Below are 86,490 nucleotides of genomic sequence, written 5' to 3'. Positions count from 1 at the left end.
CAAACCTCGCAAGCCTCCAGCGGCGGGTTTACCAACACCAGCGACGACCGCGGTCGGTCGGGTTCCGGTTCAGGTTCCTCAATCCCAAGCTGCGCCTGCGCGTCGCTGCGAAACAAACCGTCCGGGAACGCCTCAAGATACGCGCGATACGCATCCTCCGTGTCCAGCTCCTGCGCAAACTCCCACGCCGCCCGATCCACCGCGTTTGGGTCAAGCTGCCGTGTCTTTTGCACCGTATCAGATGCGAGGAAAACCGAAGAGGCCGCAGCGGGAACCAACGAACCGCTGGCCAGAACGACCAAACAGAAGGCAAGAAAACGGTGGCGCATGTCTCAAACCAAGTCTGTGTTTTACCAATGGACAAAGATTTAGCGCATGCATGTCGCATGGCAAAACGTTGTTCACGGACAACAGGTTAACGTTTAGGACGCCTGCTCCACCTCATCCTCGAGATACGCCACCCGGCTGCCCGCCTTGGAGCTGGTAACCACGCCCAACGACTTCAGTTTGCGATGCAACGCGCTGCGCTCCATTCCCACAAAGCTCGCCGTGCGGCTGATATTGCCTCCAAAGCGGTTGATCTGGGTCAGCAGGTATTCCCGCTCGAATGCCTCGCGCGCCTCGCGCAGGGGCATCGTGGCAAGCGTTCCCGACAGCACCACGCGCCCATCCTCGTCTTCGGCCTGCGCGCTGTCTTGTGGAAGCTCCCGCGCGGCGATGTCACCGGTGCCGTCGCCCAGGATCAGCACCCTTTCAATCAGGTTCTTGAGCTGGCGCACATTGCCCGGCCAGATCATCGTTTGCAGCAACGCCACAGCATCACTGCTCAGAGCGCGCTTGGGCAAGCCTTGCGTCTGGTTGAAAAGGTCGATGAAATGCTCGGCCAGCATCGGGATGTCTTCGCGACGGTCCTCAAGGCTGGGGACAGAGATCGGCACGACATTCAGCCGGTGATAGAGTTCCTCGCGGAAGGTGCCAGCTGCGATTTCGGTTGGCAGATCGCGGTTGGTCGACGAAATCACACGCAGGTCCACCCGAACCTTGTCGGCGCCGCCGACGCGTTGGAATTGCTGATCCACGAGCACGCGCAGGATTTTGGACTGAGTGCCAAGCGGCATGTCCGCGACCTCGTCGAAATAAATCACACCCCCATGCGCCTGCTCCAACAGGCCCGGTTCGACCCCGCGTTCGGGTGTTTCGCGGCCAAACAACACCTCTTCCATTGTTTCTGGCGCAACGCCCGCACAATTCACGGTCACGAAAGGTGCGCTGACACGGTTGGAATTGGCGTGGATGTACCGAGCGGCGACTTCTTTGCCGCTGCCAGCAGGCCCGGATAGTAAAACGCGACCGTTGGATTTTGTCACCTTGTCGAGGTTCGAAACCAAACCACGATACGAGGCACATTCGCCAACCATCTGCGCGACATCGGTTTCGCGACGTTTGAGTTTGTTGTTCTCACGGCGCAGACGGCTGGTTTCCATCGCGCGCCGGATCACGACAAGCAACTGATCGATGTTAAAAGGTTTTTCGATGAAATCATACGCACCTTGCTTGATCGCCGCGACCGCGATTTCGATATTGCCGTGACCCGAAATGATCACCACCGGCACATCCGGATTGTCACGTTTGACGGTCTTAAGGATATCGATCCCGTCCATCTTGCTGTCTTTGAGCCAGATATCGAGTATGAGCAGCGCCGGCTCTTCGGCGTTGATTTCGGTCATCGCTTCGGACGAGTTGCCCGCAAGCCGCGTTGTATAGCCTTCGTCCTCAAGGATATCGCCGATCAGTTCGCGGATATCGCGCTCATCGTCTACAATCAGTATATCGCTCATAACCTCACCTTTATCATTGAACGTCACGTCTCAGATTCTGTTGCCTTTGCCTGAGCATCGGCCTCTAACATCTTATTCACAGTGCCATTTTCAACTTCCACCAATACAGGCAAACGGACCACCGCCATTGCCCCACAACGGTCTGTGTCATCGAAGGGGGCAGCCTGTTCGAGGGTCAGGGTACCGCCATGTTCTTCGATGATCTTTTTCACGATCGGCAGGCCCAGACCGGTGCCTTTTTCGCGTGTTGTCACATATGGCTCGAACAGCCGTGACGGATCTTCGGGCAATCCGATCCCGTTATCCGAGATGCGAATTTCGGCAAATTCATCGTTATCGCTCCGCTGACAGGCGATCCTGATCTCGGGTGACACGTCTGCATCTGGAGTGGCTTCTACAAAGCTTTCAATGGCTTCCCCGGCGTTCTTCACAAGATTTGTAAAGGCCTGACCAATCATCGTCGCGTCGATTTCGGCTGGAATGCCATGACCCGGCATGTTGGATACGATCCGAACATCGGGCTGCCCGGCTTCTTGCAGCAGGATCACACCGCGCAGGATATCGACGACATCTTCGGGTTTGCGTTCAGGCTCGGGCATCCGCGCAAATTTGGAAAATTCATCAACAATACGCCGTAAGTCATTGGTTTGACGAACAATAACTTCTGTCAACTGCTCAAGACTTTCAGCATCTTCGCCTGTCAACTGACGCCGAAACTTGCGGCGGATACGTTCAGCGGACAGCTGAATTGGTGTAAGAGGGTTCTTGATCTCATGCGCGATGCGACGCGCCACATCCCCCCAAGCGGCCATGCGTTGGGCGCTGACCAGATCGGTCACGTCGTCGAACGCGATCACGTAGCCTTCTAGACCGCCGTCTTCGCGTCGCCGGGTGGACAGGCGCACCAGCAGATTTTCCAGCCGGCCCTCGCGGCTGACCTTGACCTCTTCCTGAGCGGTTTCAATGCCTTGGTCACGCAAGCGATCGAACAACGGTCCGAACTCCGGCACCGCCATCGTAATCTCAACACTGCGTTGGTTTTCATGCCACGCCAGCAGCCGTTCCGCAGAACGGTTCACAAACGTCACCCGCCCATCGGCATCGAGCCCGACAACGCCCGACGTGACGGATGTCAGCACCGAATCGAACAGGCGCTGTCGGCGTTCGATCTGACGCGTATTGTCGAGCAGCGTTTCGCGCTGGCCCTTCAATTGCCGGGTCATTTGATTGAAGTACCGGCCCAGCATAGCGATTTCATCGTCGCCCTCTTCCTCGACAACTTTTACATCCAAATCACCCGAGCCGACACGCTGTGCAGCACCGGTCAGACGGCCCACAGGACGGCTGAGCCGTTCTGCGAACCACAAGCCCAACCACACGGCGGCAAGGATAAGCAGAAACGCAAACCCTAGATAAAGCAGAGCAAAATCAAACAGAACGCGACCACGGTCATTTTCTTGTTGTTGGTAAAACCGTGCAGTTTCCTGCGTGTCGTCCAGCAGGTTGAGAATCTGACCATCAACTTCGCGCGTGATGAAAAGATACCGGTCAGTGAACGCGCGCAGCGGGATAAGCGCGCGCAGTTCATTGTTGTCCCAGTCCTGCACCAAAGCGATGCCCAGCTCTCCGCCTTCGGCGATCACTTCGGGGGTTGGGCGTTCGTAGTCAAAAAGGTACGACCCTTCGCCACGCGCACGAATTTCGCCTGCCCCGTCGATGACATAGGCCTCGCGCAAGCCGCGCTGAATTTGCGCCTGACCCTGGCTTAACGCCTGCCGCAATTCGCCATCGTCCATGATAAATGTAGCGCGACGGTTGGCATCAAGGAACGCACCAAGCGCCTCAGCGTCTTGGGTCAATGCTTCGCGGTGTTCCTGCTCATAAGCTTCGGCGGCGGACAGTGACGCACCGACCACGTTGCGCACTCGTTCGGAAAACCACGTTTCAAGCCCGATATTGATCGTCAGAACGGCAAAGACCGCGACCGTGATCGTTGGCAAAAGCGCCATCAGGGCAAACGCGCCCGTAAGACGCAAATGCAATCGTGATCCGGCGGATTTTGCGCGGCGCGCAGCGATCAGATTGACCACCCGGCTGAGCACGAGCGCTGCCAGCAGAAGCACATAGATTAGGTCGGCCAACAGAACGAGCCGCAGGTTAAACTGCGCGCCTGCGCCCGTGTCCAAGGGTCCCAGTACGAGGATCGTGGCGATTGCCAGAATTGGACCAAGCAACACCAGACCAAGGGTCATAGCATTCTGGTAGCGCCGTTGCCGACGCATCCGGCTCAGCCGAGTCCAGTTCCAAGAGCGTGCCCAGGTGGCCACAGCCAACCCCTCGCCTAGATGTGCCGCGCAGCCCGGCTACCGCCATATATTGTGCTTCCGTCCAACTGCGTCACCGACAGAACACTATTATGTGGCAGTTTTACATCAATTTACGGCGGCGTGTCACCTGAATATCGAGGTCAGTGATCTTCTTTCTCAACGTATTACGGTTGATTCCGAGCAAATCCGCACACTTGGCCTGATTTCCACCCGTCGCTTCGAGTGCGATTTCGATCAGAGGCGCTTCGATTTCACGCAAGATTCGCGGATACAGCCCCGGGGGCGGCAGCATCGTGCCGTGCAAATCGAAGTATCGGCGCAGGTGGCGGGCCACCGAGGTGCTGAGTTTCTCGCTGTCACCGCCCCGCAGGACTGGGCCGGTTTCGGGCTGGTTGCCCAGAACGTTCTCGACCTCGGCGCGGGTGATCTCGTCCGCGCGCGAGGTAAGGCTGAGGCGGCGAACGACGTTTTCAAGCTGGCGTACATTGCCCGGCCAACTGTAGGCACGGAACAGGTCGGCGGCGTCTTCAGACAGCCAGCGTTTCGAACCGCCATCGCGTTCAGCCCTGGCGAGGAAATGCTCACTGAGCAGCGCGATATCATCCACGCGTTCCCGCAAGGACGGCACCGAGATTGTTGCGCCACTGATGCGGTAATAGAGATCTTCGCGCACGCCACTGTCAGAGATGCCCTGCCCCGGATCCGTCTGGCTGGTCGCGATAAAGCGCGGAACGTTGTCGCTGGCGCCGTCCATCATGCGCACGATGCGCGCCTGCACTTCGTCGGGGACATCGGCCACTTCGTCAATCAAGAGCGTACCACCGCGTACCCTGGCCAGAATGCGCGCCGGGCCTTCGATATCGGACAGATCGCTGCCGGTGACAGTGACAAACGGCAAAGACCTGCGGTCGGAAAAGTCGTGTAAAGCCCGAGCGATCAGCGATTTTCCGGTGCCGGATTCGCCGCAGATCAGCACAGGCAGATCGGTGTTCATCACTTTGGCGACCAAGCGGTACAACGCCTGCATTGCCGGGGTCTTGCCAATCAATGGCAGATCGTCAGGCGCATCGGTGGCCACGCGTTCCGCTGTTGGGCGCGCGACCCGGCTGCGGGAATCAAGCGCCTTGGCGGTGCGCTTCATCAAATCCGGCAAGTCGAACGGTTTGGGCAGGTAATCGTAGGCTTCGGCCTCGGCGGCCTGAATAGCGGTCATGATGGTATTCTGAGCGGAAATCACGATGACTGGCAGATCAGGGCGGTCTTGTGAGATCTTTGGCAGCATTTCGAGCCCGTTGCCATCGGGCATGATCACGTCCGAAATCACGACATCACCTTTGCCTTCGGCGACCCAGCGCATCAGCGTCGTGAGCGACGAAGTCGCATGCACTTTGCACCCTGCCCGCGTCAGCGCCTGTGTAAGAACCGTGCGGATCGTGCGATCATCATCCGCGACAAGTACCGTACCATCCATCAGTTTGACTCCTTTTGTTTGCGCGGTGCTTGCGGCAATGAGATGCGAAAGCGGGTTTTGCCCGGGACGCTGTCTACAGCGACCCAACCGTCATGATCCGATATAATTTTGCTAACCAAAGCGAGGCCAAGGCCGGTGCCGTTCTCACGGCCCGACACAAAAGGATCGAATACATCCCCTTTGATTTCGGGCGGCAGCCCGGGGCCATCATCGATCACCTCGACTTGCAATGGCAGCGATTGGCCCGACCCGTCAGCGCGACGCAGGCTGTAGCTGTGTTCGTAATAGGTGTGCAGGCGAATGGTGCCACCCGCCTTAGGATCCGACGCCTCGGACGCGTTCTTGATCAGGTTCAAAATCACCTGAAGCAATTGATCAGAATCCCCCAGCGCCAAGGGCAGCGAGGGGTCGTAATCTTCGATGATTTTCATATGCGCGCCGAAGCCCAGCAAAGCCGAGCGGCGTGCGCGGTCCAGCACATCATGCAGGTTTACCGGTTTGCGTTCCGGCGCAGACAGATTGCCGAACTGTTCGACCTGTTCCAACAGCTTCACAATGCGCCGGGTTTCAGCGACGATCAGGTCAGTCAGCTCAAGATCCTCGTTGGTGAGGTTCATGCTCAGAAGCTGAGCCGCGCCGGTGATCCCAGCCAAGGGGTTCTTGATCTCGTGCGCGAGCATTTCCGCCATGCCGATGGCCGACTTGGCAGCGGATTTGACAGACTGGCTTTGATTGACACGCCCGGCCAATTCGCGCGGACTGATAAGCAGGATCATGCAGCCGTCTTGCCCTTGCACAGGCGCAAATTGCAGATTGCACACAAGCGGTGGACGGTTCCCTGTGCCGACATCCACATCGTTGACGAATAGTGGCGTTCCGTTCGCCCGCGCCCGGATCAGGCTTTTTTCCATTGGGGCATCGACGGTCAACCGGTCCCAGATCGGTTGCCCACGCAACCATTTGGCGGAATTGTTCATAAACCCTTCGGCCGCCGGGTTCATGTCAAGGATATTTTCATCATTGTCTATGACGATGGCAGGCACCGGAAGCGACGACCAAATCAGCCGTTCATCCACCACAGTCGGCACGTCCTGATCTTCTTTTGTCATGCAGCCTGCCTCGCATCGGTCAAAAGCGCATCTGGCAATGATGCAAACACGTTTGCCGGATCTTTGGTGGTGAGGATCGACTTGCGCAGAACGGCTTCAGTCTGAGCATCATCCATGTACCACCCCAGGTGTTTGCGCGCGACACGACTACCGAGGTCACGGCCATAGAAAGACAGCATCGCGTCGTAGTGTTCGGCGACCATATCAACCATCGCCTGGCCCCGAGGCACGGTTGGCGCGGGCGTGTCAAAGATATCAGCGGCAATCTGCGCCAAAACCCATGGACGGCCCTGCGCACCTCGGCCCACCATCACACCATCAGCGCCGCTTTGATCCAATGCCGTGCGGGCGGAAGTGGTGTCGACGATATCGCCATTGGCGACCACAGGGATCGACACCGCGTTCTTGACCTCGCGGATGGCGCGCCAATCGGCTTGGCCTTTGTAGAACTGGCACCGGGTACGGCCGTGAATCACAATCATCGCGATGCCGATGGTTTCGGCGCGCTGTGCAAGCTCTGCCGCATTGTGCGAGGCGTCATCCCAGCCTAACCGGGTCTTTAGCGTGACGGGTACATTCACCGCGGCGACCACCGCGTCGATCAAGCGACAGGCATGATCAAGATCGCGCAACAGCGCTGACCCGGAATAACCGCCAACAACCTTTTTCGCCGGGCAGCCCATGTTGATGTCGATCACCTGTGCGCCCATGCCCTCGACCATGCGCGCTGCTTCGGCCATCGCGTCAGGTGTGCGGCCTGCCAGTTGAACAGAGGTATTGCCGATCCCTGCCCCAAGCTCTGCTTTTTCCCGGGTTCCGGGCCGCGCTGTCAGGAATTCGCCGCTCGCGATCATTTCAGACACGACGCGCCCTGCGCCAAAACGCGACACCAATGACCTGAACGGAAGGTCTGTTATCCCTGCCAACGGTGCAAGAAGCACAGGGGGCGACATGAGGCTTTCTGGAACTGACGGAGTCACCAATGCAATCCTTGATTGATGCCCTTGAGCTACGCTGTGGCAGCACGCCATTCAATGGTATTCGCCTGAAAAACAGACCGCGGACACCCATGTGCTTAATTATTAGGCACCCACACCCGAACGATTGCACAGCCCCCGGACAAACCTTAGACAAGCCACAGCAATTCAAGGGGTTTGCATATGAAAGTGCGGCTGGGCAACGGCTATGATGTTCACAAGTTCGGTCCCGGCGACCATGTTGTGCTGTGTGGCGTGAACGTACCGCACGATCAGGCCCTTATGGGGCACTCTGATGCGGATGTCGGCATGCATGCGATCACAGATGCGCTGTATGGCGCGCTGGCTGCAGGTGACATCGGCCGGCATTTTCCGCCGTCGGATCCGCAGTGGAAAGGTGCTGCAAGCGAAATCTTCCTGAAACACGCCGTCCAGATGGCGCGAGATGCCGGGTACGAAATCTGCAACGTGGACTGCACGCTGGTTTGTGAATTTCCCAAAATCGGGCCAAATGCCGACGCAATGCGCGCCGCTTTGGCGGCGATCATGGGATTGCCGATCGAAGATATCTCGGTCAAGGCGACAACGTCTGAAAAGCTTGGCTTTACAGGGCGCGGTGAAGGAATCGCAGCGCTGGCGACTGCCGCATTGGTGACGACATGAACAAGATCATCGCGACGTTTTTCGGCGTTGGATACCTGCGCCCTGCACCCGGCACTTGGGGGTCGCTTGCGGCATTGCCCGTGGCCTATGCTGTCTTGTCGATCGGCGGGTTCTGGTTGTTGGTGAACCTGACTTTCTTTGTCTTCATGTCAGGTTGGATCGCCGCGCGCGAACTGACCCGTGGTCAGGACGATCACGATCCGTCCTATATCGTGGTTGATGAAGTGGTTGGCCAGTGGATCGCCCTGTTTCCAGTGGCTTACGGGGCAACGATGATGTCAGCCGATTTGCTGGCGCTTTACCCCGGCTGGATCGCAGCGTTTGTTTTGTTTCGGCTATTTGACATCTGGAAGCCGTGGCTGGTCGGCCAAGCGGATGCACGGGGCGATGCGCTGGGTGTGATGCTGGACGACGTGATCGCAGGCGTGTTTGCAGCGATTGGCGTGATCGCGCTGGCAGCGCTATTCCATTTGGTGCTCATGTGAATGAAGCGCTGTCCGACACTGTTTTGCGTTTGGCGCTGCAGGCTGGCGCCACAGTGACAACTGCGGAAAGCTGCACTGGCGGGATGGTAGCGGCGGCCATAACCGACGTGGCTGGATCATCCAGTGTTTTTGAGCGGGGATTCGTCACCTATTCGAACCAAGCCAAGATCGATATGCTGGGGGTATCAGCCTCTGCACTGGATGCACATGGCGCCGTGTCCGAAGAGGTCGCCCGCGAAATGGCTTTGGGCGCCAGAGCGGCGGCGCAGGCGACCGTGGCGGTATCAATCAGCGGGATCGCCGGGCCGGGCGGGTCAGAGTTCAAACCCGAGGGGCGCGTCTGCTTTGGTATCGCAACAGCGGACACGATACAGACCAAAACGGTAGAATTCGGCGCGCTTGGACGCGCCGCTGTCAGAGCGGCAGCGCGTGACACGGCACTTGAATTGATCATCGACGCGCTAAACGTGAAGTGATTTAATTTTCAGCAATAACCACCCAAATCGCCCATTAATTAAACAATTATATGTCTGCTTGATTTTAGGGCAGCGCAAATCGCATATCGCCTCTTTTTTCCGCGAACCTGTTCCGCTTTGACCGCGCGAAACAAAGTCAAATCAAAGGATGGGACAGATGAACGGAGCCGATACGGCCTGGATAATCGTTGCAACAGCGCTTGTGTTGTTCATGACACTACCAGGGCTTGCCCTGTTTTACGGCGGCCTGGTACGTGCGCGAAATGTGCTGAGTGTCTTCATGCATTGTTATGCAATTGCCTGTTTGATGAGCGTTCTGTGGCTCGCCTTCGGCTATTCCATCGCATTCGGCGATGGCGACGCATACTGGGGTGGTCTCGGCAAAATGTTCCTTTTGGGGGTCAGCACCGATGATTTGGCAGGCACCCTGCCCGAGATTCTGTTCTTTGCCTTCCAGATGACATTCGCAATCATCACCCCAGCCTTGATTGTTGGTGCTTATGTCGAGCGGGTTGGTTTCGGGTTCGTTATGCTGTTCTCGGGGCTTTGGATGCTGCTTTGCTATGCGCCGGTGGTGCATTGGGTTTGGGGCGGAGGGTTCCTGTCCGATGGCGGCATCTTTGGCGACACCGGTGTGCGTGACTTTGCAGGCGGCATCGTGGTGCATGAAACGGCTGGGATCGCGGCGCTTTTGATCGCCGTCTTTCTTGGGCCGCGCAAGAATCACACCACCCCACCACACAACCCCGGCTATGTGATGATCGGTGCAGCGATGCTGTGGGTTGGCTGGTTCGGCTTTAACGGTGGATCACAACTGGCAGCAGACGGCGGAGCCGCGATGGCGCTGACAGTTACGCATATCTCGGCGGCGACAGCCTCACTTACATGGGCGCTTTGGGAAAAGGTCAAGTTCGGCAAAGCATCGCTGATCGGTATGGTGACAGGCACCATTGCGGGCCTCGCGTCCATTACCCCGGCCTCTGGGTTTGTTGGCCCTGTCGAGGCGCTGATCATCGGGGCGATTGCAGGCATCCTGTGTCAGGAAGCAGTGAATGTGATCCGCAACTTGCTCAAGATCGACGACACGCTCGATGTGTTCGCCGTGCATGGCGTTGGCGGCATTTTCGGCACGATCATGATAGCAGCGTTTGGCGCCGGCAGTTGGGCGGCGCAATTGGGGTCGTTGGCGATCGTCGGTGTGTTCACAACCGTCGTGACCGTCGTTTTGATCATTGTGGTCAAAATGGTCACGCCGCTACGGGTTGATGATGAAACCGAGAATTCGGGCCTCGACATCATGGTGCACGGCGAACGGGCCTACGACCACGCGTCCTGATCGTTTGGATCGCATGAAATTGGAAAGCGGGCTTAGCGGCCCGCTTTTTGCATTTCAGGTGTAAAGCTCTGCGGCGCGACGTTCAAACGCGCGGACAATGCGCTGCATCGCTTCGTAAAAGAACATGCCAGCCGCGCCTTGCAGGATGCGGTTCTTGAATTCGAAATCGACGAAGAACGTCACCTCGACTCCGTCCTCTACATCCTTGAACGCCCAATTCGAGTGCATATGCCGAAACGGTCCATCCAGATATTCGGTGTCGATCTTCTGTTGATCCGGCCACAGGACCACACGGCTGCCGAAGCGTTCGCGGAACACCTTGAAACTGATCACCAGATCGGCCAGCATTTCCACATGATCGCCCCGGTCTTCGCGCGACCGGATGCGCGCCGCCGCTGTCCACGGCAGGAATTTAGGGTAATTCGCAACGTCCGCGACAAGATCATACATCTGCTGCGCCGTGTACGGCAGGGTGCGTGTTTCGGAATGTGTTGGCATCTGCTCTTTTGTTTTGACCGTGACAGTGGCGGGGGATGTCGTATTGTGCGCGCGAAAAATCAAGGGAAACCTATGTCAGAGCGTCCTTATGTCATCGACGAAATGATCTCGGCCAAAGCAATTGCGGCCCGGATCGAGGAATTGTCGAACGCCATCAAAGAAGAATTCCGCGACACCAACAAGCTGGTCGTCGTCGGCCTGCTGCGCGGCAGTTTCGTGTTTATCGCCGATCTGGTTCGCGAACTCGACTTGCCAGTGGAGGTCGATTTCCTGGAGGCGTCGTCTTATGGCGACAGCATGGAATCAAGCCGCGAGGTGCGGATTCTCAAAGACTTGCGCGGCCAGATTGAAGGCCGCGACGTGCTGGTGGTCGAAGATATTGTCGACACCGGGCACACGCTGAAACACGTGGTTGGTCTGCTCGAGTCGCGCAATCCCGGGCGGTTGCGGACCATTGCGTTGCTGGACAAGCCGTCGCGGCGCGAAACCGATGTGGCAGCGGATTGGATCGGATTCTCGATCCCTGATGAATTTGTAGTCGGCTATGGCATCGACTATGCACAGCGCAATCGCAACCTGCCCTTTATTGGCAAGGTGCGGTTCCCTGAGGCGTGAACTGGTTTCATCTGTTGCGGATGGCAAAATGGGCACGTCATCCGCCAAGCCCGGCGCAGATCAAGTTGGGATTGGGTGTGATCGCGCTATGCCTTGCAATCTATTCCATCGAACGTTGGGTCGGTTGGCCCGAGTGGATGTCGCTTGAAGCTGAACGCGTGCCAAACCGGGTGCTGCGCTGAACCGGATGGGTTAATCCGGGGCGCCTGCAATTGCGGACAGATGCGATTGAAGCAGCTTTTCCACACTTTCCATAAGGCTTTGCAAACGCTCACTTCCAGCCAGATCACGATGACAGGCAACCCAAACAGGAACACTAAATTCAGGTGCCACGTCAGGGATCCGCACCAAATCAGGCACTGCATCCCCCAAGATACAAGGCAATATGGTCTGAGCGTTGCCGCGCGCGATCATCTGGGTCAGCATGCTGAAGCTGTCGGCACCGGCACAAATATCGTCCGTATCAATTTCTTTAGCCATCCATTGTGCCGGCTTTGAGCGTTCTAATGGCCCTGTCAGACCCAACCATTTTGTCGGACCCGTGACAGTCGCTCGTCGATAGACGGCAAACCCCATCTGAGCTATTTTTTTGCCGATCAGGTCATCTGGCAAGGCAACGGCAGGGCGCAGCGCGATATCGGCCCGTAGGCGCGCCATATCAAGATGTGCATTGGACGACATATAGACCAGCCGGTCCGGCTGAATACGCCGAGACAACGCGGGGTAGATCCATGCAAGCACTGTTTGGCAGAATGTATCAGTCGATGTGAGCTTGAGCGTTTTGCCCACCACGCCGGACTGCCCCTGCATCAATGTTTTAGCAGACTGCACATGCTGGGCTGCAAGACGCGCGGCTTCGATCACAGGTGCGCGATTGGGACGAAGCCGATAGCCGCTACGATCCCGCTCAAAGACAGGGCCGCCGCAGGTTTCCTCGAACGACGCGATGCGCCGCAAAACCGTTGCATGGTTGACGCCAAGCACCTTCGCCGCTGCGTTCACCGATCCGGTATCGGCGACCGCAAGCACAAATCGCAGATCGTCCCAATTTAGATTGTGCATGGATACCGACCCCATTTGCATTTTCTAACAATTAATTTGTGCAACGCACACGGCATACTAGTTCATAGGCTATATAAAGTTCAGGGAGTTCAAATTAATGAAAAAGTATCTCACATTTGCTATCGCGTTTGCAGCATTGGGCTGTGGCACGGCGGCTTACGCACAGGACGATTTCTCGGCGCAGTTAAAGGCGCGTCAGGGTCAGTTTCGGATCATGGCGATCAACCTTGGCATTCTGGGCGGTATGGCGCAGGGCAAAACGGATTATGATGCAGCCGCTGCGCAATCAGCCGCAGACACGCTGGTTGCCGTGTCGATGATCCAGCAAGGGCCGATGTGGCCCGCCGGGTCAGACGATATGTCAATCGACGGCACCCGCGCCCAGACGACGATCTGGGATCAGAACGATGATTTCCTCGCAAAATGGGCTGATTTCGGCACAGCAGCGCAGGCGATCCAAGCTGCAGCATCGGGCGGTGTCGAAGGTCTTGGCCCGGTCATGGGGCAGATTGGTGGCACTTGCAAAGCGTGCCACGACACACATCGCGCACCCGCAAACTGATCTGAAAAGATGCGGCGTGGATTGATAGCTGGTGCCTTCGGCCTTGCAGCCCTCGCGGCTGCAGGCCTGTTCGTGACCCGCGCCACGCCGCTCGACAGCAGTCCATTGGTCGGGCGCGACAGCGATCCGGCCAAAGGTGAGACCGTTTTCATCGCGTCGGGTTGCGCGTCTTGTCACGCCGCTCCTGACGCTGAAGATGATGCCAAACTTGTCCTTGCCGGTGGTCAGAGATTCGACTCGGACTTCGGTACCTTTATCGCGCCCAATATTTCGCCGCATCCCGACGCTGGGATCGGCAGCTGGAGCTTGGGCGATTTTGCAAGTGCCGTGAAAAAAGGCGTGTCGCCAGACGGGCAGCACTATTACCCGGCCTTTCCCTATGCCTCTTATGTGCACATGACGGATCAGGATGTGGTCGACCTTTGGGCCTATTGGCAAACCTTGCCAGCCGATGCCACCCCCAGCCAACCGCATGATGTAGGCTTTCCGTTCAACATCCGCAGGTCGGTTGGTGTCTGGAAGCACCTTTACGTGAAAGACGCGTGGGTGATGGCTTCGGCCGACACTCCCGAGGTCGAGCGTGGTCGCTACTTGGTCGAAGCCCTGGCGCATTGTGGAGAGTGCCACACCCCAAGAACAGTGCTAGGCGGTATGGACCGCAGCAAATGGCTTGCCGGTGCACCCAACCCGAGCGGCCGCGGGCAAATTCCATCTTTGACGCCAAAGGACCTGACATGGGGTCCAACCGAGATCGCGTATTACCTGGAGACCGGGTTTACGCCAGACTATGACAGCGCCGGTGGGCATATGGTGGCTGTGATCGAAAATTTCGCCAAACTGCCCGCAAGCGATCGAGAGGCGGTTGCCGCCTATCTCAAGGCGCTGCCATAGCAAAAGCCTCTGAAAGTGATTCCGTTTGGAACTTTCTACCGGTGTTCGGGTGTTGAAGCGGTTATGCCTTGGCCAGTTTGGCGTCACGGTTGCTGCGTAGGCGGGCAAAATCGTCGCCGGCATGGTAGGATGACCGGGTCAGTGGCGTGGCCGAGACCATCAGGAACCCCTTGCCGTAGGCTGCTTTTTCGTAGCCTGCAAACTCTTCGGGTGTCACGAACCGGTCCACCGCATGGTGTTTCGGCGTCGGCTGAAGGTACTGGCCGATGGTTAGAAAATCGATATCAGCGGCTCGCATGTCGTCCATAACTTGCATTACCGACTGACGATCCTCGCCCAGACCGACCATGATGCCCGATTTGGTAAAGATCGACGGATCGATTTCTTTCACACGCTGCAACAGGCGCAGGCTGTGGAAATAACGCGCACCGGGACGCACTTCGGGATAGAGGCCTGGCACGGTTTCCAGATTGTGGTTGAACACGTCTGGTTTGGCGGCAACCACAGTTTCCAGAACCTCGGGCGCACATTTCAGGAAATCAGGTGTCAGGATCTCAATCGTTGTGCTGGGCGACCGATGGCGCACCGCACGAATGGTTTGGGCAAAATGCTCGGCCCCGCCGTCTTCGAGGTCGTCGCGATCCACCGACGTTATGACAACGTGGTTCAAACCCAGCTTTTGCACCGCATCCGCCACGCGGCCCGGCTCGAACGCATCGAGCGTGTCCGGGCGACCTGTGGCGATATTGCAGAACGTGCACCCGCGCGTACAGATATCGCCCATTATCATCATGGTGGCGTGACCCTGCGACCAGCATTCGCCAGCATTGGGACAACCCGCTTCTTCGCACACAGTCACGAGGTTGTTTTCGCGCATGATGCGGCGGGTTTCGTTATAGCCCTCGCCACCCGGAGCCTTTACCCTGATCCAGCTTGGTTTCTTGGGTTGGGCGTTGTCCGGACGATGGGCTTTTTCCGGATGGCGCTGTTCTGGTATCTTGAGGTCGCGCAACGGTTTTTCCCCGCACTTTCAGAATATAACTCCTCTAACATATAAACCAGCAGGAGGTAGTACCAGTGTTGCATAGCTGCGTTGCAGCTTCAAATTCCCAATAGTAACGAGTACCTCCTGCGCCTTTCCCCTGTTGTCTTGGGCCAAAGAGCCCCTCAGGCTTGCGTCGATCTGTCCCGACGTGCGTTGGTCTATCCGATCAGAACCGCGTCTTTTTCGAGAGTTCTACCGTAAAACAGCGTCAAGCGCTGCAAAGCGATGCGCAGCACAACCTTGCCGGACCGCGCCGACCAACCAAGCCGCTTTTCCGTGGCTTCAAGCCCTTCGCGCAGACAACAGCAGCGCAGAACAACCTCACTAAGGCCAGGACCAAGATCACGGACCGCGTCCAGTGTACGGGCGAACGCCTCGGCGCGGCGTGTGTCGGTCATGCTGGCGACAGATATTTCGAGGTGTTGCAAAACTTCAGGTCTGTCCCAGCCTAGCAAATCCGAAGGTGCAAACCCCGCAATCGCGTAATCCTCATACAGCCGATCCCCTGCTGCAACGAAATCGATCGGAAGAAACGGTTTTCCATCAGGGCCACGCCGCCGGGCCAAGGCTGTCAGCGGGCTTTCGAACCCCGGCCCGGTCGAGACTGATCTGTTACGGAACCGGCGATCTGGTCCGTCTGACGAAAACAGATTAAACCCATCGTCCTGCCGCTGTGCCGCCCGCGCATCGCGTTCGGCAATCAGGCTTGGCACGACGCTGCGGCCCTCATCGGTGATGCGATACCGCTTGATCGAGCCGCCGGCCTGTGCAGCTACCCAGTTGCGCAGAATCAACGCTGCAGCCACATCAAGAGCAACTGTGCCGAGCAAGAGTGTGTCGCCCTCACCCATAGTTTTGACGATAGCCGGTTGCGCCACGTCTTCGCGGTACAACATCATCGCGCCAGACTGACATAGGTATCGCATCGCATCGGTAACGGCGTCCAAACCCACCAGTTCTTGATCCTCATCGGCATCACCACCCCTATGCTGCCCTAAAACCCGATCAACCAGCGGGTCGTCCCGCAGCGTTTCAAGCTTACGCACCTGCCGCAGAACCGTCGACGCGTGGCATCCTGCCTCTCGGGCAATATCCCGAAGGGGTCTCCCCTCGGTTGTGTGCGCAAGGTATCGCCGTGCCTCGACCGGAAAGAGTGCGCTTAGGCCCGGACGGCTTTGGATGTGTTGAAGATCAGTCATGTCATTCCCCCATTCAGACTATTTTGGGCCAAATCATCCACAGATTTATCCACAAACAGCAATCAACCTAAAATTGCATTCGTTTCTGATTTGTTAACTTTCACTGCTGGAAAAGCTTCTGTTTCTAAATCGTAAACAAATTGAACGGGGTGCGTTCGCAGGTCTTCCCATCGCGCAACACACTTTAACGTTGTGTGATGGTGATGCCTCTAATGTCGTGAACTCTTGATGCAAAAGGACCAGACTATGCAAGACCTCCTGACCCAAATCTCACACCTGCGTCGTCCGCGTTTGTTAATCCGTGCCGCACGCATCGGCGCGCAGGCCTATCGGCGCGATGCGCGGCTGCCTCGCTTGCTGGGCTATGGTGTGACGTTGCGGATCGGACCTGCGTTGGTGAAGTTGATGACACTGGAGGCCGACATGAACGAAAAACGCGAAAGCGGCGATGCCGGATACAACATCGCCGCGCATGTCGAACTTTTGACTGCGATCATGGGCGAATCCCAGCTGTTGCGTGCGCAGACGCAACCGCCGGAATTGATGCCGGTTACATGAAAGCGTCGGGCATCGACGCTTTTTTCTTGGTCACGTACTCGGTCAACGCCTCGTGTATGCCGGGATCGAGTACCGGCTGCTGATAGGTATCGATTAAGCGTTGCACGCGTTCGGTCGCCAAAGACATTGTATCGCGTGCGCCCTCTTCGGACCATGTTTCGTAGGGTTTGAAGTCGAACACTTCAGACCGCCAGAACGCTGATTTGAAATGTGCTTGCGTATGCTCGCAGCCAAGGTAATGCCCGCCCGGCCCCACTTCGGCAATTGCACCCATTGCCTGCGCCTCTTCGTCGGTGGCGATGCCCTGCGCCATCTTGTGCAGCGCACCAAGCTGGTCGGCGTCCATAACAAACTTTTCGAATGACGCGACAAGCCCGCCTTCGAGCCATCCGCAGGCGTGCAGCATAAAGTTCACACCCGACATAAGCCCCATGTTCAAGCTATTGGCCGTCTCGTACGCAGCCTGTGCGTCGGGCAATTTGGAGCCGGTGAAGCTTCCTGCGGACCGGAATGGCAGGCCAAGACGACGTGCCAATTGACCCGCACCATAGGTGATCTGGCTTGCCTCGGGCGTGCCAAAAGTCGGAGCACCGGAATTCATGTCGATAGACGTGACGAACGCGCCAAAGATCACCGGCGCACCGGGGCGCAGAATCTGACTGTAGGCGATCCCGGCCATCACTTCGGCCAAAACCTGCGTCAGCGTGCCCATGACCGACACCGGGGCCATTGCACCGCCGACGATAAATGGGCTGATTATGCAGGCTTGATTGTTTGTCGCATAGACCTCAAGCGCGCCCATCATCACGTCATCAAACGTCATCGGTGAGTTGATGTTGATGAGCGACGTCATCACTGTGTTGTCCTGCACAAAGTCCTTACCGAACAAGATCTCGCACATGTCGACGCTGTCTTGTGCGCGGCTGGGTTCGGTGACGGAGCCCATGAAGGGTTTGTCCGACAGGGTCATGTGCGCCATCAGCATGTCGAGGTGGCGTTTGTTCACCGGCACGTCGGTTGGTTCACATACGGTACCGCCCGAGTGGTGCAGCCATTTGGACATATAGCCCAGCTTCACGAATTTTTCGAAATCAGCCATCGTGGCATAACGACGGCCACCCATCGCATCATGTACAAACGGCGGGCCGTAAACCGGAGCCAGAACCAGATTCCGCCCGCCGATTTCAACGGCACGGTTGGGATTGCGCGCCTGTTGGGTAAAGGTCGACGGTGCCGTGCTGCACAGTTTGCGGGCCAACCCGCGCGGGATTCGTACGCGTTCGCCAGTCACCTCGGCCCCGGCGTTGCGCCAGCGGTCCAAAGCGACGGGGTTGTTGACAAAGTTCACACCGATTTCGGCCAGCACGGTTTCAGCATTGGTTTCAATGATCTGAAGCGCTTCTTCGTTGAGGATCTCGAAATTCGGGATATTGCGCTGGATGTACTTGGCTGTCTCGACAGAAACCGCCGTGCGCTCTGCCCGTCGCGCCGCACCGCCGCCACCGCGTGACCGTCTGCGTGTTTCTGCCTCTGCCATGATTCGACTCCATGCGGATACTAATGGGTCCGGTGCTGTGACCAGTGGACACTCCATAGTATGAGACAGAACACCGTCAGCGACGGATAACGGCTTGTGCGTTGCGAAAGCGACATTCGACATTCCGCAAAGCGACAGCGCCGCCGGAACCAATCGTTGGCTTTGGTGGTTTGGCCTTTGCGTCACCACAGGAGTTTGAGATGCATTACGCCCCAAAAAAGACCACCGCTATGCTGGCTGTTCTCATTGCAGGATTGGGAATCGCCCTGCTTGGTTTTTCCGGTCAGGTTATCTCGTTCGGTGTGTCGATTGTGCTGTGTTTTCTGGTCTGGATCATCGGGGCGCGCATTGTGCACATGGCATTTCGCATCAATTAATGCGGCGCGTCGCGCAATCGGCTCAAGACGCATAGGGAATGTTGCCATTTACTATGGCTCTGCCTATCAGGAGCCATGAGCATCACAGAACACGACCGCCTTCTTATCATCGACTTCGGCAGCCAGGTAACGCAGCTGATTGCGCGCCGCCTGCGCGAGTTGAATGTGTATTGCGAAATTCATCCCTACCAAAACGTGACGGATGAGTTTCTGACCGATTTCGCACCTAAAGCGATCATCTTTTCGGGTGGCCCGGACAGCGTGATGCGCGACGGATCCCCCCGACCACCCAAAAAAGCATACGAGCTGGGCGTACCGATCCTTGGCATTTGTTACGGCCAACAGGTCATGATGCATGACCTGGGCGGAAAGGTCGAAGCCGGCGAACATGCAACAGCCGAATTCGGCCGGGCTTGGGTCAAGCCATCCGACACCCGTGACGACGTTTTGGCAGGCTGGTTCATGGATGGGTCGGGTCGCGAGCAAGTCTGGATGAGCCACGGCGACCATGTATCTGAAATCGCTCCAGGTTTCGAAGTTTTAGGCACATCTCCGGGCGCGCCTTTCGCGATTACGGCAGACCGGTCGCGCCATTTCTATGCAGTCCAGTTTCATCCAGAGGTTCATCACACGCCGAACGGTAAAACGCTCTATCAGAACTTTGTGCAATTGGCCGGGTTCAAAGGAGACTGGACGATGGACGCCTACCGCGAGGAGGCAATCCGCAAGATCAAGGAACAGGTTGGCGACAAAAAGGTCATTTGTGCCCTGTCAGGCGGCGTAGATTCATCGGTTGCGGCGGCACTTCTGCATGATGCGATTGGCGATCAACTAACCTGTGTATTCGTCGATCACGGCCTTTTGCGCCTGAATGAGGCAGAAGAAGTGGTCGCCATGTTCCGGGATCACATGAACTTGTCTGTGATCCACGCGCAGGAGCAGGAGTTGTTTTTGGGTGAGCTTGATGGCGTAAGTGACCCAGAAACCAAGAGAAAGATCATTGGTCGTCTCTTCATTGACGTGTTCCAGAAATACGCAAACGAAATCGAAGGCGCGGAATTCCTTGCTCAAGGGACGCTCTATCCCGATGTGATTGAATCCGTGTCGTTTAGCGGTGGTCCGTCGGTGACCATCAAGAGCCACCATAATGTTGGCGGTCTGCCTGAAAAGATGGGCCTCAAACTGGTCGAACCGTTACGCGAGCTTTTCAAAGACGAAGTGCGCGAGTTGGGCCGCGAATTGGGACTACCGGACAGCTTTATCGGACGTCACCCGTTCCCCGGCCCCGGCCTTGCTATCCGCTGCCCCGGCGAGATCACCCGAGAAAAGCTTGAGATCCTGCGCAAAGCGGATGCGGTTTATATCGACCAGATCCGCAAACACGGGCTCTATGACGAGATTTGGCAGGCCTTTGTCGCCATTCTGCCCGTGCGCACGGTTGGCGTGATGGGCGATGGGCGCACCTATGACTATGCATGTGCTTTGCGCGCGGTCACGTCGGTGGATGGCATGACTGCGGATTACTATCCATTCGAGCATGATTTCCTTGGCGAAACCGCCACGCGGATCATCAACGAGGTCAAGGGTATCAACCGCGTGACGTATGACATCACCAGCAAACCGCCGGGCACCATCGAATGGGAGTGATCCGCGCGACACTGATCGTGGTGGCCTGCACCCTGCCCGTTTGGGGCTACGCGGAACCAACATACCATCGCGTGACGGGCGTTGCCGCGACGGACACGCTGAATGTGCGCGCGGAGCCGTCGGCCAACAGCGCGGATATCGGTGATCTTGCCCACGATGCCCGCCAGATCGAAGCGTTTGAATTCGACGCCACGGGCCGCTGGGCACGAATTGCGCTCAACGAACGCGACGGCTGGGTCGCGACCCGTTTTCTGACCAGCGACGAAGTGAACACGATTGGCGCATCAAGCGTGCCTGCGGGGCTGGTCTGTGGCGGCACGGAACCGTTTTGGGCGCTTGGTCTGTACGGCGAAGACGCCCGTTATTCGCATCCCGTTGATGGCGATACAGATTTTGCGTTCGATTCTGTGACTGTTGCCGAAGGACGGCTTGGCAGCCCTGCTTTGGTTACTCTGGCGACCGAGAACACACAGGTGATCGAAGCGACGGTGTCAGGCGCAGAATGTTCGGACGGAATGAGCGATCGGTCTTATGGCTGGACCGTGACCATGCAATTGATCGCACCGGGCAAACGGCGGTTGCTGACCGGCTGCTGCCACTTGCCGCGGGACTAGCAACCATGTCTGAGCAGCCAGACACCGAAGGCGTCGTGACGCTGTCGCCCACAATTCGCGCCTGTTTGTGGATGATTGGCGCCATTGTGTCGTTTACGTCTATGGCCATCGCCGGACGCGCTGTGAGCCTCAATCTCGATACGTTCGAGATCATGATGTATCGCAGTATGATCGGCATCGTTATCGTGGTCACTGTCGCCTCGGTCGCGGGCACCTTGCGCGAGGTGCGGGCGCAAAAGCTAGGCCTGCATTTCATTCGCAATATCAGCCATTTCGCCGGTCAAAATCTGTGGTTCTACTCCATCACCGTGATCCCATTGGCGCAGGTTTTTGCACTAGAGTTTTCCGCTCCGCTGTGGGTCATGTTGCTGGCCCCGTTTGTTTTGGGGGAACGGTTGACCAAACCCCAAGCCATCGCGGCCGTCATCGGGTTTATCGGCATCCTTGTCGTGACGCGACCCAGCCCCGAAACCTTTCACATCGGCCTTGTGACCGCCGCGCTTGCCGCCATCGGCTTCGCGGGATCCGCCGTGTTCACCCGCAAACTGACCCGCACCGAAAGCATTACCTGTATCTTGTTCTACCTGACGGTGATGCAGGCGATTCTTGGTCTGGGATTTGCTGGGTTCGACGGCGATATCGCCCTGCCAACCGCGTCCAACCTCCCTTGGGTGGTCGTGATCGCCGTAGCCGGTCTGGTTGCGCATTTCTGTCTGACAACCGCGCTGTCGCTTGCCCCGGCCACTATCGTGATGCCAATCGACTTCACCCGCTTGCCGGTCATCGCCATTGTCGGCGTCGTGCTATACGCTGAACCGCTTGATCCATTTGTCCTAATCGGAGCTGCGCTGATCTTCGGCGCGAATTACTACAATATCTGGTCTTCCACCCGCCGGTAACAAATTTGTGACGCTACGGCACAACGCCGGGAGTGACGCACGGTCAAAATTGACCGACCAAGAGGCAACTAGGTACGCTTTTTGCAGATGAGAGAATTCAATCTCAAGGGATGAGGGTCCAATGAAAAAAATGATGACAAGCGCTTTTGCGCTTGCTGTGGCAGCAGGCACGGCGAACGCAGGCGGGATCGAGCGGTCGAACAACGATTACGGATTTTTGTTCACCACAAACGACCAGCTGCAACTAAGCTTTTCGCATGTCATGCCGGAACTGTCCGGCAAATATACCCCGGAACTCACTGCTGCTGGCGGTGGCGAGGGCGACACCGGCAACATGCTGACCGATTACAACAATTACAGTCTCGCGTATAAAAACGATTTCACCGAAAAGCTGACCTTTGGGATGTTTGTCAACAACCCTTACGGGGCTGGTGCGGAATACACTCAGGGCATCTATGCCGGTCTAACCGCCGATTGGGACAGCGACCAAATCGCGCTTGTCGGCAAATACCGCGTCACTGATCGCGTTTCAGTCTTTGCCGGCGCACGCTATGTCGAAAGCCAAGCGGATATCACCATCCCCGACCTTCTGGTCCGAAGCTCGGTTGGGCGCAACGCTCAGGGCCTTGGCGCACAGGCACAAGCCTTGGGTGCCGAAGCACAGGCGTTGGGTGCACAAGCGCAGGCGGCGGGTGCTGCAGGTGATCTGGCAACGGCACAGGAACTGGGCGCCCGCGCCGAGGCCCTGGGCGCACAAGCACAGGCCTTGGGTGGACAAGCACAGACACTTGGTGCAGCGGCACAGGATTTTGGCACGTCGATGGAATTCAACGCCAGTGGCAACCGCGTCGGCGACTGGGGCGCAATCCTTGGTGTTGCTTACGAAATCCCTGACATCGCGCTGCGCGTGGCCCTGTCATGGCAGAGCGAGATCGAACATAATTTCGGCACCAGCGAAAGCATCCCGGGCCTTGGCATCGACGTCTCTGGAGGCGAGACCAAAGTGACCATGCCGCAGGTTGTTGCGCTTGATTTCCAAAGTGGGATCGCGCCAGGCACGCTGCTGTACGGTCAGGTCAAATGGACCGAATGGTCCAAATGGGAAGTCCGCACGCCACAGTACGACACGGCCACAGGCGGTGCTGTGACCGGCTTTGACAATGATCGCACCACTTGGAAGCTTGGCGTTGGGCGCGCGTTTTCGGACGATCTGTCCGGTTTTGCGCAGGTCACCTACGAAGCGCAGAACGGCGATACCGTATCACGGCTTGCCCCGCGTGATGGATTCGTCAGCCTTGGCATTGGCGGTCAGTACAAAATGGACAACATGACCCTGCGCGGCGGCATCGAATACGCATGGATCGGTGATGCCGAGGATGCATCGGGCGTCAAATACGAAGACAACACGGCCCTCGGAATAGGCGTTTCCCTGACCGTTGACTTTTAAGCGGTATCAAGCCTAACGAGTGACCCCGCCGGTTGCATCTGGCGGGGCTTTTGCGTTTTGCGCATGTTTCGGGTCGTGTCGTGAAAGCCCCCCAGCTACTGCTCTGGCATGACACCACAAACCTCTCTCTCCACCCGCGCGTGGACCGAACTTGTCCTGTTGGGTGTGATCTGGGGAGGGTCGTTCCTTGCCATTCGCACCGCACTTGACGAAATCGGGCCGCTGACGTCCGTTTTGCACCGCACTGGATGGGCGATGCTCGTCCTGTGGGGTGTTGCCCTGCTCAAACGTTTGACGTTGCCCAGAGACCCCAAGATTTGGGGCGCATTTCTTGTCATGGGCGTTTTGAACAACGTCATCCCCTTTAGCCTGATGGCATGGGGCCAACTGTACATCCCAACCGGCCTCACCTCGATCTTCAATGCGGCAACGGCAATCTTTGGAATCGTCGTGGCCGCGTTGGTCTTTGCCGATGAAAAGCTGACTCTGCGCAAAGCTTTGGGTGTGGGATTGGGGTTCTTCGGCGTCTGTCTGGCAATCGGGCTGGATGCGCTTCGGCAGTTCGACACCACATCGCTGGCACAAATGGCCATCGTCGCTGGTACAGTGTCATACGCGCTCGCCAGCGCGTGGGCGCGCAAGATGCTGGGTGGGGTGCCCCCGGTTATTGCGGCGGCGGGCATGCTGACTGGGTCAACGCTGTGCATGATCCCGCTGGTACTGCTGGTCGAAGGCTTGCCGTCTCTGGCGCTTGCCCCGTCAACTTTGGCCGCCATTGGATATTACGCGATCATCGCCACCGCGCTGGCCTACCTTCTTTACTACCGCGTGCTGGCCATGGCGGGCAGCGGAAACCTTATGCTGGTCACCCTTCTCATTCCGCCGATCGCAATCACGCTAGGGGCGCTCGTGCGCAACGAAACGCTGCACCCGGGCGAGTATCTGGGCTTTGCCCTGCTCGCCCTTGGCCTAAGCATCATCGACGGGCGACTTTGGAAGCGCAGGGTCACAACCGTTTGACGCCCCCGCGCCGCATCGCTAATCCCAAACGACGGGTTTACGGGCACGGGACGTCACAATGATCTACGAAACTGGACAGGACTGGCTGAACGCGCCGCAAAAGCGCGTTGTGCTCTTTGCGATGTCGGGCTTGGGCAAGACCCATATTTCGAACCTGTTGCGCGACAGTGGTGATTGGTTCCACTACTCCATCGATTACCGCATCGGCACCCGGTACATGGGCGAATACATCGCCGACAACGCCAAGCGCGAAGCAATGAAAGTGCCGTTCCTGCGCGACCTGTTGATGTCGGACTCGATCTATATCGGCTCTAACCTTACCTTTGACAATCTGGCTCCCGTTGCCGCCTACCTGGGCAAGCCAGGTGATCCAGCCAAGGGCGGTGTGCCAATGGCTGAATACCGCAAGCGCCAAGACCAGTTCCGCCGCGCAGAAATGGCCGCATTGCTGGACACAGGCTATTTCATTGACCGGTCCATGGACATCTATGGCTATCCTCATTTCGTCTGCGATACCGGCGGGTCGATCTGCGAATGGGTTGATCCGGAAGACCCCAACGATCCGATCCTGACCGAACTGTCGAAACACGCCTTGCTGGTCTGGATCAAAGGTGACGAGGCCCACACGCAGGAACTTATCCGTCGCTTCGACAAGGCGCCTAAACCAATGGCCTACCAGCCAGAATTCCTGAGCCGTGTTTGGCAGCAGTATCTGAGCGAAAACAACGCCAAAGAAGACACAGTTGACCCAGATACATTCATCCGATGGACCTATGCGCAAGCCCTGGCACACCGCCAGCCGCGCTATCAGATGATGGCGGATCATTGGGGCGTCACCATTGACGCCCATGATCTGATGGCAGACGCCACGCCACCGAACTTTGATATGTTGATCGCAAGCGCGCTAGACCAGAAAAGACCGTAAGACATGCCCATCAAACTGCCAAACAACCTGCCCGCCTATGACGTGCTCAAGCGCGAAGGCGTGATGGTCATTCCCGATGAACTGGCCAGCGAACAGGACATCCGCCCGCTGCGGATTGCCTTGCTGAACCTGATGCCCAAGAAGATTCAAACCGAGAACCAGTTTGCCCGGCTGATTGGCGCGACCCCATTGCAGATCGAATTTAACCTGATCCGTATGTCCGAACACCAAACGCGCAACACCGCAGCCGAACACATGGAAAGCTTTTACCGCCCATTTTCCGAAGTCGCAGACAGCGGTGAAAAATTCGACGGCCTGATCATCACAGGCGCGCCAATTGAACACCTACCGTTTGACGAGGTCACGTATTGGGACGAGCTGGAGCAGGTCATGGACTGGACCCAGACCAATGTTCACTCGACCTTTGGTGTGTGCTGGGGCGGTATGGCGATGATCAACCATTTCCATAACGTGCCCAAGATTGCGCTGGCACAAAAGGCGTTCGGATGTGTCCGACATCGAAACCTTGCGCCTGCATCACCGTATCTGCGCGGGTTCTCTGATGACATGGTGATCCCTGTCAGCCGCTGGACAGAGATCAGGCGCGACGACGTCGACAATGCAGGATTGAGTATTCTGATCGACAGCCCCGAAACCGGCCCCTGTCTTGTTGAAGACCCAGACCATCGCGCGCTCTATGTGTTCAACCATTTCGAATATGACAGCAACACTCTCAAGGATGAGTACGACCGCGATGTTGCCAACGACACGCCAATCAATGTGCCAGCCAACTACTATCCCAATGACGACCCATCACAGCCGCCGCAGAACCGCTGGCGCAGCCACGCGCATCTTCTCTATGGCAACTGGGTGTCAGAGATCTACCTTACCACTCCGTTCGACATAGAGCAGATCGGCGCAGCCAGCACGGATCTGCGCAACAGATAGGAGGCGGTTTTGGCTGTAAAAGGGATTGGCGTGCTGCTTGGGTGTGCGGCGGCTTTGGTTTTGACGACAGCCTGTACAGCCTCTTACCGCGAAAACGTGGCGGAAAACCGTTTCCCCCCTGAAGGCCAGTTCCTGATCGTCAATGGCACACAAGTGCATTACGTCACCAAAGGCGAAGGCCCCGATATTGTTCTGATCCATGGGGCCAGCGGCAACCTGCGTGATTTCACGTTTTCCTTGGTCGACAAACTGGCGGACCGATATCGCGTAACGGCCTTTGACCGCCCCGGTCTGGGTTATACAGAACGGGTCAATCCTGAAGGCACCACATTGATCGAGCAAGCGACGCTTTTGGCGGACGCATCAGACCAACTTGGCTTACAAAACCCCATGGTTCTGGGCCAAAGCTACGGCGGGGCTGTTGCCCTTGCGTGGGCTGTGGAACGTCCCGAAAGCCTGTCTGCTCTGATCCTCGTCGCTGCCGCGTCGAACCCGTGGAACAGCGATCTAAGCACCTTTTACAAAGTGACCTCAAGCGATTTGGGCAGCGCCATTGTCGTGCCCGCCCTCACCGCGTTTGTGCCAAACCCCGTTGTCGATAGCGCCATCGAAGGCGTCTTTGCGCCCCAAAGCGAACCAGAAGGGTATGCAAAGCACATTGGCGCACCTTTGACCCTTCGCCGCGACACCATGCGCGCCAACGCGATGCAGCGGGCCAATTTGCTAGATGAAATCAAGGCGCTGTACACGCGCTATGGCGCAATCACTGTGCCGACCGAAATCATTCACGGGGATGCCGACACGACTGTCGGCCTGTCGATCCACTCGATCCCACTGTCCAATCAAATTGCAAGCGCCAATCTGACCGTGCTTGAAGGCATTGGTCACATGCCACACCACGCCGCTGAACCCGAAGTCATCGACGCGATCGACCGTGCTGCACAACGTGCGGGTTTGCGTTAATCGCATTAACATCCCATATTCAAGTCAGAGCAGATGATAGAAAGGGCCGGAGATGGACCTTCCCTTTGATGGTGCGATCAGCGCCTTCTTCAAAAACGATGCGCCCAAGGACATTCGCGACGCGATCAAACGCGCGGACAAAGACGATATAATCAATCCTGATTACCCGTATTCAGAACGGATGCCACGCAAGGCGTATCAGAAAGATCTTGATGCGCTTCAAATCGAACTGGTCAAGATGAAGACCTGGGCGCGCGACACTGGCACCCGCATCGCAATCGTATTCGAAGGGCGCGATGCCGCTGGAAAAGGCGGCACAATCAAACGTTTCCGAGAAAACCTTAACCCTCGCGGCGCGCATGTTGTAGCGCTTTCCAAGCCGACAGAAACCGAAGCCAGCCAATGGTATTTCCAACGCTATATCGATCATCTGCCTGCCGCCGGAGAAGTGACCTTCTTCGATCGAAGCTGGTACAACCGGGCTGTGGTCGAGCATGTGTTCGAATTTTGCACTCCCGAGCAGCGCATGCACTTTTTCCGCCAAGTGCCTGATTTTGAACGCATGCTGGTCGATGACGGTATCAAGCTTTTCAAGATTTGGCTTAATGTTGGTCGCGCCGAACAGCTGCGGCGCTTTCTATCGCGTGAGAAAGACCCGCTAAAGCAATGGAAACTCTCATGGATCGACGTTGAAGGCCTGAAAAGATGGGACGCTTACAGCGATGCGATCAAGGAAACCTTTGCCAAGACCCATACCGATCACGCACCCTGGACCATCGTGCGGTCCGATGACAAACGCCGCGCGCGGATTAACGCAATCCGAAGCGTTCTGACGCAGCTGGATTACACACGCAAAGACTTCAAAGCACTGGGCCAGGTTGATTCCAAGGTCTGTGGCGGGCCGGACATCTGGGATGGCTAAACGCGGTTACCATCACGGCAATTTGCGGCAAGCCCTCGTTGATGCGGCGCTCCAGCTGATCACCGAAAAAGGCCCGACCGGCTTTACCCTGTCGGAGGCCGCAAAACAGGCGGGCGTAACCCCCGCCGCCGTGTATCGCCATTTCGAAGGCCGCGAAGACCTGATCGCTGAAGCGGCCCTTCAAGGATACGAAATCTTCGCCGACGTGATGCAATACGCCTATGACAGCGGTCAACCCTCGGCTCTTGCCGCGTTCGAGGCAACGGGCCGCGCCTATCTGGCGTTTGCGCGAAAATACCCAGGTCATTACATTGCAATGTTCGAGAGTGGCATTTCGGTGAATCGAACGCCCGAACTCGCTGCCGTGTCCGCCCGCGCCCGTTCCGTGCTGGAACGCGCCGCCGAGGAATTGTCTCAACATATCCCGCCAGAGAAACGCCCTCCTGCATCCATGTTTTCCGCGCATGTTTGGGCGCTGAGCCACGGCGTGGTCGAACTTTTCGCCCGCAATTCGCCAGGCACAACATCGCCATTCCCACCTGAAGAACTGCTCGAGTCCGGTATCGGCATTTACCTGCGCGGCTTGGGTCTCATCAGCCCTGATCAGTGACGTGACAAACACTCTACAACGGATTACATGCGCCCCATGACACAAGAACTCCACATCGTCGGCGGCGGAATGGCCGGATCCGAAGCAGCATGGCAAGCCGCACATCGCGGCGTTCAGGTCGTGATTCACGAAATGCGCCCCAAGGTCGAAACCTTCGCCCACAAAACTGGCGATCTGGGCGAGATGGTCTGCTCCAATTCATTCCGGTCTGACGATCATGAACAGAACGCGGTGGGACTGCTGCACTGGGAAATGCGCGAGGCTGGTGGCCTGATCATCGACACCGCGCACCAACACCGCCTGCCCGCTGGCGGAGCGCTTGCCGTGGACCGCGATGCCTTCAGTGCTGAAATCACCCGCCGCCTGCATGCGCATCCGAATGTGCGCGTCAGCCACGAAGAAATCACCGATCTGCCCAACGAAGGCCATTGGATTTTTGCCACCGGCCCGCTGACCAGCGCGGCCTTGGGCCAAGCAATCCAGGCTGAAACCGGCACCGACCGACTGGCCTTTTTCGACGCGATCGCGCCCATCGTCTATTTTGACAGCATCGACATGTCCAAAGCCTGGCTTCAGTCACGCTATGACAAAGGCGAAACCGAGGAAGAGCAGCGCGCCTACATCAACTGCCCGATGGACAAGGCGCAGTACGATGCGTTCATCGACGCGCTTCTGGCCGCCGACAAGACAGAGTTCCACGAAGGTGAAACCGCTGGTTATTTTGACGGTTGCCTGCCTATTGAAGTGATGTCTGAACGCGGTCGTGAAACACTGCGCCACGGACCGATGAAACCTGTAGGCCTGACCAACCCTCACCAACCAGATGTCAAACCATGGGCCGTCGTTCAGCTACGCCGCGACAATGCGCTGGGGACACTCTATAATATCGTCGGCTTCCAAACCAAGATGAAGTACGGCGCGCAAGCCGATGTTTTCAAAATGATTCCCGGCCTTGAAAACGCTAAATTTGCCCGCCTTGGCGGCATTCATCGCAACACGTTTCTTAACAGCCCAACGCTGCTTGACGACCAAATGCGCCTGCGTTCCAAGCCGAATATCCGTTTTGCCGGTCAGGTCACCGGTGTCGAAGGCTATGTCGAATCCTCGGCCATGGGCCTTTTGGCCGGTCGCATGGCCGCTGCCGAAATGACCGGCCAACCAATCCCGACTGTGCCGCAGGACAGCGCGCACGGTGCGCTGATCCACCACATAACTGGCGGCGCCGAGGCAAAAACCTTTCAACCAATGAATGTCAATTTCGGCCTCTTCCGCCCGGTTGACGGGCTTAAAGGCGGACGCCGCGGTCGCAAGGATCGCTACAAAGCTTACACCGACCGTGCCAAAACCGCATGGTCAGACTGGCTCGCCGCCCAGGACCCCGCCAAATCCGCAGCGGAATAGTGGGTTTCACGACCCGTTTTGCACCCAGCCCAACGGGCCAACTCCACCTTGGCCACGCATTTTCTGCGCTCTTGGCGTTCGACATGGCGCAAGAGGCGCAAGGCCGCTTTCTGCTCCGGATCGAAGACACCGACACCGCCCGCTGCACACCTGCGTTTGAGGCACAAATCTACGAAGACCTCACGTGGCTTGGCCTGACATGGGAAACACCGGTACTGCGCCAGTCGGACAACACGTCTGCATATGAAACAGCACTAACGCAGCTCGGCGACATGGGGCTGCTTTACCCCTGTTCCTGCACACGTGGCGACATCCGGCGCGCCATGTCTGCCCCGCAAGAGGGCGCGCCAATGCATGGGCCTGATGGTTTGATCTATCCCGGCACCTGCCGTCATCGCGTATGGGGCGATCGTACAGACACCGACGCTGTGCGCCTCAACATGAAAAAAGCCATCGACAGCCTCACGACTTTGCCGCTCTACACCGACACCGGCCTTCACCCAGCAATAAGGTTAACGCGCGATCATTTTGTGAACGCGGTCGGCGATGTGGTGCTGGCTCGACGAGATACGAAGACCGCCTCCTATCACCTCAGTGTCGTCGTCGATGACGGCGCCCAAGGTATCACGCATGTGATACGGGGCGAAGACCTTGCCACCGCGACCGCGATCCATGTGCTCTTGCAAACGCTACTTGGCTTGCCGATCCCCATGTACCATCATCACCGACTGATCCGGGACGATCACGGCAAACGGCTTGCCAAACGCGATGATGCAAGGGCGATCGCGCACTATCGCAGCGAAGGCGCCACGCCTCGGGATATCAGGCGGATGGTTGGGCTTTAAGCGCTTTGTCCTACTTCTTCTTTTTGCAAATATGCCAAAACTACGGCCGCATCGGCGCCAATATCTCCGCTTCCGCGCCGTCCTGCACCTCGGTGTAGAAACACGACCTGCGATTGGTATGACAAGCCGGCCCAGTTTGATTGACACTCACCAACACACAATCCCGGTCACAATCCACGCGAAACGCGATCAATTCCTGAACATGGCCCGAACTTTCACCTTTGACCCAAAATGCGGCCCGCGAGCGTGACCAATAGGTGACGCGACCAGTCTCCAGCGTTTTCGCCACCGCCTCGGCATTCATCCACGCCATCATCAGCACTTCACCCGACACCGCGTCCTGTGCGATCGCCGGGATCAGGCCTGCCTCGTTATAGACCAAAGTCGCAGGATCAAAGCTCATGGGGAAAAACCTTTTTGCATCCGCCGTTTGGTCCCCTATCTATGGGTGGAACGGCGAAAGGGAAAGCCATGTCCGGCGACACCGATCTGATCAAGCTTTATTCCGCGCGCATCCTCGAATTGGCTGCGGACATTCCCCATCACACCCGGCTCGACGCGCCCGGTGCGACGGTCAAGAAACGCTCGCCTTTGTGCGGATCGACAGTGACCGTCGATCTGACAATGGAGAACGGCAAAGTCAGCGACTTTGGTCAGGACGTCAAAGCTTGCGCTTTGGGCCAGGCCGCAGCATCGGTTGTGGGCAGCGCGATTATGGGCTGTACGCCCGATCAAATCACGCAAGCGCGGGATGAATTGCGCGTCATGCTGAAAGAAGACGGCCCAACACCTGCGGCGCCGTTCGACGGGTTAGAGGTTTTGCGCCCGGCCGTGGCGTTCAAAAACCGCCATGCCTCGATCCTACTAACGCTCGAGGCCGCATCTGACGCCGTGGTCCAGCTTGCGGAAACGCAAACCGCCTGATCCCAGAATTTTACCATCTAATAAAAAAACCGCCGCACTTCAAAAGAAGGCGGCGGTAAAGTGACGTGTTCGTTGGGGGCCGTCATCGCTCTGAAGGCAGGCAACCTTCTGGAACAGGTGCATCAGTTGGGACAGGATGCGAATGAGCGTTCAGGCAAAACACGCAGGCAGAAAACAAAGTCAGACAAGCACCGGCAGATGCAGCGCTGCGACCAGCATCACGATCAAAGACATGGCACCAAGCGCATCCTGAAGAAGCGCTGTATTGGTTTGGGCCTTGGCCGTGTGAAGCGTGGTTTTGATCCGCTGCATCATGATGATGTCCTCCTTGTTGCTCCTTTGTTCTCACATTCAGAACAATCTGTAAAGAACTTTATGAGAACATTTGAGAACAAAAGCGGTTAACCGACCGAGATCAGCTGTATCGCCTGATCCTGTTTCATCAGATAAAGCAGTGCTCGCGCCGCTTGCCCCCGGTCAGAGGTAAGCGTCGGGTCATCCAGCAAGAGCTTGCGCGCATCATCCTGTGCCAGCGCCATCAAACTGGCCTGACGCTCCAGATCAGCGATCTGAAAGCGCGGCAATCCCGACTGTGCGGTGCCCAACACGTCTCCAGCTCCGCGCATTTCCAGATCGACCTCGGAAATGCGAAACCCGTCTTCGGTTTCACGCAAGGTCGTAAGCCGTTTCAGCCCGGTTTCAGACAGCGGCGGTTGGTAGAGCAACAGGCAGGTCGACGCTGCTGCCCCGCGCCCCACACGGCCGCGAAGCTGATGCAACTGGGCCAAACCAAAGGTCTCGGCCCGTTCAATGACCATGATCGACGCGTTGGGCACATTCACCCCTACCTCGATCACTGTTGTCGCCACCAGAACACCGGTTTGTCCTGACACGAAACGCGCCATTGCTGCGTCTTTCTCGGCAGGCGGCATCTGGCCATGCACAAGCCCAACCACCCCTTCTCCCAACGTTGCACGGAGGCGCTTGAACCGCTCTTCTGCGGCTGTCAGGTCGGACAATTCGCTTTCGTCTACCAAAGGGCAGACCCAATAGGCCTGCCGCCCCTCGGCCACCGCTTGCCGCAACCGCTCGATCACGCCGTCCATCTGTTCATTCGACAAGAGCGCGGTTTTTACCGGTGTTCGGCCGGGCGGCTTTTCGTCTAGCACCGAAACATCCATGTCGCCATACTGGGCCAGCGCCAAAGACCGGGGGATCGGTGTTGCCGTCATGACCAACACGTCAACCGCCATGCCTTTGCGACCCAGTTCAAGCCGTTGCCGCACGCCAAAACGGTGCTGTTCGTCAATGATCGCCAATCGCAAGTCAGAGAATTCAACGTCTTTCTGAAACACCGCATGGGTGCCCACAAGGATCTGGATATCACCGCGCTGCAAAGCCGCCAGTTTCGCTTTACGCTCTGCGCCTTTGTCGCGCCCCGTCAGCAACTCTAAAACCACGCCTGCATCCTCGGCCAAGGGCTGCAAGCCTTCCAGATGCTGCCGCGCGAGGATTTCCGTCGGGGCCATCATCACACCTTGCCCGCCCGCCTCGACCGCGGTGAGCAGCGCCATAAAGGCGACAAGCGTTTTGCCTGACCCGACATCGCCCTGAAGCAAGCGGTTCATGCGGTGCGGGCTGGCCAAGTCATCTGTGATTTCGTCAATCGCACGCATCTGCGCGCCGGTGGGCCGGTACGGAAGCGCGGTCATCACCTTGTGTCGCAATTTGCCGTTGCCCGACGATGCAATTCCCGGCTTTGCGCGTTTCTGCGCACGCGCCAAAGCGAGTGTCAATTGATGCGCCATCAATTCGTCATAGGCCAACCGTCGCCGCGCCGGGCTGTCGAGCGACAGCGCGCCCATGCCGTCGGGTGCATGGGCGGCGCGCATCGCCGTGTTCCAGCTTGGCCAGTCTTCCCGCTCTATCAAGCGCGCATCGACCCATTCCTCCAAGTCGGGCGCGCGGGTCAAAGCGTCAGTTGCCGCCTTGAACATGGTCTTTTGCGTGATCCCGGCAGTGAGCGGATATACCGGTTCGAATTCTGGCAAGGTGCCCGCTTCGTCTGGCAACAGCACATGATCGGGATGCACCATCTGCGCCATGCCGTCGAAAAATTCGACCTTGCCAGACACAATGCGGCGCGCGCCGAAAGGCAGGATTTTCGCCACGTAATCACCACGCGCGTGAAAGAACACGATCTGAAACGCGGTCTTCGCATCTTCGACCTGTACCCGGTAAGCGCCGCCTTTGTTGCGCGGCGGGCGGTGGGCGCCGATGTCGACCTCAACGGTCAGGGTTGCGGGCAAATCCGTCCCGTTGACCGTATCGCGCAGGCGGCGGTCGACCACCGAATGGGGCAGCGTGTAAAGCAGATCTCGCGGCACCTCGATGCCCATCTGGCCCAACGTTTCGGCAGTTTTGGGACCCACACCCTTTAGCCCGCTGAGTGCGCTGAAAAGCGGAAACAAGATTTCCGGCCTGCCGCTCATGCGCCCTCGATCAGGTCAAACCAGCCATCTTCATCGATAATCTGCACGCCAAGATCGCGTGCCTTGGTCTCCTTTGACCCCGCACCCGGCCCGGCAACCAGCAGGTCTGTTTTGGCCGATACCGACCCAGACACCTTGGCCCCCAGCGATTCAGCACGTGCCTTGGCCTCGGCGCGGGTCATGCGCTCGAGTGAGCCGGTGAAAACGACGGTTTTCCCAGCGACCGGGCTGCCTTCGGTTTGTGGGCGTTCGGCCTCTTGCACGTCCAGATGCGCCACCAAACGATTGATTGACGCGCGTTCAGCGCCTTGCGCAAAGCTTGAGACCAGCGATGTTGCGACCACTTTGCCAATTCCGTCGATGCCTATCAGGCCGTCCCACGCATCGTTTTCGGGATCATGAGCGGCGTCGATGGCGGTATGAAACGCGTCCCACGTGACATAAGACCGGGCGAGCAAGTTTGCGACCACTTCCCCCACATGTCGAATGCCCAACGAAAAGATCAGACGTCCCATGGGAATGCTGCGTTTTTCGTCAATGGCGTCAAAAAGGTTCTGCGCCGATTTCTCGCCCCAGCCCTCGCGGTTCTTGAGCTGTTGCATACCGCTGCCATAACGGTCGCGGAGCGTGAAAATGTCAGCGGGTTCCTTAATCCAGCCGTCGTTGTAGAACTGTTCCACCTGTTTTGCCCCCAAACCTTCGATATCGAACGCGGCGCGTGACACGAAATGTTTGAGCTTCTCCACCGCCTGCGCCGGGCATATCAGGCCACCGCTACACCGGCGAACTGCATCACCCTCTTCGCGGATCGCCTCGGACCCACATTCAGGGCAAAGCGTTGGGAAATCATAGGGTTGCGCATCGTCAGGCCGTTTTTTGAGGTCCACATCCGCCACTTTCGGGATCACGTCCCCCGCGCGGTAGACCTGCACCCAGTCCCCCACACGAATATCCTTGCCGCTCCGGATCGGCGCACCATTGGCATCGCGCCCGGCGATATAGTCTTCGTTGTGCAGGGTGGCGTTCGAAACCACGACGCCGCCCACCGTGACGGGCGTAAGCCGCGCCACCGGGCTGAGCGCACCTGTGCGGCCAACCTGAATGTCGATCGATTCCAGACGTGTCCACGCCAGTTCGGCAGGAAACTTGTGCGCGATCGCCCAGCGGGGCGTGGTCGAGCGGAAACCGAGGCGTGATTGATACCCAAGATCGTCAACTTTGTAGACCACGCCGTCGATGTCATACCCCAATGTGGCGCGCTGTTCTTCGATGGTTTTATAATGCGCGATCATTTCGCCGGGGCCATCACAGCGTTGAGTCAGCGGATTGGTTTGAAAGCCAAGCTCTTGCATCCGATGGATCGCACCAGTCTGCGTTTCCGCCAAAGGTGCACTGAGCGCCCCCCATGAATACGCGAAAAAGCGCAACGGACGGTCTTTGGTGATGGTGGCATCGAGTTGGCGAAGCGACCCGGCGGCCGCATTGCGCGGGTTGGCAAAGGTCTTGGCCCCTTTGGCAGACTGCCGGTCGTTCAGGTCTGCAAAATCGGCATGGCTCATATACACTTCGCCGCGGATTTCGAGGATGTCGGGCGCACCGCTCAGCGTTTCGGGAATGTCGTCGATGGTGCGGGCATTAGCGGTGACGTTTTCGCCGGTGGCCCCATCACCCCGTGTGGCGGCTTGCACCAGTTTGCCATTCTCATATCGCAAGGACAAAGACAGCCCGTCGATCTTTGGCTCTGCGGTATACGCCAGTGGGTCGGTTTCACTAAGGCCCAGATACCGGCGAATGCTCTGGTCAAAACTGCTGATGTCGTCGTCTTCGAACGCATTCGAAAGCGACATCATCCGCACTTCGTGCCGGACCTTTGAAAAGCCGTCCGCAACCGGCGCGCCGACCTGTTCGCTTGGGCTATCCGTCCGTTTCAGGTTTGGAAAGCGCGTTTCGATTTCAGCATTGCGGCGTTTGAGACGGTCATAGTCTGCATCCGACAAGTCAGGATCGTCTTCGGTGTGATAGGCTGTGTTCGCCTCGGCCAGGATACTGGCCAGGCGTTCGAGTTCAACGCGGGCATCCGCCTCTGACAGGTCTTTGACCGCAATCTCCTGCTCTGCCATGTGCCCCCCTTGGCCTCAAGTCTTGGACAGAGTGATAGGCCCGGGGGTGCACAGCGTCCAGATTTGAAAAGACGATTCTGTGCAGAACCTGCAACTTGACGTCAGCAAGGCAGCGGCAAGCCCCCAATCAACAGAGACAAGCCGTCAATCACACACGCTGCTACGCGCCAATGGCAATGCGCGCGTCTTCATCCACTTCGGGATCGCGCAGCACGTAACCACGGCCCCAAACGGTCTCGATATGGCTGCCATCGCCGGTCGCTTCAGAGAGTTTCTTGCGCAATTTACAAATGAACACGTCAATGATCTTGAGTTCTGGTTCATCCATGCCGCCATAGAGATGGTTCAGAAACATTTCTTTCGTCAGGGTTGTCCCTTTCCGCAGGCTAAGCAGTTCGAGCATTTGGTATTCCTTACCCGTCAGGTGCACCGTGTTGCCGCGGACCTGCACGGTTTTTGCGTCGAGATTGACCTCAACCTTCCCGGTGCGGATGATCGACTGGGAATGCCCCTTGGAACGCCGGATAATCGCGTGGATCCGCGCGATCAGTTCTTCGCGATGGAACGGTTTGGTCAGATAATCATCTGCCCCAAAACCAAAGCCCCTGATCTTGTCTTCGCTGGCATCGTTGCCCGAAAGGATCAGGATCGGCGTTTCGATACGCGCGAGCCGCAATTGCCGCAAAACATCCAAGCCATTCATATCTGGCAAGTTCAAATCAAGAAGGATCAAATCGTAGTCATACAGCTTGGCCAGATCGATGCCTTCTTCCCCAAGATCGGTGGAATAGACATTCAAATTGGCATTGCCCAACATCAATTCGATGCTTTTCGACGTCGTCGGGTCGTCTTCGACCAAGAGTACGCGCATCAAGTTTCTCCGCAATGTCAGTGTCCGGCAATCGGGACACTGGCGTGAAAAGGTTAACCTTACGTTAGCATGGCAGATTGACTGCAAACAACTTAAGATTGAATTAACGCGCTGCCCTCACCGGTATCGCTGTACCGCTGTTGCTTTTAGAGCGTCGCGGCCGTGCAACATCGAAGCGGCGATCCAGGCATCAAGTTCTTCTTCGCTCAGCTCATACCGAGAAAGCGCCTCTTGCTTCGAGATAAGGTGGTGCAACACCGCATCCACCACCACCGCCTTGCGCGAGGCAACCCAGCGATAGGTGTTGGGCGGTGGCAGATCGGCATGCGACAGAATTGTGCCATCCGTCAAAGTGACCGTGCGGGGGCCGTTCGCTTTTTTCAGATACATGTTCCAGCCCTTTCCAAGCCCTGAATTCCTGCTTATGGGCACCTTTGCGACATCACCCTTAATGTGACGTGAAGCCAAGGGTTGAGAGTATGTCGGATTTACCTATATTTTGCGCGATCACCCCTACCCTGTCCGGAGACACCCCAATGGCCCTCGATGCGCCGATCCTCAATTCGCTTGGTTTTGCTAAGCCGCCCTCGGAGACCCGCGTGGTTGTGGCGATGTCGGGTGGCGTGGACAGTTCCGTGGTGGCCGCTCAATTGGCCGAAGAAGGCTATGACGTGGTCGGTGTGACGCTGCAGCTTTATGATCACGGGGCGGCCCTGGCCAAAAAAGGCGCTTGCTGCGCCGGGATCGACATTCACGATGCGCGCCGCGTGGCCGAGGATATGGGTTTCCCCCATTACGTGCTGGACTACGAGAACATCTTCAAGGACGCCGTGATTGACGAATTTGCCGACAGCTACCTTGCCGGCGCAACACCTGTGCCCTGCATTCGTTGCAATGAGCGGGTGAAGTTCAAAGATCTGCTGGAAACCGCCAAAGACCTTGAGGCCGATTGCATGGCGACCGGACATTACATCCAGCGCAAAATGGGTGAGTACGGACCCGAGTTGCATAGCGCCGAAGATGCAAATCGCGATCAAAGCTATTTCCTGTTCTCGACCACACCCGAACAGTTGAATTACCTGCGCTTTCCTCTGGGCCATTTGCCGTCCAAGGACGCCACCCGCGAATTGGCGGCGCGCTATGGTTTGCAAGTGGCGGACAAACCCGACAGTCAGGACATCTGTTTCGTGCCGAATGGCAACTATGCCAGCGTAATCGAAAAGCTGCGCCCCGGCGCTGCGGAACCGGGCGAGATCGTGCATGCTGATGGCCGCGTTCTGGGCACGCATGACGGTGTGATCCATTACACTATCGGGCAGCGGCGCGGTCTTGGTATCGGCGGGCTGAGCGATCCGCTCTACGTGGTCAAGCTGGATGTGGATACCAAGCAGGTGATCGTCGGCCCCAAAGACATGCTGTCCACCCGTACCATCCCAGTGCGCGAGATCAATTGGCTTGGTGATGTTGACTTTACCAGCCAGCCCGAGTGGCATGTGTCGGTCAAAGTGCGGTCTACCCGCCCACCGCGCGAGGCTATCATTCGACCGCTTTCGGAAACCGAAGCCGAGGTCGAATTGCTGACACCCGAAGAAGGCGTGTCACCCGGTCAAGCCTGCGTGTTCTACCAAACTGAAGGAAGCCGTATCCTGGGCGGTGGCTGGATCTGGCGCGGCTGAACCGCGTCAGGGATCAGGGAAACACTGGTAGGTGTCCCACTGGCCCAAAACAGTCATGCCGGTCTCATAGATATCAACGATCTCGGAATCGCGGCCAAAGACAAAGCGGATAGACCCTAGCTTTCCGGCGATGCAAAACGGTTTGTCCGCCGTACCTTCCTGAAATTGCTTCCACGTGGCGTCGATGACCACGGAATTCTGGGCGTTTCCGTTGTTCACGATCGTAAAATAGTGATCGCTTCCCCCCGCTGGTTTCACCATGACAGCTTTGGCGTTCTCACCTTGGGCAACGAGATAGCGGGCCACTTCATCAGCGGCGACGAAACACAGACCGCGCAAACCACCTGTATCGAATGTGAGACGCGCGTAATCCGTGCCTCCGCCACAGCCCATTGCACTATCCATGCGTTTCTTTGCGCATTGGACCAAAGCCAACCCAACCGCATCATCAAGCCTCGTCGATGGAACCGCGGCAGGCATCAAAGCACCGACATCCTGATCGCGCCAAACGGGGTGAACGGTAGAGGTTGCAAGAAGGCTGGGCATGGCAGATCTCCTTTTTTGAAATCGGGGGGCGCCACGCCTTGTGGAGCCGCCGCAAGATCGTGTTGAAAGATGCTACTGTTCACAAGCTGATCCGTCGAGACATTCATCAGAGGGCTTTTCATTGCGTCCGGCTGACGTTTCGCAGAGAGTGAGATCACATCTGTCCTTGAACCGATCTCGTATGCCGCCAGCCGATCCCAGCCACATCATGTGTATCGTGCCAAAGCTTGGTGCGAATGTTGGGGGTGGGAAGGTCAATGCAGTGTTCAAACGCATGAACCTGCTGGCAGATCGCCCAAACACGCGAGTGACGTTGCTCAACCTGCAACACAGCTGCAATCAAAAGATCGCCTTTGCCGATCTGGTGCACAGCGGGTTGCTTTCCGACCGTATCGCACATCGCTCCATCCACGAACTTTGTGTGCCAGAAAGCAGTGTTACTGCCGTGGCCGAAACCACCCTACCCAGCTGGGACGATCAGAAAACCGCTGAAGGTAAGAAAACACGGATCACCTATTTCAAACACGGCACACCGGTGATGCGTGACAGTCTCGAACCCACTGTCGCCGGCACCCTGACGGTGCGGCGTATTCTCGGAGACACGGATCAGGACATCCGGCTGAAATATCTAAACGATGATCTTGTCGAATCCCGCGTACAACTTGGCGAAGGTCTGGTTGAAAAGACTGCGTTTTCTGATGGCGCGCCCCGGTGCCGGACCCGGCGCGAACATGGTGCTTTGCTCTGGATTCGGGATTTTGGGCTTGATCGAACGTTTAATGACGACACTGCACATCACCGAATGCTGGTTGCGCAGTTCTTTCCCGAAGACAGTATCGTGTTCATAGACGGTGTCACTTCAGCTTATCTGCAAAGACCGATCAAGGCGAAAAAGGTTTTGTTTCTGCATGCCGATCATCGCAACCCATCCGGCAAAATCGTACCGCGGTCGCGCAGTTTGATTGAAGCGTTCGACGGCGACGCGATTGTAACCGCGACCCGGGCACATAAGGAACGGCTTGAAGAAGACATCAACAACCGCGCGCCGATCCGGGTGATCCCGCATTACACCGAAGTGACCAATACCAACTGCGAGAAACCGGCCCACATCTGCACCGTGTCGCGGCTTGAGTTGACGGGAAAGCCGATCCACCAATGCATTGAAGCCTTTACCCGCATCATGCACCAGATCCCGGACTGCAATTACTTGATCTACGGGTCAGGTCTTGGCCAAGCGCGGTTGCAGCAGTTGATCGACCACCATAATTGCGGCGACCGTGTCATGCTGATGGGCCACACGGCAAACCCGGCGCAAGTGTTCAGCCAATCACTGTTTTCGCTGGCCCCAACATTGACCGAAGGCTTTGGCCTTGCACTGCTCGAAGCGCTGACCTGCGGCTGCCCGGTGATCAGCTATGACGTCGACTATGGCCCCCGTGAAATGATCACACCCGGACACAATGGCGAACTGGTGCAACCCGGCGATATCGACGCCATAGCAGCGGCCATCCTCAAGGTGCACACCGACCGCAACCGTTATGCAGGGGCAAGCCAAGCTTCGGTTAAAGACTATTCCTTTGACACCTACAAATCGCGCTATTTCAAGCTGATCGATGATCTAGAGATGAACCGGTTTTCGTTTGATATCACCGCACGTGACCTCAAGGCCGAAACCCTGCGGGCGCTCGAAAAGGCCCCGCCGCAGTATCGGGACAGGTTGCTGGATCTCTATATACACCAATGTCACCACAACCGCGATTTGGGCGGGATGTATGACGGCTTTCAGCAAAAGATCACGATGCATCCCAAAGACCAGCGCCCGGTGATCCGCTGCATTTGGCTTAGCCGAAGGTTGGGGCGATTAACCGAGTGCCGCGCACTTCTGGATCGTTTTGCGCAACGGTTCCCGAACCATCATGCACAATTCATAACGCAATATCCGGATTTCCTTGAACTCGCGGATGCGGTCGACGGGCTGGCCTAAGCGCAACCCATCTGGTGAGCCATCACAGGTTGCACTTGTCCCGCATAAAGGCCAATGCCACCTGCAACCCGTCTGGTGCAATGCCATGCGCCGTGCCCTTCATGATATGGGCAAACACGTCTTCCCACCCTGCGTTCTGCAACGCCTCGGCTGCCTCGGGCAGCGATTGAGGAGGCACGACATCGTCTTGGTCGCCGTGCACCAGAAGGATCGGAAAGCGGCTGACCACCTCATCGACCAGTAGCTCTGGCTCAAGCAACCGTCCCGAAAACGCCACCATCCCGGCAATCGGATCTTCGCGGCGTGGCGCCACATGAAGACCCATCATCGTACCTTGGCTGAAACCAAACAGCACAACCTGTTCCGGCAGCAAGTCCTCATCCACCATTAACGCATCAAGAAAGGCGTTCAAGTCATTGACTGCACTGGCCATTCCGGACATCGATTCTTCTTCGGACGACCCATCAATCCAAGGGATTGGGAACCATTGAAATCCAAACGGCGCCCCGGCACAGGCTTCGGGCGCATCGGGTGCCACGAACAGAGTATCCGGCAGATGTTCGCCCAACGGATCGGCGAGCCCCAAAAGGTCGGCGCCATTGGCCCCATAGCCATGCAAGAACACCACCGCAGAGCGGGTTTCACCGGATACCGGTTCCTTGCGTTCGGCGTTCAAAACCCGTGTCATGCGATCCCCTCTCGGTCTTTTGCAACGTGGTAGTAGGCCCAGAGCGCGCGCGCCGCAACCGATCTCCATGGGCTCCAGGCCTCGGCCATTGTCCGCAGCAGTTTCTCCTTGGGGCGTTCTGGCAGATCGAACAGCATTCGAGCGCTTTCCTGCAAGGCCAGATCACCCGGCGCAAAGACATCTGCCCGCCCCAATGAAAACATCGCGTAGATCTCGGCGGTCCAGACACCGATCCCGGTTACGGCAGTCAGTGTCTTGATCACCTCGTCATTCGGCGCGTGGCGCAGCGCGTCATAGTCGATGCCCGCCTCGGCCAATGCACAGGCATAACGCGCCTTCTGACGGCTAAGACCCAGCTCGCGCAGCCCGTCCTGATCAAAGCGCAACACGGCGTCTGGCGTTACCGCACCAGCGGTCTCAAGCTTTGCCCAGATGGCCCGCGCTGACGCGACACTGACCTGCTGACTGACAATCGCACTCAGCAATTGCGCGAACCCATCCGGCCTGCGCCGTAACGGCAACGGACCGGTCTGCTCCAATACGTCGGCAAATCGCGGTTCGGCTTTGGCCAGCCACTCCGCACCTTCCAGCACGCAGTCGTCCGTTTCGATCAGGCGTCCAACCACAGAAGTTCCTCAATCCAATCCATTGCGGCCGCGACTGACGTGACCACGGGTCCCGACACAAAACGCGGTCGCGCCACCATGTAAACCGGCAATCCCAATGCACGAGCAGCTGCGATCTTGGGCCAACCACCCGGCCCACCTGCATTGCGGGTGAGCACCGCGTCGATCCGAAACTTGCGCATAAGAGCGATTTCCTGCCTGACGGTGAAAGGCGCTGTGCCATGCAAAAAGCGACCGTATTTCAGTGGACAGGCGTCGTTATGTTCAGTCAACTGACGAACGAATAGATAGGCATGGCGCAGCGCCTTTAACTCTTGCAACGCAGGCCGTCCCAGCGTGACCAGAACCTTGGCCCCTGCAGGAATGGCATGCGCCGCATCACGCACAAACCGCAGATCAATCCATTGATCCTGACGCGTCGGACGCCATTCGGGGCGCGCCAATGTCAAATGCGCAAGGCCCGTCTTTGCAGCTATCCGCGAGCCCAAGTTTAACGTGTCCACATCGCAGGGATGCGGAGCCACCACCAGCGCAGACGCAGTTCCCATTGCCTCGTCCAGACGCATCGGATCCGATCCACCCTGTCCGGTCACGCGATCTTTTGCCGGCAACCAAAGCTGAGCCCAATCCCCCAGCCGCGCAGCCAAATCGCGCGCTTCAGCCGACCCACCAAGGATCGTCACTGTTCTGGAACCAGCCGAATTCGAGCCGTCGAAATCCCGCATCATCAATCGCTCAGAAATTCGCGAGGCAAAGCGCCACGCGTGCGCGGTCACACTTGCAGGAAATGGAATTTGGACCTAACGCTGCTTTCATGAGCACAATTGACCACGCCACACCCGACGACGCCACAGAAAATCGACGCGCCAAGCGCAACGTCTTCGTTCTGGTTCTCGCCCAAGCCATTCTAGGCTCACAAATGCCGATGCTGTTTACAGTTGGCGGCTTGGCCGGGCAGTCATTGGCCTCAAACATCTGTTTCGCCACCTTGCCGATTTCCCTGATCGTACTTGGGTCGATGACAACGGCCACGCCGATTTCCGCCTTCATGCAGAAATTCGGACGGCGCGCCGGGTTTGCTGTGGGTGCGATGGGCGGCGCGCTGGGCGGCGCGATTGGTGCTTACGGTCTTTATATCGCGTCGTTCCCGGTCTTCCTTGTCGGCAGCTTTTTGACCGGCATCTATATGTCGGCGCAAGGGTTTTACCGCTTTGCCGCCGCCGATACTGCCACGGATGAATTCCGCCCCAAAGCGATTTCTTATGTGATGGCGGGCGGATTGGCCGCCGCGGTGATCGGGCCACAGTTGGTCAAGGCAACTGCAGATTCCTATGTGGTTCCGTTCTTGGGCACCTATTTCGCGGTGATCATACTGAATATCGTCGGCTCCGCGCTGTTTCTGTTCCTCGATATCCCAAAGCCCAAAGCTCCGCACGCAGACGACCCAAAGGGCCGCACCCGGTTAGAGCTGTTGAAGACCCCGCGCATCGCTGTCGCGATCATTTGTGCGATGGTCACCTATGCGCTTATGAACCTCGTCATGACCTCCACTCCGCTGGCCGTAGTTGGGTGCGGGTTTACAGCCAACACGGCCGCTGACATCGTGTCAGCGCATGTTTTGGCGATGTTCATTCCATCCTTCTTTACAGGCCATTTGATCGTACGCTTCGGCGTCGAAAAGATCGTCGCGACCGGGCTGCTCATTCTGGCCGCGGCTGGCGCAGTCGCTCTGCAAGGAGTTGATATCGCGAACTTTTATGTTGCTTTGATCCTACTTGGTTTCGGTTGGAACTTTGGCTTTATCGGCGCAACCGCAATGCTGACCGCAGCCCACGAGCCGCACGAGCGCGGCCGCGTGCAGGGCATGAACGATGTGTTGGTCTTTGGTGGCGTGACCGTAGCCTCGCTAGCCTCGGGCGGCCTGCTCAATTGCTCCGGCGGCACCCCGGTCGAAGGCTGGAGCGCGGTGAACATGGCAATGGCCCCGTTCCTGATGCTCGCCGGTGGCGCATTGATCTGGCTGATGCTGCGACCCAAGGAAGAAACCGTCTGACCGCTAAAAAGCAAGCTATTTTGGACAACAAGCTGTAACGAATCATTTACGGATTTGTCTCATTACGGCAGGCACCCTCCACCAGAATGGTGTCTGCCATGGTTCGAAACCTTTTTCTTTTCCTGCTCTTTCCGCTTTCTGCAGGCTGCCAACACTATGACAAAGCCGCACATTTCACTGCCGGCGCAATGGTTTCGCATATCGTGACGCAAGAAACCGGCAATCCGGCCGCAGGCTGTCTGGCCGCGATTGGTATCGGTGTCTCAAAAGAGCTTGTCGATGACGTCGCCGACCCGGCCGATGTGTTGGCCACAGGGGTGGGATGCAGCTTTGGTTTGGCGTTTTAGCTTACCACCACCCTGTCGCGGCCTGCCACATCAGACGCGCTTTCTTGGCAGCCTCTGATGTGCCCAGCGTGCCGTCTACCACGCGCCGCGGATCGGATTTCGCCTGTTTAAGGATCGGTCCCGCCTGCCATGCTGCCAACGCGATGGGGCGTGCCTGTGTCGGGACACTTGCACGCGCGCGCCGGGATTTTACCAAACGGTCAAATCCGGTCGCAGCCAGATCACGCACCGCCTCTGGTCTACCATCCACCAAGGGCCAACGCCCCTGCCGTTCCAACTCTGGCACAGCCCGCAGGAACTGGGCCAGACCAGCCGCATAGCCAAGATCTGTCAGCGCATCCGGCATTGACCCGCTCAGGGCTTGGGACGCGGCGCGCAGCAAGGACGCCGCCGTGTCTTCGATATATTTTGAAAATGCCGCATGATCTTCAAACGGATCGCGATAAACGTCCCACAGCCGCGCCTGCACAGCCTTTTGCAACTGCCGCGCAGCCGTCGCATCCAGCACATGCGCAAGCGAGGTTACAACCTCGTGCCGCCGCACAAGACCGCCTGTTGCAATCTCGTCCAAAGCGTCGGTCCACCACTGCAATCGCATCTCGGCGATGATGGCTTCCTGTGTCACCCATGGCGCACGGGACACTTCGACGTTGAAGGCATAAATCGGAAACAGCACTTTACGCACCTCAACCGGGGCAGCCATCGTCGCTGCGAACCTGTCGGGATCACCCCGTTCGACCAATTGCGCACAAGCGATCAGATCGGCGTCAAAGCTCATGCAGACTGCGCATCCCGCACCAGTTTCCAGCGCACTGCATCCAGCAGCGCCTCGAACGAGGCGTCGATGATATTTGCGCTGACACCAACGGTGGACCAACGCCGTCCCTGCCCGTCCTCGCTGTCGATGATGACGCGGGTCACGGCCTCGGTTCCGCCTTGGGTGATGCGCACCTTGAAGTCGACAAGCCGCATGTCGTCGATCATGTCCTGATAGGGACCAAGGTCTTTGGCCAGCGCCTTGAAAAGCGCGTTTACCGGGCCACGGTCGTTGCCCAGATCGTCCATTGATTCACTGACCGACAGCTTCTTTTCGGTGCCGACCTTGACCACGACAACTGCCTCGGAATGCGAAATCATCTTGTTGTATTTGTTTTTCCGCCGCTCCACCGTCACCCGGTAGCGTTTGACCTCGAAGAATTCAGGCAGTTGCCCCAATTCATCACGTGCCAACAGCTCAAAACTCGCCTGCGCGGTATCGTAGGAATAGCCTTCGGATTCCCGCGCCTTGATCCGGTCAAGAATACGGGCCAGCGCCGGGTCTTTATCCGCGATGGTGATCCCTGCTTCAGACAGACGGCGGCGCAGATTGGACTGGCCCGCCTGATTGGACATCGGGATCACCCGGCGATTGCCCACTTGCGCCGGGTCAATATGTTCGTAGGTCGTGGGATCCTTGAGGATCGCGCTGGCGTGTAATCCGGCCTTGTGCGCAAAGGCAGACGATCCAACATAGGCCGCTTGTTTCAATGGCACACGGTTGAGGATTTCATCCAGCATGCGGCTGATCTGGGTCATTCCTTCAAGCGCATCTTGCGTCACACCCGTTTCATAGCGGCTGGCGTAAGGTTCCTTGAGCAGCAATGTCGGGATCAGTGCGGTCAGGTTCGCGTTGCCGCAGCGTTCGCCCAGCCCGTTAAGCGTGCCCTGAATCTGACACGCCCCGGCATCGACAGCGGCCAATGTGGCGGCGACAGCCATTTCGGTATCATTGTGGGTATGGATACCGACATGGTCGCCGGGGATGCCACTTTCGATCACAGTTCTGGTGATCTGGCTCACTTCCGACGGCAGTGCCCCCCCGTTGGTGTCGCACAGAACGACCCACCGCGCTCCAGCGTCATAGGCAGCGTGCAAACAGGTTAACGCATAGTCGGGATTGGCCTTGTAGCCGTCGAAAAAGTGTTCGGCGTCAAAGAGCGCCTCGCGACCCTGCGTCACGATATGCGCTATCGAGGCGCGAATGTTCTGGACGTTTTCGTCGAGGGTGATGCCAAGCGCGGCGGTCACATGGAAATCATGGGTTTTGCCCACCAGACAGACCGCCTTGGTGTCCGCGTTCATCACGGCGGCCAGTACGTCGTCATTTTCTGCCGAGCGGCCCACGCGTTTGGTCATGCCAAATGCGGTAACGGTGGCTTTGGTATGTCCAACTTCATCGAAAAAGGCGCTGTCAGTGGGATTTGCCCCAGGCCAGCCACCTTCGATATAGTCGATGCCAATGGCGTCAAGCGCCTCAACGATGCGGTGTTTCTCGGGCGTCGAGAATTGCACGCCCTGCGTCTGCTGCCCGTCGCGCAGCGTGGTGTCGTATAGGGTCAGGCTGGTTTTGGTCATCGGGGTATCCGGGCGATAAGGGGCGCGCCCGACCCTGGGTGGGCGCATCTGTCGTTCGAGCGGTACGAGGCAGCGTCACACGCATTCCGCTGGTTCGGTGCGAGCCGGTAGCCAAGGCGCCCTCCCGTGGGGAGGGTCGGGCGCGGCCCGGCGTGCCGCCGGGCTGAGTGGTTCCACTGGAGTGCATTCATTTTGAAGCAACACTTTCAAGTGGTGCCAAATGGAAATCCGCTTCGCGCTTGTAAACGATTTCACCGCCCTTTTCGAAGCGAACCGAAACACCTGCCTCTTTGAAGGCATCGCGAATTTCATCTGATCGAATATAGTTCTTCTCTTCGCGAGCCCGTTGCATTTCTTGGATTAACGCTTCGATCAAAGGTCGTACCGTTTCACCCTCAACTAAACGGTCGAAAACGTCAGCGTTAGTTTCACTCAGAGCCAGTTCCAAAGATAGGAATTTCAAGGCAGATTTGAGGTCTCCATATTCACCACTGTTACTGATCCTATGTAGCTCAGCGATCGCGCCGGGAGTGTTGAGATCATTCGATAGCATCTCGACTAGCTTTGAAGGTATAGTGTCAGATGCTTTGACGTCTTTTGTGAAAAGCGCCCATTTTTCCAAGGTATCTTTGGCTTGCTCAGCTTTCTCAGCAGTCCAATCCATTGGCTTACGATAGTGTGTCGAGAGGAAGACAAACCGGATCACTTCACCCGGTACTTTCCAACCACCGCTCCAATTGCCGTCCAGCAAATCCCGCACGGTGAAGAAATTGCCCAGGCTTTTCGACATCTTCTTGCCCTCGACCTGCAACATCTCGTTGTGTAGCCAGTAGCGGGCAAAGCCATGGCCTGCGCATTTAGACTGCGCGATCTCGTTCTCGTGGTGCGGGAACATCAGGTCATTGCCGCCGCCGTGGATGTCAAACGTATCGCCCAACAACTCGTGCGCCATGGCAGAGCATTCGATGTGCCAGCCGGGGCGGCCTCGACCCCACGGGCTGTCCCATCCAGGCAGATCATCGGTTGACGGCTTCCAGAGCACAAAATCCATCGGATTGCGCTTGTAGGGCGCCACCTCGACCCGCGCACCGGCGATCATGTCGTCTACCGACCGACCGGACAGTTTGCCGTAGCCTTCGGGCCAGCTATCGACCGCGAAGAGCGCATGACCCTCGGCGGCATAGGCGTGGCCTTTGGCGATCAGGTCTTCGATGAACGCGATCATCTGGTCGATATATTGGGTCGCGCGGGGTTCATGATCGGGACGCAGCGCACCAAGCGCGTCCATGTCGGCGTGATACCAGCTGATCGTCTCGTCCGAGCGTTCGCGGATCAGATCTTCAAGCATTCCGTCCGCCCCTGCCGCGCGGCGCTTTTGCGCCGTCTCGTTGATCCGATCGTCAACGTCGGTGAAGTTGCGCACATACGTGACGTGATCCGCACCATAGACATGGCGCAGCAGACGGTAGAGCACGTCGAACACGATCACCGGGCGCGCATTGCCCAGATGCGCACGGTCATAGACGGTGGGCCCGCAGACATACATCCGTACGTTATTCGGATCGAGAGGGGTGAATTCCTCTTTGGTGCGGGTGGCGGTGTTGGTCAGCCAGATGGTCATGGATGCTCCTCGCGGGCCGGGATTGCGGCGGGAGTAGCAACTTCATCTCATGATTGGAATAGAAGACCGGCCCACCAAATGGATTAGCGGATAATGCAGCAAATGGATGTTGAGATACGGCTCATGAGGCCTGCTTAGCTGGCGCGTGTGCAAACGGTCAAGAATTTTGCGCCAAGCCGTTTCGAAACATCTTGCGTCACAGCGGTTCGATCTGGACTTTCGGGCACCCGCTCTGGCAGGACGGAAGCACAATTATCGGAGAGACCCATGCCAGCCTTGTCACATCGCATCACGACCCTCAATGGAGACGGATCAGACGGCTGGGACGTGTTCTACCGTGCCCGCGCCATGGTCGAGGCCGGACAGGACGTGATCGAGCTGACCATCGGTGAGCATGACATAGGCACCGATCCATCGATCCTGAAAGCGATGTACCAAAGCGCCATGGGTGGACATACCGGCTATGCCATGGTGCCCGGAGTGAACGCCTTGCGCGACGAGGTTGCGGCACGGGTTCAGGCGCAGTCTGGTGTGCCGACACGGCGTGAGAACGTGTTGATCACCCCCGGCGGTCAGGCAGGCTTGTTCGCGGCGCATATGGCGGTCTGCGAACCCGGCGATGTGGCACTGTACATTGATCCCTATTACGCGACCTATCCCGGCCTTGTACGGTCTGCAGGTGCGGTGCCGCGCACGGTGGCCACACGGTCTTCGAACGGGTTTCTGCCAGAGCGGGACGCACTCGAAGCCGCGTGTGATGGAGCGGCATCGCTTTTGATCAACACACCGAACAATCCAACTGGCGCGGTCTATCCACGTGACACCTTGCAGACCATCGCAGACGTAGTGACGGCACATGACATGTGGCTGATCTCAGACGAGGTGTATGATACGCAGATTTGGGACGGTGCCCATGTGTCGCCGCGCGCCCTGCCCGGCATGGTTGAGCGCACTTTGGTGATCGGGTCCATGTCCAAGAGCCACGCGATGACCGGAAGCCGGATAGGCTGGATCATCGGGCCTGAGTCGGCCATCGAAGCCCTGGTCGATTTGGCGACCAACACCACCTATGGCGTGCCCGGATACATTCAGGATGCCGCCCTGTTTGGTCTACAGGCCGGAGCGGAATTGGAGTCCGAGGTCGCAGCCCCTTTCCTGCGGCGGCGGGCAATTGCCGAAACGGTTTTGGCCACGCAACACGTGGTCCGCATGATCCCTGCGCAAGGGGCGATGTACGTCATGCTGGATGTTCGGGACACGGGACTATCGGGCGAAGCGTTCGCCAATGCGCTGCTTGATGCGGAACGGATTGCCGTGATGCCCGGCGAAAGCTTTGGTGCGTCGGCAGCTGGGCACATCCGTGTCGCAATGACCGTCAGCGATGACCGCTTTGAGGCGGCGTTGCGGACGCTGTGTGGCTTTGCAGCCGGGCTTGCGACGGCTGCGTAATGGCCGAGCCGGTCTCATCTATTCGCAACCTTGGACCGGCGATGGATGACGCTTGCGCCAAAGCAGGCATTGGATCGGCAGACGCTCTTCGGGCGCTGGGCGCGGACGAGGCATATCGCCAGTTGTTGCTGTCAGGCATGCGACCGCATTTCATCGGCTACTATGTGCTGGTTATGGGATTGCAGGGACGCCCGTGGAACGACTGCAAGGGCGAAGAGAAAAAAGCGCTGCGCTTGAAATTCGACGCGATCAAGGCCGAGATCGCCAGCTGCGCCGATGCGGCACCAGCCGGGATCGAACGGTTTCTGGACGAGATCGGGGTTGGGACAAAAAGATAGGCCGGGCAAATGCCCGGCCTAAACACGTGTCAGTCATGGAACGGCGGCTTAGCCGACCAGTTCAAGACCCGAGAAAAAGAACGCAATTTCTTCAGCAGCTGTTTCCGGTGCATCAGAGCCGTGAACCGAGTTCTCGCCGACGGATTCAGCGAACTCAGCACGGATGGTGCCCGGTGCTGCGTCTGCAGGGTTGGTTGCGCCCATGACTTCGCGGTTCTTGGCAATTGCGCCTTCACCTTCGAGCACCTGAACGACAACTGGCTCGGATGCCATGAATTCGCACAGTTCGTCATAGAACGGGCGTTCAGCGTGCACAGCATAGAACTGGCCCGCCTGTGCCTTTGTCAGGTGGATGCGCTTTTGTGCGACGATGCGCAGGCCCGCGTCTTCGAACTTGGCGTTGATCTTGCCAGTCAGGTTGCGGCGGGTGGCGTCAGGTTTGATGATCGAGAATGTGCGTTCGAGGGCCATTTGGTCGCTCCGTGGTTTGGTTTGTGTTTGGAGCGCCGGTTAGCATGGGGTTCTGTCGTTGGAAAGCCCTTGGAAGGCCTTTCGTATCCGTGCTGCGCAGGCATTTGAGGGTTCCACCCTAAAACCCCCAAAGTATTTTTTGCCCAAAGAAACCAAGAGCGCTGGTCTGTTGCCTTGGGCGTTGGTAAGGGCGTGCCATGTTGAAGATTGAAGATATCACTTACGCCGTCGATGGACGCGCATTGTTCGAGGGCGCATCCGCGACCATTCCCGATGGGCACAAGGTTGGTTTGGTTGGGCCGAACGGCGCTGGCAAGACCACGCTCTTTCGATTGATCCGGGGCGAGCTTGCTTTGGAGGGCGGCGCTATTTCGGTGCCGCGCGGTGCGCGGATTGGCGGAGTGAGCCAGGAAGTGCCGGGATCGTCAGTGTCGCTGATCGACACTGTTCTGGAAGCTGATACCGAGCGCGCGGCCCTGATGGCCGAGGCCGAAACCGCGACCGATGGTGCGCGGATTGCGGAAGTGCAGACGCGATTGGCCGATATCGACGCATGGTCGGCCGAGGCACGGGCGGCTGCCATCCTAAAGGGTTTGGGATTTGACGATGCAGAGCAGCAGATGCCCTGTTCGGCATTTTCAGGTGGCTGGCGGATGCGGGTGGCATTGGCCGGCGTACTGTTTTCGCAGCCTGACCTGTTGCTGCTGGATGAGCCGACCAACTATCTTGACCTTGAAGGTGCGCTTTGGCTGGAAAGCTATCTGGCGAAATACCCTTATACGGTGATTGTGATCAGCCACGACCGGGGGCTTTTGAATCGCGCCGTAGGGTCGATCCTGCATCTCGAAGAGCGGCAACTGACCTATTACCAGGGCCCATACGACCAGTTCGCGCGGCAGCGTGCCGAACGGCGGGCACAAGCGGCGGCGGTTGCCAAAAAGCAGCAGGCGCGCGTCGCGCATCTTCAGAGCTTTGTCGACCGGTTCCGCGCAAAGGCCAGCAAGGCCAAACAGGCGCAATCGCGCCTCAAGATGATCGAACGGATGGACATGGTCAGTGCCCCCGAAGAGATCGCCAAGCGGATTTTCACCTTTCCACAACCTGACGAATTATCGCCGCCGATCATCCGGGTCGAGAACGGCGTTACCGGTTATGGTGAGACCGAAGTGTTACGCAAGCTGGACTTGAGGATCGACCAGGACGATCGCATCGCGCTTTTGGGTAAGAATGGTCAGGGCAAATCGACTTTAGCCAAGTTGCTTTCAGACCGTCTGCCTTTGATGGCGGGGCGGATTACGCGGTCGTCCAAGCTGCGCATCGGGTTCTTTGCACAGCATCAGGTGGACGAGCTCCATGTCGACGAGACACCGTTGGACCACTTGCGGCGGGCGCGGCCCAACGAGATGCCGACACGGCACCGGGCACGGCTGGCTGGCTTTGGTCTGATGGCAGCACAAGCGGATACTGTTGTGGGCAAACTGTCTGGTGGGCAAAAGGCGCGCCTGTCGCTTTTGTTGGCCACGCTGGACGCGCCGCATTTGCTGATTCTTGACGAGCCGACGAACCACCTCGATATCGAAAGCCGTGAAGCGTTGGTCGAAGCGCTGACCGCCTATTCTGGCGCAGTCATTCTGGTAAGCCACGACATGCATCTATTGTCGATGGTGGCCGACCGGTTGTGGCTGGTCAAGGATGGCAACGTTACGCCTTATGAGGATGATCTGGACGATTACCGCGCCATGCTTTTGGCCTCGGATAAGCCGGCCAAGGCGGAAAAACCCAAACCAGCGCGCCCTGCCCGGCCCGACCGTGACGCGATTCTGGCGCTCAAGGCCAAAGTTCGCAAATGCGAGGCGCGGGTCGAAAAGATCGAAACCATGCGCGAAACACTGGCCAAAAAGCTTGCCGATCCGGCACTGTACGAAACTGCTCGCAAGGGTGAGCTTGACACCTGGAACAAGAAATACGCCGAGGTGATGGACGGCCTGCACCGCGCCGAAACGCTTTGGGAAGCCGCATTGGAAAAGCTGGATACGGCTCAGAACGGCTAATACGTACTGGGCTTGCGCGGCTTGGCCAAACATGGTTGAGCCATGGGCATGGACACAGCATTTCTCATATCCGCGTTTGTGACGCTTTTCGTTGTCATCGATCCAATTGGCCTGACACCGGTGTTCATCGCGTTGACACCCGGTCTGACGGTGAAGCAACGGCGCGCAATTGCGATCCGGGCGACGGTCATCGCGGCAGGGTTGCTGTTTCTCTTTGCGTTTCTCGGAGAACAGGTGCTGGGCTTCATCGGAATTTCAATGCCCGCGTTTCGTATCGCCGGCGGTATCTTGTTGTTCCTGACGGCGCTGGACATGCTGTTCGAACGGCGTACCAAGCGGCGTGAGGACAAAGTTGATGTGGATGATGTGCCCGATCCATCGGTCTTTCCCATCGCCATTCCGCTAATTGCCGGACCGGGCGCGATTGCATCGATCATACTGCTGGTGGGTCAGGCTGAGGGCCCACTGGGCATGGCTTCGGTCCTTGGTGTCATGGTCTGCGTTCTGTCGATCGTCTTCCTGCTGTTCCTGAGCGCTTCTTTGATCGAACGCGCGCTTGGTAAGACCGGGATCGTGGTTGTGACACGGCTGCTGGGCATGCTGCTGGCCGCGCTGTCGGTTCAGTTTGTTCTGGACGGAATTCGCGGGTTCGGACTTGCCTTGGGCGGTTGAGCCCTACCCTACACAATCGCAACGCGCCGACCTACATACACTTCAGTGGTGTTAAGGAGCGACAATGACCGAAATGGAGTACGGCAATCTGGCCTATCTTGTGCTGCTTGGGGCGGTGCTGGTCTTTTGGTTTTTCGTCCAGAACCGGCAAAGCCTGAACAAGACCTTGCAGCAAGGCGCGGTTTGGGGGCTGATCTTTCTGGGCGTGATTGCTGCCGTGGGTCTGTGGGGTGACATCCGTCAAACCGTGCAGCCGCAACAGCTTGTCATGGAAGATGCTGGCCGGATCGAGGTGCCGCGCGGGCCGGATGGGCATTATTACCTGACACTCGACATCAACGATGCACCGGTACGGTTTGTGGTCGATACGGGCGCGACCAGTATGGTGTTGACGCAAGCCGATGCAGCACGTGTCGGGCTGCGCGATGAGGACGTGATCTTTTACTCTGAGGCGATGACAGCCAATGGCCCAGTGCGCACCGCCCCGGTTCGGCTTGAGGATGTGGCACTTGGACCGTTCCATGATCGCGATGTGCGGGCTTTTGTGAACGAAGGAGAGATGACCAAATCTCTTTTGGGTATGGAGTATCTCAATCGTTTCGCACGGTTGGAAATCAACAACGGCCGCCTCATACTGGAACGTTAGCGCGCCGCTTTTTCTGGGGGGTTGGCTGCTGCAAAAGCTTGGGCTACGGTCCCACCTGTACTGACGAAGAGTTATCCATGCGCCACTCGCTGCCACTCGCGCCGCAGTTCTATGTTACCGCACCACAGCCGTGCCCGTATCTTCCGGGCCGGATGGAGCGGAAGCTATTTACCGCGTTGCAGGGCGAGGCTGCGGACAAGCTGAACAATAGCCTGTCCAAACAGGGATTCCGCCGGTCACAAAACGTGTTGTACCGTCCGTCGTGTTCGGATTGTTCGGCCTGCCTGTCGGCGCGTATTTCGGTCGCACATTTCCGTCCATCGCGCAGCCAGAAGCGGACGATCAAACGTAACGCACATCTCCGGCGGCACGCCACCAGCGCCTGGGCCACTGAAGATCAGTATGATTTGTTCCGCACCTATCTGGATGCCAGACATGCCGATGGCGGTATGGCGGACATGGATGTGTTTGATTTTGCCGCGATGGTCGAGGAAACGCCGATACGGTCACGGGTGATTGAATACACCAATGACGAAACCAAGCAGCTTGATGCGGTATGCCTGACGGATGTGCTCGATGATGGGTTGAGCATGGTCTATTCGTTCTATTCCCCGGATGTCCCGGCGCAAAGCCTTGGCACTTACATGATCCTTGATCATATTGAGATCGCCCGCGAAGCTGGCCTGCCCTATGTCTATCTTGGGTATTGGGTGCCCGGCAGTGCCAAGATGGGATATAAAGCGTCCTTTTCGGGGCTAGAGCTGTATCGCCACGGAGGCTGGGAGCCGTTCCAAAAGCCTGACAGCTATTCAGCCGACACTCATCCGATGTCGACCGACCCGATTGCCGAACAGGTTGCCAATATCTCGTTGCCCGACCTGCGCAGCTAACTCAGGGCTGCGTGCCTGGGCCACTCTCTTGGAACAGAACATCCGGTTGTACGTTCCTTTGTCGCAAATACAAAGGAGCGACAGACAATGGCTGAACATGACACTCTCGTAATGCCCATCGCAAAAATGGCGCGGAGCAATGACAAATTCCGTGACGTGGTCTGGACCGGTGACAAGACACAGCTTGTTCTGATGGCCATCCCCGAAGGTGGCGAAATCGGCGGCGAAACACACGAGGGCCATGACCAGCTTTTGTATTTTGTGGACGGCATGGGCAAAGCCAAGATTGGCGAGACCGAGATGGCCATTTCGGCGGGCGATGTGGCGATTGTACCTTCGGGTAAGTACCACAACTTTAAAAACACCGGCACCGGCATGATGCGCCTCTACACCACGTATTCCCCACCCGAACATGCGCCGGGCACGGAGCATGAGAACAAAGCTGATGCCGAGGCCGATCCGAACGAGGATTAAACATCAGCAGTCTGGTGAACCAAAAAGGCCGCCCTATATCGGGGCGGCCTTTGACGTTTAGCTGCGGTCAGATCAGTTCTGGATCAAGTCCGGCAAGATCGTGACGATCCCCGGGAAGAACCAGAGCAAGGCCAGCCCCAACACCTGAATGCCCACAAACGGGATAACGCCACGGTAGATGTGCCCGGTCGTCACCTCTTTCGGGGCGACCCCTCTGAGGTAGAACAGCGCAAATCCGAAGGGTGGTGTCAGGAACGAGGTTTGCAGGTTGATCGCGATCATGATCGTGACCCATGCCGGATCCAGCGTTCCGCCGTAGATCACAGGACCGACGATGGGCACCACGATGTAAATGATCTCGAGGAAGTCCAAGACAAAGCCCAGAACGAACAGGATAAGCATCACAACAAGGAAAACGATGGTTTCATTGTCAAAAGACCGCAGGAAGTCCTGAATGTAATGTTCGCCACCAAACGAGATCAGCACGAGGTTCAAAAGCTGCGAACCGATCAAGATGGTGAACACCATCGACGTCACCTTCGCGGTTTCCCGCACCACCGGTCCAAGAATGTTGGTTCGATACAGCACCCAGCAACTGTAAAGCAGCCCGAAGAACGCAAAGTGATAGGCGATCTGTGCGATCACGAACGCGACCCAGTCTTCAACCGGGACAACCTCTCGCGTGATGCGCAGGTCAAAGTTCACGCCCAGAAGGATCATGATCACCAGCGCCAGAGACGCCCAGATAACGATCTTGGACGCGCCCTGTTCTTCGCTAAGCTTGCGGTACGCGGCAAGCATTATCGCGCCAGCGGCGCCCAAGGCGGCGGCTGGGGTCGGGTTGGTGATACCACCAAGGATGGAACCCAGAACGGCCACGATCAGAACAAGCGGCGGGAAGACCACGCGCAGCAGTTCATTCTTGGACAGTCGTCCCATCGCTGCCCAGACGCCATACATCGTCAGCACCATCGGGATCGCGAGGATCATAAAGCTCGCGCCAGACCCCGTTAGCGGCGTGATGAACATCACGTCGCACAGGAAGGCCAGAACCACGCCAATGCCACCCACAATCAACGGAAGTGGTACAGATGACGGTGACACGCCACGGGCAAGGATCAGAACCAGCGCCAGCAATGTGAATACAGTGGCAACGCCAGAGCCAATCGGAGCTGCGTTGTCTCGGGCTGCGATCAGTGCTGCAGTGCGCTCTTCCTCGGTCAGCTCGACGACTTCGCCCGTATCACCAGCTTCGGTCATCGCGGCACGCTGAGCCACGGCTTCGTCCCATGCCTCTTGACCGTGCAAATCGATCATCGCCACTTGGCACTGTTCAGACACGTTGGTCCGAAGGCTTGGCCCATCTTCGCGTTCGGCATAGTCAGACACGGAGATCGTCTGGCTGCCGATAAGACCAGAGCTAAAGCCAATGACAATAGCCAAAATGAGGCCCACCGGCGCAGCAAGATACCAAGTCAACGCTTCATTACGGGTGATCACTTCACCGGTTTCCCCCGCCATCTGCACAGGCGGTGCACTGGACGGACGGATTAGCGCAAAGACAAAAGCATATAGACCGTAAAGGAATGCAAGGAACAGGCCCGGCAGGAGTGCCGCCTGGAACAAGGTGCCGACCGACAGAACCGCCGGTTGTCCAAGGAAAGTCAGAGCATCGCCACAACCAACGAGCTGCGCGCGTGTCTCTTGACCCGTTGCGTAGAGGTCACCCACCAGCGTGCCGAGAAGAACGATCACGATGGACGGCGGAATGATCTGCCCCAACGTGCCGGATGCCGCAATCACTCCTGTTGCCAGTTCCGGCGAATAATTGTTGCGCAACATGGTCGGCAAGGCCAGCAAGCCCATTGTCACAACAGTTGCACCCACGATGCCGGTGGAGGCTGCAAGAAACGCGCCCACGATGACGATGGATACCGCCAAGCCACCCGGCAACGGGCCAAAGACGCGTGCCATTGATGTCAGCAGGTCTTCGGCGATGCGTGACCGTTCAAGCGTGATGCCCATCATAACGAACATCAGGACTGCCAGCAGGGTCTCGATGGACTGCCCCGCGATAACGCGTTCGTTGATCCGGTTCACGATGAAAGAGATATTCCGGTCCATCGCCTGTTCCCAGCCACCGGGAAACACAGGTTCTTCGATACGCGGTAAGTCCGGGTATCGGAACACGGATATGGCATCTCGGGCGATGCCTTCTGCTACCAATGCAGCGAATTCAGGTGATCCCTTGTCAATGGCTTGGTGGATCAGCAACCCAGCCGAGTCCAGAGCTGCAATGATGGCGAAAGAAATCATACCCGCCCCCGCGATGGCAAAAGCCACCGGAAAGCCTGTCATGATCCCGGCAAAGAGCGTCAGGAAGACAATGAGGATACCGACCTCGACTCCGTCCAGTCCGAAAAGCATCTTAGTTAGACCCCCAGTTTCGCGCCGGTTGCAGCGTCGTTGTTCGTTGTAATGTCATGAGTCTCAGGTCGATCCAGAGTGAATGGCATGCTCGAGTTCTTCGGCTTCGTCGCCAATCGAGTCTTTGTCGAAGTATTTGCCAATGCTCTCTTCGCCTTCGATGAATTCAAGCAGCGACCGCCAGAAGAAGGCAAACGCCTGCATGAAAACCATCACGCAGAAAAGAACGATCAGGATCTTGAAAAGGAAGTAGGCGTTGAACCCGTTAGGGCTGAAGCCGATGGTCTCTACGTTCCACCGGAAAATCCGGCTTTGCATCAACATGCGGTCAAGATCGCCGCTTGCGGTTACTGTGGGTGTCATCAGGTGACGCCACATGAAGAACCATGCGTAGAGGTAGGTGATCGTGACAGCCGGGATCATAAAGAACAGGCTGCCAAACATGTCGATGGCGCGGCGTGTCCGGTGCTTTACGGCCGAATACACAAGGTCGACGCGGACGTGGCTGCCCTGAACAAACGTGTAGGACACGCACAGGCAGACGACGATCGCGTTCCAGAACTTCAGACCTTCCGCCCACCAGCTGAGGTCATAGGCCAAAGCCGTTCCGAGCGGCCCAATCTGGATTTCAGCGACGCGGAAGATGCGCTGCAGGAAAACAATCATGACCTGGATCAGGATCATCAACACCCCTGCCCATGCGGCGGTTCGACCGACGGCATTGGCAATGCCTTCGAGTACGCGCACACAGTACCAAAGGATGTCGCGCTTCCAGAACAAGCCGAGCGCAGTGATCACAAAGAAGGTGACGATAACGACAAAGAAAAGCTCAACGGACGCGCCGTAATAGATGAACCGCATCACAGCTTCGGGATTGGACCAATTGAGCCACGCGCCCGGATTGGTGATCGCGAGAAGCAAGTGATAAGGGGCCAGCGCTATATTCTGCAGCACCCATAAAATGGAATCGATCATTCGGATTGTCCCCCCGACACGCGGCCCGCACTACGGACACGGCGATCATGGTCACTTTGGTCGAAAGGCCCCGCCCGCCCCGATATTGGGGCGGGCGAGGCCAGTATCATTTCTGCAAGTGGCAGATTAGCCCGCGTTTACGCGGTTACGCTGACGCATGAATTCGCCATCGGCAATCTCGTACCATCCGGCCGATTCTGCCATCGACGCAAAATAGCTCTCAGCGATTTTCGCATACATTGGATCGCTCATGTTCTCTTCGCGAACCTCTGCCGCAGCAGAACCAAACGCATCCCAGACTTCATCCGGGAATTCGCGTGTCTGAACGCCGCCAGCCTGCAAACGAGCCAGCGCCGCGCCGTTTTCAGCAAGTGTCAGTGCTGTGTTCTGCGCGTGTGCAGCCTCACATGCGATCTTACAGATGTTCTGGTGCAACGGCGAAAGCGAGTCCCAGATCTCTTGGTTGAACACCATCGACAGGGTCGAGCCCGGCTCGTGGAAGCCCGATGTGTAGTAAAGGTTGGTCACTTCCTGGAAGCCCATACGCTCGTCTGCGTAAGGTCCGATCCATTCCGCACCGTCGATCTGGCCGGACGCAAGCGCCTGGTAGATTTCGCCGCCTGGAATGTTCTGAACGGATGCGCCGAGGCGACCAAGCACCTGACCACCTTGACCCGGCATGCGGAAACGCAAACCCTGCAGGTCTTCGACCGAGTTGATTTCTTTGTTGAACCAACCGCCCGGCTGCATGGCTGTCTGACCAACCATCAAAGGCTTGAGGCCAAAGAGACCGGACAGCTCGTCATGCAGTTCCTGACCGCCACGACGATAATACCAGTTCGCCATTTCCTGCGCAGTCATGCCGAACGGCACGGATGTGAAGAATGCGAAAGCCGGGTGCTGGTTGAGGAAGTAATATTCTGCCGAGTGATACACGTCGGCCTGCCCCGAGGACACGGCGTCGAACACTTCGAACGCGCCAACGAGCGAGCCTGCGGACATTTTGTTGAACGACAAAGCGCCGTCCGTCATCGTTGTGATGTAGTCGATTGCGAGCTGTGCCGCGTCATCGAAGATCGCAAAGCCGTCAGGCACCGAAGTGACCAATGTCAGTGTACGGTTGCCTTGAGCAATTGCTGGTGCAGCCAGCGTGGTCGCTGCCGCGGCCCCTGCGCCAACAGTAGACGTCCGCAAGAATGAACGACGATCCATGTATTTCCTCCCCTGAGTTTTGGATGCACAAAAACAGCCAGTCCGCTGTTTGCGCGGATCATTTAGTGGGACGGACGGTAATCAGAAAAAATTTTGAATGCAAATAATTAACTGCGCTTACATGCGTATAAATTTTAGGCACAAATAGCAGATTTTCTTCTATTTTTCCGGCTTCTTCTGATTACACACCTTAAGACTTGATGAAGCAGCAGAACACCTTAATTCTTGGCGGTTGGTTCACGCATTGCAAATGGTTCGCCGCAAAACGGGTGATCCTGAATAACCCAATTCGCGCTAAAGGCGAACACCAAAGCGCCAAATGAAGGTTGCGGCGCTAGCTGATCCTTGGTGCGCGTCGGTCTTTACAAATAAAGCGCATGTATGATGACCGGATGATGCATTCTCAGACGCCATACAGATGAGAGGTGCGCCATCATAAATGGGCGAAACAACGTTTTGGTCCGAGAGGTGCATGTCATCCCCGGACTTGGAAAAGCCCATGATGTGCGCAACAACGATAAAGCCCGCCAATATCGCCGCGTGGCATGTCGAAAAGGCCCGCGCCCGCATATTTCGTTTTCCCAGCATCAATGCCTCCGGTCGGCGCAATAGGTGAACTGATTGGTTCACTTTAAGGAGCGCCTTACGTCACATGCAATTCTCATCTTCGCGCGCGAACGCACATCCAATGTGTTTGCATCACGGTGAATCAGCAAAAAAGCGGCACAAAACGCTGGTGATTTTCCGGAAATTTCAATTCGACAGCTATAAATGGTAATAAGTGACAAGAAAATCTTGCTTTGAAGTACTTTTTTCTTGGTTTTCGATGTTGACGCCCCCGTTTGGCCGCCATAATGTCCCGCCACGCGAAAATGAGCCAACATGGCACACGTCCTAGTCATTGTAGAGAAAGCGCGCATGGGCCGGTAACGGAACCAAATACGATCCCATGCGCCCCCGACTGAAAAGCGGGGGTTTTTTTTCGCGTAACGAACAGAAGTGTCTGTAAACGGAGCAAAGCGATGACACGTCAAATGACCGGAGCGAAAATGGTAGTTCAAGCCCTGAAGGATCAGGGTGTGGACACAGTATTCGGGTATCCCGGTGGCGCTGTGCTACCGATTTACGACGAGATTTTTCAACAGAATGGCATTCGCCATTACCTTGTTCGTCACGAACAAGGCGCGGTGCACGCCGCCGAGGGCTATGCCCGCGCAACCGGCAAGCCCGGTGTGGTTCTGGTAACCTCTGGCCCCGGTGCGACAAACGCAGTGACCGGATTGACCGATGCGTTGATGGACAGCATCCCGATTGTTGTCCTTACAGGACAGGTTCCGACCTTTATGATCGGCTCGGACGCGTTTCAGGAAGCCGACACTGTAGGCATCACGCGCCCCTGCACCAAGCACAACTGGCTGGTCAAAGACACCGACGCTCTGTCAGGCGTTCTCCACGAAGCCTTTCATGTGGCCACAACCGGCCGCCCAGGCCCTGTTCTGGTGGACATTCCAAAGGATGTTCAATTCGCGACAGGCGAATACACTGAAAAGACCAAAGCCAAAGTCAGCCATTACCAGCCACAGGTCAAAGGCGACATGGAGACCATCACTCAGCTGGTCGAAGCGATCGAGACAGCCGAGCGTCCGGTCTTCTATACAGGCGGCGGCGTCATCAATTCGGGCCCTGGCGCAAGCCAGTTGCTGCGTGAATTGGTCGAAGCGACAGGCATGCCAATCACCTCGACCCTGATGGGCCTTGGCGCATATCCAGCGTCGGGCAAGCATTGGTTGGGCATGCTGGGGATGCATGGCCTTTACGAGGCCAACCTTGCGATGCATGGATGCGATCTGATGATCAATATCGGTGCCCGTTTTGACGACCGGATCACCGGGCGTCTGGATGCCTTCAGCCCTAAGTCAAAGAAGGCGCATATCGACATTGATCCCAGCTCGATCAACAAGGTCATCAAGACAGACATGCCGATCATCGGCGATGTAGGTCATGTGCTCGAAGATATCCTCAAGGTCTGGAAAGCGCGCGGTCGCAAGGTCAACAGCGAAGCCTTGCGCAAATGGTGGGCCCAGATCGACCAATGGCGCGCAGTTGATTGCCTCAAGTATAAGCCGTCGGGCAAGGCCATCCGTCCGCAATATGCGCTTGATCGGCTTGAGCAACTGACCAAGGGCCGTGATCGGTACATCACCACCGAAGTGGGCCAACACCAGATGTGGGCTGCGCAGTACCTTGGGTTTGAAGATCCAAACCGCTGGATGACTTCGGGCGGTCTTGGCACAATGGGATACGGCACGCCGGCATCTATTGGCGTGCAGGTTGCGCACCCAGACGCGCTGGTCATCAACGTGGCCGGTGAAGCGTCGTGGCTGATGAACATGCAAGAGATGGGCACAGCAGTACAATACCGCCTGCCAGTCAAACAGTTCATCCTGAACAATGAACGTTTGGGCATGGTGCGCCAATGGCAGGAATTGTTGCACGGCGAACGCTATTCGCAATCCTGGTCAGAAGCCCTGCCCGATTTCGTAAAGCTGGCCGAGGCGTTTGGGTGCAAGGGTATCCTTTGCCAAGATCCGGCAGATCTTGATGATGCAATCATGGAAATGCTGGACTACGACGGACCGGTCATTTTTGACTGCCTGGTCGAAAAACATGAGAACTGCTTCCCGATGATCCCGTCGGGCGAGCCACACAACAAGATGCTTCTGGGTGAAGCCAGCACCAAGGATGCTATCGGCACCAAAGGCGCGGTGATGGTGTAAGGCTTTGGGCCGGTTTAGCCCGGCCTGATCCGTGGGGGGCCAGCCCGCACACACCGTCCTTTCAGTGGGGGCCAGCCCCCACACCCCCGGCATATTTGGAAAAAGAAGAAGATCATGTCTCCACTGAACATCAAAAAAGGCTCGACCAAGCATTCAGCCTACAATCTGCGCCCAACGTTTTCCGATGTGCAGGAAACTCACACCCTTGCCGTTCTGGTCGACAATGAGCCAGGTGTGCTGGCACGGGTGATCGGCCTGTTTTCAGGTCGTGGCTACAACATCGACAGCCTGACGGTTGCCGAAGTAGATCACGCCGGACACACCAGCCGCATCACCATCGTGACAACTGGAACGCCGCAGGTGATCGAACAGATCAAAGCACAGCTTGGCCGTATCGTACCTGTGCACGAGGTGCATGATCTCACCGTCGAAGGCGGGTCAGTTGAACGGGAATTGGCGCTGATCAAGGTTGAAGGATCCGGCGACAAGCGGGTCGAAGCCTTGCGCCTTGCTGACATCTTCCGCGCGCAGGTGGTGGACAGCACGCTGGAGAGCTTTGTATTTCAGATCACCGGTACGCCCGAGAAGGTTGACGCGTTTGTAGACCTGATGCGTCCGTTAGGACTCGTCGAAGTGGCGCGCACCGGCGTTGCCGCATTGTCCCGCGGCGTCTGACATCAAATGAAAGTGACTGGGGGCTGAAAGCCCCCCGACACATCATCCCGGTATGACAACGTTACCCGGAGCACGCCAGTTTTGGCTGTGCAGAAATGTCAAAATACTGAGACAATTCAACGACCTTTGGTGAGCTTTTAACGGGCGTAACAGCCGCTTTGTGCGCAACATCCGGCTGACCTGCGCGCAGTTTCTCCGGTAAGTCAGGCGAATGCGATGGCATCAGCACCTGCGGATTACGGGCTTTTCGAACGTTTTCTTGCACGACCACATCAAATTGGATGAGATCACCTGCATCTAGCGCAGGCGCGTCATGAATGCTTCCGTCACCTGGTGTGTAATATGCAAGTTCGCCTTGGTCTTCGCACCAAATAACAGCCTTTTGCGCTGCCGCGTCTGACCACAACACCACACCGAACATATTCTGCGGTTTCATATCAAAGGTTCCCCATCTTAGAGCCCTAATGTGTTAATTTTTTTAATGCTGCGACATCCTGAACTGTGCATCGCGGGCAAAATTCTTGTGTCAGCACACCCCACAACTGACGCCGTTTAGCGTCACTCCTGCTGCCGTTTGGCATCACATGACGTATGAATTGTTGTGATTTGCAAATTGCCAAGGTTGGATCCATGTGTACGCCGTAAGCTCGATCTGTTCTAAGAAAAGCGCGTAAAGATTTAATCATTAAAAGTGATACCCGTTAAACGTGAACCGCCCCACACCTTCTGAATTGCGCAACACGCTAGGTGCCAATCTTCGTGAATTGGCCAAAACAACTGGGTCGATTTCTGCGCTGTGTCGTGATCTTGGGATCAACCGGACACAGTTTAACAGATACCTGTCAGGCGAAAGCTTTCCGCGACCGGATGTTCTGTTTCGTATTTGCCAATATTTCAACGTCGATGCCCGCATCATTCTAGAGCCCCTTTCTGATATCGGAACAAATTCGAAATCATTACTGGGCCATCCAGAAATCAGTGATTTCCTGTCGGGTGGCATTGAACAATTGCAGGAGACAAGTTTTCCTGCAGGCTTTTACAAGTTTGTACGCCGTAGTTTTCTGGACGACGCATTGTTCGTACAAGGCTTGGTTTATGTCTATCGGAAGGACGGTGCAACCTTTCTGCGCGGCTATGAACCCAAGAATGCAATGGTGCAACAGGGGTTGCCGAACGATGCCATTAGCCGGGAGTTTCGCGGCGTTCTACTGGCGCAGGAAGGCGGCGTGGCCGGCTTGGTCAGTCGGCGCAACACCATGACCACTTCGTTCAATTACTTGACCCAAGTGCCATCTTTCCGGAACAATTATTGGGTCGGCTATACCGCCCGTACCGTCCGGGAAAACGTCACCGGATCGCGGATCACGCGGTTGGTCTACAAACATTTGGGAACGACTGGTGCCGAAGTGCGCGCAGCCGCGCGTACATCAGGATTTCTGTCAGCAGACAAACTTGACACATACGAGCGCAATCAACTGCGGATCGATGCACCATTTATTTGAGCCGTGACGCGGGTCGGTAGACGTCCGTTTGTGTCGCGATTTGACGCGACCGGTTACGGAACGTGCAGCATCTTCAGCGTCACCACATGTTCGGAGGCAGTGATGACGGTACTGGATCCCATACTTGCAGACGTGCAGAAACCGACCGCACAGGCGCGGGGCTTGCCCAATGCTCACTACACTGATCCGGCCATGTTTGCCGAAGAACGAGATGCCTTGTTCGGCGCCGGCTGGGCTGGATTGGCGGTGGCTGCTGACGTACCCGAAATCGGCGATGCTCTTCCTATCACCTTTCTGGATATTCCGCTGTTGCTGATCCGTGGGCGCGACAACGCTGTTAGGGTCTTCCAGAACATCTGTCGTCATCGGGGCATGATTCTGGTCGAAGAGCCCCGCAAGATCGAAGGGGCTATCCGCTGCCCCTACCATTCTTGGTGCTACAGCACACAAGGCCAGCTTGTCGCGACACCGCATGTCGGCGGCCCGGGTTTCAATTCACACAAGGACGTGGATCGCACCACACTTGGCCTGATTGAAGTGCGCAGCCATATCTGGCGCGACGTAGTTTGGATCAACCTTTCCGGCAAAGCCCCCGATTTCGAGGTGGCAATGGCAGATGTGATCACCCGTTGGGCCGAATTCGATCAACCACAGCACCACGGCGGAGCGGACAGCCGGTTTACGCTTGCCGTGAATGGTAACTGGAAGCTGGCTATTGAGAACTATTGCGAGAGTTATCACCTGCCGTGGGTGCATCCCGGGTTAAACAGCTATTCGCGGCTCGAGGATCATTACAACATCGAACAGGATGGTATGGCATCCGGCCAAGGCACCCTAGTCTATCGTCAATTGCGTAACGAAACGGGTGCCAGCTTTCCGGATTTCGCAGACCTTGATGCGCAGTGGGATGCAGGTGCGGAATACCTGTCGGTTTATCCCAATGTCATGCTGGGTGTGCACCGCGACCATAGCTTTGCGATTATCTTGCGCCCCGAAGGTCCTGGTCGCACGGAAGAGCATGTTCATCTGTACTATGCGACGCCCGAGACCGACGATACCTTGCGCCGTAAAAATGCGGCGCAATGGAAAGAGGTATTCGAGGAAGACATCTTTGTCGTTGAAGGCATGCAGCGCGGACGACGCGCGCCCGGGTTCGACGGTGGGCGGTTTTCACCTGCTATGGATGGCCCAACCCATTGCTTCCACCGCTGGGCTGCGAACCGGATCGCACAGCACCGTCAGGTTGGATGACCCAGCACCTACATCAGGCTTTGTTAGACGCGCATGATCGCGGCGACACAGATGCGCTAATCCAGCTATACCATCAGGCCGCCGATACCGCCGAGAGCCAAGACGCGGCTGGGTTCTATTTGACCCATGCCTATGTCTTTGCGCTCGAGGCCGGTGACAACCGGGCTGGGGCCTTGCGGGATGCGCTGGTCGCTTTGGGACGAGACACCGCGCACTCCATAGAAAACTGATCTGATGTCAGGGCTGATCCAGCACCATCGGCGGCGTGCGCACCTGGTCGTAAATGTGCCACGTCGAATGCCCAAGCAAAGGCAGAGCGACGAACAGGCCCAGAAACCCGGGGATTAAAGCAACGAAGGTCACAACAGCGACAAACGCCCCCCAGCCGAGCATAATCATTGGGTTTGCCATCACATATTGGAACGAGGTGATCATCGCCGTTACGAAATCGACCTCGCGATCCAACAACAGAGGCAGCGCGATCACCGTTATGTTGAACAACAAGATCGCGAAGAGCGCACCAACCACACTCCCGACCCCCAGCATCATCAAACCGTTTGTCGACAGGTAGACGTCAAACGAGCTGGACACATTCGTCATCGTGCTGAGGCCCAGAAACAGGGCAAAGATCATGTGGGCCAGAAAGAACCAGAACAGAAACACCATGATAATAATGGCGCAAATCGACGGCAATTGCCTACGTGACTGGTATAGAACCACGCCCATGATCTCGGACGGCACCAGTGGATCGCCACGCTCCAACTTGCGGCTGACCTCGTAAAATCCGACCGCGGCAAATGGGCCGATCAGTGGAAACCCTATGGCAGCCAGAACAAGCCAATAGGTGGTGCCCGTCCACAGAGTGATCCATGAAATGCCCCACCCGGCAAGAACGTAAAACCCGGCAAAGACCACCGCATATCCAGGCGCGCGGATCAAGTCTTGCCAACCGCGCTTTAACGCCGTTTGCAACGTGCCCACTGACACTTCACCAAGTGTCGGCACTCCATGTTCAGGGGTGTCCCTCATGCCATCCTCCCAAGCATGACGTTCGCGCCCATGCATGAAAGACATTATTGCAAGCTTTGGCAACCGGTTGCGGACCAAACATCTCGAATAGGCAAAACAAAGGTATTCGCCAACCGGGCGTTCGCCTATTCTGCGCGGGCGTCGGCGCGGGACTTTCCGGACACATTCAAGGCAAGCGTTGCGGCCATGAACGGGTCAAGATCACCGTCCAGAACCCCCTTTGTATCCGAGGTTTCATGGCCCGTGCGCAGGTCTTTGACCATCTGGTACGGCTGCAAGACATACGACCTGATCTGGTTGCCCCATCCCGCATCACCTTTGGCTTCGTGGGCAGCGTTGATCGCTTCGTTCCGGCGGTCCAGTTCAAGCTGGTAAAGACGCGACTTGAGCGCCTTCATCGCGATATCCCGGTTTTGGTGCTGGGACTTTTCCGAACTCGTCACCACGATTCCAGTTGGCGCGTGCGTGATCCGCACGGCCGAGTCAGTCGTGTTGACGTGCTGACCACCTGCCCCTGATGATCGGTAGGTGTCGATACGGATATCGGCAGGGTTCACTTCGATCTCGATATTGTCGTCTACGACAGGATAGACCCAAACCGAGCAAAACGAAGTATGACGCTTGGCGGCACTGTCGAACGGCGAAATGCGCACCAAACGATGCACACCAGATTCAGACTTCAGCCAGCCATAGGCGTTGGGGCCAGAAATCTTGTAGGCGGCGGATTTGATGCCAGCTTCTTCACCCGGTGTTTCGGCCTGCTTTTCGACCTCATACCCATGCTGTTCGGCCCAGCGAACATACATCCGCGCAAGCATATTGGCCCAGTCACAGCTTTCCGTACCGCCTGCGCCCGAATTGATCTCAAGGAAGGTGTCGTTGCCGTCAGCCTCGCCATCCAGCAAGGCTTCCAATTCCTTTTTGGCGGCTTTGTCAGCCAGAGTTTTGAGCGTGTTTTCAGCGTCGGTAACGACCTCTTGATCCTCCTCCATCTCGCCAAGTTCAATCATCTCAACATTGTCGCTGAGGTCTTGCTTGATCGAGGTGTACGTCTCGATTGCATCCACCAACATCTGCCGGTCGCGCATCAACTTTTGTGCAGCGGCTGGATCATCCCACAGGTTCGGATCCTCAACACGTGCGTTGAATTCCTCCAGCCGGTGCTGGGCGGTTTCCCAATTCAATCGCTGCGCCAGCAATTTCAGGGATTTCTCAATCTGTTCAACAGTGTTCTGGATTTCAGCGCGCATTGGCGATCCTGTATGCTGGGGCCTTGGTAGACATGGTGATAGACCAGCGACGTCGCCCCTTCAAGGCAGCGCAACCGGCCCAAAACAAGGCGTGATGTCAGTAAAGCCCACCAGAGCTTAGGGTGCCGAACGACGCTTTCGGCCCAACAATACCAGTCCCTCCGCTTGAGGTGGTGACTTGCTTTGTGGCCTCGCTGCCGCCGCTATACAGCTCAAAGTTTGATCCCATAGCAAAGCCGCCGTCGAACTGAATGCCAAAAATAGGCTCCTCGCCTTCACGGAAGCATTCGGCCACGACGTTTTCACCGCTTGCCCCATCCGACAGGCGCGCACCGGTATTGCGGTTAATCTTGATAAATTGGCAGCTTTCCGGGGCACGGAATTCGCGACCTCCGAATTTGGCGACAGCTTTCTGCATGAACGCGTTAAAGACCGGCCCACACATGCCACCGCCAGAGGCGCCACGGCCAAGTGTCCGTGGTTGGTCATACCCGATGTAGCAGCCAGCAACGATATTCGATGTAAAGCCCACGAACCAAACATCCTTGGCGTCATTCGTTGTCCCGGTCTTCCCTGCAGTTGGGACCGGCAGGTTTACGGTCCTGCGCGCAGTGCCACGATCGACAACGCCCTGCATCATAGACGTCAACTGATAGGCCGTGACTTCGTTCATCACGCGTTCACGGTTGCTGCGTACGGTCGGGCCCTGCCCCGGTTGCAGGCTGGCCAGGGTGCAATCTTCGCAGACCCGCTGATCGTGCTTGTAGACGGTGTTGCCATAACGGTCTTGGACTCGGTCGACCAAAGTCGGTTCAACCCGTTCACCGCCGTTCGCAAACATCGCGTAGGCCGACACCATCTTGAACAGTGTCGTTTCATCTGCACCTAGCGCATTGGCCAAAACCCGGCCCATATCTTCATAAACACCAAATTTTTCGGCATATCTCGCGACCGTGTCCATGCCGACTTCTTGGGCCAGACGAATGGTCATCAGGTTCCGCGATTGTTCGATGCCGGTGCGCAGCGGCGTTGGGCCATAAAACCGGTTTGACGCATTCTGCGGACGCCAAACCCCTTGCGGAGTGTTGATTTCAATCGGCGCGTCCACAACAATCGTTGCAGGTGAGTACCCACTGTCCAAAGCCGCTGCGAAAACGAAGGGTTTAAAGCTCGAGCCCGGCTGGCGTTCGGCCTGTGTCGCACGATTGAAAACAGAATGCTGGTAGCTGAAACCACCCTGCATCGCGATAACGCGCCCAGTGTTCACATCCATCGCCATAAACGCACCCTGCACGTCTGGCACCTGCCGCAAAGTCCAACGGATGAAGCTGCCATCACTGTCGGACGTCATGCGGCGCACATGCACCACGTCTCCGACTTGGACGAGATCACCGGCGACCTGACCACGGCGACCCAATGAGCCGTCGTCATTGCGCTTGCGTGCCCATTGTACGTCATTTGCGGGAATCCAGTGCCCGTCTTCATCGTCCGGCACGCCTTCGATACCAATGCGCGCGTCGTTTTGGCCAACCTCAAGCACAACGGCCGGGTACCAAGGGTTTTCGAGCAAAATGTCGCGCGCGATGGTGACATTGGACAAGGCATCCCGCCATGTGGTGGTGTCGGCCAACTGATCAACCGGAATGCTTTGGCCTGTTCCACGCCACACGCCTTGCGACCGGTCATAGCTTTCAAGCGCGCGTTGCAGTGCATCCTCTGCTTCAAGCTGGAGTTCGCGATCCAGGGTCGCGCGCACACTAAAACCGCCCGAGAAAAACTCACCTTCACCGAAATCGACGCTCAATTGACGGCGGATTTCATCAGTGAAGTAGTTGCGCGGCGGCAACGCATCGCGGAACGGAGCATAGTCACCGTTTTGTACGGATTTAAGAGGCATCGCCACTTCAGATTGGTATGTCGGCTCATCAAGATACCCGTTCTCGAACATCTCTTTCAGAACAAAATCCCGACGCGCCAGCAGCCGTTCTTTGCGGCGCACAGGGTGAAATTCGGACGGAGCTTTCGGCATCGACGCCAGTGTTGCGGCTTCGTGTGGGGCCAATTCGACCAATGACTTGTTGAAATAGGTCTGCGCGGCGGCAGTCACACCATAGGAGTTCTGACCCAGAAAAATCTCGTTCATATAAAGTTCGAGGATCTTGTCTTTGGACAGCGTGTCTTCGATCCGAGAGGCTAGGATGATTTCCTTGATCTTGCGTTCCACCCGGCGATCCCCGGACAGAAGAAAGTTCTTCATGACCTGCTGTGTAATGGTCGAAGCACCGCGCACGTCACGACCGCCGGATGCGACCGCATCAAACGCCGCTGCCGCAATACCACGCAGGTCATACCCCTTGTGTTCGTAGAAGTTCTTGTCTTCCGCCGAGATAAACGCCTGTTTTACGAGGTCAGGAATTTCATTCGCGGGCGTGAACAAACGCCGTTCCTGCGCGAATTCGTCAATGATCCGACCTTCGACAGAATAAATCCGGCTGATCGTTGGCGGCGTATATTGCGCAAGACTTTCGTGACTGGGCAGATCGCGACCGTACATCCAGAAGACGCCGCCCACGCCAAGCGCCACCATCATCAGCCCCATGGTGACTAGGGTGAAGATGGCCCCAAAGAATGACAGGATAAATCTGGTCACGGCGCGTCCCTGTTTCAGTTACATACCCCTACAAAAACGGGGCCAATTGGTCAAAACACATTGCCGTTCAAACCGGCGTTCAGTTGCCTATGACGCAAGGTCACGGGCCGTTGTCAGTTCCGCCGCAGCGGGGCAAGCGCGCTGTCCTCGTCACGCCATGCAATGATGCCGTCGCGGATACCCGCGGCCATGCCTTGGCGCCAGATCGGATCGCTCAGGTTCTTGAGGTCTTCGTCGGTGGACAGGAACCCGACCTCAAGCAGCACTGACGGAATATCCGCCGCCTTGAGAACCGAAAAGCCCGCGTTGCGCAAAGGGCGTTTGTGCACACGGCCCACAGCATTCTGAATGCCTGCCAGCATGTGTTTCGCCAAAGCTTCACTGCGCGGCGCATTGTCTAGACGTGCAAGGCTCATCAGAACATTTGCCACGCGGTCGTCCGATTGGCTCAGATCAATGCCCGCCAACAAATCATCGCGATTGTGCCGTTCGGCCAAAGCCGCAGAGGCTGCGTCAGAGGCATCATCAGACAAAGTATACACCGCAGCGCCACGCGCCTCGCCTTCGGCCAGTGCATCGGCGTGAAGCGAAATAAAGATGTCAGCCCCCGCAGTGCGTGCCGCGGCCACACGCGCTTCAAGCGAGACAAAGTAATCCCCTTCGCGTGTCATGAGCACGTCAAAGCCCCCTGCCCGTCGCAATACATCCTGCAATTCACGTCCAAAGGTCAGCATTAAATCCGCCTCGCGGACCTCGCCCCGTTCGGCCCCCGGGTCGATTCCGCCGTGCCCCGGGTCCAGCACGATTACAAGTCGGTTTGGATCGCGTGGCTTCACGACGGGCACATCCGCCGCTTTCGGCAAATCCCAACGCGCGTCGCGCGGCGCGCCGGAAGCCGCGGCAAATGTTTCCAGATCGACGCGCTCGAGCTGCACGCTGATTGTTGCAGCACCGGTCGTCGTGTTGGTCACCAGCTCTGCGCTTTCGACCTGCATCGGCTCGGCCAGTTCGGCGACCAATCGCGACCAACCGGGACGATAGCCCCCCATACGCAGTGTCGTGACTGAATCTGCAGAATCAAGCGATGCAGGGTCAACATCGCCCCACTGAACCTCGCGAAAATCCATTACTAGCCGATTGGGCGACGTGAGCGTGAACACACGCCAAGGAACGCCCTGGCTGATGTCCAGCCAAAGCTCAGCGCCGCCCCAGCGATCGGTGAAGCGGCCGTCCTCGAACCGCGCTAGCGCGCCGAGGTCCTGCGCCACGCTTGCACTGACCATCCACACAGACAGCATCATTGCCGAAACCAGTTTCAGAACACCGCTCATGTACTCACCTTGGCCTCTGTTCGGGCCTTTGGCACATCATATAGGATTCGCCCCATATGTGACAGTCTGGATACGCGGGTCAGAAACAGGTCAATCGATATGTCCCCACGCACGCATGAAGCGGGCCAGACGGTCCAAACCTTCTAGTATGTCTTCGGTCGAACGCGCATACGAAAACCGCAGCGTGCCGCTTCCCCGCACCGGGTCGAAATCAAGCCCCGGCGTCACGGCAACTTCGGCCTCGTCCAGAATCGCACGTGCGAAGGCGCGGCTGTCATCCGTCAGATGCGAAATATCGGCGTAGACGTAGAATGCTCCATCGGGCGGCGCGATCCGATCGAACCCTGCCTTGGGCAACCCGTCGATCATCAACCTGCGGTTTTTACGGTAGACTGCCATATTCGCCTCAAGCTCATCTGGGGCGTCCATCGCCGCAAGGGCCGCCACCTGTGCCGCATGGGGCGCACAAATGAACATGTTCTGTGCCAACCGTTCCACCTGACGCACATTGTCGGGCGGCAGAACCAACCAGCCGACGCGCCACCCTGTCATGCTAAAATATTTGGAGAACGAATTGATCACGCAGACATCATCGCTGATCTGTAACGCGGTGACTGCTTTCTGCTCGTATTCGATCCCATGATAAATCTCGTCCGACAGAAAGGCCGCGTCCCTGTCTTGCGCGGCCCGGATCAACGCGCCAAGCGCATCTTTGCCCAGCATCGTGCCGGTCGGATTGGCCGGTGAGGCCACCATCATACCTTCGTATTCGACATCGTTCAGGTCTGACGGCTCTAACTGGTACCGCGCCTCGGCGCGGGTTTGGATTTCAACCGGTGCCAGATCCAGCGATTTCATGATCTGACGATAGGACGGATAGCCCGGAGCCCCAAGCGCAATCCGGTCGCCCGCATCGAACAAAGCCGAAAACGCGAGGATGAATCCACCGGACGACCCCGGTGTCACCACCACGCGGGCCGGATCAAGATCGACGCCATACCAGTCGCCATAAAGCTGCGCGATCCGCTGGCGCAATGCTGGCAGGCCCAAAGCGACCGTATAGCCAAGCGGATTGTCGCCCATTGCCGTGGTCAAGGCATCCCGGGCCAAAGCAGGTGCTGGCGTACCCGGCTGGCCTACTTCCATATGAATTATATGGCGTCCTGCGTCTTCGGCCTGACGCGCCGCTTCCATGACATCCATCACGATAAAGGGATCGACCGCCCCACGGCTTGAGTTCCGCATCATTCTCTTCCTACGGTGCCTGCAGCAGACCTAGGGGCGAAGACAGGGCAACGTCAATGTATCATACAACGCTGCACCTTTTGCGGGTGACGGGATTGGCTTTGTGCCTGACCGCTTTTATCGGCACCGCTCCGTCGCGTGCCGCAACCCTGCTGCGGGATGCCGATATCGAATATGCGCTCAAACAGCTGGGCGCGCCGATTCTGCGGGCCGCCGGGCTCAGCCCTAATCAAGTGCGGATCCTGCTCATCAACGACAACACCCTGAATGCGTTCATCATCGACACGCAGCACATCTTTATTCACTCGGGTTTGCTGACCAAGCTGGACACAGCAGCGCAAGTGCAGGCCGTGATCGCACATGAGGCGGCACATATCGCGAACGGCCATATTTCACGGCGGCTTGGCAACATGCAAACCGCCCGCACCGCAGCCGGGCTTGGAATGGCCCTTGCCGCTGCGGCAGCGGCATCAGGCGGCGGACGCGCTGCGATCGGGTTGGGCATCGGCCTTCAATCCTCAGCCATGCGCAGTTTTCTGGCCCATACCCGTGCCGAGGAAGCTTCCGCTGATATCAGTTCAGTCCGCTACATGGTGCGCGCCGGCGTCGATCCGCAAGGCGCAATCGACGTACAAGATTTGTTCCGTGGCCAAGAAGCATTGGCCGAAAGCCGCCAAGACCCCTATATGCGGTCGCACCCGTTGTCGCGCGATCGGTTACGCGCCCTGAAAGGGCTGGTCGCCGGAGCATCAGCACGCACTGCCCCGGACCCCGCAGCCAATTATTGGTTCGCGCGCGCCAAGGGTAAACTGACAGCGTTCACCCGCGCGCCAAGTTGGACACTGCGCCGCGCAGATAGCAGCGGCACTCCTGATATTGCGCAGATGCGTAAAGCGGTGGCTTATCACCGGCAAAGCGATCTGGGCCGAGCGCTGAACAATATCGACGCCGCGATTTCCTCGCGTCCGAACGATCCATTCTTGCGCGAACTCAAAGGCCAAATCCTACTGGAATCGCGCCGGGCTGCCGATGCAGTTAAAGTCTATTCCGCCGCAGCACGGCTCGCTCCTCGCGAACCGCTGATCCTTGGTGGTTTGGGCCGCGCGCAACTCGCCGCTGGAAACCCGCGAGACGCGCTACGCACACTGGAAGCCGCCCGTGGGCGCGATTTCAGCGACACACGTATCTTGCGCGATCTTGCCGTCGCATACGCCAAGAACGGCAAGAACGCGATGGCGTCGCTTGTCACTGCGGAACGCTATGCCGTTCAAGGGCGACTCAAGGATGCCGCCATTCACGCCAACCGGGCCGAAGGCGCATTGGCGCGCGGATCCGGCCCATGGCAACGCGCACAGGATGTGCTAAGTGCTGCTCAACGCGCCGGACGGCGCTGAGCCTGATGACTGGAGACCTCTCATGTTGAAAACCCGCCTCGCCTCGTCTGTCTTTGCCCTTACGTTGGCAACCGGCGTTCAGGCTGCTGACCTTGATCTGGACAATATGTCGGACGCAGACCGCGCCGCCTTTGGTGCGCAGGTCCGTGCCTACCTGCTTGAAAACCCCGAGGTGATCATGGAGGCCGTGCAAGTGCTCGAAGAGCGTCAGGCCGCAGAACAGGCTCAAGGCGACGTTGCTTTGGTTGAAAACAATGCTGAGGCGATCTTTAACGACGGGTACTCTTGGGTTGGCGGCAACCCTGAAGGCGATGTGACCATCGTCGAGTTTTTCGATTACCGCTGCGGGTTCTGCCGCCGGGCGCACCCGGAAGTGGCCGAATTGCTCGAATTGGACGGCAACATCCGTTACGTGGCTAAAGAATTGCCAATCCTTGGCGAAAACTCGGTCATCTCGTCCCGTTTCGCGTTAGCCGCGCGGGAAGTGTCCGGCGAAGAGGCTTATGAGGCCGCCAAAGAAGCGCTGATCGTATTGAACGGCGACCTCGACGACACGGTGCTGAGCCGTCTGGCCGACACGCTGGGCCTCGATGCCGACGCCGTGCTTGCCGCTATGGACAGCGACGCGGTGAACCAGCAACTGTCAAGCACCCGCGAACTGGCGCAAGCGCTTCAGATTAACGGCACGCCGTCTTTCATCATGGGTGACCAGCTGATCCGCGGTTATATGCCGTTGGAAGCTATGCAAGAAATCGTCGCCGAGGCGCGTCAGGACGGCTAGCCTCAGAACGTTAGGGCGTAAGGCGGTTTAAGCCGCCTGCGCCAAGACAGTTCCAAGGTATATTATAAGTTCTTACCGATGTGCTTGGTCAAGCCGCGTCGAAACGGCTTGCCCCTACTCCGCCGCTTGTTGCGTATTGGCGGCCTCTAACTCAGCCGCCTTTTTCTCAACTTCTTCAACGATGTGCTCGACCATTTGGTCATTCGACATCTTGTGGCTTTGTTTTCCGGCCAAATACACCATGCCCGACCCATTGCCGCCGCCAGTGAACCCAACATCGGTCATCAAAGCTTCGCCCGGTCCATTCACCACGCACCCGATGATCGAAAGACTCATCGGTGTCTTGATATGTTCCAGTCGTTTTTCCAAAGTCTCAACCGTTTTGATCACGTCAAAACCCTGACGTGCGCAGCTTGGGCATGAGATAATGTTCACTCCACGATGGCGCAGGCCCAAGGATTTAAGGATTTCGTAACCGACCTTAACCTCTTCGACCGGATCAGCTGACAAGGACACGCGGATCGTGTCGCCGATGCCCATCCACAGCAGATTGCCCAGACCAATCGCGGACTTGATCGTGCCTGATGTCAGACCGCCAGCCTCGGTGATACCAAGATGGATCGGCGCGTCAGTTGCTTCGGCCAATTGCTGATACGCGGCGGCAGCCATGAACACATCCGAGGCTTTGCAGCTGATCTTGAATTCGTGAAAATCGTTATCTTGCAAGATCTTGATATGATCCAAACCGGATTCAACCATCGCGTCCGGACATGGTTCACCGTATTTGTCGAGCAGATGCTTTTCCAGAGACCCGGCATTCACCCCGATACGGATCGAACAATTGTGGTCACGCGCCGCTTTGATAACTTCCTTCACCCGCGCCTCGGAGCCGATGTTTCCCGGGTTGATCCGCAGACATGCAGCCCCGGCTTCGGCCGCCTCGATGCCGCGTTTGTAGTGGAAATGGATATCCGCGACGATGGGCACCGGGCTTTCACGGACGATCTCTTTCAGTGCTCTTGAGCTGTCTTCGTCCGGAATCGAGATGCGCACGATGTCAGCGCCGGCTTCTGCCGCCGCCTGCACCTGCGCGACAGTCGCCTTGATATCCGGGGTTAGCGTATTGGTCATCGTCTGAACAGTGATGGGAGCGTCGCCGCCAACCGGCACATTGCCCACCATGATCTGGCGCGACGTGCGGCGGTAAATGTTGCGCCACGGGCGAATGTGATTGAGGCTCATGCAGCCCTCCTTCGACGGAAAGTGTCAACCAAACTGTACAGTTTATTCAAACGTATAGCTAGGCCCGCTGAACGGGTGCTTCAAGCATTCTGACGTGGGATGCGACGCTTAGTCGGCAGGTTGCTGGACTTCGAGCTCTGCCACGACACGGGCAAGATCGCTATCCGCTTCGATAGAAGCGACCGTATATGCTTGGCTGAGCTGATCGACCGACAGCGCGAGGTTTGACGTGACGGACCCACGGTCGCCAGCCGGACCATAGGTCTGACCGTTCATCGCGAAATAGATCGCACCGGATTCGCCAACGCGCAAGGTTGGCGGTTCTTCGGTCACCGGGACCTCATAGGTGTCGCCCGCATTCATGATCGTCTCGTAAATGACAGTGCCATCCGCCGCGCGCACCCTGATCCATGCAGGACGCACAGCGACAAGGGTCACTCCCGGCGCGCTGTCTTCGAGGATTTTGGGCTGGCCAATCGTCGGCTGAGTTGTGTCTTTGCCCAGACCGGCCATCACGCGAGACAAATCTTGGTCATCCCTGAGATCAGCAGGCTCAAGGATAGCGGCCAGTGTCGGACCATCCAACGCAAGATCGGACGTCACAGTACCAGAGGGGCCAACGGGCCCAATGGTTTGACCGTTAACCGACAGATACACGGCACCACTTTCGCCGACATTCAACAAGGCATCAGATTGCGAGGCAGGAACCGTCCATGTGTCGCCAGCCGCCATCACACGCTCAAATATCACCGACCGGTCATCGCCGCGCACTCGGACCCAAGCAGGTCGTGCGGCAATCACGGTGATTCCATCTTGTGGAAGCGCATTAGACGCGAACTGCGCTGCAGCTGGCTCTAAATCCACGCTTGGTAGATTTTGGGTCGCCACCTGAGCGAAGGCGCCGACGCTGTTCGGATCCAATGTGGAAATCGGCGCATCACGTGCAACAAGCACTGGCACGTCTAGCGCTTGCGGGCGGTACAGACGGTCAAACGCCTCAACGTTGGCGGGCGGTGTAAACACACCTGCAGCTGCCGCAGATTCAACGCTGGTGTCTGACGGTTCGGTTGGTTGCGTGCTGGTCTGGAGCGGGTCAAGATCGGATAGCACAACAGGCGTCTGGTCCACGGGTGCCAATTGAACCCGCTGCACTTCTTGCAAAACCGAATAGCCGCCATATCCGAGACCGCCCAACAACAAGGCGAGCACGAGTGTTGAGCCTACCGCGCCAGGTTCAATCCGAGACAGGAAGGAGTCACTTCCAGGAGCAAAGGGCAAAGCCGGTTGTGAAAACGGATCACGCGGTTGTGTCGTTCCCGACACGGGCGAAATTTCCGCGTTCTTGCGCGAGGACGCTGCGTCTGACATGCCGTGCGCCGTTTCAAACCCGCTTTCCGCGCAGAAGACGGCATATGTATCGTCCGGGTCCATCCCAAGATAGCGTGCGTAGGACCGCACATACCCGGCAATAAAGCCGGGCGTATCAAATGCCGTTGGATCACAGTTTTCGATGGCTGCAATATAGCTTGCTTTGATGCGCAACTCACGCTGCACATCAAGCAATGATTTACCGAGCGTTGCGCGCTCCCCTCGCATGACGTCACCAAGCCTGAGTTCGAAATCATCGAACCCACGCGGTTTGGCCTCAGCCTTATCCTGCGATAGCTTTGGGGATTTCCGCCCAATCATACTCGCTGCCCCTTGTCGTACTTACCGTCAACACGCTGCCTGCGTCGCGCGTTCTCAGGTGAGTCGAGTCGCGCGTTTTATTACTCTTTAGATAACATACGACAAGGTTTAATGCACTGATTCCAAGTGCTAGGCGCTAAGTTCGGCGCGATTCAGCGCACAATGCGCCCAAAGTTCGTCCATTGCTTGTACCAATTTATCGATCTCTTGCGAGCCGTGTACCGGCGACGGCGTAAACCGCAGACGTTCTGTTCCCCGCGGAACAGTCGGATAATTGATCGGCTGGACGTAGATGCCAAACCGGTCAAGCATCATGTCTGACATCTGTTTGGTATGAACCGGATCGCCCACGATCACCGGAATAATATGGCTGCCATGATCGACAATGGGCAGACCCAACCCTTTGAGCCGCATCTTGAGGATGCGCGCCTGCAATTGGTGCTGATCGCGCAAAGACTGATCCGTCTTAAGATGCGCGACAGAGGCCGCAGCCCCAGCAGCCACGGCAGGCGGCAAGGAAGTGGTGAAGATAAAGCCCGGCGCATAAGACCGGATCGCATCACACATCTTGGCAGAAGACGCGATATACCCGCCCATTACGCCGTAAGCTTTTGCCAATGTGCCGTTGATGATGTCGATACGGCCCATCAACCCGTCACGTTCAGCCACACCTGCCCCGCGCGGGCCGTACATGCCAACAGCATGGACTTCGTCGATGTAGGTCAGCGCGCCAAATTCATCGGCAAGATCACAGATTGCCGCGATCGGGCCGAAATCGCCATCCATCGAATAGATCGATTCAAACGCGATCACCTTTGGTGCTGCAGGATCATCTGCGGCCATCAATTCACGAAGATGTTCGACATCGTTGTGGCGGAAAATGCGCTTGGCACCGCCGTTGCGACGCACTCCTTCGATCATCGACGCATGATTGAGCGCGTCTGAGTAAATGATCAGTCCGGGAAAAAGCTTGGGCAGTGTCGACAGCGTCGCATCATTCGCGATGTACGCCGAGGTGAACAGCAACGCGGATTCTTTCTGATGCAGATCGGCCAATTCAGCCTCGAGCCGTTTGTGGTAAACCGTCGTGCCGGAAATGTTGCGTGTGCCGCCCGAACCTGCGCCAGTGGCATCAAGCGCCTCGTGCATGGCTTCAAGAACCGCCGGGTGCTGGCCCATACCGAGATAATCGTTGCCGCACCAAACCGTGATATCCTGTTCGGAGCCATCTTCCTTCCGCCAAACCGCATGCGGGAACTGACCATTCTGACGCTCAATATCGATAAAGGTCCGGTAACGGCCCTCGTCGTGCAAACGATTAAGAGCATCGTCAAGTTTGTCTGCGTAGTTCACCGGCGTCTCCTTCAGTCTGCGATCTTCAAAGGTGTTCTCCATCACCCCGTGTCGCATTCACGTTTTAGAATGGATATAGATCACATATCCGCATGACAATGTGCTTAAGGAATGACCAACCGTCGCAGCCTTGATCTGCATCAAGCCCGACTTCGCTTTGCAATGAACGGCCTGTAAAAACTACATTTTTTGCACACCATTTGCAGATGAAGCCCCCATCGGAGTGCTCTGGACAGTCCGATAAGCAGTGATACGGTCACACCAAACACCAGAAGGAGCCCGAAAATGTCCGTTGATCCCGTCCTTGCACGTATTGATTCCAATCTCCCGGACAGCCTCGAGCGCCTTAAGGATTTTCTGCGCATTGCGTCGATCTCAACGGACCCTGCATTTGCCACAAATTGCGACAAGGCCGCCGACTGGCTGGTCGCAGATCTTCGGTCCCTTGGGATAGATGCGGAAAAACGGCCCACACCCGGGCATCCGATGGTGGTCGGTCATGTAGATGGCCCCGGCCCACACCTATTATTCTACGGTCATTATGATGTGCAGCCAGTTGATCCGCTGGACCTTTGGGACAATGACCCTTTCGACCCACAAATCGAAGACACGCCGAAGGGTAAAGTCATTCGCGGTCGCGGAACATCTGACGACAAAGGTCAGCTCATGACCTTTATCGAGGCCTGCCGTGCTTGGAAGGCTGAAAAAGGCACCCTTCCCTGCAAGATCACTTTCTTTTTTGAAGGTGAAGAGGAATCGGGGTCTCCGTCACTTGTCCCCTTTCTGAAGGAAAACGCGGACGAGCTGAAAGCCGATATCGCCTTGATCTGCGACACAGGTCTTTACGACAGCCGCGTGCCCGCGATCACAACGATGCTACGGGGGATGTTGAAAGAAGAAGTCACCATCACTGGCCCCAGCCGCGATCTGCACTCGGGCATGTATGGCGGCGCGGCAATGAACCCGATCCGGGTTCTTTCCAAGATTATCGCCGCCCTGCATGACGACAACGGTAAGGTGACAGTCCCCGGATTCTATGATGGCGTATCGGACATCTCAGAGGACATGCGCGCGCAATGGGACGCGCTTGGCTTTGATCACAAGGCTTTTCTTAATGACGTGGGGCTCTCCGAACTTGCTGGCGAAGCCGGTCGTAGCGCATTGGAAATGATCTGGGCACGCCCCACCTGCGAGGTCAATGGGATCGGAGGCGGATATCAAGGCGCAGGCTTTAAGACAGTGTTGCCCTCGAAAGCCGAAGCCAAAATCAGCTTTCGACTCGTCGGTGACCAAGACCCCATCGCCATCGACAAAAGCTTCCGGGCGATGGTTCAGGACATGTTGCCCCGCGACTTTGCGGTAGCTTTCAACAGCGATGGCGCTGCGCCAGCCTCGGTCATGTCAATCGACAACCCAGCTTTTGAAAAAGCACGCATCGCGCTGAGCAATGAATGGCCGGATGAGGCAGCCTTTATCGGCAGCGGTGGATCGATCCCCGTTGCAGGTTACTTCCAATCTTTGCTTGGAACGGAATCCATGTTGATCGGGTTTGGCAAAGATGACGACCAAATTCACAGCCCAAACGAGAAATACGACGTCGAGAGTTTTCATAAAGGCACAAGAAGCTGGGCGCGCATCCTTGATGCATTGCGCGAACAACAAGCCTGAACGGAAATGCCCGACCTTGCAGCACTTAAGTTAAAAGGAAATTATCTTTCGTATATTGGCCCCACGGCGATCTAATTGTGAACACATTTTCACGCGAATAGTTAACGCCATGAGACAGGTACAACGAAAACAAGATCGTAACGATTTCAACGCCCGCATCCAGCGGCTTGATCCAGCGTTTGCATCGATCCCCATCAAGGAACGCGAAGACCGCAAGCCTTGGGAAATGGGCAAGAAAGCTTCGCGTAAGTACGACAATCCAGTCATGATGACGATCTTCGGATTTGGGCTTGCAGTCACCGCATTGTTCACAGCGAACAACCCTGAAGCAGTTCAGACACTTCTGATCCAGTCCGGTTGGCCGGTACAATTCATTAGCTATGCGATGAACGGCATTTCGATCCTGTTGATCGGACTCATTGTCTTTTACCTCGCGAATGCAGTCCGCATTGTGAACCCGCGTGCGACGGGCCGCCGGAACGCAGCTGGTCTGGTCGTTGGGGCCATTGCCGCACTGGGCGTCTCAACCCTTGATGACAGCCACTTGCAGGCCGGACTTCAGTATGCCGGTCTGGAAAGACCGTCTGACATTCTGACCATCGCGCAGACTGAACCAGACCGGGTTTTCCGGAGATGTTGGAGTTCGTCACTCAGCGGCTATTTTAGCCGTGAGCTCTGCGTTGTAAAAGTTCCTTTCTGCGGTTGCGGGTGAGATATATCCGAGCGGTCCAAAGAGGCGTTTCGTGTTGTACCAATAGACCCACTGCAGGGTGGCCATTTCGACGTCCTTCTTCCCAGACCAAGGCCCCTCATGCTCGATGACTTCGGTCTTGTAGAGGCCGTTGATCGTCTCTGCGAGAGCATTGTCGTAAGAGTCTCCAACGCTGCCAACCGAGGCACCGATTTTGGCGTCTTCAAGACGTTCAGTATACTTGATGGACAGGTATTGAACGCCGCGATCACTGTGGTGGGTGAGCCTGTCACGATCCGGATTTCTGGCAGCAAGCGCCTGGTCAAGAGCGTCTAATACCAACTTGGTATTGGGCGACGAGGAGACCTGCCAACCAACGATAAAGCGGGCAAAGACATCGATACAGCGTTTCCACTTATTCATGAGGTGTATCCGGCGGCTTTGAAGAAGTTCCAGCATTCTTCCGGGTTGAAGAGATCGCAGATCTCGCCGATTGCGCTGATGAGGTGATCGAAGGTTCTTGCGCCGATCCGTCGGAGATGGGCCTTGAGCTTGGAGAAGGCCATTTCTATCGGGTTGAGATCGGGGCTGTAGGGTGGCAGAAACAGAAACCAACACCCATTGGCCTTGAGCAACGCCGCGGCCTTGTCGGTCTTGTGGGTGGCCAGGTTGTCGAGGATGACGACGGTGCCGGGCTCGAGCTCGGGAGCGAGGACCTTTTCGACGTAGGTATCAAAGGCGTCTCGATCCATCGCGCCCGAGATCACCCACGGTGCGACGATCCCTTCGGTGGACAAGCCCGCAATCAAGGTCTGGTTGCCCCATCGCCGAAACGGTGCGCTCCCCTTGAGACGCCGGCCTTTCGGGCACCGGCCATGGGACCGGGTCATGTTTGTGTCGGTGCCGGTTTCGTCCAGAAAGATCAATCGCTCGGGCTGGTCGAAAAACCAGGACCACCTCTTCTCCCAGCGCTACGAGCGCGGCGCCACGCTGATCACCAGCAATCTGCCCTTCGATGAATGGACCGAGACCTTCGGCACCGAGCGGCTGACCGGCGCGCTCCTCGACCGGTTGCGCGAGATGGCTTCCGGTCGGAATGATAAAGCGTGATGACGTTCTCGCATTCGACGATGAGTTTGGTGCCACGCAGACGCTCGAGTTGCTGGATCTCATGACGACGCCTCTCGATCTCACGGGCTGCGTCCTTGCCTTGGGCTGGCCCGCGGCGTCTGGCGCGAGGTGGTCGGCCCCGAGCCGTTCCCGATCCCGCCCTACAGCCGCGACTGGGGCGAGACCGGGCCGCGCGAGGTGCTGGCCGAGGGCGCACGCCGGATGATGATCGAGGTGGAACCTGCGGTGGCCGATCCCGGGGCGCTGGTTCTCTTCCGCATGAAGCCCCGCGCCATCGCCAAGCATGTTGGGATCCTCACCGGGCCCGACAGTTTCCTCCACGCCTATGAGCGCCTCGGCGTGATCGAGGAACTGCTTACCCCATCTTGGCGGCGGCGTATCGCCTTCGCCTTCCTGTTTCCACAACGCTGAGATTCCCACATGGCCACTCTCGTTCTCGGTGCCGCCATTGGCGGCAGTATTGGCGGCGCGATCCTCGGCGTCAGCGCCGCCACCATCGGTGGCTTCATCGGCTCCACCATCGGCTCGGTTGTCGACAGCTGGATTATCTCGTCCCTCGCGCCAACCCAGAGGATCGAGGGTGCGCGGATGGACAACCTGCGCATCACTTCGGCCAACCGCATCCCGCAGCTGAGTTTCGAGGTGTTCCGCCCGCTGGCCGACCCGGACACGGCAGAGGGTCTCACACAAGCGGTCTCCATGATCCCGGCCTCAGGTGAGTTCGCCTATGCCACGCAGGGCATCCGGAAGGGCGGAGGCGGCTCGTCCGAGCCCGAGAACCTCAATGCACTGACCGACACTGCCGACATGGTGGTGGCGCTGGACCGCCTGCAGGCCATGGCACCGAAGGTCGAAAGTGTGTCTCTGGTGGTGGCCTGGTTCGGAGACGATCTTCGGGCAGGCAATTGCAAGGTGCGACCCGGGGTCGAGGTCACCGCGAAATCGACCACGTCGTCGACATGGTCCGTGAATGGTGTCAGCCGGGCGAATGCCTTTCTTGTCAGCTGCGACGACCAGAATCGTCCGGTCTATGGCGGCACGCCTGCTGACTTCGCTGTGGTGCAGGCAATCCAGGAGATGAAGGCCCGTGGGCTGAAGGTGACCTTCTATCCGTTCATCCTGATGGACGTGCCGCCGGACAACGCGTTGCCGAACCCGTATTCCGACAATGCCACCGAGGTGGGTCAGCCCGCGTTCGCCGAGGCCGATCTCGGGCTGCCGTGGAACTGGCGCATCGGTCCTGCAAGCCGGTCTGTCAGCGACGAGACATATGTCGCGGCCTCCTTCAACCCGGTTGGCGTGGGTCTGCGGCCGTTTTCAGTCGCCCATGTAGAGCAGCCATGGCGCAAACCCCGTGCGACGTAGCCGACCATCCCCTCGACAGCGCCCTTGTCGTTCCCCTTCCCGGGCCGACCATAGCGATCCCGAAACAGGTAATGCGACTGCAAGCCGCTGAACAGCGCGGCGCGGATGCGCGTGCCGTCCGGTTGGATCTTCGACACCAGGCCGCGGTCGTTGTCGTAGAGCACCGACTGCGGCACCCCGCCGAAGAAGTCAAACGCGCGGACATGGCCGTCTATCCAGGCCTCCGCCGTCGCCGCTGGATAGGCCCGGACG

80 protein-coding genes and 6 pseudogenes are annotated in these 86,490 nt (G+C 57.4%); 46 read left to right on the top strand and 40 right to left on the bottom strand.

The genetic code is table 11. The features are described from left to right. From ACTG4M_RS03560 to dusB, 6 genes and pseudogenes are all read right to left on the bottom strand, one after another. Positions 1-329, bottom strand: a pseudogene (locus ACTG4M_RS03560) (hypothetical protein); the annotation flags it as partial. Positions 330-422: 93 nt separating this feature from the next. Next, entirely contained in the window at positions 423-1,838 is a 1,416-nt protein-coding gene (gene ntrX, locus ACTG4M_RS03555; protein ID WP_439122255.1) for a nitrogen assimilation response regulator NtrX, read from the bottom strand. A gap of 23 nt (positions 1,839-1,861) precedes the next feature. Beyond that, on the bottom strand, positions 1,862-4,120 hold the full coding sequence (locus tag ACTG4M_RS03550) for an ATP-binding protein (protein ID WP_439122258.1): 2,259 nt from the start codon (positions 4,118-4,120) through the stop codon (positions 1,862-1,864). 145 nt (positions 4,121-4,265) lie between these two features. After that, positions 4,266-5,636 (bottom strand): response regulator, encoded by a 1,371-nt coding sequence (locus ACTG4M_RS03545; protein WP_439122254.1) that lies wholly within the window; start codon positions 5,634-5,636, stop codon positions 4,266-4,268. Then, entirely contained in the window at positions 5,636-6,745 is a 1,110-nt protein-coding gene (locus ACTG4M_RS03540; RefSeq protein ID WP_439122253.1) for a two-component system sensor histidine kinase NtrB, read from the bottom strand. The genes ACTG4M_RS03545 and ACTG4M_RS03540 overlap by 1 nt, the downstream gene beginning before the upstream one ends. After that, on the bottom strand, positions 6,742-7,698 hold the full coding sequence (gene dusB, locus ACTG4M_RS03535; protein ID WP_439122252.1) for a tRNA dihydrouridine synthase DusB: 957 nt from the start codon (positions 7,696-7,698) through the stop codon (positions 6,742-6,744). Before dusB ends, ACTG4M_RS03540 begins: the two co-directional genes overlap by 4 nt. A gap of 207 nt (positions 7,699-7,905) precedes the next feature. On the opposite strand from dusB, the gene ispF reads away from it, so the two are divergent. From ispF to ACTG4M_RS03515, 4 genes are all read left to right on the top strand, one after another. Further along, the gene (ispF, locus tag ACTG4M_RS03530) at positions 7,906-8,385 is read left to right on the top strand and encodes a 2-C-methyl-D-erythritol 2,4-cyclodiphosphate synthase (RefSeq protein ID WP_439122251.1); all 480 of its coding nucleotides are present in this window, start codon (positions 7,906-7,908) and stop codon (positions 8,383-8,385) included. Next, on the top strand, positions 8,382-8,870 hold the full coding sequence (locus ACTG4M_RS03525; RefSeq protein WP_439122250.1) for a phosphatidylglycerophosphatase A family protein: 489 nt from the start codon (positions 8,382-8,384) through the stop codon (positions 8,868-8,870). The genes ispF and ACTG4M_RS03525 overlap by 4 nt, the downstream gene beginning before the upstream one ends. Beyond that, complete coding sequence (locus ACTG4M_RS03520) at positions 8,867-9,346, top strand: CinA family protein (RefSeq protein WP_439122249.1); 480 nt, start codon at positions 8,867-8,869, stop codon at positions 9,344-9,346. Before ACTG4M_RS03525 ends, ACTG4M_RS03520 begins: the two co-directional genes overlap by 4 nt. 157 nt (positions 9,347-9,503) lie before the next feature. Then, the gene (locus tag ACTG4M_RS03515) at positions 9,504-10,682 is read left to right on the top strand and encodes an ammonium transporter (RefSeq protein WP_439122248.1); all 1,179 of its coding nucleotides are present in this window, start codon (positions 9,504-9,506) and stop codon (positions 10,680-10,682) included. Positions 10,683-10,736: 54 nt separating this feature from the next. On the opposite strand, the gene ACTG4M_RS03510 is transcribed toward ACTG4M_RS03515, so the two are convergent. Further along, complete coding sequence (locus tag ACTG4M_RS03510; RefSeq protein WP_439122247.1) at positions 10,737-11,180, bottom strand: type II toxin-antitoxin system RatA family toxin; 444 nt, start codon at positions 11,178-11,180, stop codon at positions 10,737-10,739. Positions 11,181-11,252: 72 nt separating this feature from the next. Between ACTG4M_RS03510 and hpt the strand changes: the two genes are divergently transcribed. Together hpt and ACTG4M_RS03500 are read left to right on the top strand one after the other, a co-directional pair. Then, positions 11,253-11,795, top strand: coding sequence for a hypoxanthine phosphoribosyltransferase (gene hpt / locus ACTG4M_RS03505; protein ID WP_439122246.1), 543 nt, complete (start codon positions 11,253-11,255; stop codon positions 11,793-11,795). Then, on the top strand, positions 11,792-11,977 hold the full coding sequence (locus ACTG4M_RS03500; RefSeq protein WP_439122245.1) for a hypothetical protein: 186 nt from the start codon (positions 11,792-11,794) through the stop codon (positions 11,975-11,977). The genes hpt and ACTG4M_RS03500 overlap by 4 nt, the downstream gene beginning before the upstream one ends. Before the next feature lie 10 nt (positions 11,978-11,987). On the opposite strand, the gene ACTG4M_RS03495 is transcribed toward ACTG4M_RS03500, so the two are convergent. Next, positions 11,988-12,857: a LysR family transcriptional regulator gene (locus ACTG4M_RS03495; protein WP_439122244.1), complete on the bottom strand. Its 870-nt coding sequence runs from the start codon at positions 12,855-12,857 to the stop codon at positions 11,988-11,990. A 97-nt stretch (positions 12,858-12,954) separates the two neighbouring features. Between ACTG4M_RS03495 and ACTG4M_RS03490 the strand changes: the two genes are divergently transcribed. Together ACTG4M_RS03490 and ACTG4M_RS03485 are read left to right on the top strand one after the other, a co-directional pair. Next, a complete protein-coding gene (locus ACTG4M_RS03490; protein ID WP_439122243.1) occupies positions 12,955-13,419 on the top strand; it encodes a c-type cytochrome in 465 nt (154 codons plus the stop codon). A gap of 9 nt (positions 13,420-13,428) precedes the next feature. Further along, the gene (locus ACTG4M_RS03485; protein WP_439122242.1) at positions 13,429-14,310 is read left to right on the top strand and encodes a c-type cytochrome; all 882 of its coding nucleotides are present in this window, start codon (positions 13,429-13,431) and stop codon (positions 14,308-14,310) included. A gap of 61 nt (positions 14,311-14,371) precedes the next feature. On the opposite strand, the gene lipA is transcribed toward ACTG4M_RS03485, so the two are convergent. Both lipA and ACTG4M_RS03475 read right to left on the bottom strand, forming a co-directional pair. After that, positions 14,372-15,322, bottom strand: a complete 951-nt coding sequence (lipA, locus tag ACTG4M_RS03480) for a lipoyl synthase (protein ID WP_439122241.1) — start codon at positions 15,320-15,322, stop codon at positions 14,372-14,374. Positions 15,323-15,513: 191 nt separating this feature from the next. Continuing rightward, positions 15,514-16,554: a DUF6456 domain-containing protein gene (locus tag ACTG4M_RS03475; RefSeq protein WP_439122240.1), complete on the bottom strand. Its 1,041-nt coding sequence runs from the start codon at positions 16,552-16,554 to the stop codon at positions 15,514-15,516. Positions 16,555-16,800: 246 nt separating this feature from the next. Between ACTG4M_RS03475 and ACTG4M_RS03470 the strand changes: the two genes are divergently transcribed. Beyond that, a complete protein-coding gene (locus tag ACTG4M_RS03470; RefSeq protein ID WP_439122239.1) occupies positions 16,801-17,112 on the top strand; it encodes a DUF6477 family protein in 312 nt (103 codons plus the stop codon). Here ACTG4M_RS03470 and ACTG4M_RS03465 read toward each other — a convergent pair. Further along, on the bottom strand, positions 17,105-18,649 hold the full coding sequence (locus ACTG4M_RS03465; protein ID WP_439122238.1) for a trimethylamine methyltransferase family protein: 1,545 nt from the start codon (positions 18,647-18,649) through the stop codon (positions 17,105-17,107). The genes ACTG4M_RS03470 and ACTG4M_RS03465 overlap by 8 nt on opposite strands. A gap of 200 nt (positions 18,650-18,849) precedes the next feature. Between ACTG4M_RS03465 and ACTG4M_RS03460 the strand changes: the two genes are divergently transcribed. From ACTG4M_RS03460 to gluQRS, 13 genes are all read left to right on the top strand, one after another. After that, a complete protein-coding gene (locus ACTG4M_RS03460) occupies positions 18,850-19,026 on the top strand; it encodes a hypothetical protein (protein ID WP_439122237.1) in 177 nt (58 codons plus the stop codon). Positions 19,027-19,101: 75 nt separating this feature from the next. Next, entirely contained in the window at positions 19,102-20,673 is a 1,572-nt protein-coding gene (guaA, locus tag ACTG4M_RS03455) for a glutamine-hydrolyzing GMP synthase (protein WP_439122236.1), read from the top strand. Next, positions 20,664-21,287 (top strand): hypothetical protein, encoded by a 624-nt coding sequence (locus ACTG4M_RS03450; RefSeq protein WP_439122235.1) that lies wholly within the window; start codon positions 20,664-20,666, stop codon positions 21,285-21,287. The genes guaA and ACTG4M_RS03450 overlap by 10 nt, the downstream gene beginning before the upstream one ends. 5 nt (positions 21,288-21,292) lie before the next feature. Then, positions 21,293-22,186: a DMT family transporter gene (locus tag ACTG4M_RS03445; RefSeq protein WP_439122234.1), complete on the top strand. Its 894-nt coding sequence runs from the start codon at positions 21,293-21,295 to the stop codon at positions 22,184-22,186. Between the two features lie 121 nt (positions 22,187-22,307). Continuing rightward, complete coding sequence (locus tag ACTG4M_RS03440; RefSeq protein WP_439122233.1) at positions 22,308-23,633, top strand: OmpP1/FadL family transporter; 1,326 nt, start codon at positions 22,308-22,310, stop codon at positions 23,631-23,633. A gap of 108 nt (positions 23,634-23,741) precedes the next feature. Continuing rightward, positions 23,742-24,653 carry a DMT family transporter gene (locus ACTG4M_RS03435; RefSeq protein ID WP_439122232.1) on the top strand — a complete coding sequence of 304 codons (912 nt, stop codon included), beginning with the start codon at positions 23,742-23,744 and terminating at the stop codon, positions 24,651-24,653. Positions 24,654-24,711: 58 nt separating this feature from the next. Beyond that, on the top strand, positions 24,712-25,578 hold the full coding sequence (locus ACTG4M_RS03430; RefSeq protein ID WP_439122231.1) for an ATPase: 867 nt from the start codon (positions 24,712-24,714) through the stop codon (positions 25,576-25,578). A gap of 3 nt (positions 25,579-25,581) precedes the next feature. Continuing rightward, entirely contained in the window at positions 25,582-26,526 is a 945-nt protein-coding gene (locus ACTG4M_RS03425) for a homoserine O-succinyltransferase (protein ID WP_439122230.1), read from the top strand. A gap of 9 nt (positions 26,527-26,535) precedes the next feature. Next, complete coding sequence (locus ACTG4M_RS03420) at positions 26,536-27,489, top strand: alpha/beta fold hydrolase (RefSeq protein WP_439122229.1); 954 nt, start codon at positions 26,536-26,538, stop codon at positions 27,487-27,489. 52 nt (positions 27,490-27,541) lie between these two features. Beyond that, positions 27,542-28,411 (top strand): polyphosphate kinase 2, encoded by an 870-nt coding sequence (gene ppk2, locus ACTG4M_RS03415; RefSeq protein ID WP_439122228.1) that lies wholly within the window; start codon positions 27,542-27,544, stop codon positions 28,409-28,411. Next, on the top strand, positions 28,404-29,021 hold the full coding sequence (locus ACTG4M_RS03410; protein ID WP_439122227.1) for a TetR/AcrR family transcriptional regulator: 618 nt from the start codon (positions 28,404-28,406) through the stop codon (positions 29,019-29,021). Before ppk2 ends, ACTG4M_RS03410 begins: the two co-directional genes overlap by 8 nt. 36 nt (positions 29,022-29,057) lie before the next feature. Then, entirely contained in the window at positions 29,058-30,422 is a 1,365-nt protein-coding gene (gene trmFO, locus ACTG4M_RS03405) for a methylenetetrahydrofolate--tRNA-(uracil(54)-C(5))-methyltransferase (FADH(2)-oxidizing) TrmFO (RefSeq protein ID WP_439122226.1), read from the top strand. Further along, positions 30,422-31,267 (top strand): tRNA glutamyl-Q(34) synthetase GluQRS, encoded by an 846-nt coding sequence (gene gluQRS, locus ACTG4M_RS03400; protein WP_439122225.1) that lies wholly within the window; start codon positions 30,422-30,424, stop codon positions 31,265-31,267. Before trmFO ends, gluQRS begins: the two co-directional genes overlap by 1 nt. A gap of 40 nt (positions 31,268-31,307) precedes the next feature. On the opposite strand, the gene hisI is transcribed toward gluQRS, so the two are convergent. Next, positions 31,308-31,670, bottom strand: coding sequence for a phosphoribosyl-AMP cyclohydrolase (hisI, locus tag ACTG4M_RS03395; protein ID WP_439122224.1), 363 nt, complete (start codon positions 31,668-31,670; stop codon positions 31,308-31,310). A gap of 68 nt (positions 31,671-31,738) precedes the next feature. Between hisI and ACTG4M_RS03390 the strand changes: the two genes are divergently transcribed. After that, positions 31,739-32,191 carry an iron-sulfur cluster assembly scaffold protein gene (locus tag ACTG4M_RS03390; protein WP_439122223.1) on the top strand — a complete coding sequence of 151 codons (453 nt, stop codon included), beginning with the start codon at positions 31,739-31,741 and terminating at the stop codon, positions 32,189-32,191. Between the two features lie 180 nt (positions 32,192-32,371). On the opposite strand, the gene ACTG4M_RS03385 is transcribed toward ACTG4M_RS03390, so the two are convergent. From ACTG4M_RS03385 to sciP, 5 genes are all read right to left on the bottom strand, one after another. After that, entirely contained in the window at positions 32,372-32,506 is a 135-nt protein-coding gene (locus ACTG4M_RS03385; protein WP_281249779.1) for a hypothetical protein, read from the bottom strand. A gap of 86 nt (positions 32,507-32,592) precedes the next feature. After that, positions 32,593-34,683: an ATP-dependent DNA helicase RecG gene (gene recG / locus ACTG4M_RS03380; protein ID WP_439122222.1), complete on the bottom strand. Its 2,091-nt coding sequence runs from the start codon at positions 34,681-34,683 to the stop codon at positions 32,593-32,595. After that, positions 34,680-36,803 (bottom strand): NAD-dependent DNA ligase LigA, encoded by a 2,124-nt coding sequence (gene ligA / locus ACTG4M_RS03375; protein ID WP_439122221.1) that lies wholly within the window; start codon positions 36,801-36,803, stop codon positions 34,680-34,682. The genes recG and ligA overlap by 4 nt, the downstream gene beginning before the upstream one ends. 160 nt (positions 36,804-36,963) lie before the next feature. Beyond that, entirely contained in the window at positions 36,964-37,674 is a 711-nt protein-coding gene (ctrA, locus tag ACTG4M_RS03370; RefSeq protein WP_439122220.1) for a response regulator transcription factor CtrA, read from the bottom strand. Between the two features lie 117 nt (positions 37,675-37,791). Next, complete coding sequence (gene sciP / locus ACTG4M_RS03365; protein ID WP_439122219.1) at positions 37,792-38,064, bottom strand: CtrA inhibitor SciP; 273 nt, start codon at positions 38,062-38,064, stop codon at positions 37,792-37,794. 146 nt (positions 38,065-38,210) lie between these two features. Here sciP and mnmA point away from each other — a divergent pair, with 146 nt between their 5' ends. Continuing rightward, on the top strand, positions 38,211-39,350 hold the full coding sequence (mnmA, locus tag ACTG4M_RS03360; RefSeq protein WP_439122257.1) for a tRNA 2-thiouridine(34) synthase MnmA: 1,140 nt from the start codon (positions 38,211-38,213) through the stop codon (positions 39,348-39,350). A gap of 6 nt (positions 39,351-39,356) precedes the next feature. On the opposite strand, the gene ACTG4M_RS03355 is transcribed toward mnmA, so the two are convergent. Next, positions 39,357-39,896 carry a hypothetical protein gene (locus tag ACTG4M_RS03355; protein ID WP_439122218.1) on the bottom strand — a complete coding sequence of 180 codons (540 nt, stop codon included), beginning with the start codon at positions 39,894-39,896 and terminating at the stop codon, positions 39,357-39,359. Positions 39,897-40,077: 181 nt separating this feature from the next. Between ACTG4M_RS03355 and ACTG4M_RS03350 the strand changes: the two genes are divergently transcribed. Further along, entirely contained in the window at positions 40,078-41,880 is a 1,803-nt protein-coding gene (locus tag ACTG4M_RS03350; RefSeq protein WP_439122217.1) for a glycosyltransferase, read from the top strand. 22 nt (positions 41,881-41,902) lie between these two features. Here ACTG4M_RS03350 and ACTG4M_RS03345 read toward each other — a convergent pair whose 3' ends face one another. From ACTG4M_RS03345 to ACTG4M_RS03335, 3 genes are read right to left on the bottom strand one after another with little or no spacing between them, the layout of a single operon-like run. Beyond that, positions 41,903-42,568 (bottom strand): alpha/beta hydrolase, encoded by a 666-nt coding sequence (locus tag ACTG4M_RS03345; protein ID WP_439122216.1) that lies wholly within the window; start codon positions 42,566-42,568, stop codon positions 41,903-41,905. After that, entirely contained in the window at positions 42,565-43,194 is a 630-nt protein-coding gene (locus ACTG4M_RS03340) for a DNA-3-methyladenine glycosylase family protein (RefSeq protein ID WP_439122215.1), read from the bottom strand. The genes ACTG4M_RS03345 and ACTG4M_RS03340 overlap by 4 nt, the downstream gene beginning before the upstream one ends. Next, on the bottom strand, positions 43,179-43,922 hold the full coding sequence (locus ACTG4M_RS03335; protein WP_439122214.1) for a precorrin-6A/cobalt-precorrin-6A reductase: 744 nt from the start codon (positions 43,920-43,922) through the stop codon (positions 43,179-43,181). Before ACTG4M_RS03335 ends, ACTG4M_RS03340 begins: the two co-directional genes overlap by 16 nt. Positions 43,923-44,008: 86 nt before the next feature. On the opposite strand from ACTG4M_RS03335, the gene ACTG4M_RS03330 reads away from it, so the two are divergent. Together ACTG4M_RS03330 and ACTG4M_RS03325 are read left to right on the top strand one after the other, a co-directional pair. Further along, positions 44,009-45,247 carry an MFS transporter gene (locus tag ACTG4M_RS03330; RefSeq protein WP_439122213.1) on the top strand — a complete coding sequence of 413 codons (1,239 nt, stop codon included), beginning with the start codon at positions 44,009-44,011 and terminating at the stop codon, positions 45,245-45,247. Positions 45,248-45,345: 98 nt separating this feature from the next. Then, a complete protein-coding gene (locus ACTG4M_RS03325) occupies positions 45,346-45,594 on the top strand; it encodes a hypothetical protein (protein WP_439122212.1) in 249 nt (82 codons plus the stop codon). A gap of 1 nt (position 45,595) precedes the next feature. Here ACTG4M_RS03325 and ACTG4M_RS03320 read toward each other — a convergent pair whose 3' ends face one another. The 3 genes from ACTG4M_RS03320 to cysS all read right to left on the bottom strand — a co-directional run bounded on the left by ACTG4M_RS03320 (position 45,596) and on the right by cysS (position 49,609). Beyond that, positions 45,596-46,372 carry a squalene/phytoene synthase family protein gene (locus ACTG4M_RS03320; RefSeq protein ID WP_439122211.1) on the bottom strand — a complete coding sequence of 259 codons (777 nt, stop codon included), beginning with the start codon at positions 46,370-46,372 and terminating at the stop codon, positions 45,596-45,598. Further along, positions 46,369-47,988 (bottom strand): citramalate synthase, encoded by a 1,620-nt coding sequence (cimA, locus tag ACTG4M_RS03315; RefSeq protein WP_439122210.1) that lies wholly within the window; start codon positions 47,986-47,988, stop codon positions 46,369-46,371. Before cimA ends, ACTG4M_RS03320 begins: the two co-directional genes overlap by 4 nt. Before the next feature lie 187 nt (positions 47,989-48,175). Next, on the bottom strand, positions 48,176-49,609 hold the full coding sequence (cysS, locus tag ACTG4M_RS03310) for a cysteine--tRNA ligase (protein WP_439122209.1): 1,434 nt from the start codon (positions 49,607-49,609) through the stop codon (positions 48,176-48,178). Between the two features lie 267 nt (positions 49,610-49,876). On the opposite strand from cysS, the gene ACTG4M_RS03305 reads away from it, so the two are divergent. Both ACTG4M_RS03305 and ACTG4M_RS03300 read left to right on the top strand, forming a co-directional pair. After that, the gene (locus tag ACTG4M_RS03305) at positions 49,877-51,058 is read left to right on the top strand and encodes a pyridoxal phosphate-dependent aminotransferase (protein WP_439122208.1); all 1,182 of its coding nucleotides are present in this window, start codon (positions 49,877-49,879) and stop codon (positions 51,056-51,058) included. Continuing rightward, the gene (locus ACTG4M_RS03300) at positions 51,058-51,396 is read left to right on the top strand and encodes a TfoX/Sxy family DNA transformation protein (RefSeq protein ID WP_439122207.1); all 339 of its coding nucleotides are present in this window, start codon (positions 51,058-51,060) and stop codon (positions 51,394-51,396) included. Before ACTG4M_RS03305 ends, ACTG4M_RS03300 begins: the two co-directional genes overlap by 1 nt. A gap of 48 nt (positions 51,397-51,444) precedes the next feature. Here the strand turns inward: ACTG4M_RS03300 and ndk are convergent, their stop codons facing one another. After that, positions 51,445-51,867, bottom strand: a complete 423-nt coding sequence (ndk, locus tag ACTG4M_RS03295) for a nucleoside-diphosphate kinase (RefSeq protein ID WP_439122206.1) — start codon at positions 51,865-51,867, stop codon at positions 51,445-51,447. A 197-nt stretch (positions 51,868-52,064) separates the two neighbouring features. On the opposite strand from ndk, the gene ACTG4M_RS03290 reads away from it, so the two are divergent. From ACTG4M_RS03290 to ACTG4M_RS03270, 5 genes are all read left to right on the top strand, one after another. After that, the gene (locus tag ACTG4M_RS03290; RefSeq protein ID WP_439122205.1) at positions 52,065-53,918 is read left to right on the top strand and encodes an ABC-F family ATP-binding cassette domain-containing protein; all 1,854 of its coding nucleotides are present in this window, start codon (positions 52,065-52,067) and stop codon (positions 53,916-53,918) included. Positions 53,919-53,966: 48 nt separating this feature from the next. Next, complete coding sequence (locus tag ACTG4M_RS03285) at positions 53,967-54,590, top strand: MarC family protein (protein ID WP_439122204.1); 624 nt, start codon at positions 53,967-53,969, stop codon at positions 54,588-54,590. Positions 54,591-54,654: 64 nt separating this feature from the next. Further along, positions 54,655-55,236, top strand: a complete 582-nt coding sequence (locus ACTG4M_RS03280; RefSeq protein ID WP_439122203.1) for a retropepsin-like aspartic protease family protein — start codon at positions 54,655-54,657, stop codon at positions 55,234-55,236. Positions 55,237-55,313: 77 nt separating this feature from the next. Continuing rightward, positions 55,314-56,126 carry an arginyltransferase gene (locus ACTG4M_RS03275; RefSeq protein ID WP_439122202.1) on the top strand — a complete coding sequence of 271 codons (813 nt, stop codon included), beginning with the start codon at positions 55,314-55,316 and terminating at the stop codon, positions 56,124-56,126. A gap of 87 nt (positions 56,127-56,213) precedes the next feature. After that, positions 56,214-56,600: a cupin domain-containing protein gene (locus ACTG4M_RS03270; RefSeq protein WP_439122201.1), complete on the top strand. Its 387-nt coding sequence runs from the start codon at positions 56,214-56,216 to the stop codon at positions 56,598-56,600. 72 nt (positions 56,601-56,672) lie between these two features. Here the strand turns inward: ACTG4M_RS03270 and ACTG4M_RS03265 are convergent, their stop codons facing one another. The 3 genes from ACTG4M_RS03265 to ACTG4M_RS03255 form a co-directional block, all read right to left on the bottom strand. Then, entirely contained in the window at positions 56,673-59,027 is a 2,355-nt protein-coding gene (locus ACTG4M_RS03265; protein ID WP_439122200.1) for a TRAP transporter large permease, read from the bottom strand. Positions 59,028-59,090: 63 nt separating this feature from the next. Further along, positions 59,091-60,002 (bottom strand): TRAP transporter small permease subunit, encoded by a 912-nt coding sequence (locus ACTG4M_RS03260; protein WP_439122199.1) that lies wholly within the window; start codon positions 60,000-60,002, stop codon positions 59,091-59,093. 126 nt (positions 60,003-60,128) lie between these two features. Continuing rightward, positions 60,129-61,214 (bottom strand): TRAP transporter substrate-binding protein, encoded by a 1,086-nt coding sequence (locus ACTG4M_RS03255; RefSeq protein ID WP_439122198.1) that lies wholly within the window; start codon positions 61,212-61,214, stop codon positions 60,129-60,131. 1,022 nt (positions 61,215-62,236) lie between these two features. On the opposite strand from ACTG4M_RS03255, the gene ACTG4M_RS03250 reads away from it, so the two are divergent. Both ACTG4M_RS03250 and ilvN read left to right on the top strand, forming a co-directional pair. Next, on the top strand, positions 62,237-63,991 hold the full coding sequence (locus ACTG4M_RS03250; protein WP_439122197.1) for an acetolactate synthase 3 large subunit: 1,755 nt from the start codon (positions 62,237-62,239) through the stop codon (positions 63,989-63,991). A 114-nt stretch (positions 63,992-64,105) separates the two neighbouring features. Beyond that, on the top strand, positions 64,106-64,666 hold the full coding sequence (ilvN, locus tag ACTG4M_RS03245; RefSeq protein ID WP_439122196.1) for an acetolactate synthase small subunit: 561 nt from the start codon (positions 64,106-64,108) through the stop codon (positions 64,664-64,666). 61 nt (positions 64,667-64,727) lie between these two features. Here the strand turns inward: ilvN and ACTG4M_RS03240 are convergent, their stop codons facing one another. After that, positions 64,728-65,102, bottom strand: a complete 375-nt coding sequence (locus ACTG4M_RS03240) for a hypothetical protein (RefSeq protein WP_439122195.1) — start codon at positions 65,100-65,102, stop codon at positions 64,728-64,730. A 271-nt stretch (positions 65,103-65,373) separates the two neighbouring features. On the opposite strand from ACTG4M_RS03240, the gene ACTG4M_RS03235 reads away from it, so the two are divergent. The 3 genes from ACTG4M_RS03235 (at position 65,374) to ACTG4M_RS03225 (ending at position 67,649) form a co-directional block, all read left to right on the top strand. Then, entirely contained in the window at positions 65,374-66,168 is a 795-nt protein-coding gene (locus ACTG4M_RS03235; RefSeq protein ID WP_439122194.1) for a helix-turn-helix domain-containing protein, read from the top strand. A 102-nt stretch (positions 66,169-66,270) separates the two neighbouring features. Then, on the top strand, positions 66,271-67,419 hold the full coding sequence (locus tag ACTG4M_RS03230; protein WP_439122193.1) for an aromatic ring-hydroxylating oxygenase subunit alpha: 1,149 nt from the start codon (positions 66,271-66,273) through the stop codon (positions 67,417-67,419). Beyond that, entirely contained in the window at positions 67,416-67,649 is a 234-nt protein-coding gene (locus ACTG4M_RS03225; protein ID WP_439122192.1) for a hypothetical protein, read from the top strand. The genes ACTG4M_RS03230 and ACTG4M_RS03225 overlap by 4 nt, the downstream gene beginning before the upstream one ends. A gap of 7 nt (positions 67,650-67,656) precedes the next feature. Here the strand turns inward: ACTG4M_RS03225 and ACTG4M_RS03220 are convergent, their stop codons facing one another. From ACTG4M_RS03220 to ACTG4M_RS03200, 5 genes are all read right to left on the bottom strand, one after another. Further along, positions 67,657-68,448 carry a DUF2189 domain-containing protein gene (locus tag ACTG4M_RS03220; RefSeq protein WP_439122191.1) on the bottom strand — a complete coding sequence of 264 codons (792 nt, stop codon included), beginning with the start codon at positions 68,446-68,448 and terminating at the stop codon, positions 67,657-67,659. Between the two features lie 125 nt (positions 68,449-68,573). Continuing rightward, positions 68,574-69,698 carry a peptide chain release factor 2 gene (prfB, locus tag ACTG4M_RS03215; RefSeq protein ID WP_439122190.1) on the bottom strand — a complete coding sequence of 375 codons (1,125 nt, stop codon included), beginning with the start codon at positions 69,696-69,698 and terminating at the stop codon, positions 68,574-68,576. A gap of 97 nt (positions 69,699-69,795) precedes the next feature. Next, positions 69,796-72,348 (bottom strand): penicillin-binding protein 1A, encoded by a 2,553-nt coding sequence (locus tag ACTG4M_RS03210; RefSeq protein ID WP_439122189.1) that lies wholly within the window; start codon positions 72,346-72,348, stop codon positions 69,796-69,798. A 113-nt stretch (positions 72,349-72,461) separates the two neighbouring features. Beyond that, entirely contained in the window at positions 72,462-73,679 is a 1,218-nt protein-coding gene (locus ACTG4M_RS03205) for an N-acetylmuramoyl-L-alanine amidase (protein WP_439122188.1), read from the bottom strand. A gap of 90 nt (positions 73,680-73,769) precedes the next feature. After that, positions 73,770-74,924, bottom strand: a complete 1,155-nt coding sequence (locus tag ACTG4M_RS03200) for a pyridoxal phosphate-dependent aminotransferase (protein WP_439122256.1) — start codon at positions 74,922-74,924, stop codon at positions 73,770-73,772. Positions 74,925-74,980: 56 nt separating this feature from the next. Between ACTG4M_RS03200 and ACTG4M_RS03195 the strand changes: the two genes are divergently transcribed. Next, complete coding sequence (locus ACTG4M_RS03195; RefSeq protein WP_439122187.1) at positions 74,981-76,318, top strand: M48 family metalloprotease; 1,338 nt, start codon at positions 74,981-74,983, stop codon at positions 76,316-76,318. A 22-nt stretch (positions 76,319-76,340) separates the two neighbouring features. Continuing rightward, a complete protein-coding gene (locus ACTG4M_RS03190) occupies positions 76,341-77,099 on the top strand; it encodes a DsbA family protein (protein WP_439122186.1) in 759 nt (252 codons plus the stop codon). A gap of 114 nt (positions 77,100-77,213) precedes the next feature. Here ACTG4M_RS03190 and ispG read toward each other — a convergent pair whose 3' ends face one another. The 3 genes from ispG to hemA all read right to left on the bottom strand — a co-directional run bounded on the left by ispG (position 77,214) and on the right by hemA (position 81,383). Next, complete coding sequence (gene ispG / locus ACTG4M_RS03185; RefSeq protein ID WP_439122185.1) at positions 77,214-78,341, bottom strand: flavodoxin-dependent (E)-4-hydroxy-3-methylbut-2-enyl-diphosphate synthase; 1,128 nt, start codon at positions 78,339-78,341, stop codon at positions 77,214-77,216. A gap of 108 nt (positions 78,342-78,449) precedes the next feature. Next, positions 78,450-80,030, bottom strand: coding sequence for a helix-turn-helix domain-containing protein (locus tag ACTG4M_RS03180; RefSeq protein WP_439122184.1), 1,581 nt, complete (start codon positions 80,028-80,030; stop codon positions 78,450-78,452). Between the two features lie 129 nt (positions 80,031-80,159). Continuing rightward, entirely contained in the window at positions 80,160-81,383 is a 1,224-nt protein-coding gene (gene hemA / locus ACTG4M_RS03175) for a 5-aminolevulinate synthase (RefSeq protein WP_439122183.1), read from the bottom strand. Between the two features lie 285 nt (positions 81,384-81,668). On the opposite strand from hemA, the gene ACTG4M_RS03170 reads away from it, so the two are divergent. Next, on the top strand, positions 81,669-83,051 hold the full coding sequence (locus tag ACTG4M_RS03170) for a M20/M25/M40 family metallo-hydrolase (RefSeq protein WP_439122182.1): 1,383 nt from the start codon (positions 81,669-81,671) through the stop codon (positions 83,049-83,051). A gap of 109 nt (positions 83,052-83,160) precedes the next feature. Beyond that, on the top strand, positions 83,161-83,763 hold the full coding sequence (locus ACTG4M_RS03165; RefSeq protein ID WP_439122181.1) for a hypothetical protein: 603 nt from the start codon (positions 83,161-83,163) through the stop codon (positions 83,761-83,763). On the opposite strand, the pseudogene ACTG4M_RS03160 reads toward ACTG4M_RS03165, so the two are convergent. Continuing rightward, positions 83,698-84,144, bottom strand: a pseudogene (locus ACTG4M_RS03160) (DDE-type integrase/transposase/recombinase); the annotation flags it as partial. The gene ACTG4M_RS03165 and the pseudogene ACTG4M_RS03160 sit on opposite strands and share 66 nt — an antisense overlap. A 17-nt stretch (positions 84,145-84,161) precedes the next feature. After that, complete coding sequence (locus ACTG4M_RS03155) at positions 84,162-84,632, bottom strand: IS630 family transposase (RefSeq protein WP_439121325.1); 471 nt, start codon at positions 84,630-84,632, stop codon at positions 84,162-84,164. A 67-nt stretch (positions 84,633-84,699) separates the two neighbouring features. Between ACTG4M_RS03155 and ACTG4M_RS03150 the strand changes: the two are divergent. The 3 pseudogenes from ACTG4M_RS03150 to ACTG4M_RS03140 all read left to right on the top strand — a co-directional run. Further along, positions 84,700-84,816, top strand: a pseudogene (locus ACTG4M_RS03150) (ATP-binding protein); the annotation flags it as partial. A gap of 96 nt (positions 84,817-84,912) precedes the next feature. Beyond that, positions 84,913-85,284: pseudogene (locus ACTG4M_RS03145) on the top strand (peptidase); the annotation flags it as partial. A gap of 9 nt (positions 85,285-85,293) precedes the next feature. Next, positions 85,294-86,109: pseudogene (locus ACTG4M_RS03140) on the top strand (hypothetical protein); the annotation flags it as partial. Positions 86,110-86,225: 116 nt separating this feature from the next. Here the strand turns inward: ACTG4M_RS03140 and ACTG4M_RS03135 are convergent. After that, a pseudogene (locus tag ACTG4M_RS03135) lies at positions 86,226-86,490 on the bottom strand (IS21 family transposase); the annotation flags it as partial.

The sequence above is a fragment of the Marivita sp. genome (assembly GCF_965656765.1).
GTDB lineage: Bacteria > Pseudomonadota > Alphaproteobacteria > Rhodobacterales > Rhodobacteraceae > Marivita.
The sequence above is the reverse complement of the archived record's forward strand: the minus strand, read 5'-3'. Positions and strand labels throughout refer to the sequence as shown.

Bases quoted from the DNA above. Each gene is read 5' to 3' on its own strand.
- ntrX (WP_439122255.1), bottom strand. From the start codon at position 1,838: ATGAGCGATATACTGATTGTAGACGATGAGCGCGATATCCGCGAACTG.
- ACTG4M_RS03550 (WP_439122258.1), bottom strand. From the start codon at position 4,120: ATGCGTCGGCAACGGCGCTACCAGAATGCTATGACCCTTGGTCTGGTG.
- ACTG4M_RS03545 (WP_439122254.1), bottom strand. From the start codon at position 5,636: ATGGATGGTACGGTACTTGTCGCGGATGATGATCGCACGATCCGCACG.
- ACTG4M_RS03540 (WP_439122253.1), bottom strand. From the start codon at position 6,745: ATGACAAAAGAAGATCAGGACGTGCCGACTGTGGTGGATGAACGGCTG.
- dusB (WP_439122252.1), bottom strand. From the start codon at position 7,698: ATGTCGCCCCCTGTGCTTCTTGCACCGTTGGCAGGGATAACAGACCTT.
- ispF (WP_439122251.1), top strand. From the start codon at position 7,906: ATGAAAGTGCGGCTGGGCAACGGCTATGATGTTCACAAGTTCGGTCCC.
- ACTG4M_RS03525 (WP_439122250.1), top strand. From the start codon at position 8,382: ATGAACAAGATCATCGCGACGTTTTTCGGCGTTGGATACCTGCGCCCT.
- ACTG4M_RS03515 (WP_439122248.1), top strand. From the start codon at position 9,504: ATGAACGGAGCCGATACGGCCTGGATAATCGTTGCAACAGCGCTTGTG.
- ACTG4M_RS03510 (WP_439122247.1), bottom strand. From the start codon at position 11,180: ATGCCAACACATTCCGAAACACGCACCCTGCCGTACACGGCGCAGCAG.
- hpt (WP_439122246.1), top strand. From the start codon at position 11,253: ATGTCAGAGCGTCCTTATGTCATCGACGAAATGATCTCGGCCAAAGCA.
- ACTG4M_RS03495 (WP_439122244.1), bottom strand. From the start codon at position 12,857: ATGCACAATCTAAATTGGGACGATCTGCGATTTGTGCTTGCGGTCGCC.
- ACTG4M_RS03490 (WP_439122243.1), top strand. From the start codon at position 12,955: ATGAAAAAGTATCTCACATTTGCTATCGCGTTTGCAGCATTGGGCTGT.
- ACTG4M_RS03485 (WP_439122242.1), top strand. From the start codon at position 13,429: ATGCGGCGTGGATTGATAGCTGGTGCCTTCGGCCTTGCAGCCCTCGCG.
- ACTG4M_RS03475 (WP_439122240.1), bottom strand. From the start codon at position 16,554: ATGACTGATCTTCAACACATCCAAAGCCGTCCGGGCCTAAGCGCACTC.
- ACTG4M_RS03470 (WP_439122239.1), top strand. From the start codon at position 16,801: ATGCAAGACCTCCTGACCCAAATCTCACACCTGCGTCGTCCGCGTTTG.
- ACTG4M_RS03465 (WP_439122238.1), bottom strand. From the start codon at position 18,649: ATGGCAGAGGCAGAAACACGCAGACGGTCACGCGGTGGCGGCGGTGCG.
- ACTG4M_RS03460 (WP_439122237.1), top strand. From the start codon at position 18,850: ATGCATTACGCCCCAAAAAAGACCACCGCTATGCTGGCTGTTCTCATT.
- guaA (WP_439122236.1), top strand. From the start codon at position 19,102: ATGAGCATCACAGAACACGACCGCCTTCTTATCATCGACTTCGGCAGC.
- ACTG4M_RS03450 (WP_439122235.1), top strand. From the start codon at position 20,664: ATGGGAGTGATCCGCGCGACACTGATCGTGGTGGCCTGCACCCTGCCC.
- ACTG4M_RS03445 (WP_439122234.1), top strand. From the start codon at position 21,293: ATGTCTGAGCAGCCAGACACCGAAGGCGTCGTGACGCTGTCGCCCACA.
- ACTG4M_RS03440 (WP_439122233.1), top strand. From the start codon at position 22,308: ATGAAAAAAATGATGACAAGCGCTTTTGCGCTTGCTGTGGCAGCAGGC.
- ACTG4M_RS03435 (WP_439122232.1), top strand. From the start codon at position 23,742: ATGACACCACAAACCTCTCTCTCCACCCGCGCGTGGACCGAACTTGTC.
- ACTG4M_RS03430 (WP_439122231.1), top strand. From the start codon at position 24,712: ATGATCTACGAAACTGGACAGGACTGGCTGAACGCGCCGCAAAAGCGC.
- ACTG4M_RS03425 (WP_439122230.1), top strand. From the start codon at position 25,582: ATGCCCATCAAACTGCCAAACAACCTGCCCGCCTATGACGTGCTCAAG.
- ppk2 (WP_439122228.1), top strand. From the start codon at position 27,542: ATGGACCTTCCCTTTGATGGTGCGATCAGCGCCTTCTTCAAAAACGAT.
- ACTG4M_RS03410 (WP_439122227.1), top strand. From the start codon at position 28,404: ATGGCTAAACGCGGTTACCATCACGGCAATTTGCGGCAAGCCCTCGTT.
- trmFO (WP_439122226.1), top strand. From the start codon at position 29,058: ATGACACAAGAACTCCACATCGTCGGCGGCGGAATGGCCGGATCCGAA.
- hisI (WP_439122224.1), bottom strand. From the start codon at position 31,670: ATGAGCTTTGATCCTGCGACTTTGGTCTATAACGAGGCAGGCCTGATC.
- ACTG4M_RS03390 (WP_439122223.1), top strand. From the start codon at position 31,739: ATGTCCGGCGACACCGATCTGATCAAGCTTTATTCCGCGCGCATCCTC.
- ACTG4M_RS03385 (WP_281249779.1), bottom strand. From the start codon at position 32,506: ATGATGCAGCGGATCAAAACCACGCTTCACACGGCCAAGGCCCAAACC.
- recG (WP_439122222.1), bottom strand. From the start codon at position 34,683: ATGAGCGGCAGGCCGGAAATCTTGTTTCCGCTTTTCAGCGCACTCAGC.
- ligA (WP_439122221.1), bottom strand. From the start codon at position 36,803: ATGGCAGAGCAGGAGATTGCGGTCAAAGACCTGTCAGAGGCGGATGCC.
- ctrA (WP_439122220.1), bottom strand. From the start codon at position 37,674: ATGCGCGTACTCTTGGTCGAAGACGACCCGACGACGTCGAAAAGCATC.
- sciP (WP_439122219.1), bottom strand. From the start codon at position 38,064: ATGTATCTGAAAAAAGCGAACGGCCCCCGCACGGTCACTTTGACGGAT.
- mnmA (WP_439122257.1), top strand. From the start codon at position 38,211: ATGGCCCTCGATGCGCCGATCCTCAATTCGCTTGGTTTTGCTAAGCCG.
- ACTG4M_RS03355 (WP_439122218.1), bottom strand. From the start codon at position 39,896: ATGCCCAGCCTTCTTGCAACCTCTACCGTTCACCCCGTTTGGCGCGAT.
- ACTG4M_RS03350 (WP_439122217.1), top strand. From the start codon at position 40,078: ATGCCGCCAGCCGATCCCAGCCACATCATGTGTATCGTGCCAAAGCTT.
- ACTG4M_RS03345 (WP_439122216.1), bottom strand. From the start codon at position 42,568: ATGACACGGGTTTTGAACGCCGAACGCAAGGAACCGGTATCCGGTGAA.
- ACTG4M_RS03335 (WP_439122214.1), bottom strand. From the start codon at position 43,922: ATGATGCGGGATTTCGACGGCTCGAATTCGGCTGGTTCCAGAACAGTG.
- ACTG4M_RS03330 (WP_439122213.1), top strand. From the start codon at position 44,009: ATGAGCACAATTGACCACGCCACACCCGACGACGCCACAGAAAATCGA.
- ACTG4M_RS03325 (WP_439122212.1), top strand. From the start codon at position 45,346: ATGGTTCGAAACCTTTTTCTTTTCCTGCTCTTTCCGCTTTCTGCAGGC.
- ACTG4M_RS03320 (WP_439122211.1), bottom strand. From the start codon at position 46,372: ATGAGCTTTGACGCCGATCTGATCGCTTGTGCGCAATTGGTCGAACGG.
- cimA (WP_439122210.1), bottom strand. From the start codon at position 47,988: ATGACCAAAACCAGCCTGACCCTATACGACACCACGCTGCGCGACGGG.
- cysS (WP_439122209.1), bottom strand. From the start codon at position 49,609: ATGACCATCTGGCTGACCAACACCGCCACCCGCACCAAAGAGGAATTC.
- ACTG4M_RS03305 (WP_439122208.1), top strand. From the start codon at position 49,877: ATGCCAGCCTTGTCACATCGCATCACGACCCTCAATGGAGACGGATCA.
- ACTG4M_RS03300 (WP_439122207.1), top strand. From the start codon at position 51,058: ATGGCCGAGCCGGTCTCATCTATTCGCAACCTTGGACCGGCGATGGAT.
- ndk (WP_439122206.1), bottom strand. From the start codon at position 51,867: ATGGCCCTCGAACGCACATTCTCGATCATCAAACCTGACGCCACCCGC.
- ACTG4M_RS03290 (WP_439122205.1), top strand. From the start codon at position 52,065: ATGTTGAAGATTGAAGATATCACTTACGCCGTCGATGGACGCGCATTG.
- ACTG4M_RS03285 (WP_439122204.1), top strand. From the start codon at position 53,967: ATGGACACAGCATTTCTCATATCCGCGTTTGTGACGCTTTTCGTTGTC.
- ACTG4M_RS03280 (WP_439122203.1), top strand. From the start codon at position 54,655: ATGACCGAAATGGAGTACGGCAATCTGGCCTATCTTGTGCTGCTTGGG.
- ACTG4M_RS03275 (WP_439122202.1), top strand. From the start codon at position 55,314: ATGCGCCACTCGCTGCCACTCGCGCCGCAGTTCTATGTTACCGCACCA.
- ACTG4M_RS03270 (WP_439122201.1), top strand. From the start codon at position 56,214: ATGGCTGAACATGACACTCTCGTAATGCCCATCGCAAAAATGGCGCGG.
- ACTG4M_RS03265 (WP_439122200.1), bottom strand. From the start codon at position 59,027: ATGCTTTTCGGACTGGACGGAGTCGAGGTCGGTATCCTCATTGTCTTC.
- ACTG4M_RS03260 (WP_439122199.1), bottom strand. From the start codon at position 60,002: ATGATCGATTCCATTTTATGGGTGCTGCAGAATATAGCGCTGGCCCCT.
- ACTG4M_RS03255 (WP_439122198.1), bottom strand. From the start codon at position 61,214: ATGGATCGTCGTTCATTCTTGCGGACGTCTACTGTTGGCGCAGGGGCC.
- ACTG4M_RS03250 (WP_439122197.1), top strand. From the start codon at position 62,237: ATGACACGTCAAATGACCGGAGCGAAAATGGTAGTTCAAGCCCTGAAG.
- ilvN (WP_439122196.1), top strand. From the start codon at position 64,106: ATGTCTCCACTGAACATCAAAAAAGGCTCGACCAAGCATTCAGCCTAC.
- ACTG4M_RS03240 (WP_439122195.1), bottom strand. From the start codon at position 65,102: ATGAAACCGCAGAATATGTTCGGTGTGGTGTTGTGGTCAGACGCGGCA.
- ACTG4M_RS03230 (WP_439122193.1), top strand. From the start codon at position 66,271: ATGACGGTACTGGATCCCATACTTGCAGACGTGCAGAAACCGACCGCA.
- ACTG4M_RS03225 (WP_439122192.1), top strand. From the start codon at position 67,416: ATGACCCAGCACCTACATCAGGCTTTGTTAGACGCGCATGATCGCGGC.
- ACTG4M_RS03220 (WP_439122191.1), bottom strand. From the start codon at position 68,448: ATGAGGGACACCCCTGAACATGGAGTGCCGACACTTGGTGAAGTGTCA.
- prfB (WP_439122190.1), bottom strand. From the start codon at position 69,698: ATGCGCGCTGAAATCCAGAACACTGTTGAACAGATTGAGAAATCCCTG.
- ACTG4M_RS03205 (WP_439122188.1), bottom strand. From the start codon at position 73,679: ATGAGCGGTGTTCTGAAACTGGTTTCGGCAATGATGCTGTCTGTGTGG.
- ACTG4M_RS03200 (WP_439122256.1), bottom strand. From the start codon at position 74,924: ATGCGGAACTCAAGCCGTGGGGCGGTCGATCCCTTTATCGTGATGGAT.
- ACTG4M_RS03195 (WP_439122187.1), top strand. From the start codon at position 74,981: ATGTATCATACAACGCTGCACCTTTTGCGGGTGACGGGATTGGCTTTG.
- ACTG4M_RS03190 (WP_439122186.1), top strand. From the start codon at position 76,341: ATGTTGAAAACCCGCCTCGCCTCGTCTGTCTTTGCCCTTACGTTGGCA.
- ispG (WP_439122185.1), bottom strand. From the start codon at position 78,341: ATGAGCCTCAATCACATTCGCCCGTGGCGCAACATTTACCGCCGCACG.
- ACTG4M_RS03180 (WP_439122184.1), bottom strand. From the start codon at position 80,030: ATGATTGGGCGGAAATCCCCAAAGCTATCGCAGGATAAGGCTGAGGCC.
- ACTG4M_RS03170 (WP_439122182.1), top strand. From the start codon at position 81,669: ATGTCCGTTGATCCCGTCCTTGCACGTATTGATTCCAATCTCCCGGAC.
- ACTG4M_RS03165 (WP_439122181.1), top strand. From the start codon at position 83,161: ATGAGACAGGTACAACGAAAACAAGATCGTAACGATTTCAACGCCCGC.
- ACTG4M_RS03155 (WP_439121325.1), bottom strand. From the start codon at position 84,632: ATGACCCGGTCCCATGGCCGGTGCCCGAAAGGCCGGCGTCTCAAGGGG.